Origin of the sequence: Silanimonas sp. (assembly GCF_027530345.1) — a bacterium.
Classification (GTDB): domain Bacteria; phylum Pseudomonadota; class Gammaproteobacteria; order Xanthomonadales; family Xanthomonadaceae; genus Silanimonas.
In genome coordinates, this window is the sequence record NZ_JAPZQK010000024.1 from 1 (window position 1) to 107,819 (window position 107,819).

The window sequence follows — 107,819 nt, forward strand, 5'->3', positions numbered from 1 at the left end:
CGGACGCTCAAGCCGGCGTCCATGACCTCGGCCTGCTGCAGCCAACGGTCTCGGTGGCGAAGCCCCGACAGGGCCGTGCCGGTCAGTGGATTGAAGGTCTTCCCACAGTCCCGGCAGCGAAACCGCTGGGCGCCGCCACTCTGGCCATGCCGCACCAGATGCCCGCCGGCGCAGTGCGGGCACGCCGCCGGGACACGCTCCGAAACCAACCGGGTAACCAGCCCCTCGGATCGTTGACCCTGCAGCTTCGCCAGGACTTTCTCCTGCTGGGCAGGCGTCAATCGTTCAGCCTCCGCCAACCAACGCTTCAGTTCTCGAGCACGCATCCGGCTTCTCCACGCCCGAAATCCTCGGGCCGTGTCTAAACCGTGCTCCCACCCCGGCTCACCGTTCGAGACGATCAACAATCAACGCGAACAGCGCCTTTTCTTTGGTCATCCTGCCGGGAACACGCAAGCGCCCTACTCTTCGCGCTCTTCCTCGGAGCCGGACTCGGCGTCCGGACGTTCGGACGGGTCCTCGTCCATGTCCTCGGCTTCGGGCTGCCGGCGCGCGAGCGCCTCGGCCGCATCGACCACGGCCTGCTGCTCGCTGCTGAGTTTGCCGATGTGGAAGGCGGCATAGCCCGGCAGCACCTGCTGGTTCAGCGACATGCCGAGGATGCGCCCCGGGAACGGCGCGAGGATCTCACTCCGGCGGCTGGTGATCGGATCGACGACGTAGCCCAGCGACTGGCCAGGCTTCACCGTCTGGCCGAGCTGCACCTCGCCGAAGAGGAAACCACCGGCATTGGTGCGGACCCAGCTCGAATCCTGGTAGATCGGCGTGGCGTCGGCGTCCTGGCCGGCGTGGGCCTCCGATTCCAGCATGTCCATGCGGTGCATGAGCGCACGGATGGCATCGGCCGCGGGCGCGATGTGCTCTTCCTCGAGGAAGTGTGGCGCACCGACCTCGAAAGTGACGGCCGGGATGCCGGTGCCCACCGCGGCGAGGCGCAGCATGCCGCGGGTGCCCGGACTGTGCAGCACGAGGGTGTTGCCGAAGCCGCGGGTGAACTCCAGCACCTCGGGGTTGGTGAGGTCGGCGCGGATCTGCGGCAGGTTGCTGCGCTGGAACGAGCCGGTATGGAAATCCACCAGCGCGTCGCAGCGCCGCACGATGTCGTTGAAGAACCCGTGGGCCAGCCGCGAGGCGATGCTGCCGCTGCGCGTGCCGGGGAAGTGCCGATTGAGGTCGCGGCGGTCGGGCAGGTAGCGGTTGTTCCGGGTGAAGCCGAAGACGTTGACGATCGGCGCCACCACGAGGGTGCCGTTGAGCCGGGTGGCGTCCACCTCGTCGCCCATGCGACGCGCGACCTCGATGCCGTTCAACTCGTCGCCGTGGATGCCGGCGATCAGGCAGAGCACCGGGCCCGGCTTGGCGCCGTGCAGCACGGTGATGGGGCTGGGCAGCTCGCCGCGGCCGATGCCGTCCGGCGGGCGCCAGGACAGGCGCTGGCGCGTGCCGGGCAGCACGAAGCGGTCGAGCATCTGGAACGGCGTGATCAGCTCGCCGGTGGCCTCGTCGTCCGGCGAGGTGGGCGCGGCGATCAACGGCGGCGGCTTCGGACCCACCGGCGTGGCGGCGCGCGGCGATTCGGCGGGAAAATCCTGCGGCGCGGCCGCCAGCGGCATCGCCGCCGCCACGGTGGCGAGGGCGGCCAACACGGCGATGCGAAGACGGAAGGTCGACGCGGTGCCGAGCGCGCCTCCGGTGACCAGCCTCATTCCGCGGCCTTCCCGGCGCAACGCGCGCACACGCCCAGCACTTCGAGGTAGGACGAGGCCGGCTCGAAGCGCTGCGCGCGAGCGAGCGCATCGAGCTGCGCGGCCAACGTTTCGTCCTCGAGCTCCTGCGCGCTCTCGCAGGCTTTGCAGATGAGGATCGGCACCACGTGCCCGGCCAGCGGGTGATGGCAGGCGAGGAAGGCGTTGATCGAGACGAGGCGATGGATGAAGCCGTTCTCGAGCAGGAAATCCAGCGCGCGATAGACCGTCGGCGGCGCCGACGCGCCCGGCCCGCCGCGCATGCGCTCCAACAGGTCGTAGGCCTTCACCGGCTTGCCGGCTTCGGCGATCTGCTTCAGGGCCTCGGCGCGGATCGGCGTGAGGTTCAGGCCGCGCTCGCGGCAGGCCTTCTCGACGGCAAGGACGAACTCGCCCGCCCCATGCGTGTGCAGCTCGGGGTGGGCGCAGTCATGGTCGGCGTGGGCGTGCGGGCGTTCCGTGGCCATGGGCGACAGCCTAGCGCGAAGCCCGCGGTCAGGGCGCGCGGTCGGCGATCTTCTGCAGTGCGGCGTCGATGCGCTTCAGCGCCTCGTCGCGGCCCGCGAGGTAGACGGTGTGGTCGATCGACGGCGACACCTGGGTGCCAGTGATAGCCACGCGCAGGGGCTGGGCCAGCTTGCCCATGCCGATGCCGAGCGCCGCCACGGTGTCGGCGAGGCTTTGCTGCACGGCGGCCGGCGACCACTCCGCCTGCGCGGCGATGCGCGTGCGGACGTCGGCCAGCGGCGCGGCGGCGCCCTCGACGAGATGCTTGTCGACGGCGGCGCTGTCGTACTCGGCGAGCGGCGCGTACCAGACGCGGGCGCGCTCGGCCATTTCCTTCAGGGTCTTGCAGCGCTCGGCGAGCGCCACGACGACCTCGGTCGTCTTCGGGCCGCGGGTCGGGTCCATGCCCTGGTCGCGCAGGTGCCATTCGAGGTGCGCGGCGGTCGCAGCGGGATCGTCGGTCTTGAAGTAGTGCTGGTTCAGCCAGTCGAGCTTGTCGCGGTCGAAGCGCGAGGCGCTGTGGTTGACGTCCTCGACGCGGAACAGCCGCACCATGTCGGCAATCGAGAAGATCTCCTGGTCGCCGTAGCTCCAGCCGAGGCGCACGAGGTAGTTCAGCAGCGCGTGCGGCAGGTAGCCGTCGTCGCGCCACTGCATCACGCTCACCGCGCCGTGGCGCTTCGAGAGCTTGGTGCCGTCGGGCCCAAGGATCATCGGCAGGTGGGCGAAGCGCGGGGCCTTGGCGCCCAGGGCCTCGTAGATGTTGATCTGGCGCGGGGTATTGTTGACGTGGTCGTCGCCGCGGATCACGTCGGTGATCTGCATGTCGAGGTCGTCGACCACCACGGCGAAGTTGTAGGTCGGAAAGCCGTCCGAGCGCTCGATCACCAGATCGTCGAGTTCGGCATTGGCCCACTCGATGCGGCCCTTCACGGCGTCGTGGAAGACCACGCTGCCGCCCTCCGGGTTGCGGAAGCGGATGACGCGGTTCGGATCGTCACGGTAAGGCGCGTTCTCGGTGCGGTACTTGCCCGAATAGCGCGGCTTGATGCCGGCGGCCATCGCGGCGTCGCGCGCGGCCTGGATCTCGTCCTTCGACTCGTAGGCGTAGTAGGCCTTGCCGGCCTGCACCAGCTCCGAGGCCACCTGGCGGTAACGCTCGAGGCGATGGGTCTGGTAGATCGGGCCTTCGTCCGGGTTCAGGCCCAGCCAGGCCATGCCGTCGAGGATCGCCTGCACCGCTTCCGGCGTGCTGCGCTCCTGGTCGGTGTCCTCGACGCGCAGCACGAACTGGCCGCCGCGGCTGCGCGACTCCAGCCAGCAGTAGAGCGCGGTGCGGGCGCCGCCGATGTGCAGGTAACCGGTGGGGCTGGGCGCGAAGCGGGTGCGACAGGTCATGGGTGCGGCCGGGTCGGAAACGGGAACGCGCCGGCGGGGGGCCGGCGCGAGGGGCGCTAGTGTACGTCGAGTGGCGGGCCCCATAATCCCCATATCCCCGTCTTCACACCCAAGGCCGATCCATGCGCCTGATGCTTGCCGCCCTGCTGCTGGCCGCCCTGCCCGCCTTCACCCTGGCCGTGCCGGCCGCCGCGCCGACGCTTCCCGCGCCGACCGCGCCGACGGTGCCGATGGAGCGCGTGGCGCTCGAAACCAGCGCCGGACGCATCGTGCTCGAGCTCGACCCGGGCAAGGCCCCGCAGACGGTGGCGAATTTCCTCGCCTACGTGGAATCGGGCCACTACAACGGCACGGTCTTCCATCGCGTGGTGCCCAATCTGCTGGTCCAGGGCGGCGCCTTCACGCCCGACCTGCAACCCAAGCCGGAGCGCGCCCCGGTGCCGCTCGAAGCGGGCAACGGCCTGAGCAACCTGCGCGGCACCATCGCGGCCGCCCGGCGCCCCGACACGCGGGATTCGGCGACGGCGCAGTTCTTCATCAATGTCGTCGACAACCCCCAGTTCGACCCGGTGGACCCGGCCAACGACATCGGGGCGGGTTACGCCGTCTTCGGACGCGTCGTCGAGGGCATGGACGTGGTGGATGCGATGCGCAAGGCCGAGACCGGTGCACAAGGCCCCTTCCCGTCGCGCGTGCCGAACCAGGCCATTGTCATCGAGCGTGCCTTGCGCCTGCCCGGTACGGCGCAATGACGACGCTGTTCCTGTCCGACCTGCATCTCGACGAATCGCGGCCGGACACGACGACGCAGTTCGAGGCGTTCTGCGCCGGCGAGGCCCGCGAGGCCGAGGCGGTCTACCTGCTGGGCGACCTGTTCGAAGCCTTCCTCGGCGATGACGACGATGGCGAGATCGCGATCCGCGTAGCGGCGGCGACACGCGCCCTGCATGACGCAGGCGTGCCCGTGGCCTTCCTGCGCGGCAACCGCGATTTCCTCGTCGGTTCCGACTACGCGGCACGCGCCGGCTGGACCCTGCTGCCCGATCCAGCGGTCATCCTGCTGGACGGCGAACCGACGCTGCTGATGCACGGCGACTTGCTCTGCCTCGACGACGTGGCCTACCAAGGCTTCCGCCGCCAAGTGCGCGATCCGGCTTGGCAGCAAGGCTTCCTCGCACAGCCTTTGGCCGCGCGTCGCGCCTTCGCCGCACAGGCCCGCGCCGCCAGCGCCGCGGCGCAGTCCGGCCGTGACGAGAGCATCGGCGACGTCACGCCCGCCGAAGTCGAACGCGTGATGGCTTTCTACGGCGTGCGGCGACTGATCCACGGCCATACGCATCGGCCGGCGATGCATTCCGTGAACCTGCCGGACGGCCGGACCGGCCAGCGCATCGTGCTGGGCGACTGGTACGACCAGGGCTCGGTGCTGCGCGTCGATCGCGATGGCTTCGCGCTGAGCCGACCGGCCTAGTCGGTCCGGTCGAACGTAGCGCGGCCCCTCAGCCCGCGAACGCGACGCCACCCACCGGTTGCAGGCGCACGTGCTGGCCACGCGAAGGCAGCGGCTGCGCCGCGTCGAGGTCGACTTCGATCACGCCACCCTGCCCGGCCACGCTGAGCTCCAGGGTGTTGCGCGCACCGATGCGCCGCAGGCCGCGCACTTCCGCCGGCAGGCCGTCGCCCTCGCCCACCACGCGCAACTCGTAGGGCCGGAGGTGCAAGCCGGCGGGCCCGAGCGCACCGCCGATGCGGCGAGCCACCGGGACGACGGCGTCGATGCCGGGAACGCGGAAACCCTCGGCCACCAACTCGCCGTCGATGCGGCCGCCGCGGCCGATGAAGTCGAACACGAAGCGGCTCCGAGGCTGCCGATACACCTCGTCCGGCGTGCCGACCTGCTCGATCCGGCCGGCATTGAACACCACCACGCGGTCGGCCAGCTCCAGGGCTTCTTCCTGATCGTGGGTCACGAACAGCGTGGTGTGGCCGGTGTCATCGTGCACCTGGCGCAGCCAGCGCCGCAGTTCGACGCGCACCTTGGCATCGAGCGCGCCAAAGGGCTCGTCGAGCAGCAGCAGGCGCGGCTGGATGGCCAGGGCACGCGCAAGCGCCACCCGCTGGCGCTGGCCGCCGCTGAGCTGCTCGGGGTAACGGCCGCCGTAGCCGCCGAGCTGCATGCGCTCGAGCAGGTCCTCGACACGCCGGGCGATTTCGGCCTTCGATGGTCGCTCGCTCCTCGGCTGGCTTTCCGGGCCGAAGGCGATGTTCTCAGCGACCGTCAGGTGCTTGAACAGCGCGTAGTGCTGGAAGACGAAGCCGACGCGGCGCTCGCGCAGGCTGAGCGCCGTGGCGTCGAGGTCGCCGAAGAGGATGCGGCCGGCATCGACCGGCAGCAGGCCGGCGATGGCTCGCAGCAGGGTCGTCTTGCCCGAGCCCGAGGGCCCGAGCAGCGCGATCAATTCGCCGCTGCCGACGGCGAGGTCGACGCGGTCCAGGGCGACGGTGCTGGCGAAGCGCTTCGACAGACCTTCGAGCGTGAGTTGCATGGGTGTCTCCTCAGTGCCGCGCGCCGGCGGCGAGCGCGTCGCCATGGCGGTGTTCGAGCCAGGCCTTCGCCACGAGCGTGACGAGGGCCAACAGGGTGAGCAGGGACGCGACCGCAAAGGCCGCCTGGAACTGGAATTCGCCGTGCAGGATCTCGACCTGCAGCGGCAAGGTGTTGGTGAGCCCACGGATGTGACCCGAGACCACCGACACCGCGCCGAACTCGCCCATCGCACGGGCATTGCAGAGCAGCACGCCGTAGAGCAGCGCCCACTTGATGTTGGGCAAGGTGACCCGCCAGAACAGGCGGAATCCACCGGCGCCCAGCGACGCGGCGGCCTCCTCTTCATCGCGGCCCTGCGACTGCATCAGCGGGATCAGTTCGCGAGCGACGAAGGGAAAGGTGACGAACACCGTGGCGAGGACGATGCCGGGCGTGGCGAACAGGATTTGGATGTCGTGCTCCTGCAACCACGCACCGAACCAGCCGTGCGCGCCGAACAGCAGCACCAGCACCAGACCGGAGACCACCGGCGAGATCGCGAACGGCAGGTCGATCAGGGCCAGCAGCAGGCGCTTGCCGCGGAACTCGAACTTCGTCACCGCCCATGCCGTAGCGAGGCCGAAGACCGCGTTCAAGGGCACGGCGATGGCGGCGACGGTGAGCGTGAGCGCGATGGCGGCGCGGGTGTCGGGTTCATCGACGGCCGCCCACCACGCCTGCACGCCCTGCGCGAACGCCTCCACCATCACCACGGCGAGCGGCATCAGCACCAAGGCCGCCATCAGGCCGACCGCCAGCACGATCAGGAGCACCCGCAGCCACAGCGGTTCGTCGAGGGCGCGATCAGCCATGGCGAGTCTTCCGCTGCAGCAGGCCCAGGGCCAGCAGGGTGAGGAAGCTGATGGCGAGCATCAGCGTGGCGATGCCGGTGGCGCCGGCGTAGTCGTACTCCTCGAGCCGGATCACGATCAGCAGCGGCGCGATCTCGGAGACGAAGGGGATGTTGCCGGCGATGAAGATCACCGAGCCGTACTCGCCGAGGCCGCGGGCGAAGGCGAGGCTGAAGCCGGTCAGGATGGCCGGGAACAGCGGCGGGAACACCACCCGGCGCAGGATGGTCCAGCGCGAGGCCCCGAGCGTGGCCGCGGCCTCCTCGAACTCGCGCGTCGCGGTTTCGAGGATGGGCTGGAGCGTGCGCACCGCGAACGGCAGGCCGATGAACACCAGCGCCAGCACGATGCCCGCCGGGCGCTGGGCGACGGTGAGGCCCAGCGGCTCGAGGAATTGCCCCAGCCAGCCCGTCCCGGAGTACAACGCCGTCAGCGCGATGCCGGCCACGGCGGTGGGCAGGGCGAACGGCAGGTCCACCATCGCGTCGATCAGCTTCCGGCCCGGAAACGAATAGCGCACCAGCACCCAGGCGATCAGGGTGCCGGCCACGGAGGCGATGCCGGCGGCGAGGAAGGCCGTCGAAAAGCTGAGCCAGAGCGCGTGCTGCACGCGCTCGCTCTGCAGCAGTTGCCACCAGCCCTCGAGGCCGAGATCGACGCTGCGCAACACCAGCGCCGCCAGCGGCAGCAGGATCACCGCGCCCAGCCACGCCAGCGACAGGCCCAGCGTCAGTCCGAAGCCCGGCACCGGGTCGCGCCAGCGCGGGCGCGGCGCCGTGCCGCTGCCGGCCGCGACCGACGACGACGTGCCCAATGGGGTTTGCTCGATCACGGCGCTCATGGTCGGTCAGCGCGCGCCGGGCTGGAAGATCTGGTCGAACACGCCGCCTTCCGCGAAGTGCGTGCGCTGCGCCTGCGCCCAACCGCCGAAGTGCGCGATGTCCACGAGTTCGATGGGCTTGAAGGGCGCGAGCAGCGCCGCATCGAGCCCCTCGCGGCGCGACGGGCGGAAGTGGTGCTTGGCGGCCAGCGCCTGCCCGGCCGGCGTGTACAGGAACTCGAGGTAGGCCTGCGCCGCCGCGCGCGTCCCGCGGGCGTCGACGTTGCGATCGACCAAGGCCACCGGCGGCTCGGCGTGGATCGACAACGACGGCACGACCAGTTCGTATTGGTCGCCGCCGGGCTGCGCCAGCACGAGCAACGCCTCGTTCTCCCACGCGACCAGCACGTCGCCGATGCGCCGCTGCACGAAGGTCGTGGTCGAACCGCGCGCCCCGGTGTCGAGCAGCGGCGCGTTGCGATAGACCGAGCCGACGAAGGCGCGGACCTTGGCCTCGTCGTTGGCGAACGCCCGCTGCCCCCAAGCCCAGGCGGCCAAATAGTTCCAGCGCGCGCCGCCCGAGGTCTTCGGATTCGGCGTCACCACCGCCACGCCCGGCTTGGCGAGATCGCCCCAGTCCCGGATGCCCTTCGGATTGCCCTTGCGGACGAGGAACACGATCGTCGAGGTGTAGGGCGAGCTGTTGTTCGGCAGGCGCGACTGCCAGTTCGCCGGCAGGGCGCGCGCATTGGCGGCAATGCTGTCGATGTCGCCGGAAAGCCCCAAGGTCACCACGTCGGCGCGCAGGCCGTCGATCACCGAGCGCGCCTGCTTGCCCGAGCCGCCGTGAGAGGTCTGGACGCGCAGATCCTCGCCCGTCTTCGCCTTCCACTGCGCGGCGAACGCGGCATTGATCTCCTGATAGAGCTCGCGCGTCGGGTCGTAGCTCGCGTTCAACAACTCGACGGTCCCGGTCGCCGCGGGAACGCCGTCGGCCGAGGGCTCCCGGTGGCAACCCGGCAACAGCCCGGCCACGAGGGCCAACAACGGAAGGAATCGGGTGAAGGTCCGGACATGCATGCCCGACATTGCAATCCACGCCGCTCCGCCCGCGGAAACGCCGGCGGAGCATGTGCTTATGCCCCAGCGCGAACCGGCGGGCCGATGTCCGCCGGAATTGTCAGCGGCGGCGGGCACCCAGCAGGCCGCCGACGAACACAACGGCATCGTCCGAACCAGACTTGCCGTCGCTGGTCTGGTCGGGGCCACGGACGATGCTGTCCGACAAACCGCCTGCACCGTCGACAACGCCGTTGCGCGTGTCGCGTAGGCGGTCGCCCACCGCCTCGAGGCGGCGGGCGCGCGCCGCATGGGCGAGGAACTGCGCGCGGCCGACGTAGGCGCGCAGCGCCGTCGGATCGTCGAGCGCGCCCTGTATCGCGTGGAACGCCGAAAGATCGGCGTTGCCGAGCAGGTGGTCGATGCCCTTCAGCCCATGCGCCTGCGCTTCGTCGGCGATGGCCTGCGCGATGGCGCGCAGTTCCTCCAAGGATTCGAAACGCTCGGGCGGCAGGCGGCGCAGGCGGTCCGCGGCGGCATCGAACAGCGTGTCGTTGAGTCGACGACGGGTGTCGGCATCGCCGCCCCCCGTGGCTTGCGTCGTGGCGGCGAAGAGGTCGGCGGCATCGAAGCGCATCGGAACGCTCGCTCTGGCTGGGGGGTGACCGCAGGCTAGCGCGCGTGCACGCCGGCGCCCATCGTCCTCGCGCCGGATTTGACTATTGCTGTGTGCGTTCCTGAACCTTGTTGTGATTGCTGCAAGTACGACGGCGACGACCGCCACACGTGGGTCTTCGACGTCGCGCATTCAAGGCCAGCAGCCCGGCGCCAGTTCACCGCGTTCGATCGCCGCGATTTCCTCGTCGTCGAAGCCCGCGCGTCGGCGCGCCTCCCAATTGAAGGGGCCCTGCACAGCGCGACTGGCATGCGCGCGCACCAGACCCGCGAAGGTCGGCCACGGCTTAAGGCCGTCGCGCTCGCACAACCAGCGGAACCAGCGCGAGCCCGCCGCCACGTGGGCCACCTCCTCGCGCAGGATCACTTCGAGCACCGCGATGCTTTCGGCATCGCCGACATCGCGGAGACGCTCGATCAGGCCGGGGGTCACGTCGAGGCCGCGCGCCTCCAGCACGCGCGGCACCAAAGCCATGCGCGCCAGCGCGCTGTCCGCGGTCTTCTCCGCCATTTCCCACAGGCCGTTGTGCGCGTCGAAATCGCCATAGGCGTGGCCGAGCTCGGCGAGCCGTGCGGCCAGCAGCTGGAAATGCCGCGCTTCGTCGTCGGCGGTGCGGACGAAATCGGCGGCGAATTCAGCCCCGATGTCGGCCGGAAACTCGCGGAAGCGGTAGACCGCGTCCCAAGCGAGGTCGACGGCGTTGAGTTCGATGTGCGCGATGGCATGGAGGAACGCGGCACGGCCGGCGATGCTGCCGAGCCCGCGCTTCGGCAGGTGCTTCGGGTGCACCAGCCGGGGCCGCTCGGGCCGGCCGGGGAAGTGGATCGCTTCCGGTGGCGGGGCGTCCGGTTCCGGCGGCAGCGCACCGGCGAAAAACGCCGCCGCGTAAGCCCGGGTTTTCGCGCACTTCGCCTGCGGATCGGCGGTGGCGAGGCAGTCGGCCGCCGCGGCGTACAGACCGGTGGCGATGCCCTGCCCCATCGCCGCCCGCCCGGTCAGCCGCGCGCGGCCTTGGCCGCGTCGCTGCGCACGCCCTTCAGCGTGTCGAAATAGCCCTCGGCCACGCCGGTGACGTAATCACCGGAGAAGCACGAGGTGTCGAAGCTGGCGATGCGGTTCTTCGGGCCGGAGACGGCCGTCTCGAGGTCCGGCAGGTCCTGGTAGATCAGCCAGTCGCAGCCGAGGTGGCGTTGGATCTCTTCCTCGGTGCGGCCATGCGCCACCAGCTCCTCGGCGGCCGGCATGTCGATGCCGTAGATGTTCGGATGCCGCACCGGCGGCGCGGCGGAGGCGAGGTACACCTTCTTGGCCCCCGCCTCGCGCGCCATCTGCACGATCTGCTGGCTGGTGGTGCCGCGCACGATGGAGTCGTCGACCAGCAGCACCACGCGGTCGCGGAACTCCAGCGGGATCGGGTTCAACTTGCGGCGCACCGACTTCGTGCGCAGCTCCTGCCCCGGCATGATGAAGGTGCGGCCCACGTAGCGGTTCTTGACGAAGCCCTCGCGGTACTTCACGCCGATCACGTTCGCGATCTCCAGCGCGGCGTCGCGCGAGGAATCCGGGATCGGGATGACGGTGTCGATGTCGTGGTCGGGCCGCAGGCGCAGGATCTTCTCGCCGAGCTTCTGGCCCATGCGCATGCGCGCCTTGTGCACCGAGACGTTGTCGATCATCGAGTCCGGGCGCGCGAAGTAGACGAACTCGAAGATGCAGGGCGCGAAGCGGCCCGGCTCGGCCACCACCTCGGCATGCAGCTGGCCGTCGGCGGTGACCACGATCGCCTCACCCGGCTTCACGTCGCGCACCAGCTTGAAGCCGAGCAGGTCGAGCGCGACCGACTCCGAGGCCACCGCGTACTCGTCGCCTTCAGGCGTCTCGCGCTTGCCCAGCACCAGCGGGCGGATGCCGTTCGGATCGCGGAAGGCGACGAGGCCGAGGCCCAGCACCAGCGAGACGATGGCGTAGCCGCCCTTGCAGCGGCGGTGCACGGCACCGACGGCCGCGAGCGCCGAGGCCGGCGTGAGCGCGCCGCGCTCCGCCAGCTCGTGCGCCAGCACGTGCATCAGCACTTCGGAATCGGACTCGGTGTTGACATGGCGACGGTCCTGCTCGAACACCTCGCGGCGCAGGGCCTCGGTGTTGATCAGGTTGCCGTTGTGGGCCAGCGCGATGCCCCAAGGCGCGCCGGTGTAGAACGGCTGCGCCTCGTCGGAGCCGGCCGAGCCGGCCGTCGGGTAACGGCAATGGCCGATGCCCATGCGCCCTGTGAGCTCGCGCACGCCGTCGTTCGCGAACACATCGCTGACGAGGCCCGTGCCCTTGTGCAGGCGGAAACGCGAACCGTCGACGGTGGCGATGCCGGCGGCGTCCTGCCCACGGTGCTGGAGCACGGTCAGGCCGTCGTACAAACGCGCCGCGACGTCGCTACGGCCGACGATGCCGATGATTCCGCACATTCAGTTGGACTCCGGGTTCGGATTCGGGACACGGGCGGCATCGCCCGATGGCGCATCAAGAGCCGGCGCGCCGATGCGCGCGGGGTCGTCGCTGGGCGTCGCACCGAGCCCCGCCTGCGCGGCCCACTGGCGAAGCATGGGATTGCCTTCCTGCGGCATCACGCCGAGCCACTGCGCGGCGTGCGCGACGTCGAGACCGGCGATCGGCGGCAACGCGCTCGCCGAAGCGCCGCCCGAGGCGTCGGCAGCGTCCGACATGGCGGCATGGCCGTCGTTGGCCATCGACGGCAACGCATTGAGGGCCGGGGCGGCAAAGGCCACGAGCTCGGAACCGTCGGGCAACTGCGCGACGATCCAGCCGGCGGGCACGGTGAACACCGGCATCAGCGCGGATTCGCGCCAGAGGGTGGCCCGCGACCACGGGGTGAACGACACCAGCAGCACCACGGCAAGCACGATGGCGTAGCCGCGCGCCGCGCCGAAGCCGAAGCCGAGCAGCCGGTCGGTGCCTGAGAGCCCGGCCCCATGCAGCAAGGTGCGCAACAGCCACACGGCGATGTTCCCGACCACCACGACAAGGGCGAAGGTCGCGCCGTAGCCGGCCAGAGCGCGCAGCAGTGGCGTTTCGATGCCGGTGAATTCAGCCGCGGCGACATCGCCGAACGCGACGGTGAGCCAGAGGGCCGCCACCCAGACCAGCAGCGACAGCACCTCCGTCAACATGCCTCGGATCGCGCCGAGAACTGCCGAAAGCCCGATGACGACGAGGATGGCGGTGTCGAGGCCGGTCACGGGTGCGGAACGACGATCCCGGACACGCCGAGCTTGCCGGCGGCGTCCGACTTGATGCGTTCCGCTTCGGCACGGTCGGCCGCGGGACCGAGGCGCACGCGCCAAAGGGCGCCATTGGCGGTGGGCACGCGCTGTTCGAATGCGGCGAAGCCGGCGGCACGGGCGCGGGCGACGAGCGCCTGCGCATCGCCCTGGCTGGCGAAAGCGCCCAACTGCACGGCGAAGCCGCTGGCGCTGACGGTGGCCCGTGGGGCCTCCGTGGCGGGGCGCGGCGCGGTGGCGGCTGCCTGGGGTGCTGGGGCTGGCGCGGCGTCGCCGGTCGCCACAGCGGCGGAACCGGAAATGGCGGCCGTGCGCACGCGGGCGGCTTCGGCGGCGGCGCGGTTGGCGAACGGGCCCACCTTCACGCGGGTGGCCGGCTGGCCGTTCACCTGCGTGGCTTCGGTGTAGGCCGGCAACCCGGAGGATTTCAGCCGCGCAACCAGAGCGTCAGCATTGGCTCGGGTGCCAAAGCTTCCGGCAGTGACGCTGTAGTCGCCGGCGGCGACCGCAGCCGGCGCCACGGGGGCAGGCGGCGGGGTCACCGGGGCGGGCGCCGGCGGCGTTGCAACCGGTGCCGGTGCGGGCGTGGCGACAGCAGGCGCGGGCGTCACGGCGGCAGGCGTCGCTTCACCCGCGGTCGGCGCAGAAGCCGTCGGGGCCGGCGTCGGCACGCCGGTGGCGGCGTCGACCGGCACCGCGGTGGCGGCCTCGAGGGCATCGACACGAGGCGCGACGTTGGCCGTCGCGTCAACGGTGGCGAGGGCATTCGGGTCGGCCGGATCGGGAGCGGTCACGCCTTCGGCCACCGGGGTCGGCGTCGCGACCGGCGGGCCCAGCGGGATCTCGCGGGTGACGAATTCGCCGTCCGGCGCGTCCGGCACGGTGATCGGCACTTCGGCCGCATCGGCGGCGCCTTTCGACTCGGGGCCGATGACGATCATCGGGATGAAGATCACCGCCAGTGCACCGAGCACCAGCGCACCGATGAGGCGCTGCTTGACCTTGACGTCCATCGAGGTTCCGAACGGAGGGGACGCGGAATTATAGGCGGTCACCCCGCCGCTGCCCCAGCTAGACCGCGGGCGGGGGTTCAGGCAGGGGCGCCCGCAAGTGCGGCCACGGTGTGGAAACTGCCGAAGACGAGGACCCGCCCGCCCTCGCCTGCCGCGTCGCGCGCCGCCCAGAGCGCGTGATCGAGAGCCCCATGGGCGTGGACCGCCGTCGCTCCGCCCGCCCGCACACGGGCTTCGAGCGCCTCGACCGGAAGCCCCCGGGAGCCGGCGTCGGTGATCGGGCCAAGGTGCCAGGCGGCGATGTGCGGCACCAATGAAGCCACGACGCCTTCGATGTCCTTGTCGCCAAGCGCCGAGAACACCGCCACCGTCGGCTTTGGATTCGCGGCCAGCCATGCCGCCAGCTGGCGCGCACCCTGCGGATTGTGGGCGACATCCGCGACCACCTCGGGCGACTCACCGATGCGCTGCAGGCGGCCGGGCACGCGGGCTTCGGCCACCCCGCGAGCAAAGGCCTCGTCGGCGATGGCGAGCGGCGAGGCCCGCAACGCCGCGACCGCGGCGGCGGCGTTGTCGACCTGTACCGGCGCGGCCAGCGCCGGGTAAGGCAGGGCGAGCTGGAAGCCCGGCTCGCGCCAGACCCAGTGGTCCTCGAAGCGGTCGACGAGGTAATCGCTGTGCCCGCGGATGGCGATGGTGCCCAGCGCGTAGGCGCGGCGCAGCACGCTGCTGGGCGGGTCCTTCTCGCCGAACACCGCGATCTTCCCGCCGCGCAGGATCCCGGCCTTCTCCGCACCGATGCTCTCGCGGTCGGGGCCGAGATAGTCCATGTGGTCGAGGTCGACGGTGGTGATCACCGCCACGTCGGCGTCGACGAGGTTCGTCGCGTCCAGCCGGCCGCCGAGGCCGACTTCGAGGATGGCGAGATCGAGCCCGGCGCGCTCGAACAGGTCGAAGGCCGCCAGCGTGGCGTACTCGAAATAGGTGATCGGCGTGTCGCCCCGGGCAGCGTCGATGCGCTCGAAAGCCGCGACGATGGCTTCATCGGAAGCCTCGACGCCGTCGATGCGGATGCGCTCGTTGAAGCGCCACAGGTGCGGCGAGGTGTAGGTACCCACGCGCAGGCCGGCCGCGCGGGCGATGGCTTCGAGGAAGGCGACCGTGCTGCCCTTGCCGTTGGTGCCGCCGACGGTGATCACGACGGGCGCGGGCTTTGGCGCGAGGCGCATGGCCCCGGCCACGGCGCGCACGCGCTCAAGGCCCATGGCGATGGCCTGCGGGTGCTGCTGCTGGATGCGGAGAAGCCAGTCGGAGAGCGGAAGCGGCATGGGTTCACGGCGGCGAAGCGGGCCGCCATTATCGCCGCTGCCCCTCCTACTTCGCCGGAACCGCATGGCTTCGACCGCTCCGCCCCTGATCCTCGGCTCGATGCGCTTCGGCGACTGGGGCGCACGCCTCGCACCTGCCGAGGTGGCGCGCCTGCTGGCCGCCGCCCTCGACCTCGGCATCGACACGCTGGACCTCGCCGACATCTACGGCGGCCACACGACGAACGCGCTGGTCGGCGCAGCGCTTCGGCACGACCCCGCGCTTCGCCCGCGCCTGCACCTGCTTGCGAAGGTCGGCATCGTCATGCCGGAAAGCCCGGGGAATTCCCGGCGCGTACAGCACTACGACCTCTCGCCGGCGCATCTGGATACCGCACTGGCGGGCACGCTGCGCGACCTCGGCGTGGGCCGCGTCGACACCCTCATGCTGCATCGCTTCGATCCGCGCCTGGACGCCGACGCCGTGACCGGCTGGGTCGCCGGGCAACGCGAGCGCGGCACCATCGGAGCCTTCGGCCTTTCGAACTTCCCTGCAGCGGCGATATCGCTGTTCACCCAAAAACTGGCGCTGTCGGCCCACCAGATCGAACTCAGCGCCGCCGCGTCGCAGGCGCTGGACGACGGCACGCACGCCGCGAGCCGGGCCGCGGGATCGGAAGTTCAGGCCTGGTCGCCCCTCGGCGGTGGTGCGCTGCTGGCCGACGACGACCGCGGCCGAGCCTTGGACGCGATCGCCTTCGATTTCGGGCTCGACCGCGCCAGCCTTGTGCTGCGCTGGGTGGCCAGCCTGCCGGCCACCCGCGTCGTGCTGGGAACAACGCGCGAGGAGCGTCTGGCCGATGCCGCGCGCGCAGTGGAGCAGCCGCTGCCGGCGGACGCGTGGTATGCCGTTTGGCAGGCCGCGCGCGGCAAGCCGGTGCCTTGATCGGGAGCGGCCATAGGCCCACGAATTCAAGGCGCGATGGGCCGCCCTTCGGTCGCGCTGCGCAACAGGGCCTGCGCTAGGCGCGTGGTGTCGCGGGTTTCGGCCCAGGTAGGCCAGTGCGGCCTTGGCTCCTCACCGCGCGCCAAGGCCGCAAAGGCCTCGGCCTCCAGAAGAAACCCGTTGCCTTGGGGCACCGGCTCACGCCGGCTGTCGTAGCCCTCGGCCACCTCGACCCAATCTTGGCCGGGCCCGACGTGGTTGAAAAACCCACTGGCCAGCGTGCTCTCAGTGCCGACGATGCGCAGGTGCCTGTGCGGCACCGCATCGAACCAGCACTGCAACGTGGCCATCAGGCCGTCGTCCCAGACCAGCACTGCGGCCAAGGCACGATCGACCCCCGTGCCCCCCCACGCGGCGCTGGCCTGTACGGTGGCAGGAAGACCGCCGGCTAGAGCCCGTATCAGGCTCAGCGGGTAGACGCCTACATCCCACAAGGAGCCACCGCCAAGCGCCGGGTCCAGTCGAATGTCGGCGTCGCGCCGCAGCGTGAAGCCGAACATCCCCGAGAGCTGCCGCAAGCGCCCGATCTGGCCGCCGCGCACGCGCGTCAGCAGGTCAAGGGTCTGTGGCTGGAACCGGTAAGGAAATGCCTCCATCACCACGCGGCCTGCCGCATCGGCAGCCGCCCGCAAGCGATCCACGTCATCCACGCTGAGCGCCATGGGCTTTTCGCACAGCACGTGCTTGCCCGCGGCCAGCGCGCGCAGGGCCCAAAGCACGTGCTGGTCGTTGCTCAGGGCGATGTAGACGGCATCGATCTCGGCATCGCCCAACAACGCGTCGTAATCGGGCCGAACACGCGGCACGCCATTCGCCTGCGCGAAGGCCGCAGCGCGATCGGCGCTGCGGCTGGCCACCGCGGTGACGTGCAACGCGGTAGATGGCGCCACACCTTGGCAGAACGAGGCCGCGATGCGTGCAGCGCCCAGGACGCCGATGCGAAGGACGGGATTCATGACGGGCTCATGGCGCGGAGGACGTTCAAACAGCCTGCATGGTGAGGCTGTCGGCCAGGGGGCGGTCAAGCATATGCCGCCCCCCGGGCGAGGTCGATACCAGGCGGATCTTCGGGCGCGAGCGCGGGTGCGGCCCCAAGCGGCCGTCAGGGCTGGCAGCCCTGCGTGCGCCCCTGGCTGTCCAGCATGCTCAGCGTGTCGGTGGCATTCCACGCACCCGGCACGCCGTTCGCGAACGCCGCACTCACCGTGATGCCCGTCAGACGGCCACCGCCGATCGTCCGCTGCAAGCTGCCCACCCGCGTCCGCGTCGGTGAACCCGTCCGCTCGCAGGTCGGGCAGAAGCCCGTCAGCTGGTCCAGCCCCAGACTCGCCGTGCCCCCCGTGCTCGGGCCGTCTTCCGCCACCAGGAAACGTGCCACACCCCTCGCGTCGTACACGAACGTCGCATAGAACTCGTACGGGCCCGGGCTCGTCAGCACCTGCGCGCTGTACCCCGTCCCGCTCCGCGCCGGGTCGAAGTAATGCTGGCTGATGTCCGCCGGCGCACCGGCGATGCTCGGGCAGCCCCGACCAAACGCACTGAACGCCTCGCTGCCCATTTGCCCGTCCAGCGTGTAGCTGAAGGTGAAGGCATCCGCGCCCGTCGGCGTGGCTGTCGCCTCGCCCACGATCGTCAGGAAGCGGCTGCCACCCACCCAGGTGCCACGGTAGATCCCACCCCGCCAGATCCCGTTGCTACCCGGCGCCGGACCCTGCAGGTAGTACCACGTCGGCGTGCTGTCTTGCAGGTAGGTGTACCACAGGCCCGCCCACTCGCCCCCCGCCGGGTAAAGGAACAGCCCGTGCCCGGACCGGCCGGTGTTGTAGTAGCCACCCGGCCGAACCACCGGGGCCGTGCCACTCACCGTCGCCCGCACCACCACCGTCGCCGACGACGCCGTCATGTTCACCGGCGTCACGTACCAGCGGCCGGCCGCCGGATTCGCCACCGTCACGCTCTCGTTCCCGCCCGGCGTGGTCCCGCTCGCCTGCGCCTGGTTCCGCGGTGGTGCCAAGGCCACGCCCGGCACCGCACTTCCCGCCACCGGCGCCGGCACGCGGGCCAGGTACACGTCCACGTTCGATGCGCTCGCGGTCGTCACCGCCAGTTGTGTCGCCCCCGCCGGAACGTCGATGAACAACTGCTCATGGCTGCCGTTTCCCGCCAGACGGAGCGTGCGGTCCTCGCCACTGACCAGGGCCAGCGCACTGCTGTCGTTCGCATTGCGCGTGAGCTTCACCGGGAACACCGCCTGCGTGGCGCCCGACAGCTGCATCTGCACGTAGCCCACGCGGGATTCGCCGTTGAGCAGCGTCGGGTCGTCCCACTGCACCCGCAGGGGGAAGGCCGCGCCGGCTGAAAGAATGCCCGGCGCCGTCGTGACCAGGCTGCCGTCGCTCGACAGCAGTGGCACCTCATAGCGGCTCAGGCGACCCGTCTGTGCCGAGGCCCCGCGGTTGTGCAGCATCGCCCAGTACCGGCCCGTGCCACCGGCAGGAACGGTGATCAGCAGTTCGCAGCGCTCGCCCGCCGCGCTCATCGCCGAGGTGCAGCGCAGTTCGTTCTCCGACGGCTGGCCGTCGCCGTTGAGGTCTTCGCCAAGGTACAGGTCGACATCCCCGCCCAGGCCCGTGGCCTCGGCGAACACCTGCCATGCCAACGCCGAGCCCGAACGACCGGTCATCGTACCGACCACGTGCGCCGTGCCCACGCGCCCGTTGTCCCACGGCGTCTGCGGCACCGCATCCACACCCAAAGAGAGATCACCCACCACCGGCGCCGACAGTGACGATGCCGCGAACTGCACGCCGGGCAAGGCGCGAAGGCCTGACAGCGTTACGTCGACGAAGCCGCGCTGCGCCGGCACCGTCAGGTTGATCGGCAACTGGTTGGCGAAAAAGGCCCAAACGACCTCGGCGAACTCGATATCGCGGCTCTGGATGCCCGTCGTCGGGTTCGGAGCCACCAGCACGGTGCGGCTGGGCGTGGTGTGGCCGGCACCGTTGAGGCGCCACCACTGCAAGGGCGTGGTACCGGCGTAGTCGAAGCGCTGCGCGGGGCCGCCGTCGTTGGCGTCAACCTCGACCGTGGCTTGCGTCGGCACCGCGCCCTGCAGGCCATTGATCTGCAGCCAACGGTCGCGCGTGGCCTCGGCCGAGATCACCCGGCCGCGGTTGCAGTTACCTCCCACGTTGGCGACACAGCCGCCCGCCCAAGGCATGGGCGTATCCGCATCGCCGTGCAGGATCAGGATAGGCAATGGGCGGCTGGGGCCGCTGGTGCAGGCGCCGGGCTTGGGCGTGAGCGGCAGGCTGCCCGATCCCGTGGCGACGGCGCCAACACGGTCGGCGTGGTGGAACGCGAAGGCATGCGTCATCTGCGCACCGTTCGACCCGCCCGTCATGAACAACCGGCGGCTGTCGAGGCCGTACTCGGTGCCGATGCGCTGCACGAGGGCGTTGAGGAAGCCGACATCATCGGCGTTGCTGGCCACCTCGTTGTCGGCCCGGCAGTCCACCCAGCCGACTTTTCCGGTGGCGTCCGCCGCCGGCAATCCACCGGGGTAGACCACGACGAAACCCTCGCGATCGGCCACGGTGCGGAACACCGACAGGGGGTGGTTGCCGGTCAGCGCGACATCCAGGCCCTCACCGCCGCCGCCGTGCAGCACGAAGACCACGGCCCGCGGCGCGGTGAGGCCGGCAGGCACATGCACCCGGAACTGGCGCACCACGCCGTTGACCGTGATCGTCTGGTCGCTCAGCCCTGCCGGGTAGGGGCTCTGCGCCCGAAGCCCGCTGCCGGGTATCGCGAGCAGGGCGAGGAACAGGGCAAGGACGACGCCTGCGGCGAACGTGGTCTGCGGCCGCCGCGGCCGGGAGGAGTCGAGGAAGCGCATGGGCATCCAGAGAGGAGGATTTCCTCATCCAACGCACCATCCGTCCCGTGGTTGACCGGCGCACCAGACCCAGCAACGGCCGGCGGGGTGACCCGAACCGGATGGCGCTTTCTGCGCCACTTGCACATATTGCACGATAGGCGCAAATTGGCCCTGCGGCATGCCTTGCCGCGTGAGGTGCCCGCCATGAAGCCCCAGGTCCGCGACCACGCCGCGTCCTACGCCCTCGAACCCCTGCCCGCCACCACGGTGCGCCGCGACTGGGCCACCGCGAAGGACCGGCTGCGCGCCAAGGGCGTGCTCGCCCTGACCACGCACGACCGCGTCGAGGCCGTGCTGCTCGACCCCGCCGCCTACGAGGCCCTCGTCGCCCGCGCCGAGGCCGCCGACCAGGCCCTGCTCGACAGCCTGACCCGCCGCTTCGACGAGCGCTTGGCCGCGCTGGGCACGCCCGACGCCGCCGATCGCCTGCGCGGCGCCTTCGCCCGCGAGGGCCGCATCGACACCCCGCCGCGCGCCGGGGACGCGTTCTGAACCCGAGGCCGGTGATCTACGTCCTCGCCGGCGTCAACGGCGGGGGCAAGAGTTCGCTGGGTGGCGCCGTTCTGCGCGAGGCCGGCATGGCCTGGTTCAACCCGGACGACTGGTCGCGCGCGCTGCAGGCCGCCGGCCGCAGCCGCGAATCGGCCGACGCGGATGCATGGCAAGAAGGCCAACGCCGCCTGAAAGCCGCCATTGCTGCAGGCGAAAGCTTCGCGTTCGAGACCACGCTGGGCGGGCGCTCCGTCACCGCGACGCTGGTCGAGGCCGCGCGCACGCACGACGTGCTGGTCTGGTACGTCGGCCTCGACAGCGTGGCGCGCCACCTCGAACGCGTGGCGCTGCGCGTGCGCCACGGTGGCCACGACATCCCCGCCGCGAAGATCCGCGAGCGCTGGCTCGGCTCGATGGCCAACCTCGTGCGGCTCGTGCCGCACGCGGCCGGCATCCAGGTCTTCGACAACTCGACCGCGGTGCCCGAAGGCAAGCCGCTGCGCGCGCCCCGCCTCGTGGCCGTCATCGAGGCCGGGCGGCTGCGCTGGCCGCCGCCCGAGGCGCTCGACCGCGTGCCGCGCTGGGCGGTGCCGGTCGTGGAAGCGGGGTTGGGTTGAACTACAACGCCCGATGCACCGCCTCGCCGAACAGCGCGGTGTGGTGGGCACAGTCATTGAGCCGCACCACCTCCAGCCGCTCGACGCTGGGGCCTTCGAGCAGGTTCAGCGTGGTCGGGGCCTGGCGGAAACCCCAGACCTTCGAGAGCGGAATGCCGAGAACGCGACAGAGGATCACGCGGTTCACCGCGTCGTGGGCGACCAGCAGCAGGGTGTCGTCGTCGCCGAGCCCCTCGCAGGCGCGGGCGAAACCGCGCCACGCGCGCTCCAGCACCACCGGCAGCGATTCGCCACCGGGCCCGGGCATCAGCACCGTTTCCGGGGCCTCGCGCCATGCCGCGAGCCGCTCACCGTCCTCGGCGCGGATCTCGCTGGCGAGCTTGCCTTCCCAGGTGCCGTGGGCGATCTCCATCAGCTCGGCATCGAGCCCCAGCATCGCGGCACGGCCTTCGCCCAGCGCGACCTCGGCGGTGCGCCGCGCCCGCGACAGCGGCGAAGCCACCGCGCGGGTGATGCGGACGTCGGCGAGGCGCTCGGAAAGCAGGGCCGCCTGTCGTTCACCGACGGGCGACAGCGGGATGTCGATCTGGCCCTGGTAGCGGCCTTCGGCGTTCCACGGGGTTTCACCGTGGCGTGCAAGCAGGACACGCATGGCTCAGACCTGCTGCAGCGAGAGCACGCCGGGGATGGCGCGCAGGGTGGCGAGGTGGGCATCGTCCATCGGACGGTCCAGCGTGATCGCCGCGCGGGCCTGGCCGTCGCCGGCCGCGCCGAGCGCGAAGTTCACGATGTTGATGCCGGCGGCACCGAGCTGGCTGCCGACCGTGCCGATCATGCCGGGGCGGTCCTCGTTGCGCATCAGCAGCACCGGGCAGAGCGGATCGAACTCGATCTCGACGCCGTCGAAGCGCACGACGCGCGGGCCGCGGTGCAGGGTGGCCTCGATCTCGCGCGTGCGCTCCTGGCCGTCATCAGTGACGCCGGTGATACGCACGCGAAGCAGGCGGTCGAAACCGTCGCCGTCGCCGCCCACCGTCTCGGCCACCGTGAGGCCGCGCGCCGCGGCTTCGGCCAGCGCGTTCACCGGCGTGACGCGGCCCGAGGCCGTGCCCAGCACCGCCGCGGTGAGCAGGCGCGTCAGCGGCTTGGCGTCGAGCTTGTCCGTGCGGCCGGCGTAGGTGATGTCGAGGCGCGTCGGCGCCGGCACCAGGCGGACGGCGAGCTTGCCCAGCGCGGTCATCAGCGGCATCCACGGCCCGATCTCGCGGGCGGCCTCGGCAGTCAGCGGCGGCAGGTTGACGCAGCCCGCGACCGCGCCGGTGTTGATGAAGTCGATGATCTGGCGCGCGAGGATCGTGCTGACGCCCTGCTGCGCTTCCGAGGTGCTGGCGCCGAGGTGTGGGGCGAGCACCATCTTCTTGCAGGCGCGCAGCGGCGAATCCTCCGGCAGCGGCTCGGTGGCGAAGGTGTCGAGGCCGGCGCCGGCGAGGTGGCCGTCATTGACCAGCTTCAGCAGCGCGTCCTCGTCGATCAGGCCGCCGCGCGCGGCGTTGATCACGTACGCACCCTTCTTCATCTTCGCCAGTTTTTCGGCGCTGAGGATGTTGGTGGTTTCCTTGGTGCGGGGGATGTGCAGGGTGATGACGTCGGCCCAGGCCAGCAGGGCGTCGAGGTCCATCAGCGGCACCGCACTCTTGGCGGCGGCGTTCGGTGGCAGGAAGGGGTCGAACGCAGCCACTTCCATGCCGATGCCGCGCGCCTTGCGGGCCACCGTGCCGCCGATGCGGCCGAGGCCGATCACGCCGAGGCGCTTGCCCTCGAGCTCGAAACCGGTGAGGCCGCTCTTCGGCCACTGGCCGGCTTTCATGCCGGCGTCAGCGGCGGGCACGTGGCGGGCCAGCGAGAACAGCAGGGCCAGCGCCTGCTCGGCGGCGGCCAAGGTGTTGCCGTCGGGTGCGTTCATCACCGCGACGCCGCGGTCGGTGGCCGCATCGACGTCGATGGTGTCGACGCCGGCGCCGGCGCGGCCGATCACGCGCAGATGGGAGGCGTGCACCAAGGCCTCGGCCGGCACCTTGGTCGCCGAGCGGACGATCAGGACGTCGACATCGGCCAGCGCGCGGGAGAGCGTGCCGGGGTCCTTGATGGCGTCGACGGCTTTGACCTCCCAGCCGGCGTCGCGGAACAGGGTCAAACCGTCTTCGTGGATACCGTCGCAAGCAAGAACGCGCATGGAGCACTCCGTGGGTGAAGGGAAACGTCGGGAACAGGCGAACCGGCCGGAATGGCCAGAACGGAAAGGGATCGACGGAAACCCACGGAAGACGCGCCACCGCGACGGCGCAAGAGGCTCAACACAGCGGTGGCAGAAAGACGGTGAATGGGCCGGTGTGCAGGCCGATGCACGGTCAGGAGACGGGGCGTCATACGCATGGGAGTCCTGAGTAGCCCGCGCAGAGTACCTGCCCGGCGACGCGCTGTGAACCCCGGAGGCCGATGCGCCGGGCGTGCATACGGTTTCAGGCGGGCGGCGGCGGGTTCATCGACGATTCGGCGCGGCGCCCCTAGCCTGCGCCGGCCTTCACACGGAGACCCCCGATGCGCCTACCTCTCACCCTCGCCCTGCTTGCCGCCCTCCCCCTCGCCGCCCATGCCGAGGACACGCGCAGCTGGTCGGGCACCGCCGAGTTCGGCCTCGCCATCGCCAGCGGCAATGCCGACAGCGAAACCGTCAACGGCAAGTTCGCCTTTGTCCGCGAGGAGGACCGCTGGTTCTACGGCATCAATGCCGCGGCCTTGCGCGCGGAATCGGACGACCAGCTCTCGGCCAACCGCTACGAGGCCGGCCTGAAGCTCGGCTACGACTTCACCCCGCGCGCCTACCTGTTCGGCACGCTGCGCCACGAGAACGACGACTTCGCTTCGTACGAGTACCAGAGCATCGCGTCGCTCGGTATCGGCTACCGCTTCATCGACCGCGAAGCCACCTCGCTGCTCGCCGAAATCGGCCCGGGTGCACGCCGGTTCCAGCCGATCGACGCACTGGTCGGGACGCCGCCGGTGCCCACCTCGTTCGATGCCGAGACCAACGCGATCGTCCGCGGCTCGCTGGACTTCAAGCACCAGCTCACCGCGAACACCGCGCTCACCAACCTGCTGCTCGCCGAATCGGGCAGCGGCTCGACCTTCGTGCAGAACGACCTCGGCGTCGCCGTGCAGATGAGCGAGCGCTTCGCCCTGAAGGCGGGCTACCAGGTCCGCCACACCACCGAGGTCCCGGTGGGCATCGAGAAGACCGACACCCTGTTCACCACGAACCTCGTCGTCGGCTTCTGATCAGTCCTTCTTCGGCGACCACTCGAGCGTGATCGCGATTTCGCGGCCACGCTTGAACTCGCGGATGTTGATGTTGCCCTGCTGGAACTCGACCGACGGGTCCAGCAGGTTGCGCAGGCGCACGCGGCTCGACCAGTCACGGGCGAACTGCCACTTCCAGTTGAAGTCGAGCTGGCCGGCCGACTGCTCGTAGACGTCCGGCTGGGTGTCGATGCCCACCTGCACGATGCGCTCGCCGGCCATGTTGAACGACAGCGCCGTCTCGTGCGTCCCTTCCGGGCTGCTGTAACCCAGCTGCAGGTTGGCGACGTAGGGCGACTGGCCTTCCAACGGACGGTTCAGGTTGGTGCTGACGCCCGCGCGCGTCCGGTCGAGCACGATCTCGGAGTCGATCCACGAGTAGTTCGCGGCGATGAACCAGTTGGCCATGTCGACGTCGCCGAACCAGCCATCGGCCCAGCCCATGCGCTGGAAGTAGTCGATCTCGATGCCCTGGTTGGTGGCCGATTCGGCGTTGGCCAGCGTCTGCAGCAGCGAGCCGGTGGCCGGCAGCAGCAGCTTCTCGATCGGCTTGTCGAATTCCTTGCGGAACAGCGCCACCGAGAGCGACTCGTCCGCCGAGAAGTAGTACTCCCAGCGCAGGTCGATGTTGGTGATCTTCGCCGTCTCGAGGTCCGGGTTGCCAAAGGTCAGGATGTCGAGGATCGGGTCGAGGAACGGCGCCGGCGACAGCTCGCGGAAATCCGGGCGCGAGAGCGTGCGGCTCCAGCCGAAGCGCAGCTGCTGGGCGTCGTCGATCATCCAGGTCGCGCCGAAGCTCGGCAGCACGTCGCTCTCGTCGAGTCGGCTGTCGATGCGCTGGTTGGCCTGCAGCACCGAGAAGGTGCTCACCGACTGGTCGTTGGTCTCGTAACGGGCGCCGGCATTGATGCGGAAGCGGTCATTGAAGCTGACGTCGACGCCGAGGCCGACGTAGTCGATGCGCTGCTCGGCCACGTAGTTGTCGGTGGCAGCGGTCACTTCCTGCAGCACGAAACCGTTGGGGCCGATGTACTGCGGCACCAACATCTGGCCGAGGCCCGGCAGCCCGATCACCTGGTTGACCAGGTTGCCGTCGCTGAAGCGGACCCCGAAGCCATAGCGGCGGATGTAGCTGTCGCGGTCGCGCAGGGTGCGGCCGGCATTGAGGTCGACGGTGCCATAGGTGGCCCCTTCGTTGAAGGCGAACGGCGCCTTGAAGCCGAGGTCGAGCGAACGCGAGTCGTCGTCGAGGTTGGCCCAGGTCTGTTCGTTGCTCTCGCCGAACTGCGAAAGCGTGCGGCGGCCGTTGTCGTCGACATTGAAGCGGAACTGGCGGGTGTTCGGCGCATAGCGACGGGCGGCGGCATCGGTGTACTGCCAGTCGAAGTCGGCCATCTCGGCGAAGAACGGGATGCGGTGCTGGCCGGCGAGCTGGTGGCTGAGCAACGAGTTCTCGACCCACTCCAGGCGATAACGCTGGAGCTGCTGGGCATCGATGATGCCGGTCTCCTCGCGGGCCTCGTCCTCCGTCTGGCGAAGCAGCATCGAGGTCAGCGTGAAGCGGTGGTCGCTGCCGAGCTCGAGGCCGAGCACGCTGAACGCCGACACGGCGACCTCACGCGTGGTGCCCATCAGCTGCGTCTCGTCGCGGATGACGAGGCCGGCGTTGCTGGCCTGCAGGTAGCGGCGCGTCTCCTCCTGCGTGTCCCACTGCTGCGAATAGCGCACCGAACCGAGCATGCCGAAGCGCACGTCGTCGCTGAGGTCGAAGCGCTGGCCGCCGGCGAGCGAGGCCCCTAGGTCGGGACCGATGTCGGCCACGTAGGGGTCGTAGCTGCTGTTGCCGGCGAGGCGTTCGCCCACGGCCTCGATCTGGGCCGGCGTAAAGCCGTTCGGATTGCCGAAGCTTTGGCCTGCGAAGAAGCCACGGGCATTGCGCACGGCGTCGAGGGTCGGATCGGCCGCGCGGGCGCTGCGGTCGCGACCGGTCCAGTCGTTGTTGCCGCCCTCGTAGCGCAGGCCGTCGCTGAAGGTCGTGCCCTGCTCGCCACCCGCGGTCACCGACGCGCGGAAGAAGGGCTGCAGCGGGATCGCTTTGGTGCGCAGCTGGATGGTGCCGCCGCCGAACTCGGCGGGCATGTCCGGCGTGTAGGTCTTCTGGACGACGACGCCTTCCAGCACGTCGGTCGGGAAGAGATCGAGCGGGATGACGCGGCGGGTCGGGTCCGGCGACGGGATCGACGCGCCGTTGAGCAGCACGGAGGAGTAGCGCTCGCCGAGGCCACGCACGTAGATGAAGCGGCTGTTGACCAAGGTGAGGCCAGTGACGCGACGCAGGGCAACGGCGGCATCGCTGTCACCGGCGCGGGTGATCTGTTCGATCGACAGGGTGTCGTCGACCGACACCGACATGCGCTCCATGTCCACGTAGGCGGCCTGGTCGTCGACGCGCACGGCTTCACCGGCGACATTGATCGCGTCGAGCGTGGCGGTACCGCCGGGCGCGGAACCCGCGGCATCGGCCGAAGCAGCGCCATCGGCACCGGCGGTGGCCGGGGCGGCCTGCTCGGCGGCCGCAGCCGCGGCCTCACGGGCCGCCAGATCGACCGTCGTCGTGCCCTTCAACGAGCTCTTCAAGGTGTAGGCCGGAGCGCGGCCCGGGACGAACTGGAGGGCGATCTGGACCTGCTCGCCGGCAGCGAGATCGAGGTCGATCGCGACCTCGCGCTGGCCGTCACGGACCATCAGCGTCTGCGGGCCGGTGGTCACGGCGCCGCCCACCACGCCCTGCGCCGAGGTCACGCCCAGCACGCGGGCGCCGAGCTTGGCCTCGACGCCCGAGGCCGGCTGGCCGGCCCGGTAGGCGTACACCCACACCTGCGCCGCCCCCCGCGGCTGCGTCTGGACGACCGCGCCGGTGGCCGGCGACTGTGCGTGCACGGGCACGAGGGCGAGCTTGATGGCGAGGGCCATCGACGACAGGGCAAGGGCGGTGGAGCGCTTCATCACGGGACGTCCGGGTGCGGGAATCCGCGGGAGTCTGTGGCGCTCGCGTTACAGGAGGATGGCAACCGGCACACCCTGTCATGGACGTGAAGGGCGCGTCATGACGATCGGCACGCGTCCCCCCGGAAGCGCGGGCGCAGCATGGCGGCCTTCCGGGCCCCGAGCCCGCTCCTGAGCCGTCACCCATGAAAACGCCCGCCCTGAAGCCCCTGGCGCTCGCCCTCGGCACGATCCTCCTCGCCGCCTGCTCGAAGGCCCCCGAGGCCCCGCCGGCCGCCGCCGCGGTCGAACCCGCCGCGCCCGGCCTGAGCATCGACGCCAGCCTGCTGCCGCCGATGGCTTCGTTCGCCCAGACGGATCTGGATCCAGCCAGCCCGGCGTGCGCCGACCTCAATGCGCACGTCAACGGCCGCTGGCTGGTCGCCAACCCGGTGCCGGGCGACCGCACCACCTGGGGCAGCTTCGAGATGCTCGCCGAGCGCTCGCTGTACACGCAGAAGCAGATCGTCGAAGCCGCGGCCGCGATGAGCGCCGCCACCGGAACGCACAAGCTGATCGGCGACCTGTACGCCACCGGCATGGACGAGGCGGCCATCGAGGCCGCGGGTCTCACGCCCGTCCAGCCGCTGCTGGCCGAGATCGACGCGCTGGCGGCGCCGACCGACCTGCCCGCCTACCTGCGCAACGCGGCCAGCCAAGGCCGCATGAACCTCGTCGGCTTCGGCGGCGAATCCGACTTCCAGGACAGCTCGAAGGTCATCGGCTACGCCGTGCCGGGCGGCCTCGGCCTGCCCGACAAGAGCTATTACGAAGGCGACACGCACAAGGCCGAGCGCGAGGCCTACCAGGCGCACATCGCCGCGATGCTGAAGCTCGCTGGCACCGACGAAGCGACCGCCGCCGCGCAGGCCGCGCAGGTCCTCGCCATCGAGACCGCATTGGCCAAGGTGACGTATTCGAGCGAGGAGCTCTCGCGCGACGTCTCGAAGTACTACAACCCGGTGAGCATCGACGCGGCCAACGCCATCACGCCGGCCTTCGACTGGGGCGCCTGGTTCGACGCCAACGGCGTGGCCCGCCCGGCGCAGTTCTCGCTGTCGAACCCCGACTTCTTCAAGACCCTCGACGGCATGTTCGCCTCGGTGCCGATGGAGGACTGGAAGGCCTACTTCCGCTTCCACACGCTCGACGGCCTCGCGCCCTTCCTGCCCAAGGCCTTCGCCGACCAGAACTTCGCCTTCTACGGCAAGACGCTGCGCGGCCAGCAGGAGCAGAAGGAGCGCTGGAAGCGCGTGCTCGACACCGTCAACGGCACGGTCGGCGAAGCGCTGGGCGAGCTGTACGTCGACGTCGCCTTCCCGGCCGAAAGCAAGGCACAGATGGAGACGCTGGTCGGAAACCTCTCGGCCGCGCTGAAGGCGCGCATCGAGGCGCTCGAGTGGATGACGCCGGAGACCAAGGCCAAGGCGCTCGAGAAGTGGGCCAGCTTCACGCCGAAGATCGGCTACCCGGACGAATGGCGCGATTGGGCGGGCCTCGCGACGTCGCGTGACAGCTACGTCGGCAACATCATCGCCGCGACGAAGTTCAACCATGCCGATGCGATGTCGAAGATCGGTCAGCCGAAAGACCGCGGCGAGTGGGGCATGACGCCGCAGACCGTCAACGCCTACTACAACCCGCTGATGAACGAGATCGTGTTCCCGGCGGCGATCCTGCAGCCGCCGTTCTTCGATCCGAAGGCCGATCCGGCGCTGAACTACGGCGGCATCGGCGCGGTCATCGGCCACGAGATGATCCACGGCTATGACGACCAAGGCTCGCGCTTCGACGCCAAGGGCAGCTTCGCCAACTGGTGGCAGCCGGCGGACGCCGAAGGCTTCAAGGGCAAGACCACCATGCTCGTGGAACAGTTCGACGCCTACGAGGCGCTGGCCGGCAAGAACGTCAATGGCAACCTGACGCTGGGCGAGAACATCGCCGACCTCGGCGGCCTGACGGTGGCGCATGCGGCCATGCTCGCCGCGCAGGGCCAGGGCTACGCCGACCCGATGGTCGACGGCCTCACGCAGGACCAGCGCTTCTTCGGCAACTGGGCCACCGTGTGGCGTCGCAACTACACCGACAAGGAACTCAACGTCCGACTCGTCACCGACGCGCACGCCCCGGCCCGCTTCCGCGCCAACGGCGCCCCGAGCAACATGCCGGCTTTCGCGGCGGCGTTCGGTTGCAAGGAAGGCGACCCGATGGTGCGCCCGGAGCCGCAGCGCATCGCCATCTGGTAAGCGCAGTTCCGATTTCCGCCGGCCCTCCTCGTGCCGGCGGACTCCAACGGCCCGGCTTTCTCCGGGCCGTTTTTTCGTCCGGGCTCCGCCGTGCTCAGCGCACCGAGCGCCGCAGCTGCAGGCCGTTCACCGCGGTGGCGCGGATGCTGCGCAGCCGAAGGGCAGCCAGATCGCGCGCGTCGACCGATCCGCCGGACTCCTCGAAACCAGCCCAGGCGTCACGCCCGGCGGCTTTGGCTTCGTAGAGCGCTTCATCGGCGATAGCGACCGTGTCCTCCCAACCGAACGCGTGGCGGTCGGCGGCCACCAGCGGCAGCGCCGCGAAGCCCACGGAGCAACGCACCGTGAGCTGCCCGCCGCCGGGCAGCGCGAACGGGGTTTCGGCCACCGCCGCGCGGATGCGTTCGGCCACGCGTGGCCCGTCCTCGCGCTGCGCGCCACGCGCGACACCGAGGAACTCCTCGCCCCCCCAGCGCACGACGTGGTCCGACTCGCGGAACACTCTGCGCAGGCGGCGTCCCATCTCAACCAGAACGAGGTCGCCGACGGCGTGGCCGTGCTGGTCGTTGATGCGCTTGAAGTGATCGATATCGACGAGGAAGAACAGCAGGTCGCTGGGCTCGCGCCCGCTCTCGTCGCCGCCGTAGCGGCTGCGTAGCGCGAGGGCGACGTCGGCATCGATGTGGCGCCAGAGGAAGCGGCGATTGTGCAGGCCGGTCAGCGGATCCGTGAGGCTGGCCTCTTCCACCGCGCGATGGGCCTGCTCGAGCTCGGCGTTCGCGGTGGCCAGGGCCGCGGTGCGCGCTTCGACCATGCGCTCCAGCTCGCGGGCGCGCTCACGAAGAAGACGCGCCCGCCATTGCACCGCACCCGCGACGATCGTCAAGAAAGCCAGGACCAGCGCGACGTGGAATCCCCGATGCTGATGCCAGGCCGGGATCACGTCGACGTCAATCGACAGCCCGCGGTCCTGCCAGGGCCCGGCAGGCTCGGCGACCTCGACGTCGAAGCGGTAGCGGCCGGGCGCGATGCGGGTGAACGCCGCCACTCGGTGCCCGGCATCCACCTCCGACCAGCGCTCGTCCCAGCCTTGGAGGCGGTAGCGGTAGCGAAGGCCATCGGCCCCGACATACACCGGGGCCGCGAACTCCAGCGCGATGCGCGACACGCCCGGCGGGAGTCGCAGGCGGGCGCGCGAGTTCGACGTCGCCGGGTCGAACAACGGCGACGGCTCGTCTTCGCTGGCGGCGATGTCGGTCAGCACGAGGGCGGGCAAGGCGCGGGGGCTGGGGTCCGCACCCGCCTGGGGCAGGACGACGGTGAGGGCCTCGGTGCCACCGAAGACGAGTTCACCACTGGGCAGGACGGTGCCGGAGCGGCGGACGTAGGGCGCAGCCGCCGCGCCCTGGTCGGGACGGAAAGCGCGCACGCTCCCGCTGGCCGAATCGATGCGCGCCAAGCCCCGCGAAGTGCTCGCCCAAACCCGACCGCCGAAATCTTCGAGCAGCACCCCCACGCTGTTGCCCGGCAGGCCACTCGCTTCATCGATGCGCTCCCACGCCTCGGCCTTGCCCACCTCGGCCATGGGCGCATGGAACACGCCGCCCGCCGAGGTGCCGACCCAGAGCCTGCCCCGCGCATCGGCCAGCATCGTGGTGAGGAACTGGCCGTCGAGGTCGGCCACCGGCACCGCGCGCACGGCGTCGGCGCCGAGATCGAGGCGGGCAAGCCCGCTCCACGTGCCGAGCCAGAGGGTGCCGGGCGTGGCCAACAGGCTGGAGACGCGCCGCTCACCCACGGCATCGCCCAGCAGATTGCGCGCCTCGTCGAGTCGGGGTTCGCCGTCATCAGCGAGCGGCACCCGCCAGAGTCCGTCCGGTCCGGCCAACCACCAGGCCCCATCCCACGCAGCCACGGCACTGGTGTACGCGGCGCCCCCGCGGGCCTGGGGCTGCAAGGGGCGCACGCGGTCGCGCCCCGGCTCCGCCAGCACCGTGCGTCCGTCGCTGCCGAGCACCCAGCGCCCTTCGCCCATCGGCGCGACCAGTTCCATGGCCCCGGCGGCAGCCTCCCCGCGGCCCCAAAGCGCCTCCAGGGAGGCTTCGGTGGCGCGAGGTGGCGCGACGCCCACGTACCGAAGACGGCCCGCGTTCGTGCCGAGCCAAACGCCCTGACCCGCCGGAGCCAGGCCATGCGCGCGCATCCGCGATTCCGGAGCCTCCGTCTCCGGCGCCAGCGGCAGGTTCAGGAACTGGCGTTGCCCGGGGTTGCTCCATTGCAGGCCGGTGGCGGTGCCCGCCCATCCCAAGCCCCGTGAATCGGCGAACAGCGTCCAGACGTTGTCGTCGTCGAGGCTGCCTCGGCGTGACCGGTCGTGCTGCAGCCGAGTCCAGCTCCCGTTCGCGGTGTCGAGCGACCACACGCCTTGGCCGAAGGTGCCGACCCACAACTCGCCGGGACGCACCATGGCGAGGGCGAAAATGCGTGGCGGCGTCTCAAGCCCTTCGGGCCAGGCCCAAGCCCGGACCGAGCCGTCCGGTTCCAAGGAGTACAACCCGTCGTGCGCCGTGCCGATCCAGAGGCGCCCGTCGGCATCGGCCTCGAGCGCGGCGATCCGCGCCTCGGGCACCGGTAGCGCCTGCGCCACCCACGGCGAGCCGGAGGCGTCCATCGACCAGCGGAACAGGCCGAAGGTCGTGCCCGCCCAGACCCGACCCGCCGCGTCCACGCGCAAGGCGTGCAGTCGGTTCGGGCCCGCGTCGGGGATGGGCGTCGACTGGACGCCTCCGCCGCGTCGCAGGGCCAGCAAGGCGCCCACGGTGCCGAAGTAGGCGCTCGTCGCGTCGTCGCCGGCCTTCGGGAAATCGATGAAGAGCACCGACGGGCGCTCGCCCGCGATCGGCACGGGTTCGAGGGCCGGACGGGATGGCCATCGACGGTCGATGCGGTAGACCCCGCGCGCGGTGCCGGCCCAGAGCTCGCCTTCCGCGTCTGCCCGAACCGTCTGCATGACCGGGGATTCCTCGACGCCGCCCGCCGTCTCGGCACGCAGCCTTGCCCGCACCGCCCGGTAGCCGTCCCAGCGCCACAACGTCGCACCGGACACGGCCCAGATCAGGCCGTCGGCATCCTCGGCGATGGCGCGGACCGGGCCCTCGAGCGGCGCCCCCGGCGGTTGCACGGCCTCGAACCGGGGTTCGTTGAGCGCCTTCCAGGCCTCCACGGACGACCCCGGTGCGATCGCGGCGGCCGGCGCCGCCAGCACGAGCCCGAGGCACGCCCACGCGGAAGCGCGCGCCGTGCGACGCAGGCTCCGCAGGATCGGATGTGGAAGCGGAAGTCGGAGCACGGCGCGCGGCGATGGGCCAAAACCGCCCGAGTATCCCCGCGCCGGACGTCAAGCGGGCGTCAGACCTTGCCGCCCGCGGTGAATTCCCGTGAATCCCGAGCGCGTTGCGCCCGGGCCTCAGTGGTGGGCGTGCTCGTCGCCGGAGGACTCGCCCTTCGACGCCGTCACAGCAAAGTCGATCACCGACTCCGTTCCGCTCTCGAACACCAGCGTTACCGTCACCACGTCGCCTTCGTTCCACGAGCGGGTGACGTCGATGAACATCAGGTGCTTGCCTCCCGGCTGGAAGGCTGCCATGCCGTCGACCACCAGCGGCACGCCGCCTTCGATCGGGCGCATCTGCATCACGCCATCCACCTCGGCCATGTCGTGCAGTTCGATGCGGCCCACGCCCTCGGCGCGCGCGCCGACCAGGGTTTCCGGCCGCGTGGTGTGGTTCATCAGGTGCATGTAGCCGGCAGCCACCGTGGCGCCGGGCGCGAGCGGTCGCGACCACGGCTCGTGCGCCATCAGGCCGACATGGGCCGAGGCCGCGGGCGCTGCTACGGCCGGAGCAGCAGCTTCCGGCGCCGGGGACGCTTCGGGAGCCTGCGCCGCGGCAGGTGCATCGGTGGCGGGCGCTTCGGCCTGGCAGCCGGTGAGAACGAGGGCGAGGACGGTGGCGAAGGCAGCGAAGGTCGGGCGCATGGCGTTGGTAGGAGACGTCTGGGGAAGAATGGGAATGGCGCGAGCCTGCCGCATCGCGGCCCTCATGTGTAGTCGAGGGCTTGGGCCTTGCCCCCGAACACGCGGTAGGCGAACACCGTGTAGCCGATGATCACCGGCAGCACCACGCAGGCGCCAACGAAGATGATCATCAGCGACTCCGGTGCCGAGGCCGCCTGCCAGATGGTGATGCGGTCGACCACGAGATAGGGGAACAGGCTGTAAGCGAGGCCATAGAAGGCCAGCAGGAAGATGCCGATGGCGCCGGCGAAAGGCACCCAGGCGCCGTACTCGTTGCCTTCCGCGAGGCGCATGGGCAGGCGGCGCAAGCTGCGATCGACGATAAAGAACAGCACCGCGGTCGCCAACGGTACCGGCGCCAGCACGACGATCCACGGCAAGGTGAACCACTTGTCGAAAATGCGCTCGGACAGCAGGGGCGTGGCCAGCGAAACCGCGGCGATGCCGAGCGCAGTCATCCACAGGCTGCCGCGGGCCCAGCGCACCGCCTGCTGCTGCAGCGCGCCTTCGGTCTTGATGATCAACCAGCCCGCACCGAGCAGCGCATAGCCGGCGACCAGGCAGACGCCGATCAGCACGCCGAAGGCGAACGCGCCCCACCCGCCCTCGAAGCCCATCACCAGTTGGCCGAGCATGAAGCCTTGCGCGAGCGTCGCGATCAACGAGCCGGCATAGAAGGCGCCGTTCCACGCCGCTTTGTGCTGGGCCTTGGCCTTCACGCGGAAATCGAAAGCGACGCCCCGCAACGTCAGGCCAAGCAGCATCAGCGCCACCGGCAGGTACAAAGCCGTGAGGATCGCCCCGTGCGCCATCGGAAAGGCCACGAGCAGGATGCCCACGCCGAGCACCAGCCAGGTCTCGTTCGCATCCCAGAACGGGCCGATCGACGCGACCATGCGGTCCTTGTCCTCGTCACTGGCGCGGCGCATCAGCACGCCCACGCCGAGGTCGTAGCCGTCGAGCACCACGTAGGCCAGCATCGCCAGGCCCATCACGATGGTGAAGGCGACGGGCAACCAGCCGGCCGGCGTGGACAGATCGGGAATGGTCGTGATCAGCGCCACCGTCGAAGTCATCGCGCCCATCTCAAGCCTCCTTCGCCGTCAGGCCCGATGAAGCGTCGGCGAACGGCACGAGGCCCGGCCCTTCGGCCTGCGGCGTTTCCGCGCGCGTGCCGGCCTTCCGGGCCATGTAGAAGACCACGCTGATGTAGGCCGCGAGCAGCACGGCGTACATCACGAGATAGCCCACCAGCGTCAGGCCGATCATCGGTGCGGGCACCGCGCTCGCGGCATCGGCGGTGGTCAGCACGCCCTGCACCAGCCAAGGCTGGCGACCGATCTCCGTGGTGTACCAGCCGGCGATCACCGCGCCCCAGCCGGAGAAGGTCATCAGCACCAGGACGCGCGACAGCCACGGCGTCGGCTCGCGCTTGCGCTTCAGCACCCACGCGCCCCAGAAGCCAACGGCCAGCATCGCCATGCCGATGCCCACCATGATGCGGAAGGCCCAGAACACCGGCGCCACCGGCGGATGCTTGCCTTCGAATTCGTTGAGCCCCTTCAGTTCACCGTTCGGGTCGTGGGTGAGGATCACCGAGGCGAGCTTCGGCACTTCCACCGCCATGTGCGTCTTGCGCGCTTCTTCATCGGGGAACCCGAACAGCACCAGCGGCACGCCGCGCTCGGTCTCCCAGATCGCCTCGATGGCGGCGATCTTCTGCGGCTGGTACTTCAGCGTGTTCAATCCATGGAAGTCGCCGAGCACGATCTGCACCGGGATCAGCAGCGCGCCCATGAACACGCCGGTGCGCATCGCGGCCAGCACAGCCGGCGCGCGGTCGCCGCGCAGCCAGCGATAGGCGGAAAGGCCCGCCAGCAGGAAGGCGACAGTGAGGAACGAAGCCACCAGCATGTGGCTGAAGCGCCACGGCATCGACGGGTTGAAGATGATCGCCATCCAGTCCGTCGCATGCGCGACGCCGTCGCGCAGCTCGAAGCCCGCCGGCGTGTGCATCCACGAGTTCAGCACGAGGATCCAGAACGCCGACATCGTGGTGCCGAAGGCGACGAGGAAGGTGGCCAGCGTGTGGATGCGGTTCCCCACGCGCTTGAAGCCGAACAGCATGATCCCGAGGAAGGTCGCCTCGAGGAAGAAGGCCGTCAGCACTTCGTAGGCGAGCAGAGGACCAGCGATGTTCCCGACACGCTCCATGAAGCCCGGCCAGTTGGTGCCGAACTGGAAGCTCATGGTGATGCCGCTCACCACGCCGAGCGCGAAGCTCAGCGCAAACACCTTCACCCAGAAGCCGTAAGCGTCCATCCACTTCGAGTCACCGGTCTTGCCGTAGCGCCACTTGAAGAACAGCAGCACCCAGCCCAGCGCGATGGTGATGGTGGGGAACAGGATGTGGAAGCTGATGTTGGCCGCGAACTGGATGCGGGCGAGCAGCAGCGGGTCGAGTGCATCAAACATGGCTCTTGCCTCCGATGAAGCGGTCACGGGCGTCCAGCAGTTTCCCCACCTTCTTGCCGAGCTTCATGAGCTCGACCAGGCGCTCCTGGTCCATGGCGCGCACGTCCTCGAACCAGCCCGTGGTGAGTTCGATCAGGTCGTGCATCTCGCGCATGCGCTCTTGCGCGTGGCGGTCGGTGGGGTCGCCCGGGGATTCGAGCAGGGCGTCGCGGAGCATCGAGAGGGTCGGGTCGACCTCGCGCTTGCGCCGCTCCTCGGCCAGGGTCTGGAAGATGGCCCAGACGTCCTCGGGGGCGGAGAAGTACTCGCGGCGGTCGCCGGGCAGGTGCTGCAGCTTCACCAGCCGCCAGCTCTGCAGTTCCTTCAGGCCCATGCTGACGTTCGAACGGGAGAACGCCAGCCCTTCCGCGATCTCGTCGGCGTTGAGCGGCCTCGGGCTCACGAACAGCAGGGCGTAGATCTGCCCGACCGTGCGGTTGATGCCCCAGCGGCTGCCCATCTCGCCGAAGTGGAGGACGAAGCGCTGGACCAGCGGACTGAGCATGGCGTTCACGTAGTTTCAGGAATTCCTGAAATTCTAGGCATCCCCGATCCTTGCCGCGTGAAGAGTCGAGACTCCGTTCGACCGGCGTAAACTTGCGCCCCCACGGAATCCGGCTCGCCCATGCGCACGCTCGCTCTGACCGCCGCCCTCGCGGTGGCTGTCCTCGCCCTTTCCCCCGCCGCGGCGCAGAACCGGGGCGCCCGGACGCCCGCTGCGCCGCTGGCCTGCGCGGACTTCAACGGCCACGCCAACCATGCCTGGCGGCTGGCGAACCCGGCCTCGGCCGCCCAACCGGAGCGCAGCCGCCTGGCCGAACTCGGCGCCAGCGCCGCGCAGAAGCAGGCCGCCCTGCTGGCCGCCGCGGCCACCAGCCCGCAGAACGATCAGGAAAAGACGCTGGGGGCCTTCTGGGCCGCAGGCATGGACGAGGCCGGTCTGGAGCGACAGAGTGCCGCGGCGGTGCAGACGCTGTTGGCCCCGCTCGCCCAGCTGCGCCGCCCCCGCGACCTCGCCAAGGTGGGTGCCGCCTACCACGCCCTGGGCGTGGCACCGATGGCCGAATTCGTCCGCCTTGAAGCCACCGACGGCGGTCGCCGCCCGCTGGCCGCCGTGCCGGCCGCCCTCGGACTGATCGATCCGGCCTTCTACACGACGAATGACGCCGAAGTGCGGACGTTGCTCGGCAAGTACCGCACCTATGTCGAGGCGGTGCTGCGCGCCAGCGGCCTGCCCGAAGCCGAAATCAGCCCGGCCTCCGAGGCCGTGCTGCAGATCGAGACCCAGCTCGCCCAAGCGCTGGTGGGCGAAGGCCCCGAGGCCCGCAGCAGCGACACCCTGCGCGCGCAGGACCGCCGCTTCATCGCCCTCGGCTTCGCCGACCTGTTGAAGCAGCTCGGCGCGCGCAGCGAAGACCTCGTGGTCGTCAGCCCGGCCTACTTCGCCACGCTCGGCCAGATCGCAAGCACGGAGCGCGACACCAAGCGCCTGCAGTGGTACCTGCGCTTCCGCGTGCTCAACCGCTTCGCGCCGGAACTCGGCAGCACCTTCCGAAGCGCCCATGGCGGGTTCTTCGCCCAGATCCTGCGCGGCCTGCCCGCGGCACCGCCGCGCGCGGAGCACATGGACACGCTGCTGCGCCGCACCCTCGGCGGCCTGAACGATGCCGCCTTCAACGCGCGCTACGCGCCGGAGGCCCGCCGCCAGCGTGCTTTGGCATTGGCCGAAGGCGTGCGCGCCGCCGCCGTCGAGATGGCGGGCAAGGCGGGAGCCACCGAAGACGCGCAGCGCCTGCAGGCCATGCGCTTCGACATCGCGGGCAACGAGTCAAACACCTTCGACGCGAACGGCCTCGAGTTCCGCGCCGACGACCATGTCGGCAACCTGCTGCGCTACGGGCGCTGGGCGGAGGGTCGCATCCTCGCCGACCGCCCCCTCGCCATCGATCCGCTGCCAGCTCGCGTTCCCGCCGTGCAGTGGCTGACAGGCACCGACACGCTGGCCATCACGGCCGCGGCCCTTTCGCCGCCCCTGCTCGGCGAAGCCGGGACCGCCCCGGACGCCGCCGACCACGGCGCCTTGGGCGCCCTGATCGGCCATGAGCTGGCCAAGCGCCTGACGCCCGGCAACCGCGGCGCCGCGCTCGGCCCGCTCTACAACGGTTTCCAGGCGGCCCCGGGCTTGCGGGTCGACGGCGCCCGCACCCTGCCGATGAACCGCGCCGACCTCGCCGGCCTCGAATTCGCTTGGGCCGCCTTCACCAAGGCGCAGCCGCAGGCGGATGCCAACACGAAGAAGGCCTTCTTCACCGCTTGGGCAAACCTCTGGGCGAAGACCCAGACCACCGAGGCGCTTCGCGCCGAGGTGCAGACCTCGCCGTACGCGCCGGCCGCCTTCCGCGTGAATGGCCCGCTGTCGCAGCTGCCCGCCTTCGGCGAGACCTACGGCTGCCGCGTGGGCGCCGTCATGCGCGCCGCCAACCCGATCGGGGTGTGGCGCTGATGGCTCTGGTTCCCGGCCAACGCTGGTTCTCGTCCGCCGAGCCGGAGCTCGGTCTCGGCACCGTGCTTCGCATTGCGGGCCGCAGCGTGCAACTCGTCTTCACCGCCTCCGGCACCGTGCGCCAGTACTCGCTCGAAGCCGCGCCCCTCGTCCGCGCCGTATTCCGCGCCGGCGACCGCGTGCGCATGGACGGCAAGGAGATCGCCATCGAGTCGGTGGAAGAGCGCGCCGGCCTCGTCTGGTACCGCGCCGGCAACGATGAATTCATGGAAGGCGCGCTCGATGCCGAGCAGCCGGTGTCGAAAGCCGACCAGCGCCTGATCAGCGGCCGCATCGACCGCAACGACCAGTTCGAGCGCCGCGTCCGCACCCTCGACCTGCGCGCCCGCGCGCGCCGCCATCCGGGCTGGGGCGTGCTGGGCGCCCGCGTCGACCTCATCCCGCACCAGCTGCGCGTGGTCGAGACCGCCGCCGCGCGCCGCACGCCGCGCCTGCTGCTGGCCGATGAAGTCGGCCTGGGAAAGACCATCGAGGCCTGCGCCATCGCCGCGCAGCAGATCGCCAGCGGCCGCGCCAAGCGCGTGCTGGTGCTGACGCCGGAAAGCCTGGTCAACCAGTGGTTCGTCGAACTGCTGCGCCGCTTCAACCTGCCCTTCGCCATCTATGACGAGGAGCGCTGCGAGGCGCTCGAGATGAACGAGCCCTCGAGCAACCCCTTCGAGGACGAGCAGTTCGTGCTCGCTTCGGTGGATTGGCTCACCGAGCACGACAAGCGCATGAAGCAGCTGGTGCAGGCCGGCTGGGACCTGCTGCTCGTCGACGAGGCGCACCACCTGATCTGGACGCCCGAGTTCGAAAGCCCCGGCTACACGCTGGTGGCCGCGCTCGCCAAGCGCGTGCCCGGCCTGCTGCTGCTCACCGCCACGCCCGAGCAGCTCGGCCGCGGCGGGCACTTCGCGCGCCTGCGCCTGCTCGATCCGGCGCGCTACACCGACCTCAAGAGTTTCCTCGCCGAATCCGACCGCTTCGTCGCGCTGTCGCAGCTGGCCGAACGCATCGAAGCCGGCGACGTCACCCGCGCCGATGGCGAGGCCTTGAACGACCTGTTCGCCAACGACCGTGAATGGCTGGACGCCACGCTGGCCGCCATCGAAACCGGCGACCTTGCCGCACGCGAAGTGCTCATCGACGCGCTGGTCGACCGCCACGGCACCGGCCGCGTGATGGTGCGCAACCGCCGCGCCGCGGTCGGTGGTTTTCCGAAGCGCATCGCCCACGTCGACCTGCTGCCCGCCACCGACGATTCCGAGCTGCTGGGCCGCCTGCGCGCCGAGTTCGCCTTCGAAGTCGGCGATCTCGACGAGGAGCCGGTGCACGACTACGCCAAGGACCCGCGCCTCGACTGGCTGCTGGAGACGCTAAACGCGCTCGGCGGCGAGAAGGCGCTGGTGCTCTGCCGTTCGCGCGCCAAGGTGCAGGCCATCGAGGAGGCGCTGCGACTGCGCTGGGGCCAGCCGGTCGCGCGTTTCCATGAAGACATGAACCTGCTGCAGCGCGACCGCAATGCCGCGTTCTTCGCCGACCCGGATGGCGCGCGTGTGCTGATCGCCTCGGAAGTCGGCGCCGAAGGCCGCAACTTCCAGTTCGCCCAGCACCTCGTCCTGTGGGACCTTCCGCTGCACCCCGACATGCTCGAGCAGCGCATCGGCCGCCTCGACCGCATCGGCCAGCCCGGCGACGTGCACATCCACGCCGCCGCTGTCACCGGCAGTGCGCAGGAGGTGCTGCTGCGCTGGTACCACGAAGGCCTCGACGCCTTCCGCGGCGTGGTACCGGACGGCCGCGAACTGCTGCGTCGCAGCGTCGATGAACTCGTCGCGCTGGCGGAAGCCGATCCCATCGGCCGCGAGCCCGCGCTCGAGCAGCTCATCGCCGACACCCGCGGCGCGCATGCCGAGCTCGTGGAACAGATCGCCCGCGGCCGCGACCGCCTGCTCGAACGCGCCAGCCAGCGTGCGGAGGCCGATGAACTGCGCGCCGCCCTCGCCGAGGACGACGCCGACCTCGTCTCGCAAGAGGCCATGCTCGAACTGCTCGAAGCCTTCGGCGTCGAGAACGAGCCACTGGGTGAAGGCCGCTTCCTGCTCGATCCGGAGTACCTCACCGTCGACGGCTTCGACGCGCTGAAGGGCGGCGCCCGCGAGGCCACCTGCGACCGTCGCTTGGCCCTGTCGCGCGACGACCTTCTCTACCTGCGCGCCGACCACCCGTTGATCCTCGGCGCGCAGGACCTGATGCTGAGTTCCGAGCTCGGTAACGCCTGCCTGCTGATCGACGAAACGCTGCCACCGCGCACGGCGCTGCTCGAAGCCATCTACGTGCTCGAGTGCATCACCGACGCCAAGCTCAACATCGCGCGCTTCCTGCCGCCCACGCCGCTGCGCGCCATCGTCGACACGCGCCTGCAGCGCCGCGACGATTTCGCGCCGGATCCCGATTCGGTGGCGAAGGCATCCGACCGCCAGTTCGACCTCTCGCCGATGCGCAAGGTGATGAACAGCCTCGTGCCGCCGATGCTCGGCGCCTGCGAAACCAGCGCTCGCCGCGATGCCGCGACGGTGATCGCCGAAGCAGCCGAGCTCGCCGAGACGCGCTTGGGCGGCGAACTCGCCCGCCTCGAATCGCTGGCCCGCGTGAACCCGGCCGTCAGCGAGTCCGACGTGCAGGCCCTGCGCGACGAGCGCGAGGCCGTGCTGGCCGCCCTGCCCGGCGCGCGCCCGCGCCTCGACTCGGTGCGGCTGATCACCAGCCCGGATTTCCTGCTGCTGCGACGCTAGCGCGCCAAGCCACGACGCCGTGCTTCGGCGCCGTGGTCGTGCTGTCCTGCCTCAGCGCACCGAGCGCAGCGTCGGCCGACGCTTGCCGAACGGCGGATCTCCGCGCCAGTAACGCATCACCAGCCAAGCGCCGAGCATGCCGCCGAGGTGGGCGAAGTGCGCCACGCCGCCCGGCGAGTTCAAACCCATGAACAGCGCGAGCCCGGCGAGGATCATCACCAGGTACTTCGCCTTGATCGGCACCGGCGGGATCACCAGCATCAGTTGCTGGTTCGGATACATCAGCCCATAGGCCAGCAGCAGGCCGTAGGCGAGGCCCGAGATGCCGAGCGCGGGGCCGGCCGGGAACACGCCGAGCAGACCGAACAGCAGATGCACCGCGCCCGCGGCCAGGACGCAGGCCAAGACGAACTGGATGTAGCGGCGCGTGCCCCACTGCGACTCCAGCATCGCGCCCAGCATCCACACCATGAAGGCGTTGAAGAAGAGGTGGATGAAGTCTCCATGCAGGGCCGCATAGGTGACGAGCTGCCAAGGCAGGAAACCACCACCGCCGAAGCCTTCGCTACCGACCGGCCACAGGGCGAACCACCGCACCATCGGCTCGCCCACCAGCCATTGCAGGGCGAACGTGCCGGTCAGGATCCACAACAGGTACAGCGTGACGGGAGGCAGGCGCGGCACGGGGCCCTCGGGGAAGTGGTTACTTGGTCGGGATCATAGCGGCGTCAGCGTTTCTTCCGCGTCGCGGCCGGCGGCGCCCAAAGCAGGGCATCCAGCGTTTCGGCCGACGTGCGACGTACTTGACGTACGCGCCCGTTCTCCACGACCACGCCTTCCGCCCGCAGCCGCGCCGACTGCTCGGCGAAGCCGGGGCTGTCCGTCGGCATCGCGATGCGCCCATCCGAGCGCAGCACCCGGTGCCAAGGCAGTGCCGGGTCGGTGTTCTCGCTGAGCACCCGCGCCACCAGCCGCGCACCGCGCGGGAAGCCGGCCTCCCGCGCCACCTCGCCGTAGCCGCGCACCTCGCCCGCCGGGATGCGGCGGATCACCGCGAGGATGGCCTTGGCGTTCGTCGTCATGGTCATGGCGGTACGATACCCGCACTCAAGGAACCCGCCATGCAGAACTTCGAACAGATCCGCGGCCACGTGCAGTCGCACTTCCGCATCACCACCAACGACCCGTACGTGCTCTGCGTCGAACTCTCTCTGGACGCCGGCAAGCGGCACCAGAGCGTGTTCCTGGCCGAACTCGAGGACGACGACGGCCGCCGGCTGCTGCGCGCCAGCACCATCATCGCGCCGATCACCGGCATCGACGCGCGCCGCATGCTGGCCTACAACTGGCACTCGCGCGTGGGCTGGCTGGCCATCGGCGAACTCGACGGTGTGCCCTACCTGCAGCTCTGCGAGAACCGCCCCTACGCCGGCCTCGACGGCGCAGAACTGGACCGCTTGGTCCTCGAGATCGGCGGCCAGGGCGATCGCATGGAGCGCCTGCTCTCGGCCGGCGGCGACCTGCTGTAACGCCCGGCGCCAGCCCCATTGGTAGACTCCCAGCCCGTCCCTCTCCCGCCCCACCATGCCCGACGACCCTGACTTGCGACGATTGCTGGCGCTGACCCCGGAGGCGCGCCCGTGATCGAGTTCCTGCTGATCATCGTCCTGACCCTCGCGAACGGCTTCTTCGCGATGTCCGAAATGGCCGTGATGACCTCGCGCAAGGGGCGTCTCAAGCAGCTGGCGAAGGAGAGCCGCGGCGCGCGCAAGGCGCTGGAGCTGGCCGAGCATCCCGACGGCTTCCTGTCCTCGGTGCAGGTGTGGATCACCCTGCTCGGCCTGCTGCTCGGCCACTTCGGCGCCGAGACCTTCGCGGTGCACCTGCGCCCGCCGCTGCTCGAATCGGGCCTCGACCCGAAGTGGGCCGAGTGGATCGCCTACGCCGTGAGCTTCGCGGTGATCCTGTACGGCTCGGTCGTGTTCGGCGAACTCGTGCCGAAGCGCATCGCCACCCTGTACCCCGAACGCATCGCCGCCCTCGTCGCCCTGCCGATGGGCGTGATGGCCATGATCGCGAAGCCGTTCGTCTTCATCCTCGCGACGTCGACGAAATTGCTCCTGAAGCTGCTGCGCGCCGATCGCAGCGACGGCGATCGCGTCACCGAGGAAGAGATCCGACTGCTGGTGGCGGAAGGCCACGAGCAGGGCATCATCGATGCCGACGAGCAGGCCATGGTGAACCGCGTGCTCCGCCTCGGCGACCGCAGCGCGGCCAGCCTGATGACGCCGCGCACGCGCATCACCTGGCTGGACGCCAAGCTGCCCCTCGAGGACAACCTCGCCACCATGCGCGAGACACCGTACTCGCGCTATCCGGTGTATCGCGGCAACGATGCCGAGGTGCTCGGAATCCTCGAAGTGAAGAGCCTCACCGGGCGTCTCGGCCAAGGCGGCAGTGTCGACCTGTTCGCCACGCTCAAGCCCGCGCTGTTCGTCTCGGAATCGACGCAGTCGATGCGCCTGCTGGAAATCTTCCGCGAAGAGCAGCAGACGATGGCCCTCGTCGTCGACGAATACGGCGAGGTGATCGGCGCCGTCACTGCCAGCGATCTCCTCGGTGCCGTGATGGGCCGCGGCCAAGCCCCGCACGAGGCCAGCGACGACGAGCCGCTGCTCGTGCAGCGCGACGACGGCAGCTGGCTGGTGGACGGGCGCTTGACCAGCGACGAGACGCGCGAGCTGTTGCGCGTCAGCGCCCTGCCCGGCGAGGAAGACCACGACTTCCACACCATCGCCGGCATGGTGATGGCGCAATTCGGCCGCATCCCCGACGCTGGCGAGCATTTCACCTGGGAAGGCTGGCGCATCGAAGTGATCGACCGCGACGGTGCCCGCATCGACAAGCTGCTGGTGGAGCGCCTCGAACGCGACGAAAGCGCCGAGGCCTGATCGCGGCCCATGGATGACGGGCTGACCACGCAGCGGCTGTTCGAGCGCATCGCGCGCGACCATCCCGGCACCCTGCCCCTCGCCGACTTGCTCGACGCCTTCAGCGAACGAGCCTTCGGACTGTTCCTGCTGCTGGCCATCCTGCCCGCCTTCCTCCCGCTGCCCGCGGGTGCCGGCGCCATCAGCGGTCCGCTCGTCTCACTGGCCGGGCTGCAACTGCTGGCGCAGGCCGAGCATCCGTGGCTGCCGCGATGGCTCCAACGGCGGCCGGTGTCCACGGCCTCGCTGGACCGGTTCCGTGCTCGACTGGCGCGCCCCTTGGCCTGGCTGGAACGCGTGAGCCGTCCGCGTTGGCCCGCGATGATCGACCACCCGGCCGCGAAGGCCATCAGTGGGCTGCTGCTGGTGGTTCTCGGCGGGCTGCTGGCCCTGCCCATCCCGCTCACCAACTACCCGTTCGGCCTCGTGCTGCTGGTGTTCGCCGTCGCGCTGATCGAACGCGATGGCCGGACGATGGCGCTGGCTTGGGCGCTGGGCGCGGCCGAGGTGCTGGCGGTGGTGCTGTTCGTCGACGACGTCGCCAAGCTGCTGCTCAGCTTCGGCGAGCGTGTCGCCGGCTGGTTCTGAGCGGAAGCCCCACCCTGCGGCGCGGCGGCCCCCGCGCTCAGCCGAACAGCCGGCCCACGTCCTCGGCGGGCAAGGGACGCCCGAGGTAGAAGCCCTGCCCCAGCGGGCAACCGCGCTCGCGCAGCAGATCGTGCTGCCCCTCGTTCTCGATGCCCTCGGCGACGACCGTCACGCCGAGCGAATGCGCCATCGCGATCACGCCGGTGGTGAGGGCCAGGTCGTTCGGGTCGCGCAGCAGGTCGGTGATGAAGCTCCGGTCGATCTTCACTCCGTCGACGGGCACGCGGCGGAGGTGCGAGAGCCCGGAGAAGCCGGTGCCGAAGTCGTCGAGCCAGACGCCGACGCCGAGCGCGCGCAGGCGGGTGAACGCCGCGGTGGCTTGGGCCTCATCGCGCAGGATGGCGGTTTCGGTCAGCTCGAGGTGCAGGCGATTCGGATCGAGGCCGGTACGTTGCAGCGCGCCTTCCACGGCTTCCGGCAGGTTGCCGAGGGAAAGCTGGCGGGGCGAAACGTTGATCGCGACGAAGGGCGCGCGCGTGCCGTTGGGCACCGGCCAACGCACGGCCGCGCGCATCGCCTCCTCCAGCACGCGATGTCCGATCACTTCCACCTGGCCGCTGTCCTCGGCGATGCCGATGAAGATCGAGGGCGGCACCAGGCCGAGCTCCGGATGCGTCCAGCGCAGCAAGGCCTCCGCGCCGACCGCGCGCCCATCCGTGAGGTCGAAGATCGGCTGGAACGCGAGGCTCATCTCTCCGCGTTCCCAGGCACCGCGCAGGTCGTGCTCCAGGCGCACGCGCCGTTCCACTTCCTCGTCGAGCGCGAGCGAGTAGAAGCGGAAGCAACCCTTGCCCGCCGCCTTGGCCTGGTACATGGCCATGTCGGCGTTCTTCACCATTTGCGCCGCCGAGGCGGCATCGTCGGGAAACACCGTGATGCCGATCGAGCCGGAGACGACGAGATCGCGATCCTGCAGGGTGAGCGGCGCGCTGATCGCCGCGAGGATGCGACCAGCGAGCGACTCGGCGCGCTGCCGGACGTCCGCCTCGGGGAACAGCACCACGAACTCGTCGCCGCCGAAGCGTGCGAGTTCCGCGCCGTCGATGCCTTCCTCGGCGCAGGCGCCGCGGATGCGCGCCGCGACATCGACCAGCAGCTCGTCGCCAACATGGTGGCCAAGGGTGTCGTTCACGCGCTTGATGTCGTCGAGGTCGATGAACATCAGCGCCAGCTCGCCACTGCTGGCCTGCAGGGTCAGCAGCCGCGATTCCAGCGATTCGCTCAAGGCCAGTCGGTTGCCCAAGCCGGTGAGCGGATCGGTGTAGGCAATGCGGCGGATGTCGCGTTCGTGGCGCACAACCGACTCCGCCATGCGCGAGAAGACCTTGGTCAGGTCGCCGATCTCGTCGTCGCGGGCCGTCAGGTTCCGCGCCTCGGCGTAGCGTCCCCCTTCGACGGCGAGCGCCGCTTCGGCCAGCGACCGGATCGGCTTGAGCACGTTGCGGCGCAGCGAATACACCCCGACCAGGCCGAAGCCAGCGATCAGCGCCAGACCGCCGAGCAGCCAGCGCACGTGGGCGGCACGCGTTTCCGCCAGCCGGGTTTCCACGGTGCGGCTCCAGACCTGTGCGGCGCGCGCGCCCTCGTCCATCGAGAGCCCCAGCCGCACCCAGCCCACCCGCTGTTCGCCGAGGCGCACCGGAGCGCTCAGGTGCAGCAGGCCGTCGGCCCAGCGGGCCTCGATGCCGCCGCGCAGCGCTTCCGCCGGCGCGCCGTCCACGGGCACCAGTTCGGGCAGCGACTCGCCGAAGCGCGCGATGTCGCGGCTGCCGTCATGGACGATCCGCCCTTGCGCGTCGGCGACTAGCACGTATTCGACGTCAGCCTGCTGGTTGGTGTTGCGTGCGTACTCGCCGATCCGCTCGAGGTCGAGGAAGTACAGCGGGTTGGCCACCGCGTTGGCGAGCTGGTTGGCCAGCGCGGAACCGCGCTGTTGCAGGCCATCGCGCACCACATCGAGGACGAGGGCGTCGCCACCCTCCCGCATCGCCAGAAAGCTGCGCTGCTCCCGCCAGATGAGACCGGCGAAGATCAGGGCCATCGTGCCCACGCAAAGGGTGACCCAGCCGAGCATCTGGGCACGCAAGGTCCAGCGGAACGTCACTCGATGGCCTCCCGCGTGCGGCGGGCGGCTTCGGACAGCACGTCGAGCGCGGCGGCATTCTCGGGCGTCAGTTCGACGAAGCGGGTGATGCCGAAGAAGCGCCGCAGCGCGGGCGCGGCATCCGGGTCGACCGAGGCCTGCAGCAGGACGGCGCGCAGGCGCTCACGCACGCGCGGATCGAGGTCGGCGCGCACGATCTCCATGGCCCTCGGCGCACTCATGCTGCGGCCCACGACCCGCAGCGAGGCCGCGCGCGGATCGCGCTCCTGCAGCTCCGCGAAGTCGACATCGCTGAAGGCGCCCGCATCGACGACGCCCTTCATCACCCAGGTGGCGATGTTGGCCTCGGTATTCCCGAACACGTAGCCGACCCCGCCACTCCGCGGCCGATCGGTCGGCGACGGCAGGATCTCCATCGGCACGCCGGCATCGAGCAGGGTGATCGCCGGCAGCAGGTAAGCACTGGTCGATCCGGGGTTCTGCAAGGCCAAGCGATGGCCGCGCAGGTCACCGATCGTCCGGATGGGCGAATCGTTGCGAACGAAGATCACCGAGCGGTAATGGCTCACGCCATTGCGTTCGGTCAGCAGCAGCACCGGGGCACTGGCACGGTTGATCAGCGTGAGGCCGGTGGCCGCGGTCTCGGTCACCCAGTCGACGCGCCCGTGGCGCAGGTAGCTCGTCATCCGCGACGTATCGCGCGCCATCAGGATGCGGCCTTCGCGGATGCCCACGTCGGCCATGCGCGGCACGACGTAGTCGAGCAGCGGCTTCAACTGGTCGTAGTGACGCTGGGGATCGTCGCTGATGCGTCCGAGGACGAGGACGCCGGGATCGGCCGCGGCGAGGGGCGCCAAAGCCATCAACACCATCGCAGCCACTGCACGAAACCGTTTACGCCCGTCCATCCTCAGCCTTGACACCGTGTAACCCGCCGAGTCTGACACGGATTGACGTTTATTGTGACTTCTTGGCACCGGCCAATCGGGCCATGCGCTGGGCATCCGCAAGAATGCCGTGCAGCACGCGCACCTCGCGCTCGTCCGGCGCGGCGCGCAGGAAGAGGCGGCGCAGCCGGCGCATCACCGTCACGCCGCTCCGCCCCTTGTGGAAGTCGATGTCGTGGAGAGCCTCGTCGAGGTGCGCGAAAAAGCGCTCCATCTCCTCGTGCGTGGCCGGCGGGCGCTCGTCGAGCGGATCGCGCGCGGCGTCCACGCCCGCTTCGGCCATCGCAGCCAGGCGAAGCTCGTAGGCCAGCACCTGCACGGCCTGCGACAAGTTGAGCGAACTGAAGTCCGGATCGGTGGGAATGCACACGGAGGCGTGGCAGAGCTGCAGTTCGGCGTTCTCGAGGCCGGTGCGTTCCGGGCCGAACACGAGGGCCACATCACCGTGTCGGGAGGCCTCCAGCAGTCGAGCGGCCGCCTCCCGCGGCGTGAACTCGGGCATCGGCACGGCGCGCTGCGTCGCGGTGCTGCCCAGCACCAGCGTACAGCCGGCCACGGCCTCGGCCAGGCTGCCGGTCATCCGGGCTCCGTCGAGCAAGTCGTCTGCGCCGGCGGCCAGCGCCGAGGCGTCGGGATGGGGAAATTTTTCCGGGGCCACGAGGTGCATCGCCCCGAACCCCATGGTCTTGAGCGCGCGGGCCGAAGACCCGATGTTGCGTGGATGCTGGGTGCCCACCAGCACCATGCGGACCCGTTCAAGCGCGCGCAAGGTTGCCTCCGGGGAATCGGTTAAACTCCGCGCCGGCCCGGCAACGACCGGTCCATCGTTCTTCACACAATCCAGCGGAAAGAGGCGGGCAGCGCATGCAGAACCCTGTCGTCAATGTCATGGTCAAGGCCGCGCGTGCCGCGGGTAACGTCCTGCTGCGCAACATGTCGCGCCTCGAGAGCCTCAACGTCGTCGAGAAGGCCCGCCAGGACTACGCCAGCGAAGTGGACGGCCTCGCCGAGCGCGAAATCATACGCGAGCTGAAGCGCGCCTACCCCGACTACGCCATCCTCGGCGAGGAAACCGGCCAGACCGGCAAGGGCCGCTACACCTTCATCGTCGATCCGCTCGACGGCACCTCGAACTACCTGCGCGGCATCCCGCACTTCTGCGTGTCGATCGCCCTCGTGGACAACGGCGAGCCGACCGACGCGGTGATCTACGACCCGATCCGCAACGAGCTGTTCTGCGCCTCGCGCGGCGCCGGTGCCGTGCTCAACGACCGCCGCATCCGCATCAACACGCAGCGCGAAATCGGTGGCGCCGTGCTGATCAGCGGCTTCCCGCCGCGCGAGCGCAAGCGCATCGGCCCGCAGCTGAAGTGCATCGAGATGCTCCTCAAGGACGCCGAGGACGTGCGCCGCACCGGTTCCGCGGCGCTCGACCTGGCGTGGGTCGCGGCGGGTCGCTCCGACGGCTATTTCGAAGCCGGCGTGAAAGCCTGGGACATCGCGGCCGGCATCCTGCTGGTGCGCGAGGCTGGTGGCCGCGCCTGCGACTTCAAAGGCCGCAACGAGAAGATCCTGTTCGAAGGCCAGTGCATCGCCGGCCCGATGAAGGTCGTCGACGCGGTGCAGAAGGCCGTGCAGGAATCCGGCTGGCTCGCCAGCTTCGCGCCGCCGCCGCTGAACCCCGACGCCGCGGCCTGAGCGCCGCGCCTCAGCGCGCCTGCGAAGCGATCAGGTGCGCGAGGCGGTCAGTGTTGAGATTGCTCGCCAGACGGAGTTCGCCGGAGGTGAGCATCCTCGGCATGCGCTTCATCACCCACGCAAGGTCGGCGTCCGGCGGTAGCGCGACGTTCGGCAGCAGGCCCAACCAGCCGTTCCGCCCGCCCTGCTTCACCGTGTAGAGCGCGAGGTCGGCCAAGGCCACCACCGCTTCCCAGCCCAGTGCCTGCGGCGAGGCCGCGTCCCACGGCAGCGGCGCCCAGCCGATGCTCGCGGTGAGCGGCAGTGGCGTGCCGTTGTGGATGAAGGGCTCCCCCGCGATGGCATCGCGGACCCGCTCCGCCAACTCGGCCGCGCGCTCGCGCTGCGTGTCGCGAGCGACCACGAGGAACTCTTCGCCGCCCCAGCGAACCAGGTGGTCGCTCGCCCGGAACACCGCGCGCAGGCGCTCCGAGAACTGGCGCAACAGTTCGTCGCCGGCCGCGTGGCCGTGGCGGTCGTTGACCGCCTTGAAATGGTCGACGTCGATCAGGAACACCACCATGTCGTTCGCGGTTTCGCCGGCCGGCGGCTGCGCGTTGCGCCGGACCCAGAGCGCCATCTCCGAAGCCATCTGCAGCGACATGAAGCGGCGGTTGCGCAGGCCGGTGAGCGGGTCCGTGAGGCTGGCCTCCTCGAACTCGCGGGTCCGAACGCGCAGCGCTTCGGACATCACGCGCAGCTCCGCCGTGCGCCGCTCCACTTCCTGCTCGAGCGTCATGCGCGCCCGCTCGAGGGCCCCCGTGCGCCAGCGCACCAACAGGGTCGTCGCGAGGGCCGTTAGGGCGAAGGCCAGCAGCGCGAACGCCGGCGTCTGCCACCAGCGCGGCTCCACGACGACCGTCAAGGCTTCCCGTGCCTCGCTCCACTCGCCGCTGCGATTGCCGCCCTGAACAAAGAACCGGTAGCGCCCCGGCCAGAGGTTGCCGTACGCGGCCACGCGGCTTTCGTAGGTGGCCTCGACCCACTCCCGGTCCACGCCCTCGAGGCGATAGCGATGCAGGTTTCGGGTGGCAGCGCTGTAGTCCAGCGAAGCGAACTCGATGGTGAATCCGCGCCCGCCGGCCGGAACGAGGAACTCGCGGGCCATCGGGCCGACCGGTTGTCGGCGGCCATCCACAAAGACATCCGTCACCACCACCGGTGGCGCGAAAGACCACGGCACGTAGGCCTCCGGCCTCACCACCAGCACGCCCTCGCGGCCGCCGTACGCCAGGCGGCCGTCGCCGAAGCGGGCGTAGGAGCGGAACCACCCCGTGCCCACCTGCGCGCCATCGATCGGCAACAGGTGACGGAACCGGTCCGTGGCCGGATCGTAGAGGGCGCGTTGGCTCCAGATCCGGCCGTCCGCATCGTCGAGCAGGTTGGCGCCGAAACTCACGCCGCCCTCGCCGTGGCGGGCGCTGATGATCTCGAAATCGACGGCAGCGTCCGCCCGGCCGATGGCGCGGTGCAGTCCGTCGGCATCCACCCAAAGCCGGCCCTGCCGATCGACGAGCACGCCATTGACGTCGAACGCGTGCGCCTCGCCGTCCAAGCGCGTCTCGACGCGGCGCAGCGTCCGCTGCACCGTATCCAGCCAGAACAGGCCGGAACTCCCGCCGACCCACGCTCCGCCGGCATCGAAGGCCAGTGCCTCGACGCTGCCTTCGACGCGCCGATCGTCTGCGTCGCCGATGCGTTGCGGCGTGCCGCCCTGGGCATCGACGGCGAACAGGCCATCGGCGGTGCCCACCCACAGGCCACCATCGGCCGCCGGCCACAAGCGACGCACCGCCGAACCCTCGAGGAACTCGGGGCCCGCCACGCGCTGGAATTCCGGCCTGCCGCTGCGACGCAGGAAGAGCCCGCGCTCGGTCCCGACCCACAGGCTGCCATCCACCCCGGCCGCCACGCCCGACGGTTGGTCGCCCTCGAAGGCACCAGCCTCGGAGCCGCCAGGCGACACGAGTTCGCGCAAGGCGAGATCGGCGCCCATCTGAGCCACGCCCACGCCGGCCAAGCCCAGCCACAGACCGCCCTCGCCGTCTTCGCCCATGGTCAGCACGTTGAACTGGGCCATCGCCGGATCGACACCGGGCTGGTAGCGCCGGCTCAGCAGCCCCCGTGGCCGCGCATCGGTGCGCTGCACGCCACCACCGAAGCTGCCCACCCAGAGCAGGCCGGAGTCGTCGACCAGCAGCGCGCGCACCTCGGCCGGATCCAGCCCGAGGTTCTGGCCCGGCACGGCGCGGATGGGCCGCAGCAGGCGCGCGTCCTCGGCGGCATGCACATCGATGCCGCCGGGGTGCCCCACCCACACCTCGCCCGGCAGCGGCTCGGCCACCGCGCTGATGCCGGTGCCCAACCAGCGCCGCACCGCCCCAGGTGACGGCACGCCGACCGCGGTGGCCACCGCATACGGCAGCACCGCGACCTGGCCTTGCTGCGCCCCTACCCAGAGGTCGCCGGACGCGACCTGGGCGATGGCGCGGATGCGCGCATTGGCGAAACCCAGCGGATCGCCCTCGTCGGAAAGCACCCGCTCGAAGACTTCCGTCCCCGCTCGGCGTCGCACGAGGCCCCGCCACGTCCCCACCCACAGATGGCCGTCGCGATCGACATGCATCGCCGAGATGCGGTCATCGGGCAAGGACGTCGGCGATGTCGGGTCGTGGCGCCAGACTTCGGAACGGCGCGTGGAGGGGTCGAGACGGGTTAGACCGCCGCCCGTCGAACCGATCCACAGCCCCCCTTCGGCATCGTCGGCCAGCGCGCGAATGGGCAGCCGTTGCACGCCCTCGGCCTCACCGAAGCGCTCGAAGCGATCGGCGACGGGGTCGTAACGCGCTACGCCCTCGGACTCGGTACCGACCCAGATGCGCCCGTCGCGGGCGCGGTGCACCACGCGCACCACGTTGCCCGGAAGGCTGGACGGGTCGTCGGGTTGTGTCTGGTAGAGGCGGAAGCGGTAGCCGTCGTAACGCACGAGGCCACCCGTGGTGGCGATCCACAGCAGGCCCTCACCGTCCTGCGCGAGACCGGTCACGACCCCTTCCGGCACCTGCTCGACGTCGCCGAAGCGCTCGAACATCAGCGGCATCGCCGGGGCCACGGGCACCGAGGCCAAGGGCATCGCGCCGATGAGACCGAACGCGAGGACCAGGCCACGGAGCGCAAGCCACCACGCGGGCAGGCGCCGCGCCACGCCCCATCGCTCCGAGCCACCTGACCACGCCGAGCGTTCCGCCATCCTCGCCCCCTCCGCGCCGAGGGCGTCACTGTACCCGGAACGACGAAGGCCGCGGATCACTCCGCGACCTTCGAATGCGAAACCATGCAACGAATCAGGGACGGCGATCGAGCTCGCTGTCGTCCTTCGCCTTCGGCAGCAGGTCCTGCTTGGTGACGTTCAGCCAGATCAGCAGCGGGCAGGCCACGAAGATCGAGGACAGCGTACCGATGATGATGCCGAGCATCTGCGCTTCGGCCATGCCCTCGAGGCTCGCACCGCCGTACAGGTAGAGCGCCAGAACGGTCAGGAACGCGACCACCGAGGTGATGATCGTGCGCGAAAGGGTCTGGTTGATCGAGCGATTGAGCACCTCGTTGGCGCTCACATGGTGCAGGCCGCGGAAGTTCTCGCGCACGCGGTCGAACACGACGATGGTGTCGTTGATCGAGTAGCCCATCACCGACAGCACGCCGGCCAGCACGATCAGGTCGAACTCGTGCTGCGTCAGCGCGAACCAGCCCACCACCAGCACCACGTCGTGGAGGGTCGTGATGATGGCCGCCACGGCGAACTTCCACTCGAAGCGGAAGGTGATGTAGACGAGGAAGCCGACGATCACGAAGAACATCGCCAGCACGCCGTTCTCGGCCAGCTCCTTGCCCACCTGCGGGCCGACGAAATCCGAGCGCACGACCGTCACGCTGTTGCCGGGCTCGCCGAGCAGGTCGGCGATCGCGCCACCGGTCGCCGCCGCGCTTTCCTGGAGCGCCGCTTCGCCCGCCTCGGCGTCGCGCGGCTGCAGGCGCACGACGATGTCGTTGGCTGCACCGAAGGTCTGCACCACCGGGTTGCTGTAGCCGGCGCCTTCAAGAGCAGCGCGGACGAGCTCCAGGTCGGGTTCCTTCTCGAACTTCAGCTCGGCGACGGTGCCGCCAGTGAAGTCGAGCGCGAAGTTGAAGCCCTTCATCGGGATCAGCACCAGGGCCGCGACCATCAGCGCGAGGGCGATGGCCAGCGACGGCAGGCGCCAGCGCAGGATGTCGTAGTTCGTATCGAACGGGATGAGTCGGAACACGGGGAAACTCCGGTCAGATCGCCAGGCCGGCCAGCTTGCGGCGGCGGCCGTAGATGAGGGTGGCGACGCCGCGCGACACCGACACCGCGGTGTACATCGAGGTCAGGATGCCGATGATCAGCGAGAGGGCGAAGCCCTTCACCGGGCCGGTGCCGAACACGAACAGCGCGATGCCCGCGAGCAGCGCGGTGACGTTGGCGTCAGCGATCGTGCCGGAGGCCTTCTCGTAGCCGGTGGCGATGGCGTTCAGCGGCGTGTTGCCGGCGCGCAACTCCTCGCGGATGCGCTCGTTGATCAGCACGTTGGCGTCCACCGACAGGCCCACCGTCAACGCGATACCGGCGAGGCCGGGCAGCGACAGGGTGGCACCGATGATCGACATCACCGCCACCAGCATCAGCAGGTTGAGCAGCAGCGCGATGTTGGTGATGACGCCGAACATCCGGTAGTAGATGACGAAGAACACCAGCACCAGCACGAACGAGGCGGCGATCGACTCGAGGCCGCGGGCGATGTTCTCGGCGCCGAGCGACGGGCCGATGATGCGCTCCTCGGCGAACTCCATCGGCGCGGCCAGCGCACCCGAACGGAGCAGCAGGGCAAGCTGCTGCGCTTCCTGCGGGCTCTCGAGGCCGGTGGTCTGGAAGTTGCGGCTGAACACGCCGCGGATCGAGGCGAGGCTGATGACCTCTTCCGTCACCTTCGTGCCGCGCACTTCCTTGCCGTCGACGATACGCACTTCCGGCACGCGCTCGATGTACACCACCGCCATCGGCTTGCCGACGTTCTGCGAGGTGAAGTCGAACATGCGCTGGCCGGCCGAGGCGTTCAGCGTGACCGACACGCCGGGGGTGCCCGTCTCCGTGTCGGTGATCGAGGTGGCGGCCACGAGCTGGTCGCCGGCGGCGATCACGCGCTTGGCCAGCACCACCGGGATGCGGCTGCCGTCCGGATTGCGCTCGCGCATGTAGTAGATGCGGCCTTCCGGCGGCACGCGGCCGCTGCGTTCGGCCTCGACGGCATCGGTGTTCGTGAGCAGCGCCGCACGGTACTCGAGGGTCGCAGTCGCGCCGATCACGCGCTTGGCCAGGGCCGTGTCCTGCACGCCCGGGAGCTGCACGACGATGCGCGAATCACCCTGGCGGGTGACGATCGGTTCGGCCACGCCCAGCGCGTTGATGCGGTTGCGCAGGATCGAGACGTTCTGGTTGATGGTCTCGGTGAGCAGGGCGTCCAGCGCCGCAGGCGCGATGCTGGCGGTGAAGCCCGGGCCGGCGCTGCCGCGGAGCGGCTGCAGCTGGAGCTCGGGGGCGTCCACGGCGATGACGCTGAGCGCCTTCGACAGGTCCTCGGCGCGGGACAGGCGCACGAGGATGTCGGTCGGGCGGACCGTCACTTCCTGCGAGGGGATCTTCTGCTCGCGCAGCACCACGCGGATCTGTTCGGCGTAGCTGTTCTCGCGCTTCTCGAGGGCGGCCTTCTGGTCGACCTGGAGCAGGAAGTGCACGCCACCCTGCAGGTCGAGGCCGAGGCGCATCGGGCTGGCGCCGAAGGCGTCCAGCCAATCGGGCACGGTCGACACGAGGTTCTGTGCGACGGTGTAACCCTGCTCCAGCGCGGGGCGCAGCAGCTCGGCGGCACGCAGCTGGTCGGCGGCATCGAGGCGAACCAGCAGGCTGTCGCCTTCCTTCTGCACCGATTTCGCCGCGATCCCGGCATCCCTGAGCATGCCCTCGACGCGGGCGTCGAGCGCGTCGTCAACGGCGAAGCCGCGGTTCGCGGTGATCTGCACCGCCGCGTCCTGCGGGTAGAGGTTCGGGAGTGCGTAGAGCGCGCTGGCGAGCAGCACGATCAGGGCGACGACGTATTTCCAGCGGGCGTATTCGAGCATGGCGTCACTTCAGGCCGGCGGGGCGCCGACCAAAAAGCCGGCATGAAGCCGGCGTGATGGGGGCGATCAGAGGGACTTCAAGGTGCCCTTGGGCAGGACGGCGTTGATCGCGCCCTTCTGCAACCGCACCTTGGTGCCTTCGGCGATCTCGACGGTGATGAAGCTCTCGCCGACGTCGTCGATGCGGCCGGCGATGCCGCCGCTGGTGACGATCTCGTCGCCCTTCGCCAGCTTCTCGACCATCTGGCGGTGTTCTTTCTGCCGCTTCATCTGCGGGCGGATCATCATGAAGTACATCAGCACGAACACCGCGCCGAGCATGATGACGCTGGGCCAGGGGCTCGGCTGGGCGGGAGCACCGGCGGCGGCTTGGGCGTGGGCGGCGGGGATCAGCAGGTCGAGCAGGGACATGGGCTTGGGACTTCCAGAGGGCCAAACAGCCGCGAAGTATGCCACGGCGGGCGTTCAGGCCGGTTCACCGGCCTCCCGGGCGCGGTAGAAGCCTTCACGGAATTCGGCGAACCGCCCCTGCTCGATGGCCGCGCGGATCCGCTCCATCAGCCGCACGTAGTAGCGCAGGTTGTGGGTGGTGGCCAGCATCGAGCCCAGGATCTCGTTGCACTTGTCGAGGTGCCGCAGGTAGCTGCGGGTGAAGCCGCCCATGCAGGTGGCGCAGTCGCAGCCGGGCTCGATGGGGCGCAGGTCGTGCTCGTAGCGCTGGTTGCGGATGCGCACCTGGCCGAAGTCGGTGAAGTAGTGGCCGTTGCGGGCGTTCCGGGTCGGCATCACGCAGTCGAACATGTCGATGCCGCGGGCTACCGCCTCGACGATGTCCTCCGGCTTGCCCACGCCCATCAGGTAGCGCGGCTTGTCCTCGGGCAGCTGCGGGCAGATGGCCTCCAGCGTGTGCTCGCGCTCGGCCGCGGGCTCGCCCACCGCGAGGCCGCCCACGGCGTAGCCGTCGAAGCCGATGGCCTTGAGCCCTTCCGCGGACCGCGTGCGCAGCTCGGGATACACCCCGCCCTGCACGATGCCGAACAGCGCGGCGTCGTTGCCTTCGTGGGCCCTCCTTGAACGCTCGGCCCAGCGAAGGCTGAGTTCCATCGAGGCGCGGGCCACCTTCTCGGTGGCCGGGTACGGCGTGCACTCGTCGAAGATCATCACGATGTCCGAGCCCAGCACGCGCTGGATGTGCATGCTCTCCTCGGGCCCGAGGAAGACCTTGCGGCCATCCACGGGCGAGGCGAAGGTCACGCCGGCTTCGGTGATCTTGCGCTTGTGCGCCAGCGAGAAGACCTGGAAGCCACCGGAGTCGGTGAGGATCGGCTTCTGCCACTTCGTGAAGCCGTGCAGGCCGCCATGGGCTTCCATCACCTCGAGGCCGGGCCGCAGGTACAGGTGGAAGGTGTTGCCGAGGATGATCTCCGCACCCAGCGCCTCGACTTCGGCCGGCCGCATGGCCTTCACCGTGCCGTAGGTGCCCACCGGCATGAAGGCCGGGGTTTCGATGGTGCCGCGCGGAAACGTGATCCGGCCGCGGCGTGCCATGCCGTCGGCGCCCAGCTTCTGGAACGTCATGCGGCTCATGCGCCCTCCCCGTCCGCGCCCGGCCACAGCAGCATCGCATCGCCGTAGCTGAAGAAACGGTAGCGCTGCTGCACCGCGTGGCGATAGGCCGCCATGATGCGGTCGAAGCCGGCGAAGGCGCTCACCAGCATCATCAGCGTCGATTCCGGCAGGTGGAAGTTGGTGAACAGCGCATCCGCCGAGCGGATGCGATGCCCCGGCGTGATGAAGATCTGCGTGTCGCCGGCGAAGGGCCGCACCTCGCCGTCCCGCCAGGCGGTCTCGAGCGCGCGGATCACCGTGGTGCCCACCGCGATGACGCGGCCGCCACGGGCCTTCGTCTCGCGGATCTGCTCGCACAATTCGGTCCCGACGTTCAGCCATTCGCTGTGCATCACGTGGTCCTTCACGTGCTCGGCGCGCATCGGCTGGAAGGTGCCAGCGCCCACGTGCAGCGTGATGTGCCCGAACTCGATGCCGCGCGCCTGCAAGCCCCCCAGCAGCGCGTCGTCGAAGTGCAGGCCGGCGGTTGGCGCAGCAACCGCCCCCACGTGCTTCGAGAACACGGTCTGGTAGCGCTCGTCGTCGCTGATGTCCGCCTCGCGCTGGATGTAGGGCGGCAGCGGCATGCGGCCGGCGCGGAGCATCACTTTCTCCAGCGGTTCGTTGGTCTCGAAACGCAGGCGGTAGAACTCGCCATCGCGGCCGAGCACCGTCACCACGGTGCCGTCGTCGAGCGTGATCGTGCTGTCGGGCTTCGGCGATTTGCTTGCGCCGACCTGCGCACGCACTTCATGCGCACCGGTCACGCGTTCGAGCAGGATCTCGACCCGACCACCGGTCGCCTTCTGCCCGTACAGGCGCGCCGGGATCACGCGCGTGTCGTTGAAGACCATCAGGTCGCCGGGCTGCAGCAGCGACGGCAGGTCGCGCACGTGGCGGTCGGCGAGGCCAGCGGGCGGCGCGGGCACGTGCAGCAGGCGGGAGGCCGAACGCTCGGCCAGCGGGGCCTGCGCGATCAGTTCCGGCGGCAGGTCGTAGTGGAAATCGGACTTCTTCATCGGATCGGCTTGACAGGCCGGCCCTCCAGCGGGCGCCTCGCGGCGCGGGGGCGTGATTGTACGCGCGGCTGCGGGGCATCGTGCCCGGGCCGCGCCCGCCGTTCAGTCCCCGCCGCCTCCGCCGCCGCCATCACCGTCGCCGCTGCAGGCGCCATCGCTTCCGCGTCCGCAGGACGCACTCGTCGCGCCGATTGCGGGCAAGGCATCGTCCTGCCTGCCGGCCTGGGACGCCGGCGCCCTTCGCCGCTTCGCCAGTACGACGACCAAGACCAGAAGCACCAAGCCAACGCCCAGCACGGCCAACAGAATTTCCATCGCATGGCTCCCGAAAAGGAACATAGAGGTCCGACAACAGCGTGTGGCGCACGCCCCTGCCAGTTCCAGTGCCGGAAGCTTGGGCGCGAGGTCGCTTGCATTGCCATCGGCGAGGCGCAGACTCCCGGCTGTCCCCACAACGAATGACGCCCATGAGCATCCGCGCCTACGCCGCCACCGCCTCGAAAGGCCGACTTGAATCCTTCGAATACGACGCTGGCCCCCTGCCCCCCGAATTCGTCGAAGTGCAGGTCGAGCACTGCGGCCTCTGCCACTCCGACCTCAGCATGGTCAACAACGACTGGGGCAATGCCCGCTATCCCCTCGTCCCCGGCCACGAGGCCATCGGCCGCGTCGTCGCCGTCGGCCCCGAAGCCAAGCGCGTCAAGGTCGGCGACCGCGTGGGCATCGGCTGGTACCAGAGCAGTTGCATGGCCTGTGCGGAATGCCTCTCCGGCAACCACAACGTCTGCGGCAAATCGAGCGGCCTGATCGTTTCCGGTTACGGCGGCTTCGGTGAGCGCGTGCGCGCGCACTGGGTCTGGGCCACGCCGATCCCCGACGGCGTGGATACCGCCAGCGCCGGCCCCCTGCTCTGCGGCGGCATCACGGTGTTCGGCCCGATCGCCCACTTCGGCATCAAGCCCACCGACCGCGTCGGCGTAGTCGGCATCGGCGGCCTCGGCCACCTCGCCCTGCAGTTCCTCAACGCCTGGGGCTGCGAGGTCACGGCCTTCACCTCCAGCGAGTCGAAGCACGAGGAAGCCATCCGCCTCGGTGCCCATCGCGCGGTGGTGAGCACCGATGCGAAGGCGCTGGCGAAGGAAGCCGGCAAGTTCGACTTCATCCTCGTGACCGCCAACGTCACCCTGCCTTGGGGCGCCTACCTCGGCGCCCTCGCCCCGAACGGCCGTCTGCACTTCGTCGGCGCGGTGCTCGAGCCGGTGCCGGTGCCGGCCTTCGCCCTGATCGGCGGCCAGAAGTCAGTCAGTGGCTCGCCGCTGGGCAGCCCGGCCACGACCTCGCAGATGCTCGAGTTCTGCGCGCGCCACGAGATCGCACCGCAGGTGGAGCGATTCCCGATGTCGAAGATCAACGACGCCTTCGAGCGACTGCACAGCGGCAAGGCGCGCTACCGCATCGTGCTTGACGCCGATTTCGACTGAGGCACGCGGCGCAGGGCCGATCGGCGATCGGCTATCGCTTGCCATCGACCAAAAAGCAAACGGCCGGGGAAACCCGGCCGTTTGCGTATCGCTCTGTGGTCGCTGATCAGAACTTGTACTTGAAGCCCAGCATCGCCGACCAACGCGAGACACCGGTGTTGAAGCCGTCGTCGCCGCGCACCTCCTGCACCTGCGGACGATCCACCGAGGCAGGGTTGAAGGTGTAGACGTAGCGGCCGTTCTCGATACCCGCGTAGTTCACGACACGACGCGTGGCAAAGAACCCGTAGTCCTCGATCACACCCCAATCCTTATTGATCAGGTTGCCGACGTTCATGATGTCGAGCGAGATCTCGGCCTTGTGGCCATCGAAGAAGGCCGGGATTTCCTGCGAGATCCGGAGGTCGAAGTTGTTGACCCAACCCGCACGGAATGCGTTCGCATCAGTGACTCGCCCACGGTAGGCGGCCAGTTCGGGGTTCTGGGCCAGCCACTCGAAGAATGCAGTCTCCATCGCGGCGCCGCCGGTGAAGATCACGTCACCCGGGCCGGCCGGCACGTAGAACAGGTCGTTCGTGTTCGCGCCGTCGCCATTGACGTCATTGAAATAGATGTAGCTGAACGGACGGCCCGAGCGACCCTCGTAGAACATCGAGATCGTGGTGCGGTTGTCTCCGAAGAACGCCCTCTGATAGGTCAGCGTGCCGGTGAGACGATCACGGATCGCGTAACGCGAGTTCTGAGCGACTTCCTCGCTGTGCTGGAAGTTGATCTGGTTGTTCCAGTTCGAGTTGTTGATCGAGCTGGTCAGCGGGCTGACTTCCTGCGCGTCGGTGAAGGTGTAGCCGAAGCTCCATGCCCACGAGTCTTCCATCGGACGCTGCAGGCTCAGGGTGAGCTGCTTGCTCTGGCCCTTGTCGGTATTGCGGACCAGCAGCACATCGCCGATGTCGGACGGACGGTTTGCACGGTTCGAGGCACCACCCGTGCCGTTCTGAATGCCAGTAACCGGATTGGCGTTGGCGCGGTTACGACCCGCTGCGTTCCAATAGATCATTCGGCCGTCCTGGCCGGCCACGGTCGGCGCGCCGGTGTCGAGGCGCTGGATGAAGATACCGCTCTCGACACTGGTCAGAACCAGCTCGGCCGAGGCGATCACCCCCCACCACGGGAGTTCGTGGTCGAGGGCCAGGTTGGCTTTCCACACCGACGGCAGCTCGAAGTCCGGGGCCAGGATGTCGACGTTCTGGCGAGCCGCCGACGGGCCGACGGTCGGATTCGGCTGGGGCACGTTCGGCGAGAAGTTCGGCGCCGCCGTACCACGCAGGTCGTACTCGACGAAGTTCAGGCCGGTGTTCTGGTAAACGCCGGCGATCCACACGTTCGGGGCCGCACCAGCGAACAGGCCGAGACCGCCACGCAGCTGGGTCTGGCGATCCGAGTCGAAGGTGTAGTTGAAGCCGAACCGCGGCTGGATCAGCGTGAAGTCAACCGTGTTGGTGTTGTCCAGCCCGTAGAGCTGCTGGATGCGGGCGTTGGCGAGTCGCTGCTCGCTGAAGTCCGGGCGATCGGCGCGGATGCCGAAATTCAACGTGAGGTTGTAGTTCACCGCCCAGGTGTCCTGAACGAACAGGCCCAGGTTCTCGGACGTGTACGTGGCCGGGATGTCCGCGAGCGTGCCACCGTTGGGGCGCGGGGTGCGAAGCAGGTAGGTCGCCGGACGACCGGCCGAGAAGTCGGCGATCGAGTTGAACGTGTAGACGCCGTTGAGGTTGCGGCCGAAGAAATTGAAGACGTCGTTTTCTTCGTAGTCGAAACCAAACTTCAGCGTGTGGTCGCCGAGGAACAGGTTCGCCGCGCCGAAGGCCGAGAACTGCTCCGTAGCGATGCGGTTGACGTGCGTATTCTGCTCGGTTCCGAGGAACACGCCATTGTTGCCGACGTTGACGCGGATGCTGGGGAGGTTGGTCGCCGGCACGCGCACGGCGTCGTAATCGCGCGTCGAAACCTTGAACTCGGTCGACAGCACGTCGGACCAGTCACTGAAGACCTCGCCAACGAGGCTCTCGAACGTCTTCGGCTGGTCGTACCAGTACGAACTGAGCGAGACGGTACCTGCGGCGATCCCGGGGAAGCGCGGCACGGTCTGCTCCATCTCGTTGTAGCGGATGGCGGCGCGATGCGAATCGCTGATGTTCCAGTCGATCTTGATGCCCTTTTCCTCGATCTCCGTCGTGCTCGTCGCCGAGCCCTCCAGGCCACCGGCATTGAAGCCGTAGCGCTGGGCAATCTGGGTGATCTGCTGGATATCCGCGGCAGTGATCAGGCCGCGTCCGAAGGGCGTGCCCGAGAGAGCCGCACCCTGGGCGCCGCGCTCGAACTTCTCGTAGTTGGCAAAGAAGAACAGGCGATCCTTGAGGATGGGGCCGCCGAAGGTGAAGCCGTAGGTTTCTTCCTCGTTGAAGCCAGTGAAGTCACGACCGGTCTGGTCCTCGCCGACCCAGTTGCCGTCGCGCATCGTGTAGTAAACGGTACCGCCGAACTCGTTGGTGCCCGACTTGGTCACGGCATTGATGACCGCACCCGTACCTCCAGCGATCGTCACGTCGTAGTTCGCGACATCGATATTGATTTCCTCGATTGCGTCGAGGGAGACCGGCTGACGCTCGGTGGGCAGATTGTTCGCCTCGAGGCCGAACGGATCGCTGGCACCGACGCCGTCGATCTTGATCAGGTTGTAGCGGGTGTTCTGGCCACCGACGGAGATCGAGCCGTCAGACTTGCTGGTCTGCGCGATACGTGGGTCGAGACGGATGTAGTCCTGGATATTGCGGGAGGTCGAGGGCAACTGGTCGATGACCTGGCGGGTCACGATCGTGCCGGCACCCATGGCCTCCGAGCTGAAGGGCGTCACACCGAAGTTGTCGGCGGTCACTTCGACGGTGTCGAGCGTGGCCTCGGCCTGGCCGATCTCGGCGTTGACCTGCGTGGTCTCGGCGAGCTGCAGGAACACATTCTCGACCGTCTCGGTCTGCCCGTCCTTCGTGATGGCGACGAGGTACGGGCCACCAACGCGGAGACCACGGGCGGCATAGCGGCCGTTGGCATCCGTCGTGGCCTGCGAAACGGTGCCCGTCGGCACGTGCGTGATCGTGACCTGGGCTCCGGCGACGACGGCTTCGTTCGCCGCCGTGACGCGGCCACCGATGTTGGCGGTGGTGTTCTGCGCCATGGCCGGCGCCGAGGCGAGGGCGATGGCCAGGCCGAGCGCGAGCTTCGAGTAGCGCACCTTGCTGCGATAATTCATGTGTGGACCTGCTCTGGTTTTTCTTGCGGAGACAGACGAGGGCGGCTCGTGCCGCCCCGGATGACGAGTTCCGCCGCGATGCGGCGAAGGACTTCGCTGTGGCCGCCGTCGGCTGCTGACGGGCTTCGAATGGGCGATGACAGCCTAACGACAGTTTAACAGCGTAGGCACGCCAGATGACATGAAGATGACAGTCATCTCATGTCACGCCGAGACTCACCCTCGGCCCAGATAGGCGGCGATCCCATCGAGGGTCATCTGGACGGAAATGGCCACCAGCACCATGCCCATCAGTCGCTCGAGGGCCGTCAGGGCCCGGGGCCCGAGCAGGCGGTAGAGCTTGGTGGCGGAGAACAGGATGGCCGCCGTGGCCGCCCAGGCGATCAGCAGGGCCAGGCTCCAGTCGAGCAGGCGGTCCGGCTCCTTGGAGCCCATCAGCATCACCGCCGCCATGCCCGAGGGGCCAGCCACCAGGGGCACGGCCATCGGGACGATGAAGGGCTCGCCTTCCGGGGTGTCGCCGAAGATGCCCTCCGGGGCCGGGAAGATCATCTTCAGGCCGATCAGGAACAGGATGATGCCGCCGGCGATGCTCACCGACTCCTGCCGCAGACTGATGAACTCGAGGATGTAGCGGCCGCAGAACAGGAACAGGAACAGCACCCCGAGAGCGATCACCAGCTCGCGGGCCAGCACCCGGCGCCGGCGGTGCTCGGGCACCGGCTTCAGCAGGCTCAGGAAGACCGGAACGTTGCCCAGCGGGTCGAGGATCAGGAACAGCAGGATGGCGGCGGCGAGGAGGCTGGAATCCTGCATGGCGGTCTCAGGCGGTGGCCGACGCGGCGGCGGTGGGCGCGTGGACGCTGCCGCGATGCGCGGCGCCGTCCGCGGAAAGCAGCATCACGCAGGCGTCGGCGTAGGCCTCGGGCCCGGGGACACGGAGCATGGCCTCGTCGACGAAGGCGCGGCTGCGCAGCGGCGTCTTCATCGGGCCGGGGCGCAGGCCGCTGACGCGCACGGTGGTGGTGTCCGTCTCGGCGTGGAGCATCCGCACGAGGCCCTCGCCCGCCAGCTGGGTGAGGCCGTAAGCCCCCCAATAAGGCCGCAGCACGCGGGCCGGGTCGTCGAGCACGAAGACCACCGCGGCATCGGGGGACTTCCGCAACAGCGGCAGGCAGGCCTGGGTGAGGAACCAGCGGGCGTTGAGGTTGACCTGCACCTGGCGGGCGAACTGCTCCGGCAGCGTGTTTTCCAGCGGCGTGAGGCCCGCGAAATCGGCGGCGCAGTGCAGCACCCCGTCGAGGCAGCCGAGTTCGCGGGCGATCGTGTCGGCGAGGGTCTCGAAATCGGAAGGGTCGGCGCCGGCGAGGTCCATCGGATACAGCGCGGGCTCGGGGCCGATCGCCTTGATCGCGTCGTACACCCGGCCGAGCTTCGGCACCTTGCGGCCCAGCAGCACCACGGTCGCGCCGGCCTGTGCGCAGGCCTTCGCGGCTTCCGCGCCAAGGCCGCCGTGGGCGCCGGTGACGAGGATCACGCGGTCCTTAAGGGGGCGCGGAGCCACGGTCGGGAAGGCGACGAACTCGCTCATGCGGCCTCGGCCTCGGCAACGATGCGTGCCAGCTCGCCGGCCTCGGCCAGCTCGGCCACGATGTCGGCACCACCGATCAGCTCGCCCTGCACGAACAGCTGCGGGAAGGTCGGCCAGTCGGCATAGCGCGGCAGGTTGGCCCGGATCTCGGGATCGGCCATGACGTTGACGGTGTGCAGGCGCGTGGCGCCCGCCGCGCGCAAGGCATCGACGGCGCGCTTCGAATAGCCGCACATCGGCACCTCGGGCGTGCCCTTCATGAAGAGCACGATCGGATGGGCCTCGAGCTTGGCCTTGATCCGCTCCATCGCCGCCATGGGATTCCTCGCTGGTTTCACGACGCTGGCACCGTGGGACGGTGCCGCAGGGCTACAATTCTAGCCCTTGCGGCGGTCCCACCGTCGCGTTGTCCGTTCGCCATCCCCACGGAGAGCCCCATGGCCATCACCCTGCCCGCCCTGCCCTACGCCCGCGACGCCCTCGCCCCGCACATCTCGGCCGAGACGATCGACTTCCACTACGGCAAGCACCACCAGACCTACGTGGACAACCTCAACAAGCAGATCGCCGGCACGGAGTTCGAAGCCCTCGACCTCGAGGCCATCATCCGCAAGTCGCAGGGCGGCATGTTCAACAACGCCGCGCAGGTGTGGAACCACACCTTCTACTGGAACTGCCTGAAGCCTGCCGGTGGTGGCGAGCCCAAGGGCAAGCTGGCCGAGGCCATCAACGCGGCCTTCGGCTCGTTCGCGGCCTTCAAGGAGCAGTTCACGCAGACCGCCCTGACCACCTTCGGCTCGGGTTGGGCTTGGCTGGTGCAGCGTCCGGACGGCACGCTGGCCCTGGTCTCCACGTCGAACGCGGCCACCCCGCTGACGGGCAACGACACCGCGCTGCTGACCTGCGACGTGTGGGAACACGCCTACTACGTCGACTACCGCAACGCCCGCGCCAAGTACGTCGAGGCCTTCTGGAACCTCGTCAACTGGGACTTCGTCGCCAGCCAGATGCGCTGATGGCGGAACCCCTGCTCTCGATCGAATCGCTGGCCGCCGCCCACGGCGGCCGGCGCGTTTTCGGGGGCGTGTCGTTCGAACTGGCGCGCGGCGGCATCGCCGCGCTCCTCGGGCCCTCGGGCACCGGCAAGACCACCCTGCTGCGCGTCATCGCCGGCCTGCACGCAGCCGAAGCGGGCGTGGTGCGCCTGCGCGGCACCGACGCCGCCGGCCTCAAGCCGGAGAAGCGCGGCGTCGGCTTCGTGTTCCAGGACCTCGCGCTGTTCCCGCACCTCGACGTGGCGGGCAACGTCGGCTTCGGCCTCTCGGCCTGGCCCAAGGCCGAACGGGAGGCCCGCGTGGCCGACCTGCTGGCGCGCACCGGCCTCGATGGCCTCGGCGCACGTCGTCCCCATGAACTCTCCGGCGGGCAACAGCAGCGCGTGGCCCTGGCCCGCTCGCTGGCCCCGAAGCCGGATCTGCTGCTGCTCGACGAGCCGCTCTCCAGCCTCGATGCCGACCTGCGGCCAAAGCTGCGCGATGAACTCCGGGCGCTCCTGAAGTCGGAAGGCACGGCGGCACTGCTCGTCACGCACGACCAGGACGAAGCCTTCGCCTTCGCCGATACGGTGGGCGTGATGCTCGATGGCCGGCTGGCGCAATGGTCGCCGGGCTACGAGCTCTACCACCGCCCCGCCAGCGCCGAGGTGGCGCGTTTCGTCGGCGACGGCCGCCTTTTGCCGGTGCGCTGGCTCGATGCCGATCGCGTGGACTCTCCGTTCGGCCCGCTGGCCGTGCCGCGCGCCGCTGATGCCCTGCCCGTCGATGCTGGCCGCGAGGGCCTGCTGCTTCTGCGTCCGGACGATGTCCTCGTCGGCGAAGGCGAAACGCCCGCCGTGGTCGTCGACATCACCTTCCACGGTGCGGACTCGCTCCATCGCCTGCGCCTCGACGACGGCACCGAGCTCAGCGCTCTCGCGCCCAGCCACCGCCGCTTCGCCATCGGCGAGCGCGTCCCGGTGCGCCCCGACCTCGCCCACGTGGTGGTGTTCCCGCGCTGAACCCCAGCGCAGCGCGCGTCGTGGGCGCTACAGCCAGCCCTTCTGCCGCGCGAGGCGGTGCGCTTCGACGCGGTTCGCGGCGCCGAGCTTGCCGATCGCCTCACTGAGGTAGTTGCGCACCGTGCCGTTCGAGAGGTGCAGCTTCTCGGCGATGTCCTGCGAACTCAGCCCTTCGCCCGCCAGGCGCAGCACGGCGCGTTCGCGATCGGTGAGGGGATCCGCCTCTTCGCGCCAGGCGTCGACGGCGAGCTCGGGCGCGATGGCGCGGCCGCCGCGATGGACGTCGCGCAGTGCCTGCGCCAGTTTCTCGACCGGCGCATCCTTCAGCAGATAGCCGCGCACGCCGGCATCAAGCGCCCGACGCAGGTAGCCGCCGCGGGCGAAGGTGGTGACGATGACGACACGGGTGGCGAGCTTCGCCTCCTGCACCTTGGCGGCAAGGTCGAGGCCGGTCAGGCCGGGCATCTCGATGTCGGTGAGCAGCAGGTCGGGCTGGTGCTGCTGCACGGCCTTCCAAGCGCTGTCGCCGTCGCCGGCTTCGGCGACGACGTCGATATCGGATTCAAGGGCGAGCAGGCCGGCCAAGGCGCCGCGCAGCAGGGCCTGGTCTTCGGCGAGGACGATGCGGATCATCCCGCGACGCTAGCTTCGACGGCCCGGCCCGTCCAGCGGCAACAGCAGGCGCAGCCGCGTGCCGACCCCTGCGGCGCTGTCGACCATGAGCTGTCCGCCCAGGGCCTCGACGCGCTCACGCATGCCCGAGAGCCCATTGCCGGGCGCGGCCACGCTACCCGCACCGTCGTCCTGCACCTCGAGCTGCACCGCGCGGCCCTGTCGGCCGATCTGGACCTGCACCCGCCGGGCCTTCGCGTGCCGGAGCACGTTGGTGAGGGCCTCGCGCAGGCCCATGGCCAGCGCGTTCTCCTGCGCGGGCTCCAGCGGCGGCAGCGGATCGACGTGCGCCTCGAACTCGAGGCCCGCGCCCACCGCGGCCAATCGGGCGTTGACCAGTTCGTTCGCGATTTCCGCCGAACGCATGCCGGTCACGGCCTCGCGCACCTGCTTCAGGGCGTCGCGGGCCACCTGCTCCACCTCGCCGATGTGCGTCGCGGCGGCGGAGCCGTCGCGCTCGGCCAGCTTGCGGGCCAGCTCGCTCTTCAGCGCGATGACGCTGAGCGCGTGGCCGAGCAGATCGTGGAGATCGCGGGCGATGCGTTCACGCTCCGCGACGCGGGCGAGGCGGTCGACCTCGGCCTGGGTCAGCCGCAGGCGCTCGTTGCGCTGCATCTCGCGCTTGCCGAGGATCGCGCCGGCCAGCACGGCGCCGCCGATCAGTCCGGGAGCGACGAGGAAAGGCATCGGCATCGACAGCACCCACAACCAGCCGGCGTAGACGGCGAACAGGGCAACGGCGACCCCGACGGCCACCCGCCAGCGCTGCGAGAACCCCAGCGAGGCGAAGGCGTAGATGAGCAGCGTGTTGCCCCCGGGGTTCCAGGGCGTGAGCGCGAAACCCGTGGCCGCCATGGCCAGCGCCGCCAGCAGCCCCATGCGGCCCTCGAAGAGAAAACTCTTCCAGTAGATCGGCAGGAACACCGCCAGCGCCGCGAAGGTGAGGCCGACGGCGAGCGGCAGGTCCTCACCGACCCAGACGAGGGGCAGGAAGACGAAGATCAGGTAGACGAGGTTGAGCCGCCGCCACGCGCGCTGCGAGGCGTCGCCGGGTTCCGCCGCCATGGCGGCGCGGAGCGTGGCCGTCGGCGCGGCGGCGTTGGGATCGCGGGCGGTGACTTCGGGCGATGAGGTGCGCATGGCGGCGAGTCTAGCGGGCGCGCCGACGCTGCACGGCCAGCGCCAGCACGAGGAAGAGCACGCCGGAGCCGAGCAGCACGGCGAGGGCCAAGGGCACGTTCGCCTGGCGCAAGCCGACGATGGTGAGGGCGAGGTCGCCGAGATGGAACGCCGGCAGCACGAGCGCGAAGCGCTGCATCACCTCGGGGAACATCGTGATGGGGAACCACAGGCCGGACAGCACCGACATCGGCAGGTAGACCAGGTTAACCACGCCGACGGCGCCGCGAGCGGGCACCAGCGAACCGATCAGCAGGCCCATCGCGCAGAACGGCAGGGCGCCCAAAGTCAGCGTGGCCCACAGCAGCAGCCATCGCCCCGCTTCCAGCCTCACGCCACCGGCAAACGCCGCCAGCGCGCTGAGCGCCAGCACCACGGCGAGCGCGAACACCATGCTGGTGAGTACGCGGGCGATGAAGTGCACCGCCATCGGCATCGGCGATACGCGCTTCAGGCGCAGCCAGCCCATCTCCTCGTCGAGGGCCAACCCAACGCCAAACCCGAACAGTGCCGGCCCGATCACGGCGAAGGCGCCGTACGTGGCAAGCAGGTAGTGCGCCGGCGCGGCGTTGCCGGTCTTCGACGGCAGCAGCAGGCCGAACAGCGCATAGAACATCAGCGGGAACAGCAACGTCGGCACGCTGAAGGCGGGCAGGCGCCAGACCTGCAGCAGCGAATGGCCGGTCTCGATGGCTTGGAGCCGGAACAGGGAGGTGGCTTGCGAGGTCATGCGGCACTCCGATGGGGCGTCGCGCCCCAGCCTTCGTCCTGGGTGAGTTCGAGGAGGCTGTCCTCGAGGCTGGCGGGCACCACCTGCAGCTCGGCCAGCGCGGGATCGCGACGCAGCAGCTCGCGGATCACCGCATCGGCGTCGCTGCAGCGGAGGACGAGCCGATCGCCTTCCTGATGGGCCTCGCGCACGCCGGGCAGCGTCCGCACATCGTCGATGCCGAGCGCGCTGCGGCATCGAACGCGGGTGCCGCCGCTGCGTGCCTTGAGCTGCATGGGCGTGCCCTCGGCCACCGCGCGACCGGCGCGCATCACGACCACGCGATCCGCCAGCGCGTCGGCCTCTTCCAGGTAGTGGGTGGTCAGCACCAGCGCCGCCCCTTCCAGGCGCAACCCCCGCAGCACGGCCCAGAAAGCGCGGCGCGCTTCGACATCGAGGCCAGTGGTGGGCTCATCGACGAGCACGATGCGCGGCCGCCCGCAGATGGCCAAGGCGAACTGCACGCGGCGTTGCTGCCCGCCGGAAAGCGCGCCGTAAGGCCGCCCCGCCAGCCCTTCGAGGCCGGCCAGCGCGAGCGTTTCCGCTTCGGAACGGGGATCCGTGTAAGCCGCACTGAACTGCCGCACCAGTTCGCCCACGCGGAGGGTCTCCGGCAAGCGGGCTTCCTGGAGCATCACGCCCAGTCCGCGTCGGCACGCGGCCGATCGGGGGTCGCCACCGCACAGTTCGACGAGACCGGCCTGCGGCCGAAGCAAGCCGGTAAGCAGGCCGAGCGCGGTCGTCTTGCCGGCACCGTTCGCGCCGAGCAGCGCGAGCACTTCACCGGCGTGGATGTCGAGATCGAGTCCGTCCAGAGCGGTGAGCGCCCCGTAGCGGTGGGTGACGCGGGACAGTCGCGCGACAAGGGATGGTGTGGGGGTAGTCATGGGGTCCTCCGTGACGACAGCCTCGCCGCGTTCACGCTGCGCGCGCAGTCGCGGGCGTCAGCTGAACGCCCTGACATCTGTCATCCCGCTGGCTGTAACGCGGACGCCCTGCCTTTCGAATCCACGTTCGGCCCCTCTTGCTCCGGATCACCATGAACACCGCCTCCACCACCCGCCTCACCCTTGCCGCCCTTCTCGCCGGCGCCCTCGCCGCCTGCGGCCAGGCCCCGGTGACGCCCGCGCTCGCCACCGTCGTGGCGCCGAAGCCGGACGTTCCCCGCGAGCATCTCGACGCCGTGGTGCTCGGCATGGGCTGCTTCTGGGGCGCGGAACGCCGCATGGGCGCGCTGCCGGGCGTGATCGACGTGGAAAGCGGCTATGCCAACGGCGAGGTGCCTGGAACGTACAGTGACGTGCTGAACACCGAACGCGCGCGGAAGCTCGGGCTCACCGAGAAGCGCAATCACGCCGAAGTGGTCAAGGTGGTGTTCGACACGCGCGCCACCAACCTCGGCGCCGTGCTCGCCGGCTTCTGGGAGAACCACGACCCCACGCAGGGCGACCGCCAGGGCAACGACATCGGCAGCAACTACCGCAGCGCGATCTACACCCATGGCGACACGCAGTTGCGGATCGCGCAGGCCACGAAGACGGCGTTCCAGACGGCGCTGGCGGCCGAGGGCTATGGCGCCATCACCACGGAGATCCAGCCGCTCACGCGCTACATCGCCGCGGAGGACTACCACCAGGACTACCTGGTGAAGAACCCGGACGGCTACTGCGGTCTTGGTGGCACGGGGGTGAAGTTTCCGGCCGACGCGCTGGCGAAGCTCGGCGGTACGGTGCCGACTTCCAGCGGCCCAACGGCCGCCAGCGCTCCGGCGAACGCCTCGCCCGAGGCCACGGCGGCACGGCCCGCGCGCCTCGTCGGCGCCGACCTCGACGCCACGCGCCAGCTGGTCGTTTTCGAGGCCGCCGACTGCGCCTTCTGCGCGAAGTTCCGCGCGGAAGTCAGCGATGGCTGGCAATCGCCGGTGGCAATCGTGCACACGCTCGACCCCCGCGAACCCGAGGGCTGGACGCTTGAGAAGCCGCTGTTCGCCACGCCCACCATCGTCCTCTTCGAGAACGGCAAGGAGGTCTCGCGCTACACCGGCTACAACGGCGACAAGGCGCGCTTCTGGCAGTGGCTCGGTTTCCGCCTGCTGACCGAGGAACAGCGCCGCATCGCCTTCGATAGCGGCACCGAGCGGCCGTTCACCGGCTCGCATCTCGATGAAACGCGGCCGGGCACCTTCGTCGACCCGATCAGCGGGGCGCCGTTGTTCCGCACCGACACCAAGTTCGAGAGCGGCACCGGCTGGCCCAGCTTCTTCCAGCCGCTGCCCGGTGCCGTGACCTACCACGGGGAACTCAGCCTGGCCGGCGTGATGACGGAAGTGCGCAGCGCCAGCTCGGGCATCCATCTCGGGCATGTGTTCCACGACGGTCCGCCGCCGACGGGCAAGCGCTACTGCATCAACGGCAACGTGCTGAAGTTCGTGCCCGACGAGGACGTCGCCACCGAGACGGCGACCACCGCGGAGCCTGTGACAGGCGTTTGAAACACCGGGGGTTACGGGCATTCCGGCCCGGTGCTAGGATCGGGCCCAAGTTGTTGTTCCCAAAGAGAAAAACAGCGCCTCGCACCGCCGCGGCGCTGTTTTCTTTTCACCGACCGGAGTTTCCATGAGCCTCGCCGCCCGCCTTCATCCGCTTCGCGCCCACGCCGGCCACGTCCGCACCACCGGCCTCGCCGACGACGTGCTCGAGCGCTTCGGCGCCACGCACCCGCAGCTCGACGCCGCGATCGATGCGGCGCTCGAAGCCTTCGAGGCCATCAAGGCCGAGTTCCCCGAGCTGCTGGAACTCGACGAAGCCGAGCAGATGCGCATCGCCCAGGCCGGCTTCCTGAACTTCTACCCGGACGACGCGGTGAACCCGTACATCGCCATCGCCGCGCGCGGCCCGTGGGTGGTCACGCTCAAGGGTGCGGTGGTCTACGACTGCGGCGGCTACGGCATGCTCGGCTTCGGCCACACGCCCTTCGCCGTGCTGTCGGCCATGGCCAAGCCGCAGGTGATGGCGAACATCATGACGCCGTCGCTCTCGCACCTGCGCCTTGACCGCGCCCTGCGCGCGGAGATCGGCCACACGCGCGGCGGCTGCCCCTACACCAAGTTCCTCGCCCTGAACTCGGGCTCGGAGTCGGTGTCGCTCGCCGGCCGGATTGCTGACGTCAATACGAAGATCCACACCGACGCGGGCGGCCGCCACGCCGGCAAGCGCGTGAAGCGCCTCGCGGTGAAGGGCGCCTTCCACGGCCGCACCGAGCTGCCGGCGCTGTACTCGGATTCCAGCCGCAAGACCTACGCCCAGCACCTCGCCAGCCACAAGCACCACGCCGACCAGCTGATCACCATCGAGCCCTACTCGATCGACGCGCTGCGCCAGGCTTTCGCCGATGCCGAGGCCAATGGCTGGTACTTCGAAGCCATGTTCATCGAGCCGGTGATGGGCGAAGGCGACCCGGGCCGCGCGCTGCCGCCGGCCTTCTACGCCGAGGCCCGCCGCCTGACCAAGGAACACGGCACCCTGCTGCTGGTGGACAGCATCCAGGCGGGTATCCGCGCCCATGGCGTGCTCTCGATCGTCGACTACCCGGGCTTCGAAGGCCTCGAGGCGCCGGACATGGAGACCTACTCGAAGGCGCTCAACGCGGCGCAGTTCCCGATGTCGATCCTCGCCGTCTCCGAGCGCGCCGCCGGCCTCTACCGCCGCGGCACCTACGGCAACACGATGACCGCGAACCCGCGCGCGATGGACACCGCCGCCGCGACGCTCGGCCTGCTCACGCCGGAGCTGCGCGCCAACATCCGCGCCCGCGGCGCCGAGTTCCTCGCCAAACTCGAAGCCCTGAAGGCCGAACTGCCCCACGGCACGATCACCAAGGTGCAGGGCACGGGCCTGCTGTTCTCCTGTGAGATCGCCACGCACTTCAAGTGCTACGGCACCGGAAGCACCGAGGAATACATCCGCGAGAAGGGCGTCAACGTGATCCACGGTGGCGTGAATTCGCTGCGCTTTACCCCGGTGTTCGGGATCGGCAGCGACGAGGCCGACCTGATCATCGACGCCGTGAGGCAGGCCTTGTTGCATGGTCCGCGGATCGTGGAAGCCGAGGCGGCCTGAGGCAGCCTCGGGCGCAACTCTTCGACGGTCGGCCCTGATTCAGCGGGGGAGTAGTGAAAAAAGCAGCGTCGAGACGTTACGGCTACGACGTATTCTTTTCGGCGTTGGTACTCATCGCCGCCGCCTTCCCGCCTGCCGGCGCGGTCGCTGCGGAGGTGGCGGAAGCGCAACCCTCGCCGGCCGCCTTCGACGAAGCGTTCGACCGCTTCTTGCTGGAAGGCCTGACACCCACCCGTAACGACGAAGCAATCCTAAGACCGTCGCTTGAAGCCCTGCTCCCGCGTGGAGACGTTGTTCGGCGGCGGCGGCTCGAAGCGCTTGCGTGCCATGCCATCGACGGCACGGCCGAGGAGAGTCTGGCGCGTGCCGACCTTCTCATAGCCATGGAATCGGGGGACGAAGGCGACGCGATCGCACGGTCGCTCGCGCACGCCTGCCGCGCCATCCACATGCCCGAATCGGGGCCACTGGGACCCGCGATAGCGAGTTTCGACGCGGCAGTGGACTCGGCGCGACGCGCCGAACATCCGAAGCTCCTGATCCAATTGCTCATCAATCGAAGCGGCGCGCACTCGCTGGATGGGCAGTACGCGAGAGCACTGCTCGATGCACTTGAAGCCGACGATGCACTGCAGAAGCACGGCGATGCGTTCATGCGCGCCCTGAACATGCAGTTCGTGGGGATTGCTTACCGGCGGATGGGCGATCTGGAACTCGCGGAGCAACTGCTCATGCAGTCCCTCCAGAACACCGCGATGGACGGACAATGGGTTCACCGCATCGCTGTGCTGCTGCAGTTGGGCTATTTGTATGAAGATACGAAACGCTACGAGAACGCTCGGCAATCCTTCAACGCCGCCATCGCGCTCTGCACTACCCACAATAGCCCGATTGACTGCGCTTACGCTCGACTGGGCCTCGCCAGCACGGATGCCGTTGACAAGCGCCCACGCGCTGCTCTGCGGACGCTGGAGCGCGCCGAAGCGGATTTCGCAGAGGCGGGGACCCCTGGCGAGGACGCCATGATATCGCTCGTTCGCGGCCAGGCACTCGCCGCACTGGGTCGCCAGCGAGAGGCCCTGACAATGCTGGATTCGGCGATCACGATTTGGCGGTCCGAGGGCAACGACCGCTATCTCGCCATGGCGCTGGAACCGCGCGCGGCGGTGCTACAGGGCCTGGGTCGTCCGGACGATGCCCTGAGCGACCTCCGCGAGTACCTCGAGGTCTTCAAGCGCGAGAATGCCGAGCGCGCGGAGCAGCGCACGGAGTTCCTCCGGGAACGCTTTGAATCGCGACGACGCGATTTCGAGAATGCCGATCTCCGTGCGAAGGAACGCCTACGGCGGCAGGAAATCGAGTCGCTCGACCGCTTGAGGCAATGGCAGAACGTCGCCATCGCCCTCGGTGTGGCTCTGGTGTTGCTCTTGTTCGGGATCACCATGCGCCAACTGTGGCGGGCGCGCCACCTGAAGGTCCTCTCCGAGACCGATGCGCTCACCGGCGCACCCAATCGCCGGGCGCTGCTTTACGAGGGACAGCGGGCGTTCCTCGATTCGCGGAGGCGAATGAAGACACTCACCGTCCTCGCTCTCGACATCGATCACTTCAAGCGGATCAACGACGCGTACGGCCACGCGACCGGCGACGCGGTGCTCGCCCGCATCGCCAAGGAATGCGAACGCACGCTGCGGCAGCGCGACCTGATCGGCCGCATCGGCGGCGAGGAGTTCGCCGGCTTGCTCCCCGAGACATCACTGGACGCGGCGGTGCAGGTCGCCGAGCGGATCCGTGGCGGCGTCGAGGGTCTCGACCTCGATGACCTCGCGCCCGGGCTGCGCGTCACCATCAGCCTCGGCGTGGCGGCGCTCGACCCCCATGACGCCGACTTCGCCACGCTGCTCCATCGTGCGGACAAGGCCCTGTACCGGGCGAAAGAAACGGGCCGGAACCGGGTCGAGGTCGCGGCGACCCCTTGACGGCACAGGCCCATCGAAACGCCCTTCCCGGGAAGCGGGCGGGCAAACGAGGAGCTTAGGGCACGACCCGTGCGACGAGACTCGGGGGCAACGGGCCGGTTCCTACGCGCCGTCGGATCGGTCATGCGTGCTGTCGCCTTGATTTCGGGAGGGAAGTGTTCATGATCCGAATATCTCGCCCGCCGGATGCCCGATGCTCCGACCGCCCCGCCACGGATGGATCCTGGGCCTGCTGCTCGTGACCCCCGTGGTTTGGGGCAACCCGGAACCTGCCGGCGCCGATGCCGCCGCCTTCGATGCCGCTTTTGCGACAGCGCTGCGCGAAGGCATGGGTACGACGCCGGCGGAAGGCACGGCCGCTGTCGAGGCACTGCGCGCCACCCTGCCCGCCAACGACGCGCTGCGGAGCCGCCGTTTTGATGCGATGGCCTGCCGCGCCGCGCAGCACGACCGCAAGGCGTACATCGCGAACGCCGATACGCTGCTCGCCGCGGAACAGGCTCGATCGGCGCCCGACGCGACCAGCCTCGCACTGCTCCACGCATGCCGCGCGGCCTACCTCGTGCTCGGCACCGACGCCACTGTCGTCGAACGCGCCTACGACGCCGCGGTGGAGGCGGCGCAGCGCAGCGCCGACCCGATGCTACTTGGGAGCATGCTCTCTTTGCGTTCCGACGCCCACTCGGTGTCGGGGAAATTCGCAAAATCCCTGATGGACGCCCTCGCGGCGCAGGACGTCCTCGACGACTCCGGCGAGCGGTTCGCGATCGCCGCCAACCTGCAGGTCGTGGGCATCGCCTTCCGGCGCATGGGAGAGTACGCGCGCGCGGAGGAGTACCTGCTGCGCAGCCTCGAGGACGAGGAGATCCGCTCGCGCTGGGCCAACACGATGACCGCGCTGCTGCAGCTCGGCTACCTCTACGACGAGACGGGCCGCTACGACGAAGCGCGGCGCATGCTGGCCGACGCCCTCGAACTGTGCCAACGCCACAAGAACCACGCGGCTTGCGCCTATGCCCGCTTGGGGCTCGCCGGCGTCGAGGTCGACGACGGCGCACCGCGCCGCGCGCTCGCCGCACTCGAACAGGCGGAAGCCGATTTCGCCGAATCCGGCGACCCGGGCGACCCGACCATGTTGGCGCTGGTTCGCGGACAGGCCCTGGCCCGTCTGGGCCGCGACGCCGAAGCCCTGCCCCTGCTCGACCGGGCGGTCGCGACTTGGACCACCGAGGGCAATGATCGCTACCTCGCGCTGGCACTGCCCGAGCGGGCCCGGCTGCTGGAGCGCCTCGGTCGCGAAGCGGACGCCATCGCGGACCTTCGTCGCTTCATCGAGGCGCATGCCAACGACGACCGCATGCGGGCCGAACAGCGCACCGACCTCATGCGCGAGCAGTTCGACGCGTCGCGTCGCGAGGTCGAGAACGCCGAGCTGAAGGCGCGTGAAGCCCTGCGCCTCAAGGAGATCGAGGGCCTCAACGCCGCACGCCGCTGGCAGTGGACCGCGATCTCGCTGGCCGTGGTGCTGGTGATCGTCCTGCTGGTCATGGTCGCGCGGCAGATCGCCAAGGCACGCCGGCTGCGCCTGCTGGCGATGACCGACCCGCTCACCGGCCTCGCGAACCGCCGCCACACCGACTACCGCGGCAGCGAGGCCTTCAAGAGGGCGCGCCTCACCGCGCAGCCGTTCTGCGTGCTCGCCATCGACATCGACCACTTCAAGTTGGTCAACGACACGCATGGCCATGCCGTCGGCGACACCGTGCTGCAGCGCGTTGGCCGCGAATGCCAACGCACGCTGCGACAGAACGACCTGATCGGCCGCATCGGTGGCGAGGAGTTCACCGGCCTGCTGCCGGTAACGGCCGAGCCGGCCGCGCGACAAGTGGCCGAGCGCCTTCGCGCTGGTGTCGAATCCTTGAACCTCGATGATGTGGCGCTTGGCCTGCGCGTCACCATTTCGATCGGCGTGGCGCGAATGCGTGATTCCGACACCAACTTTGCTGGCCTGCTCTCGCGCGCCGACGCGGCGATGTATCGCGCCAAGCAGGGTGGCCGGAACCGCGTCGTTTCAGACGAAACGGCTTGACGCCGCCTTGACAAAAGCAACGCCGACGGGTTCAAGTGGGGCCATGCGCCACGACCTGCTCACGCTCACCGTCACGACGACCGCCCTCGGCGGCGTTATCGGTATTCGCGTGCCGGTCGTGGTGACCACCACGACCGGCGCCTACGAAGGGCCGGGGTGGCCGAACTGATCCACCACCCTGCGCCGGTCACGGACGCGGGGTTTCCCATCCAAGACCGGCCTCCTCCCAGGAGTCGCCTTCATGGATGCCGCCCCTCTCGCTGATGCCCCCGCCGACGCCCACTGGTCGGCGACGCTCGCGCCTGACGCCCACAAATTCGGCGGTGCCGCGCTGTCCGACGCCGCCGGTTTCCGTCGCGCTGCCGCGCTGCTGAAGTCGGGTGCACCGCGGCCGCAGCTCGCCATCGTCTCCGCCACCTTCGGCACCACCGACCGACTCGTCGCCGCGCTGAAGAGCGCACAGGCCGGCCGCGACCATGCGGACCTGCCCTTCCTGCTTGCGGCGCACCGCGCGCTGCTGGCGCCCCTCGGCCTCGCGGGCGATCTGCTCGACGCCGACTTCGCCGAACTCGAAGCGGACCTCGCGCACCTGCGCGCCGGCCGCGCGGATGCCGGACAGGCCGCACGCATCAGCGGCGCCGGCGAGGTGTGGTCGAGCCGATTGCTCGCCGCCGTGTTGGGGCGCGACTGGGCCTGGCTGGATGCGCGCCGCCTGCTGGTCGTGACCCATGGCGAGCTTGGCGCCCGCCTCGACGAACCGGCGACGAAGGCCACGCTCGCGGATTGGCGCCGCGCGCACAAGCAAGCCAACCTCGTCGCCACCGGTTTCCTTGCGCGACTCGCCGACGGCACCGCGACCACGCTCGGGCGCAACGGCAGCGATTACTCGGCGGCGCTGTTCTCGGCGCTGTTCAAGGCGCGGGAACTCACGATCTGGAAGGAAGTGGACGGCCTGATGTCGGCCGATCCGCGGCTGGAACCCGAGGCCGTGGTGCTGCCCGAGCTGAGCTACGCGGAAGCCATGGAGCTCGCCTACTTCGGCACCAAGGCCCTGCATCCGCAGTCACTGGCCCCGGCGATGGCGGCCGGCATCGCGCTCAACGTGCGCGACGTGCGCCAGCCGGAGAAGCCCGGCACGCGCGTGGTGGCCAACCCCGCGCCGTCGGCGAACCCGGTGAAGGGGCTCTCGCTGGTGCGCGGCCTCGCGGCGCTGGAGCTGCAGGGCTCGGGCCTGATGGGCGTTCCCGGCAGCGCCGAGCGCTTCTTCGCCGCACTGCATCGCGCCGGAGTCTCGGTGGTGATGATCACCCAGGCCTCGAGCGAGCATTCGATCTGCGCGCTGGTGCGCCGCGAACAGGCCGAGGCCGGCCTCGCCGCCGCGCGTGCGGAGTTCGCCGACGAGATCGCCGGCGGCCACGTGCAGGGCATTGCGCTTGAGCATGAGCTGGCCGTGTTGGCGGCCGTCGGCGACGGGATGATCGGCACGCCTGGCATCGTCGCGCGGCTCTCCGGCGCGATCGCCAAGGCCGGCATCAGCCTGCGCGCCATCGCGCAGGGCTCCAGCGAGCGCAACGTGTCCCTCGCGGTACGCGAGGCGGACGCCGAACGCGCGCTGCGCGTAGCGCACACGGCGTTCTGGCTCAGCGCACAGACGGTGTCGATCGGCCTGATCGGCCCGGGCAATGTCGGCGGCGCCCTGCTGCGGCAGATCCTCGAAGCGCAGCCGCGCCTGAAGCGCGAGCGCCAGCTCGACCTGCGCATCCGCGTGGTGGCGAACTCGCGGAAGATGCTGCGCTCCGACACCACGCTGGCCTCGCTCGACCTCGAGCGCGGCGAGCCGCTCGACCTCGACACCTTCGCGAAGCACGTCAAGAGCGAGCACATCCCGCACGCCCTGATCGTCGACTGCTCGGGCCGCGCCGACATGGCCGAGCGCTACGAGGGCTGGTTGGCGCAGGGCATCCACGTGGTCACGCCCTCGAAGCACGCCGGCAGCGGTGATTCCGAGCGGCTGGCCGCGCTGCACCGAGCCGGTGCGAAGTCCGGCGCGCGCTTCCGCTACGAGGCCACGGTCGGCGCCGGCCTGCCGGTGGTGATGACGCTGCGCAACCTCATCGACACCGGCGACGTGCCGCGCAGCATCGCCGGCCTGTTCTCCGGCACGCTCGCTTGGCTGTTCAACCATTACGACGGTTCGCGCCCCTTCTCCGAGCTGCTCGCCGAAGCCCGCGCCGCCGGCTACACCGAGCCCGATCCCCGCGACGACCTCTCGGGCACCGACGTGGCGCGCAAGGCCGTGATCCTCGCCCGCGAAGCCGGCTGGTCGCTGTCGCTCGACCAGGTCGAGGTCGAGAACCTCGTGCCCTCCCAACTGCGCGACGTGCCGCTGCCCGAGTTCCTGCAGCGTCTCGGCGAGTTCGATGCGCCGATGGCCGAGCGCCTGGCGTCGGCAAAGGCGCAGGGCCAGGTGCTGCGCTACCTCGCCGAAGTGGACGCCAGCGGCACTGCCACCGTCGCGCTGCGCGCGGTCGAGGCCACGCATCCGGCGGCCTCCGCCCAAGGCACCGACAACCTGTTCGCCTTCCACACGGCGCGTTACCACACGCGTCCGCTGGTGGTGAAAGGCCCGGGCGCCGGCCCCGACGTGACGGCGGCGGGCGTGTTCGGCGACATCCTCGCCATCGCCGCCCACCTCGGGGCCAAGCTGTGACGCGTCGCGAAGCAACGGCCTTCGCTCCGGCCAGCAGCGCCAATCTGTGTTCGGGGTTCGATCTGCTGGGGCACAGCCTCGACGGTTGGCGCGACCACGCGACGGTCCGGCGTATCGACGCGCCCGAGGTGCGCATCGAAGGCATCGAAGGCGTGGTCACCGCCCTGCCGGCGCGCGCCGAGGACAACACCGCCGGCGCCGCGCTGATCGCGATGCGCAGCGCGCTGGCGCTGCCCTTCGGCTTCGCGGTGCGGCTTCGCAAAGGCATTCCGTTGGGTTCGGGGCTAGGGGGCTCGGCGGCGTCCGCCGTGGCCGCCGTGGTCGCCGCGAACGCCCTGCTCGACGCGCCGCTGCCCGCGGAGGCGCTCTACCCCTTCGCACTGGACGGCGAAGCCGTGGCCAGCGGCAGCCGGCACGGCGACAACATCGCCCCCGCGCTGCTGGGTGGCCTCATCGCCGCGTTCGACCCCGCGCGCGCGCCGCCGGTGCGGCTGCGGGCACCGGACTGGCTGTTCACCGCCGTGGTGCATCCGGCCGTCGTGCTGGAGACGCGAGTGGCCCGCGCCGCCTTGGCCGAGCCGTACCCGATCCAGAACATCGTCAAGCAGACGCACCATCTCGCCGCGCTGCTGCTCGGCCTCGAGCGCGACGACGAGGCGCTGGTCCGCCAAGGGCTCGACGATGTGCTCGTGGAACCCCGACGCGCCGCCCTGATCCCCGGCTTCGCCGCGGTGAAGCGCGCGGCGCTGGACGCCGGTGCGCTCGGCAGCAGCATCTCCGGGGCCGGTCCCAGCGTGTTCGGCTGGTTCCGCGGCCGCGCGGCGGCCGAAGCCGGCGGCGCCGCCATGCAGCGCGCCTTCGCCGAGGCCGGCCTCGCCACCTCCCTTCTCGTGTCCCCCGTGGCCGGACCCGCCGCGGGCCTTGTCGATTCCCAGGACTGACCGATGCGTTTCGTTTCCACCCGCGGGGCCTCACCCGCCCTGCCCTTCGGCGCCGCACTCGGCGCCGGCCTCGCCCCCGATGGCGGCCTCTACGTGCCTGAGCGCCTGCCGCGCCTCGATGCCCGCGACGTCGAGGCGATTCCCGATGGGCGCCTCGCCGACACGCTCGCCGCGGTGCTGCGGCCGCTCCTCGGCAACGACCCGCTCGCCGCGCGCCTCGACGCGCTGTGCGCGGAAGCGGCGAGCTTCGAGGTGCCGCTTGTTCCGCTGCGCGGCAGCGGCGACCATCTGCTCGAGCTGTTCCACGGCCCCACGGCCGCGTTCAAAGACCTCGCGGCGCGCTTCCTCGCGGCGTCGCTCTCGTCGTTGCGCGCGCCGGACGCGCCGGTGCAGACCGTTCTCGTCGCAACCTCGGGCGACACCGGCGCCGCCGTCGGCGCGGCCTTCCACGGCCGCGAAGGCTTCCGCGTGCTGATCCTCTACCCGGACGGCAAGGTCTCGCCGGCGCAGGCGCATTCGCTCGGCGCCTTCGGCGGCAATGTGCGCGCGCTGCGCGTGGCGGGCAGCTTCGACGACTGCCAGCGCCTCGCGAAGCAGGCGCTGGGCGATGCCGCCTTGCGTGCCGAGGTGCCATTGCTCACCGCGAACTCGATCAGCCTCGGCCGCCTGCTGCCGCAGATGGGCTACTACGCGATGCACGCGCTGCGCTTCCAGCGCCGCCACGGCCGGCCGCTGGGCTTCATCGTGCCTAGCGGCAACCTGGGCAATGCCGTGGCCGCGCTGATCGCCCGTGCGATGGGCCTGCCGATCGGCGAGGTGGTGCTGGCGACCAACGCGAACCCGACGCTGTCCGAGTTCTTCGACGGCGAGCCGTACCGCGGCCGCGACGCCATCCCCACGCTGGCGAATGCCATGGACGTCGGTGCGCCGAGCAATGTCGAGCGCCTGTTCTGGCTGGCCGGCGGCGACGAGGCCGCGGCGCGCGGACTCATCCGCGTGCAGCGCATCGACGACGCGCGCATCCGCGCGACGGTGGCCGCGGCCGAGGCCCGGCACGGTATCGCGCCCTGCCCGCACACGGCCTGCGGCCTCGCCGTGCTCGAAGACCTGCGCGCCGCCGGCGACACCCGCGACTGGGCCGTGGCGGCCACAGCGCACGCCAGCAAGTTCCTCGACGTCGTCGGCCCGCTGCTGTCGAGCACGTCCGCCGTGCCGGCCGCGTTTGCGGCCCTGCTGGCGAAACCAGCCCATGCCGATGCGATGGCCGTCGACGGCGCGGCACTGGCCGAGGTCCTTCGCGCGGACTGGGCGACGCCCTGAGGCACACTCGGGCGCCCTCCCCAACACGCGCCCGCCATGTCCTACGTCCGCTGCCTGCGCGGCCTCGCCTCCGGTGTCGAGTATCCCCACGACGTGCCAATGAACCTCGACCCGGCCGATGGCCGGCCGGTCGAGATGGTGCTCGACCTCGAACGCCTCGCCCGCGAGAGGCCGAATGCCGCGTGGTACGACCCGCGCCGCAAGGACCTTTGGCGCTTCGGCGGCCTGCTGGCGCTCGACATCACGGACCCTGCCGATGCCGCGCATATCGTGTCCTTGGGCGAAGGCCACACGCCCGAGCTCGACTACCGCGACCATGCGGTGGCGAAGGCGGCAGGGCTCTCTCTGTGGCTGAAGGACGAAGGCCAGCACTGGCCCGGCTTCGGCGGCAACCCGACGCGCAGCTTCAAGGACCGCGGCATGGCCATGGCCGTCGCGCAGGCGCGCCGTCTCGGCCTGAAGAAACTCGCTGTGCCCACGCAGGGCAACGCGGGGGATGCGCTGGTGCGCTACGCGCTCGCGGGCGATCTCGACGTCGTCGTCGCGATGCCCGAGGACACGCCGCTGCCGATCATGGGCAGCGTGGCCGTCGCGGCGAAAAAGCACCCGGGCCGCGTCACGCTCGAACTGGTCGGCCCGACTATCCGCGAAGCGGGCGCGTTCCTGAAGGAACACTACATCCCGCAGGGCTGGTTCTCGGTCGCGACCTTCCAGGAACCGGGCTGGCGCATCGAGGGCAAGAAGACGCTCGGCCTCGAGATGGCGGAACCCAAAGACGGCGGCACGCGCTGGTCGCTGCCGGACGCGGTGATCTACCCCACGGGGGGCGGCACCGGCGTGCTCGGCATGTGGAAGGCGTGGGACGAAGTCCAAGCCCTCGGCTTGATCGATTCGCGTCGCCCGCGGATGTACTGCGTGCAGAGCGAGGCCACCACGCCGCTCGTGCGCGCGTTCGACGCCGGTGCCGACGACACCACCGCTTTGCCCGCCGGCAAGACGATCTCGACGGGACTGAACGTGCCCGGCGGCGTCGGGCATTTCCGCGTACTGCAGATCATCCGCGCGAGCCAAGGCGCGGCGATCGCCGTCTCGGAAGCCGACACCGCCGCCGAGCTGCAGCGCGTCTGGCACGAGCGCCAGCATTGGATCAGCCCGGAAGGCGCGGCCTGCCTCGCGGCCCTGCCTCAGTTGCTCGACCGCGGCCTGTTGAAGCGCGGCGAACGCGTCGTCGCCGTCAACACCGGCTCACTGGAGAAGTACCTCTCCGACCTGCGCGGGATCCTCGGCGCCTGAGCAGCGCGCCTCCGGAGGCGGCGCGGGGCCGACGACGGCGCCGCCCCCTGAACCTCAGCCCGCCTGCACGGCGGCCACGAAGCCCAAGATCAGCTGGCCAGCAAGCACCAGCAGCAGGGCCCAGGTCAGCAGGATGCCCCAGAAGCGGCCGAAGCTGACCCCCGCCGAACCGGACAAGCCCACCGCATGGAGCACGCGAGCCAGCAGCAGTCCGGCGCCGCAGGCATGCACCATCGCGACGCTGGCGCCGTTGTTCTCGGCGATCAACAGCATCACCAGCAGCAGCGGCACGTATTCGATGGCATTGGCCTGCGCGCGGATGGCGCGGGCCAGCCCGGCGTCGCCACCGTCCCCGATCCCGATCCGAAGCTTCCTGCGCAGCAGGGCGATACGCAAGGACAGGGCGAAGATCAGTAGGGCGCAGAGCGCCGCGTAGAGGCCAGTGAGCATCAGAGCAGTCCTTCCTTCCAGGGGCCGGTGATGGCGACGGTGAAGCCCGGCGTGTAGACGTTGACGAACAGCCAGCGGCCGTCCGGGGAGAAACAGGCGCCGGCGAACTCGCTGTTGGAGTAGTCGCCAGTGAGGCCGTGGAAATTCTCGTAGATGCCGTTGTTCTCGGCGAACTGGAAGAGCCCTCCCTCCGGTGTCAGCCCGAACAGCGACTGCGCTTCCTTGCGGTAGCTGTCCTGGCAGAGGATCAGGCCACCGCGCGGCGACATCGCCAGATTGTCCGGGTAGTAGAGGGTTTCCTGCGCCGGCGACTCGAACACCAGCTGCAGTTCGGAGGCCTTGGCGTCGTAGGCCCAGACCTGCCCGCTGTTCGCGTCACCACCGCTGGTCGACGTGAAATAGATCGTGTCGCCCTGCGCGTAGCAGCCCTCAAGGCGGATGAAGGCGCTGCCGCCGTTCGCCAGACCCTCGCGGACGTTGCCATCGGTCTTGCCCGAGGGCCCGATGCCACGCTCGGGATGCTCGATGGCCACCCACATCGCCTTGAACCGGTCGCCCGTGCGATGGCCACGACGCAGGTCGGCGGCCCCTTCGGCCTTGAGCATCCAAAGCGTGCCGCCGCGGGCCAGCTCGCCCTTGACCGTCGGAACGAAACGATAGAAGCCCGCGAACGGATCGGCATCCTCGGTCAGGAACACATCGCCGCTCGCCTCGTGCACCGCCGCCGCCTCATGCACGCGCTGGCCCATCGCGACCAGCGGCTCGGCGTTCGAGGCCCGGTCGAACGGCACGTCGAACACAAAACCATGGGCATGCTTGAGGTCGACCACACGCTCGTCGAACACGGCGCGGCCGCGGTCCAGCACCTGCTCCTCGCAGGACAGCCAGCTGCGCCAGGGCGTGATGCCTCCCGAGCAGTTGCGCAGCGTGCCGGACAGCGAAGCGCGGGATTCCAGCAATTCGCCCTTGTCGGCATCGAACACCATCGTCGTGGTGCCGCCGTCGACGTCCGGGTCGTAGGTCATCGAAGCGTCGCCGAACGTGCCTGCCTCGCCGTCGCACTCGTGATTGCGCACGAGGGTCAGCCGCGAACCGTCCGCATGCACGATGCCCATGCCGTCGTGGTGCGAAGGCGTCGGCCGGCCATCGCTCATCGGCGTGGTCGACCAGCCGAAGCTGCGGTAGCTGAAACCGGCCGGCAGCTTCAGCAGCGGCAGGCCGGTCGTGGCGTCGGCGACCGGCGCCAGCGGCCCGAAGCCCGCGATGCGCCCCGCCGGCAGGCCCGCTTGGGCGAGCAGCCGGCCGAACGGCGAGAGTCCCAGCGCGGCGGCACCGACGGTGGACGCGGAGAGCGCGAGGAAGCGACGGCGGGCAAGGACGGGGTCAGGACGCATGGTGCGAGGCTCGAGGAGGCGGGGACCGCCAGTGGATCAGGGTTCGATGACGATCGAGGTGGCGAGGATCTGCCACTCGCGGCCGGCTTCGATGCCGCCGCCGCTCTCCTCGTTGTAATGCTGGGCTTGCTCGGCGCTGAGTTCGACCGGCTTCAGTTCGCCGAACACCACGGCCGTGCCGCTGGCGTCCTTCGGCAGGAAGAATTCGTGCCCGGTCTTGACCCGGATGCCGGTGCCGCCCGCGTCGAGCATCACCCAGCAACCCTTGGCTTGGCAGACCTGGGTGATGCGGCCGCTGAACTTCATGGAATGGCCGGCGTGGTGCTCAGCGTGCGCGAGCAGCTCGGTGACCGGCATGGCGTCACCGTCGGGCATCGGCTGCCCGTAGGACGCGGCCGAGGCCAGCGGCGAAAGGGACAGCGAGAGCAGCAGCGCGGCGGCGAGGCGGAACGGAGCGGTGCGCATTGGGAATCCTTGGGTGGGAGGAACGGTCAATGGGGCAAAGGCGCGCCGACGAGCACCGGGAGCTCGTCGCGGGTGCCGTATCGGCCTTTGTCGTCGCGCGCCACGCGCGCCATGGCGCAGCCGTGGTCGTGGGTGAAGTAAAGCCGGACGTCGCGCTTCAGCATGTCGTCGAGGAAACCGCGCTTCTCGTCGATCAGCGTTTCCGGCGAACGGTCGTAGCCCATGGTCACCGGCAGGTGCACCCAAGGCCGGCCGGGGATGAGGTCGGCGCAGAACACCACGCCGCCCTGCCCGCCTTCACCGACGATCTCAGCCAGCATCAGGCCCGGCGTGTGGCCATCGCTGTGGTGGAAGCGCACGGCGGCACCCAGTGCGCGGCTGTGGTCGCCCTCGACCACTTCCAGCCGGCCGCTGGCCTCGAGCAGCCCCGCAAGCTCCGGGATGAAGCTGGCGCGGTCGCGCGGATGCGGCGTCTTTGCCCGCGCCCAGTGCGCGGCGCCGACGACGAACGTCGCGTTCGGGAAAAGCAGCCGCGGCGGCTGGCCCTCGGCCCAAGGGGCGAGCAGCCCGCCGGCGTGGTCGAAATGCAGGTGCGAGAGCACGACGACGTCCACGTCCTCATGCGAGGCGCCGGCTTCGGCCAGTGAATCCAGCAGCACATGCTGCGGCTCCACCACGCCGAAACGCTCACGCATCTTCGGCTCGAAGAAGGCGCCGATGCCGGTTTCGAACAACACCGTCTTGCCAGCGAGGCCCTTGGCCAACAGCGCGCGGCAGGCCAGCGGGATGCGGTGCTGCTCGTCGGGCGCGATCCACTGCGACCACATGGCGCGCGGCACGTTGCCGAACATCGCGCCGCCGTCGAGACGCTGCGAATTGCCGAGGATCGACCACAGGCGGATGCCGCTCGTCGCGCTCACCGGAAGATGCCTCCGTCCTGCGTGCTGCCCTTGCCGACGGTCTTCCAGCGCGGGTCGGCGCCGGCTTCGACATCGCCATCCGTGAGGTCCCAGGTCACGACCTGCATGTTGCCCCAGGTGCGCGGCTCCTCCTTGATGACGTGGCCACGCGCCTCGAGGCCGGCGCGAAGCTCGGGCGACAGCGCGTCCTTCTCGATCGACACTTCGTCCGGCAGGTACTGGTGGTGGACCCGCGGCTCGGCGGCGGCCTCGAGCGCCGAAGCGCCGGCGTCGAGCGCCAACACGCCCTGGATCACCATGCTGATGATGCGGCTGCCGCCCGGCGTGCCAAGCACCGCGATCTGGTCGTCGCCCACGACGATCGTGGGCGTCATCGACGACAGCGGGCGCTTGCCCGGCGCGATGGCGTTGGCGTCGTCGCCGACGAGACCGAAGGCGTTCGGCACGCCGGCCTTCACCGAGAAATCGTCCATCTCGTTGTTGAGCAGGAAGCCGGTGCCCGGGATCACCATCGCATTGCCGTAGGGCAGGTTCACCGTCTGCGTCACCGAGGCGATATTGCCCTCGGCGTCGACGATGGAGAAATGCGTGGTGTCGGGCCGCTCGAGCGCCGTGACGCCCGGCAGCATCGCGCTCGGCGTGGCCTTCTCGGGATGGATGCCGGCGCGCAGGCCCGCGGCATAGGCCGGGTTCGTCAGCAGCTCGACCGGCACGTCGACGAAATCCGGATCGCCGAGGAACACCGCGCGGTCGCGGTAGGCGCGGCGCATCGCTTCGATGCGCAGGTGCAGGCGGTCGAGCTCGCTGCGCTTCGACCAGTCGTAACCGTCGAGGATCTGCAGCGTCTGCGCCAGCGCGATGCCGCCCGACGACGGCGGCGGTGCGGTGACGACGGTCTTGCCGCGATGCTGGAACACCAGCGGCTCGCGTTCCACCACGCGGTACTGCGCGAGGTCGTCGAGCGTCCAGATGCCGCCGGCCGCGCGAACGCCGTCGACCAGGCGCTTGGCGATGTCGCCGCGGTAGAAGCCGTCGAAGCCGTCGCGCCCGAGGCGCTTCAGCACCTCGGCGTAATCGGGGTTGCGCATGCGCGTGCCCAAGGCGGGCGTCTTGCCGTCGACCAGCAGCAAGGGCGCTGCGCCCGCATCGGCAGCGAGCGCCGCTTCACGCCAACCCATCATCGCGAGGTTCTTGTCGCCGAACGTCCAGCCCTCCTCGGCCAAGGCCACGGCGGGCGCCAGCGAATCGGCCAGCGGCAGGCGGCCATAGGTCTTCGAGACATGCACCAGCGCCGCCGGCAGACCGGGGATCGCCGCGGCCAGCGGGCCGTCGATGGTCTGGCGCGGGCGCGGCTCGCCGGTGGCCGGGTCGAGGAACATGTCGCGGGTGGCCGCGAGCGGCGCGCGCTCGCGCCCGTCGACGAACACCACCTTGCCGTCACTGGCGCGGCGCAGCAGGAAGAAACCGCCACCGCCGATGCCGGAACTCTCGGGTTCGACGAGGCCCAGCGCCGCACTCACCGCCACCGCGGCATCGAAGGCATTGCCGCCCTTGCGGAGCACGTCCATGCCGGCATCGGTGGCCTGCGCATTGGCGCTGGCAATGGCGGCGCCGTCGGGGCGCTGCCCCTCGGCATGGGGCAGCTCGCGCGCAAACGTGGCCGGTGACGAAAGGCCAGCCGCCAGGACAAGGGCGGCGGCGACCAGCATCGGGCGGAACGACATCAGGCCATCTCCCGCTGCAGCGCTTCGAACTTGAGCTGCAGCTCGGTCTTGGATTCGGGGTGCGACGGATCGAGTTCGATGCACTCGACGGGGCAGACCACCATGCACTGCGGTTCGTCGAAGTGCCCGACGCATTCGGTGCACTTCGGCGGCGCGATCTCGTAGATCGCCTCGCCCTGGGAAATCGCGCCGTTGGGGCACGCCGGGGCGCAGACGTCGCAGTTGATGCAGGTTTCGAGGATGCGCAGGGCCATCAGGCGGGCCTCGGCGGGCGACGGGCGCCCGCCGGGTGGACGCGGATTACTGCGCTTCGACGAAGCGGAACTCGGCACCGGCCGAGAGGGCCGCCTGGCGAACGCGCGACTCGTCCTTCGATTCGCCGATGAAGAGCACGCGCGAACCCTTCAGCGCGGTGTCCTGGATCGACTCGTCCTCGAAGGCCTCGACGATCAGGTCGGCCATCATCGTGCTGTTCGGCGACGAGAAGCTCAGCATGTTGCCCGGCAGCACGCCGCGCTGCAGCACCGTGCGCACGTCGCTCATCATGCGCGAGTACGGGCCGTCCTCTTCCGCCGGGTCGGTGGCGGCGGGCAGGTAGTAGTTGAACGTGCGCTCGGTGATGCCGTCGGTGTTGATGCCGATCACCTGGCCGAGGTAGGTCTTCCACTCGGCATCGTCCTGGCTCTTCGGCGCGACGAGCACCACGGCCTCGGCCTCCGACTGGGCTTCCTTGTCCTCGTCGTCCACCTCGCCCTGGCAGGCGGTGAGGGTCAGGGCGAGGGCGGCCGACGCGGCCATCAGGGCGAAACGGTTCATGGTGGTCTCCTTGGAAAGCGGGATCAGGGGCTGCGGAAACGCGCCTCGAGGGCGCGCGCCACGACCGGGGGAACGAAGCCGGACACATCGCCGCCGAGGCGGGCGACTTCGCGGACCAGGGTCGAGGAAATGAAGCTGTGCTGCTCGGCCGGCGTGAGGAACAGCGTCTCGGCCTCCGGGATGAGGTGCCGGTTCATGCTCGCCAGCTGGAACTCGTACTCGAAGTCCGACACCGCGCGCAGGCCGCGCAGCAGCACGCCGGCGCCGCATTCACGGACGAAGTTCGCGAGCAGGCCGTTGAAGGCGCGCACCTCGACGTTCGGATGGTGGGCCAGCGCCTCGCGGGCCAGCGCCTCGCGCTGCTCGACCGGCATCACCGGGTTCTTGCCGGTGCTCCCGGCCACGCCGACGATCACCTTCTCGAAGATCGGCGCCGCGCGCGCCACGAGGTCGGCATGGCCGTTCGTGATCGGATCAAAGGTGCCGGGATAGAGGGCGATGCGGTGACGGGAAGACATGCCGGGCCACAGGTGCGGGACCCGCCGAGTGTAGCAACTCAGCCTTGCTCGACTTTGTAGAGCGCAGCCCTGACCTCGCGGGTCGCGGTTTCGCGCAGGAGCACCCATCCAGCCGGCACCGCGGGCACCGCATCGACCGGGCTTTCCACGTACACCCGTGCCCGCGGTGCAAGGCGAGGCACCAGGGCGGCCAAGGCCTCGGCCCAGAGCCCGCCCGCGAACGGCGGGTCGACGAAGGCCAGATCCCAAGGCCCAGCTTGGGCCGCCAGGAAGGCCATCGCGGACTGCGCGTGGACCTGCACCTTCCCACCGCTGCCATCACGCCCCAGACGCGCCGCCGCGCTGCGCAGCGCGTCAATGGCCAACGGCGCGCTTTCCACCAGATCGACGCAAGCCGCGCCGCGCGACGCTGCCTCGAACCCGAGGGCTCCGGTTCCGGCGAACAGATCGAGTACGCGAGCCCCAGCCAGCTCGCCGTGCAGCCAGTTGAACAGGGTCTCGCGCACGCGGTCGGACGTCGGCCGCAGTCCCGGGAGGGCCGGCACTGGCAACTTCGAACCGCGCCAGGCGCCGCCAATGAGGCGGACCTGCCCGGCGGCGGCAGGCGCAGCGGCAATGCGGGGCTTCATCGGGGCGTTCCGGAGGCGGGTGGTAAGCTCGTCAAACATTCTGCGCGATGCCGCGCCTCCCCCGCGACGATGTTCGACTGGTTCAAGAAGAAACCCCAACCGGCTGCCGTGCCCGCGAGCCCATCCGCGGAGCCGCAAACCGCCGAAGCCCGCACCGAACCCACCGCACCGACGATCCCGAGCCCCGATCCCGTGCCCACGGGCTTAGCGCCGGTCGAACCCGCCCTGATCGAACCGGTCGCCACGGGCTGGTGGGGCAAGCTGCGGCAAAGCCGCTTCGCCACCGGCCTGCGCGGCCTGTTCTCGTCCAACCCGAAGCTCGACGATGCCCTGCTCGACGAGATCGAGACCGTGCTTCTCGGCGCCGATGTGGGCGTCACCGCGACCGACACGCTGGTCGAGGACCTGCGCCGGCGCCTGCGCGCCCGTGAATTCGAGGACGCCCATGCCCTGCAGCGCCACCTGCGCGCGCAGCTGCTGGCCATGCTGCGTCCGGTCGCCCAGCCGCTGGTGATCGACGCCACCCGCGCGCCGTTCGTCATTCTCACCGTGGGCGTCAATGGCGTCGGCAAGACCACGACGATCGGCAAGCTCGCGCATCGATTCCAGAAGGACGGCCTGAAGCTCGCCCTCGCCGCCGGAGACACGTTCCGCGCGGCGGCCGTCGAGCAACTCAAGGTCTGGGGCGAGCGCAACGGCGTCACCGTCGTCGCGCAAGGCCAGAACGCCGATGCCGCGGCGGTGATCTTCGATGCGCTGCAGGCGGCGAAATCGCGCGGCCTCGACCTGCTGATCGCCGACACCGCCGGTCGCCTGCACACCCAGCAGGGCCTGATGGCCGAACTCTCGAAAGTGGCGCGCGTGCTGGCGAAGCTTGATGAGACCGCCCCTCACGAGGTGCTGATGGTCATCGACGGCACCACAGGGCAGAACGCCGTGAACCAGGTGCGCCAGTTCCTCGCCGCCGCGAAGGTGAGCGGCCTCGTCGTCACCAAGCTGGACGGCAGCGCCAAGGGCGGCGTGGTGTTCGCGCTCGCCCGCGAGTTCGGGCTGCCCATCCGCTTCGTCGGCCTCGGCGAGACGATGGAGGACCTCCGCGTGTTCGACCCGGATGCCTTCGTCGATGCGCTGCTGCCCGAGCTCGGCAGCGCGGAGCGCGGCACGTCGTGAACCCGGCCCCGGCCGACGCTCCCGCGCCCTCCGAAGTGCCCCCGCCGACGCGCCCGCTCCTCCGCCGCAGCCTGCGGGTGCTGGGCGTCGCGGCCGCGCTGCTGTTGGTCGTCGCGCTGTCGTCGCCATGGTGGTTCAACGCGCGCCGCGTCGCCGACCTCGCGCTGGCGCAGGCTGACAGCGCTACGGGCCTCGATTGGGACTACGACGGCGAACCGGCCCTTCGATGGCGCCCACAGCCCTGGCTATCCCTGCCTGGCCTGCGCGTGCGGGACGCCGCCGGCCGCAACCTCCTCGCTGCCGAGCGGCTGGAGATCGCCCTGCCCTGGTCGACGCTTCGCGGCGAGTCGCTGCGCGTGGACGCTCTGCGCGTCGAAGCGCCCGACATCGATCTCGACGCCGCCCTCGCGTGGTGGAACGCCCAGCCGGCCAGCGAGGTCGCCGACCTGCCCCGGCTGGATGGGCTGGTGATCACTCGCGGGCAGCTGCGCTGGGCCGAGGGCGCGCTGCAGGATCTGGAACTCACGCTGCCGCGCTTCGCCCTGGGCGAACCCATGGCGCTCGCGCTGCGCGGCAAGGTGGTCGACACCTCGGCGAGCCATCGTGCGCCCTTCGATTTGGCCCTTCGGATCGACGCGGTCCCCGAGGCCACTCCGCTCCGGTTGGAAGGCTTCGCGATCCATCTCGACGGAACGGGCCCGATCGCAGCCACCACAGCGAAGGGCCGACTGCAGTTCACGCCCTGGGCGCTCGATGCGAGCGGCGAGATCGCGTCGTGGCCCGAGGCCTGGCCGGCCCTGCCCGCCCCCTTGTCGACCAGCCCGTCGCCGCTCGCGTTCAGTCTGGCGCAGCAGGGCGAATCCGCGATGGCAGCACACACCGTGCTCTCGCTGAAGCGGGACACGCACCACGTCGATGCCGAAGGCAGCCCCGAAGCGGTAATGGCCTGGCTGGAGGATGCCGATGCCGCCGCGCTGCCGCCGCTTCGCGTGCGCGCCGCCTTGCCCGAAGTGGACCTCGACGGCGTCCGCCTGGAAGGCGTCACCATCGAGCTGGACGACCCAGCGGCCGATGCCACTGGGGCAACCGATGCCCCGGAGCCGCTCCGATGAGCCAAGGGCCCGATAGCGCATCGTTCCCAACGCGTCTGCTCGCGTGGTTCGACACCCACGGACGCCACGACCTGCCCTGGCAACACCCGCGCACGCCCTACCGCGTCTGGGTCAGCGAGGTGATGCTGCAGCAGACCCAAGTGCAGACCGTCATCGGCTATTTCGAACGCTTCCTCGCCCGCTTTCCCGACCTGCCGTCCTTGGCCGCTGCGAACGAGGATGAGGTGCTCGCGCTGTGGTCCGGGCTCGGCTACTACAGCCGCGCGCGCAACCTGCATCGCGCCGCGCAGGCCTGCGTGGCCCGTCACGGCGGCACGCTCCCCCAAGAGATCGATGCGCTGTCGGCCCTGCCCGGCATCGGCCGCAGCACGGCTGCGGCGATCCTCGCGCAGGCCCATGGCCAACGCCATGCCATCCTCGACGGCAACGTCAAGCGCGTGCTCACCCGCCTGCTCGGCGAGGCGGAGTGGCCGGGCAAATCGGCGGTCGAGCGCCGCCTGTGGGCCGAAGCCGAGGCACGCCTGCCGCACGAGCGCCTCGCCGACTACACCCAGGCGCTGATGGATTTCGGCGCCACGCATTGCACGGCACGGAAACCGCGATGCGCCGACTGCCCGATGCGGAGCGAATGCCAAGCACACGCCGCCGATGCCATCGCAGGGATCCCGGCACGCAAACCCGCCAAGGCCACGCCAACGCGTGCGGTGCGCCTGCTCGTATTCCGCGATCCCGACGGCCGCGTCCTGCTGGAGCGCCGCGTCGCCAAGGGCGTGTGGCAAGGCCTCTGGAGCGTTCCCGAAGCCGCTGACGACGATGCTGCCAAGGCGCTGCGGGCCGCCCTCGACGCCGACGACGGCACCGCGCTGCCCGCTTTCCTGCACGCCTTCAGCCACTACCGCCTGCAGGCATCACCGGTACTTCACCGCGTCCGCGACGCCAGCGAAGCCACGAACGACCTTCGATGGGTCGCCCGCGCCGACTACGATGCGCTCGGCCTGCCCCGTCCTATCCGAACCCTTCTGGAGTCCCTCCCATGAGCCGTACCGTCCATTGCACCAAGCACGGCGTCGATGCCCCTGCCCTCGCCTTCGCCCCATGGCCGAGCGCGCTCGGCAAGCGCATCTTCGAGAGCATCGGGCAACCGGCGTGGCAGGAGTGGCTGGCGCACCAGACCATGCTGATCAACGAGAACCGGCTTTCGCCGATGGACCCGAAGCACCGCGCCTTCCTCGAAACGGAGATGGAGAAGTTCCTGTTCGGCGGTGGCGCGGAGAAGCCGGCGGGCTACTTGCCCCCCAGCGCCTGAGGCGAACGCCGGACGCGGATCAGGACTCGCGTTCCACGACCTCGACCGGCGCCTGTCGCGCCGCCTTCTCGCTCTCGCGAAGCGCCGCCACGTCGATGGGACGGATCGAGCGGATGCGGCAACTGCCGTCGCGCGTCCGCACGCGGTCGAAATCGGCGTAAACGCGGCTCATGCTCGAGGTCACGCCGATCGACAAGGACCAGCGCAACTCCGGGCATGGGTCTTCGACGGTCAGCAGGTAGGCCTGTCGCGCCCCGGTCCACACCGCCACGGCGTGGTCGCCAAGCGCGGTGTAACCATCGATACGGAAGAAGCGGAAGCTGCCGACAGGTTCGCCCGCAGCGGCTTCGTAGCGCGCCAACGAGGCGGCCTCGCGCTCCGTGGCGGCCGTCGAACCGAGCGTGGCACAACCCGCCAGCGCGAAAGCCGACGCCGCGAGGGCGGCGATCCGAGACATCGAGGTCATCTTCCACTCCTTGTTCGAAAGCCCGGGAAAGGGACCCTCGAACGCTACACCGGCGGCGCGCATGCCCTGCCCCCATGGTGCCGAGGGTTGGCGTCGATTCAGCCCCATCGCACCCTTGCCAGCGCGATGCGCCGCTGCTAAAGTTTCGGCTTCGCTTCGGCGACGTGGCTAGGTAGCTCAGTTGGTAGAGCAGGGGATTGAAAATCCCCGTGTCGGGGGTTCGATTCCCTCCCTGGCCACCATACAAAACAAGGGCTTGCGAGCAATCGCAGGCCCTTTTTCTTTGGCCGGCCCGCCGATTCCATCGAAAGGGCTCCACAGGTGTCAACCGGACGAGGACTGGCACGTTAGCTCGGAGACGCACCGCCCGGAGTCCACGATGTCCGACCTTCCGACTGCCCTACCGCGAGCACGGGAATCCGCCCGCTCCCGCTTCGGTTGCGCCATGGCCCTCGCACTGGGACTCGCCGCGAGCGGGTCCGCATCGGCACAGACCGTGACGGACGCACAGCGCGATGCGGCCCGCCTGCTGGCCCAAGCCACCTTCGGCCCGACGCTGCCTGAAATCGACCGCGCCGCGGCGATCGGGCCGGCAACATGGATCGACGAGCAGATCGCCGCACCCGCGACGCTCCATCTCGGGGCGACGGACGTGCACTACCGGGCGATGCTGCCTCTCTACAACGTCGGCCGCGCGACGCCGGAAGCCAGCTGCATCCAATCCCTCGTCTGCCGCTACGCGCGCCGCGACATCTGGTGGCGCACGTCGATCACCGCGCCCGACCAGCTGCGCCAGCGGACGGCATTCGCCCTGAGCCAGTTCTTCGTCGTCTCCGATCTCAACGCCGATGTCGCCTACACGCAGTACGCGCCGGCGGACTTCTACGACACCCTGGTGGTGAACGCCTTCGGCGATTTCCGCACCCTGCTCGAGGAAGTCACGCTGCACCCCGCGATGGGCCGCTACCTCGGGATGCTGCAGAACGAGAAAGCCGACCCCGCGCGCAACACCGAACCGGACGAGAACTACGCCCGCGAGGTGATGCAACTCTTCACCGTTGGCCTGACCGAACTGAACCCGGACGGCACCCCGCACACCGCCCCCGACGGCAGCCTGATGCCGACCTATGGCGACCCGGAGATCACCGACTTCGCCCGCGTGTTCACCGGCTGGAACTACGCCAATGCCACGCGCTGGAGCTTCGGCCGAGGCGCTGCCGGCATCCCCGGCCACATCGAGGCGATGCGGCCCAACGAGGCCTACCACGACACCGGGGCCAAGACGCTGCTGCGCGGCCAGCGCCTCGCGGCCGGACGCGCCGCGGCCACCGACCTCGACGACGCACTCGACAATCTCGCGAACCACCCGAACGTCGGCCCCTTCCTCGCCCGCCACCTGATCCAGCGTCTCGTCACCAGCAACACTTCGCCGGCCTATGTCGGTCGCGTGGCCGCCGTGTTCGCCAACAACGGACGAGGACAGCGCGGCGACCTCGCGGCCGTGGTGCGCGCCGTGCTGCTCGATGTCGAAGCCCGCGACCCGACGATCGCCGCGGGCGCCGATTACGGAAAGCTACGTGAGCCCCTGCTCCGCTACACGGCGCTCTGGCGCGCTTTCGGCGCGCAGGGCGTGAGCGTGAGCAACAGCGCGGGATCGGTGGGCGGCATCTTCCGCTTCTACTCGAGCGATTCGCTGCTGGCCCAGGCCCCGCTGTCGGCGCCTTCCGTATTCAACTTCTACCGGCCGAACTACCGGAAGCCTGGCGAAATCCGCGACCGCGGCCTGTTCTCGCCGGAGTTCCAGATCGTCAACGACAACACCGCGATCGCGATGGCCAATCGCCTGCATGGCGCCCTGTTCAACAGCGATCGCGACGTGACCAGCGGGCGCACGCTCGCCAACACCATCGCGGCACTGGGCAATCTGCCACTCGACTTCAGTGTGGAGAAATCGCTCGCAGCGCGGCCGGAGGCCCTCGCCGACCGCCTCGATCTTCTGATGATGGCGGGGCGCATGCCGCCGCCGATGCGTGCCGTGCTGGTGGACGCCATCGGCCGCATGCCCTCCAACGACGGTGGCCGCCAGCGCGTCGAGGACGCGGTCTTCCTGGTCGCATCGTCCCCACAGTTCTCGGTGCAGAGGTAAGCCCATGGCCACGCCCATCGATCCCGCACGCCGCCGTTTCCTTGGCACAAGCAGCAGAATCGCCCTCGGCAGCGCCTGCGCGCTCGCCACCCTCGGGCGCCTCGAGCTGGCCCAGGCCGCCTCGCGCCCCGGCGACTACCGTGCCCTCGTCTGCCTTTACCTGCTCGGCGGCAACGACAGCTACAACATGGTCGTGCCGCGCGACACCGGCGCGCATGCGACCTACGCGGCGGCCCGCCCGGCACTCGTGGTGCCTCGCGAGCAACTGCTGCCAATCACGCCCCTCAGCGGCGGCCAGGGCGCGGCGTGGGGCCTGCACCCGGGGATGCCCGAGATGGCCGATCTGTTCGGCCGCGGCCGCGCGGCCCTGCTGGCCAATGTCGGGCCGCTGGTTCAACCGACCTCGGCAGACGATTACCGGCAGGCCCGGGTCCCGCTGCCGCCCGAGCTGTTCTCGCACATCGACCAGCAGGCGCACTCCATGAGCCTTGGCAGCGAAGTGGAGTCGCGGCCGGGCTGGGGCGGCAAGCTGGCGGACCGGCTCGCCGAACGCTTCGCTGCGAATCGCGACGCCAACGGGCTGCCCACGGCCCTCTCGCTGTCTGGCGCGAATGCCTGGCAGAACGGCAGCGACGGCGGCTTGTACAGCTTGGGCAGCACCGGGGTGACACGGCTCGACGCCACGCTGCGCAGCGACCCCTCGGCGCGGTGGACCACCCGCCGCGATGCGTTCAACGCCCTGCTCGACCTCGGCGAACGCGACAGTTCGACCTTCGTGCGCGAGTCGTCGCGCTCGACACGACGCGCCCGCGATTTCGCGGAAAGCGTCAATGCAGCGATCGAGCCGGTCTCGCCGTCGACAGTGTTCCCATCCACGACCCTCGGCAGCGCGATGCGGACCATCGCCCGCGTCATCGGCGCACGCCGCACCCTTGGCCAGACGCGGCAGGTGTTCTACGTCGGCTTCGGCGGCTGGGACACCCACGACAACATGCTCGAGGACCACCAGGCGCTGCTCTCGACCATTTCGCAGGCGCTGGGCGCCTTCCATCAGGCCACCGTCGAACTGGGGGTCGCCGACGCGGTCACCACGTTCACCATGACCGACTTCGGGCGCACGCTGAACAACAACGGCGACGGCACCGACCACGGCTGGGGCGGCCACAGCTGGGTCATGGGCGGCGACGTCGTGGGCGGCCACTTCTACGGTGCGATGCACGAGTACGCGCTGGGAAGCAGCCGCGATGTCGGCCGCGGACGGATGGTGCCCACCACGGCGGTGGACCAGCTCGGGGCGACGCTGGCCCGCTGGATGGGCCTCGGCTACGGCGATGCCATCGAGATTTTTCCGAGGCTGCCCGCCTTCGGCAGCGGCGCCGACTACCTGCCGGTGTTCGCCAGCACCAACGCCCAGTTGAATGGCACCGGCTTCACGCGGAATCGCGGAAAGGCATGAGGTGCTCCGGAAGACGACGCAGGGGAACTGTGACCACCGCCTCCAAAACACCGCACAGGCGGCCGTTTGACGTTGTTTGACAGACTGGGAACTGGGTAGCCTAGGCCACCCTTTCAACGCCCGGAGCGCTGACATGCGCCCCCTTCGTCAGGCACAGCTTGCCGTCATCGGTCTTGCTGTCGCTTTCGCCCTGCCCAGCGCCGCCCAATCGACGTTCACCAGCACCGCCGTGGTCGAGCACAGCGGGATGTGCCTTGAGGTGCCAGGCGCGTCGACGGCGAACAACCTGCAGCTCGTGCAGAACACCTGCAATGGGCGTCCGGAGCAGAACTTCCGGTTCCAGGTCATCGATGCTGCCAGGCAACGCTTCAGTGTCGTAGCAACGCACAGCAATCTTTGCCTTTCGGCGAATGGCAGTACCGCGACCGACGGTCTCGCGCTCATCCAGACCGCATGTTCCAGCGGCGACACGATGCAGGTCTTCCAGCTCGAGCGGCTCCGGGGCGGTGGACTGCCATTCCGTATCCGAGGCATCTCTTCCGCCCGTTGCGTCGAGGTCACCAACAGCGACACCCGCACCAGCCGACCTGTTCAGTTCAGAAGCTGCCAAGCGCTGGATTCAGGCCGCAACCAGAACTGGACGCTTGCCGGCGCGGCGACCGCCGGCTTCGGCGCGGGCGCAGCTCCCACGACGGCCCAGGCCGACGCGGCGCGCCTGCTGATGCAAGCCACCTTCGGCCCCACGGAAAGCGAGATCAACCGGGTCGTTTCGCTCGGTGCCGATGCTTGGATCACCGACCAGTTCAACCGCCCGGCGTCGAGCCACCTCGCCACCCACCAGGCCATCCACAATGAGCTGTCGCCGCATGTGGGCGGCAATGCCGACGACCTCGCCTGCCGGTTCAGCTACGTCTGCCAATTGGGCCGCCACGACACCTGGTGGCAGATCGGCGTGCGCGGCGAGGACCAGCTGCGTCAGCGCGTGGCCTTCGCGCTCAGCCAGTTCTTCGTCATCTCGGAAGTCAGCGACAACGTCGGCTACTCGCAGCTGGCGATCAGCGACTACTACGACACCCTCGCCGTCCACGGCCTCGGCAACTTCCGCACGCTGCTTGAGGAAGTGACGCTGAATCCGCTGATGGGCCGCTACCTCGGCATGCTGCAGAACGAGAAGGCCGACACGCGCACCAACACCGAGCCGGACGAGAATTTCGCCCGCGAGGTGATGCAGCTCTTCTCGATCGGCCTCGTCGAGCTGAACATTGACGGCACGCCGAGGCTCGACGGCAACGGCAACACCATCCCCACCTACGACAACACGCGCATCACCAACCTCGCGCGCGCGCTCACCGGCTGGAACTTCAGCAACGCCGCGCGTTGGGGGGTTTGGGAAGGCGACGTCAAGCTGCCGGGCCTGATCAGCAACATGACGGCGTGGCGCACGACGCAGGGCGAGATCTACCACGACACCGGCGCCAAGACCCTTCTCGGTGGCACCCCGGTGCCCGCCGGCGGCACGGCGGCCGCCGACCTGAGGATCGCCCTCGACAACCTGTTCAACCATCCGAACGTCGGGCCTTTCCTCGCGCGCCACTTGATCCAGCGGCTCGTCACCAGCAATCCGAGCCCGGCCTACGTGCGCCGCGTGGCCGAGCGCTTCAACAACAATGGCAGCGGTGTCCGCGGCGACATGCGCGCGGTGGTGCGCGCGGTGCTTATGGATCCCGAGGCCCGCGATACCGCCCAGACGCAGCAGTACGGCTACGGCAAGGTGAAGGAGCCGATGCTGCGCTTCTCAGCGGTGCTGCGGGCCTTCAACGCCGAAGGCCAGGCAGTGGCCACGGCAGGCGGCGCCACGACGCGCGGGCTGCTCCGCAACCGCGGCATCGGCATCGACATGTCGCAGTCCATCATGGGATCGCCGTCGGTCTTCAACTTCTACCGGCCGAACTTCATGCCGACCGGTGACCTGCGCCAGCGCGGCCTCGTCGCTCCGGAGCTGCAGATCCTCAACGAAGCGGTGGCGGTGAGCTCGATCAACCACTTGCACGGCCGGCTTTGGCAGACGGACAGCGCTGACACGACCATCCCGACCACGACGAACGATCCGCGTTTCTACTGGACGCGCTACCGCTTCAACCTGTCGGCCGAGAAGGCGCTGGCCGTGGCGCCCGAGAAGCTTGTCGACCGCATGAACCTGCTGCTGATGGGTGGGCGCATGCCGGCCGACATGCGGACCATCCTGATTTCGTCGACCTACGCCACGCCGATGAACGACGGCGGTGGCGACCGCGTGGAAGACCTGATCTTCCTGATCGCTTCGTCCTCCCAGTTCGCCACGCAGAGGTAATCCATGGACCGCATCGACAAGGCGAACGAGCGCCGCCGCTTCCTCGCTGGCGCGAGCCGCATCGCGCTCGGCAGTGCCGCCGCGATGGCGACCATGGGCCAGTTGCAGATGGTGCATGCCGCGACGCGCAGCAACGAGAAGTACAAGGCGCTGGTCTGCGTCTACCTGTTTGGCGGCAACGACAGTTTCAACATGGTCGTCCCCCGCAGCACCACCGCCTACGGCACCTACAACGCGGCCCGACCGGCGTTGGCCATTCCGCAGGCGAACCTGCTGCCGATCACCCCGACCGCAGGCGCGGGCGGGGTCGACTGGGGCTTGAATCCGGCCATGCCGGAGCTCCGGGCCTTGTTCGAAAGCGGCCGTGCCGGTCTGATCGGCAATGTCGGCCCGCTGGTCACGCCCACGACCAAGTCGGACTACCAGAACCGCCGCGTGCCGCTGCCGCCGGAACTCTTCTCGCACGTCGACCAACAGTCGTACTCGATGTCGATGGGCAGCGAAACGGCGGCCAAGGCCGGCTGGGGCGGCCGCCTCGCCGACCGCCTGCAGGCCGCAGGCTTCGGCTCGTCCACCGGCCTGCCGATCGGTCTCACGATGTCGGGCGCGAACGCGTGGCTCGCCGGCTCGCAGACGGGCATGTACACCCTCGGCAGCTCCGGCCCCTCGCGCATCGACGCCAGCCTTCGGACCGCCACCGACGCTCGCAGCGTCGCCCGCCGCACCGCCTTCAACCAGCTCCTCGACGCCGCGCAGCGCGACAGCTCGGCCTTTGTGCGCGAGCACGGCCGGATGAACCGTCGCGCCATCGATTTCAGCGAATCGGTGTTCAACGCCATCAACAACGTGCCGGCCCCGGCGACCGTATTCCCGACCGGCCGCTTCGGCGACACGTTGCGCACCGTCGCCCGCACGATCGCCGCCCGCGGCGCCCTCGGCCAGCGCCGGCAGATCTTTTTCGTCGGCCTCGGCGGCTGGGACACGCACGACGGCCAGCCCGTCGACCACCCCCGCCTGCTGACCACGGTCAGCCAAGGCCTTGCCGCGTTCTACAACGCCACGATCGAACTGGGTGTCTCGCGCGATGTCACGACGTTCACGATGAGCGACTTCGGCCGCACGCTGAACAACAACGGCGACGGCACCGACCACGGCTGGGGCGGCCACAGTTGGATCCTCGGCGGCGACGTCGTGGGCCGCCGCATCTACGGCACCATGCCGGACTATGCGCTGGGCTCGTCGCAGGACGTCGGTCGCGGTCGGATGATCCCGACCACGCCTGTCGAGCAGCTGGGCAGTACGTTGGCGCGCTGGTTCGGGCTCGGATTCTCCGACGCCAACGAGATATTCCCCAACGTGCGCAATTTCGGCAGCACCGGCGACTACCTGCCCATGCTCGCCAGCACCAACGCCGTCATCAACGACGTGGGCTTCACGCGCAACCGCGGCGGCGGCAAGGGTTGATGCGAGGCCGACCTCGTCGGCCATACGCACTGGTATGCTCCGCGGGCCTTGTGTGTCCCGGAGTCTCCACGTGTTTCGAGTCACCCTACTCGCCCTGATCGCCCTACTCCTCGCCGCCTGCGCCAGCGGGCCGGTGAAGCGCGTGTTCCCCCCGGAAGCGCGCGTGCAGGAGATCCTCCTGCAGGACGGCCGCGCAACCGTGCAGCTTCGAGTGCAGAGCTTCAGCACCGTGCCGAGCGAAGTGGAGGCCTATGCGCTCACGCTCGAATTCGCTGGCGCGGAAGCCACGCGACTGCAGGGCGAGACCAACCTGACCGTGCTGCCCCAGGCCGCGGAAACCTTCACCATCGAAACCACGCTTGATGCCGCTGCGCTGGAGCGCGCGAAGGCGGCGCTGGCCAACGGCACGGCGCTGCGCTATCGCCTCCATGGCACGATCACCGTGGAGCCGAACGGCCGCGCCTACCCCATCGACTACAGCAGCGCGCTGAGCCGCGCCCCAGGCCTCGACGGCGTGCTCCGCTGAGCAAGCCGGACCTGCTGGGATCGCACCTCGCACCCGCTGGCTGCTGCCCTCCGTTTTCCCCTCCCCATCGCCGACAGACCTCCTTCGCATGAACACCTACAAAGCCCCAGTGCGCGACATGAGCTTCGCGCTGTTCGACGTGATCCAGGCCGAAGCGCTCTACGCGAAACTCGGCATCGAGGCAGCCCAGCGCGACGTCATGGACGCCGCGCTCGAGGAGGCCGCGAAGTTCAACGAGAACGTGCTCGCGCCGCTCAACAGCGTCGGTGATCGCGAAGGCTGCACCTTCGACAAGGCCACCGGCGCGGTGAAGACCCCGACCGGTTTCAAGGAGGCCTACACGCAGTTCGTCGAAGGCGGCTGGGCGGGCATCACCGCGCGCGCCGAGCTCGGCGGCATGGACCTGCCCGAGAGCTTCGGCGTGGTCATGAAGGAGATGATCGACGCCGCCAACCTGAGCTGGGGCAACTACCCGCTGCTCTCGCACGGCGCGACGGAAGCGCTCAAGCACCACGGCGAGCCGTGGCAGCAGGAGGTGTTCCTGAAGGCGATCGTCGAAGGCCGCTGGACCGGCACGATGTGCCTCACCGAGCCGCACTGCGGTTCCGACCTCGGCCTGCTGAAGACCCGCGCCGAACCGATCGCCGACGGCAAGTACGCCATCACCGGCACCAAGATCTTCATCACCGGCGGCGAGCACGACTTCACCGACAACATCGTGCACCTCGTGCTGGCGCGCCTGCCGGACGCACCAGCCGGCACCAAGGGCATCTCGCTCTTCATCGTCCCGAAGGTGAAGGTCGCGCGCGATGGCAGCGTCGGCGAGCGCAACGCGGCGCGCTGCGGCTCCATCGAACACAAGATGGGCATCCACGGCTCGGTCACCTGCGTGATGAGCTTCGACGGCGCCGAGGGCTACCTCATCGGCCAGCCGAACAAGGGCCTCGCGGCGATGTTCACCATGATGAACACCGCGCGCCTCGCCGTCGGCATCCAGGGCTTGGGCCTCATTGATCGCGCCTTCCAGAATGCCCTGCGCTACAGCCGCGACCGCCTGCAGATGCGCGCGCTCTCCGGTGCGAAGGAGCCCTCGAAGCCGGCCGACCCGATCATCGTCCACGCCGACATCCGCCGCATGCTGCTCACCAGCAAAGCGCTGGCCGAAGGCGGCCGCCTGCTGGCGTACCACGCGGCCACGCTGGTCGACGTCATGGAGCGCACCAGCGACGAAGCCGAGCGCAAGCAGGCCGACGACCTGCTGAGCTTCCTGACGCCGATTGTGAAGGCCTGCCTCACCGAGTGGTCGGTGGAGTGCACGTACAACTCACTGCAGTGCTTTGGCGGCCACGGCTATGTCGCCGAGTGGGGCATGGAGCAGCTCGCCCGCGATGCCCGCATCACGACCATCTACGAAGGCACCACGCAGATCCAAGCGCTCGACCTGCTCGGCCGCAAGGTGATGCAGCAGCAGGGCGTGGGCCTGAAGCAGTTCCTCGGCATGATCCAGCAGTTCTGCGAGCAGAATATTGGTAACGCCTCCGTAGGGGAGTTCATCGGCCCGCTGGCCACGCTGGCCAAAGAGTACGCCGACACCACGATGGCGGTCGGCCGCAAGGCCGCCGGCAATCCGGAAGAGATCGGTGCGGCCTCGGTCGACTACCTGTTCTACTCGGGCTACGTCGCCCTCGCCTACTGGTGGGCGAAGAGCGTGGCCGTCGCCGAAGCCGGCGACTATCCGGCCGACTTCAAGACGGCGAAGCGCGAGACCGCGCGCTTCTACTTCCAGCGCCTGCTGCCGCGTACCCGCCTGCACAAGGCTGGCATCGAGGCAGGCCCGGACTCGCTGCTCGCGCTGGACGCCGCGTTGTTCGACAGCTGATTGGCCATGCCGGAGGGCCTAGCCCTCCGGACTCGGCGGCTTCGTCTCAGGGCTGCATCGACCTGACAGCGTGGAGCCGCCGCTGGCGAACCATCGAAGGCGCCAGCACGGCGCGCCCCTGGGTTCCTCAGTTTTCGGCGTGCTCCTTCACGGAAAGCATGCTTGAGATTTCGAAACAATCGATTTAGTGCGTGGTTGCATGCGCACTTATGGAAGCACCGCGGCGGTTCCATGCCGCTGGGCCTGAATCCGCCACACGGTGACCTGCATCGGAGGGTTTTCTAATGTTTCGGAGTCCGTTGATCTTCCATCCGCGCTTTCCTGGAGTGGTGTTGCTCACCGTGGCCGCCGTGGGGCTGCTCTACCCCGTGCTCGTCCATGCGATCGCCGAACTCGCCGACGTTCCGGTCCAACGCGCGACATGGCTCGGAGGGGTGTCGCTTGCCCTGCTCGCCGGCTTGGCCCTTCCTGCGTGGCAGCGTCGCACGATCGGCGCAGACCAGTTGCAGGGCGTGCTCAGTGCCCTCGCCAGCAGGGACCTGCAGTCCGTCGATGCCGCAGCCAAGCGCCTGACGACGTCCGACGACCTTGCTTCCGGTCTCAAGGCCGCGCTGAATGAACGCACGAAGCTGCTGATCGACCTGCGCGAGCGTGGCAAGGAGCTCGACGCCTTCGCCACTGCGATCCAGCTCTGCTTCCGCGAGGACCTGCCGGACCCGGCCGCCAGACTTGCCGCGCTCGCGCTGCGACTGCCGGAATTCTGGCTGCACCCCGAACACGCGATCGCCTGCATCCGCTACGGAGGAAACCGCTTCGTCTCGACCGGGTTCAAGGATTCCCCATGGCGCCAGATCGCCCACTTCAGGACCATGGACGGCATCGAGGGCAGCATCGAACTGGCCTACACCTGCGCGCTTCCCGAACTTGACGAAGGCCCCTTCCTGGCAGAAGAGCGTGTCCTTATCGACAAGCTGGCTTCGCTCCTTTCGGGCTATCTCGACAGCGACATCGGCCACCGCAATCTGGATGCGGCGGATGCCGCCCTACGCGAGCTCAGCGACGTCGTGTCTGAGACCGCGCGCGGAAACTTCTCCCGGCGCATGCAGCCCGACCGCACCAATTCCGCGCTGACCGACGTCGTCAATGGCCTGATCGAAACCCTCGACCAGAACATCGGCACGGTGAGTCGATCCATGCGCGCACTTTCGCAGGGCGATCTGCGCACCACGGTAGAAGGGCAGTTCGAGGGTGCGTTCGCCGTGCTCCAGGGTGACATCAACAGCACGATCATGGCGTTAAGGACGATGCTGGGCGAGATTCAGGCGGCTGCTAAGGCCATCGACAGCGCAGCCAGCGAAATCGCCGCCGGCAACGCCGACTTGTCTTCGCGCACCGAGCAGCAGGCGGCAGCCCTGGAAGAAACCGCCGCCAGCATGGAGGAACTGACCTCCACCGTACGCGGCAACGCCGACAACGCACGCAGCGCGAACCAATTGGCCATCGGAGCCGGCGATGTCGCCGAACGGGGAAGCCGCGTGGTTCGCCAAGTGGTCGACACCATGGGCGAGATCAACGCGCAGTCGCGCAAGATCGAGGACATCATCGGCGTCATCGACGGCATCGCCTTCCAGACCAACATCCTCGCGCTCAATGCCGCCGTCGAGGCGGCTCGCGCCGGAGAGCAGGGTCGCGGCTTCGCGGTGGTCGCAAGCGAAGTGCGTACCCTCGCGCAGCGCTCGGCGTCCGCCGCCCGTGAGATCAAAAGCCTGATTTCCGAGACCGTTGAACGCGTCGACACCGGCAGCCAACTGGTCGACTCCGCCGGCACCACCATGGGCGAGATCCTCTCGGCGGTAACGCGCGTCACCAACATCATGGGCGAGATCAGTGCGGCCTCGGCGCAGCAGACCTCAGGCATCGAGCAAGTCAGCACCACGGTGACCCACATGGACGAGGCCACCCAGCAGAACGCGGCACTCGTGGAAGAAGCCACCGCTGCCGCCCGTGCACTGGAGGACCAGGCCAGCCGGCTGGCACAGAACGTAGGGCGGTTCAGGCTCTAGACCCGGGGCGGCGGTTCACGGCACAAGACGCAGAAAACTGAAAAGCCGGACATCTCGCGATGGCCGGCTTTTTCATTTCAACGACTTACGTCATGAATTGGTCGGGACGGCGGGATTCGAACCCGTAACCTCCCCCGTCAAGCGGACAGTTCGAAAGTAGAGCTTCTGGCCTCGTGGTGATTTCGGAACTCGGCGGGCGTCATGCCGCCAAGGGCGTCGTGGGGGCGGTGCTCGTTGTAGTCGATCAGGAAGCGCCACGTG

88 protein-coding genes, 1 tRNA gene and 2 pseudogenes are annotated in these 107,819 nt (G+C 69.6%); 37 read left to right on the plus strand and 54 right to left on the minus strand.

Going from position 1 to position 107,819, the window contains the following annotated elements; all coding sequences use genetic code 11:
• The 4 genes from O9255_RS12635 to gltX form a co-directional block, all read right to left on the minus strand.
• Positions 1–326, minus strand: a 326-nt coding sequence (locus O9255_RS12635; protein WP_345781378.1) for an IS1 family transposase, incomplete at its 3' end; no start/stop codon positions are given.
• Positions 327–461: 135 nt separating this feature from the next.
• Positions 462–1,766, minus strand: a complete 1,305-nt coding sequence (locus O9255_RS12640) for a succinylglutamate desuccinylase/aspartoacylase family protein (protein ID WP_297867226.1) — start codon at positions 1,764–1,766, stop codon at positions 462–464.
• The gene (locus O9255_RS12645; RefSeq protein WP_297867227.1) at positions 1,763–2,272 is read right to left on the minus strand and encodes a Fur family transcriptional regulator; all 510 of its coding nucleotides are present in this window, start codon (positions 2,270–2,272) and stop codon (positions 1,763–1,765) included. The genes O9255_RS12640 and O9255_RS12645 overlap by 4 nt, the downstream gene beginning before the upstream one ends.
• 28 nt (positions 2,273–2,300) lie before the next feature.
• Positions 2,301–3,710, minus strand: a complete 1,410-nt coding sequence (gene gltX / locus O9255_RS12650) for a glutamate--tRNA ligase (protein ID WP_297867228.1) — start codon at positions 3,708–3,710, stop codon at positions 2,301–2,303.
• Between the two features lie 122 nt (positions 3,711–3,832).
• Here gltX and O9255_RS12655 point away from each other — a divergent pair, with 122 nt between their 5' ends.
• Positions 3,833–4,462: a peptidylprolyl isomerase gene (locus tag O9255_RS12655; protein WP_297867229.1), complete on the plus strand. Its 630-nt coding sequence runs from the start codon at positions 3,833–3,835 to the stop codon at positions 4,460–4,462.
• A complete protein-coding gene (locus O9255_RS12660) occupies positions 4,459–5,181 on the plus strand; it encodes a UDP-2,3-diacylglucosamine diphosphatase (protein WP_297867230.1) in 723 nt (240 codons plus the stop codon). Before O9255_RS12655 ends, O9255_RS12660 begins: the two co-directional genes overlap by 4 nt.
• A gap of 28 nt (positions 5,182–5,209) precedes the next feature.
• Here the strand turns inward: O9255_RS12660 and O9255_RS12665 are convergent, their stop codons facing one another.
• From O9255_RS12665 to folC, 10 genes are all read right to left on the minus strand, one after another.
• Positions 5,210–6,256 carry a TOBE-like domain-containing protein gene (locus O9255_RS12665; protein WP_297867231.1) on the minus strand — a complete coding sequence of 349 codons (1,047 nt, stop codon included), beginning with the start codon at positions 6,254–6,256 and terminating at the stop codon, positions 5,210–5,212.
• Between the two features lie 10 nt (positions 6,257–6,266).
• Entirely contained in the window at positions 6,267–7,109 is an 843-nt protein-coding gene (gene cysW, locus O9255_RS12670; RefSeq protein WP_297867232.1) for a sulfate ABC transporter permease subunit CysW, read from the minus strand.
• Positions 7,102–7,896, minus strand: a complete 795-nt coding sequence (gene cysT / locus O9255_RS12675) for a sulfate ABC transporter permease subunit CysT (protein WP_297867309.1) — start codon at positions 7,894–7,896, stop codon at positions 7,102–7,104. The genes cysW and cysT overlap by 8 nt, the downstream gene beginning before the upstream one ends.
• A 99-nt stretch (positions 7,897–7,995) precedes the next feature.
• The gene (locus O9255_RS12680; RefSeq protein ID WP_297867233.1) at positions 7,996–9,048 is read right to left on the minus strand and encodes a sulfate ABC transporter substrate-binding protein; all 1,053 of its coding nucleotides are present in this window, start codon (positions 9,046–9,048) and stop codon (positions 7,996–7,998) included.
• A 100-nt stretch (positions 9,049–9,148) separates the two neighbouring features.
• Positions 9,149–9,664, minus strand: coding sequence for an XVIPCD domain-containing protein (locus O9255_RS12685; RefSeq protein ID WP_297867234.1), 516 nt, complete (start codon positions 9,662–9,664; stop codon positions 9,149–9,151).
• Positions 9,665–9,835: 171 nt separating this feature from the next.
• The gene (locus tag O9255_RS12690) at positions 9,836–10,684 is read right to left on the minus strand and encodes a ferritin-like domain-containing protein (RefSeq protein ID WP_297867235.1); all 849 of its coding nucleotides are present in this window, start codon (positions 10,682–10,684) and stop codon (positions 9,836–9,838) included.
• Positions 10,685–10,698: 14 nt separating this feature from the next.
• Positions 10,699–12,162 (minus strand): amidophosphoribosyltransferase, encoded by a 1,464-nt coding sequence (purF, locus tag O9255_RS12695; protein WP_297867236.1) that lies wholly within the window; start codon positions 12,160–12,162, stop codon positions 10,699–10,701.
• Positions 12,163–12,954: a CvpA family protein gene (locus tag O9255_RS12700; protein ID WP_297867237.1), complete on the minus strand. Its 792-nt coding sequence runs from the start codon at positions 12,952–12,954 to the stop codon at positions 12,163–12,165. It abuts the gene before it with no gap.
• Positions 12,951–14,009: an SPOR domain-containing protein gene (locus O9255_RS12705; RefSeq protein WP_297867238.1), complete on the minus strand. Its 1,059-nt coding sequence runs from the start codon at positions 14,007–14,009 to the stop codon at positions 12,951–12,953. The genes O9255_RS12700 and O9255_RS12705 overlap by 4 nt, the downstream gene beginning before the upstream one ends.
• Positions 14,010–14,086: 77 nt before the next feature.
• On the minus strand, positions 14,087–15,337 hold the full coding sequence (gene folC, locus O9255_RS12710; RefSeq protein ID WP_297867239.1) for a bifunctional tetrahydrofolate synthase/dihydrofolate synthase: 1,251 nt from the start codon (positions 15,335–15,337) through the stop codon (positions 14,087–14,089).
• Between the two features lie 64 nt (positions 15,338–15,401).
• Between folC and O9255_RS12715 the strand changes: the two genes are divergently transcribed.
• On the plus strand, positions 15,402–16,262 hold the full coding sequence (locus tag O9255_RS12715; RefSeq protein ID WP_297867240.1) for an aldo/keto reductase: 861 nt from the start codon (positions 15,402–15,404) through the stop codon (positions 16,260–16,262).
• A gap of 26 nt (positions 16,263–16,288) precedes the next feature.
• Here the strand turns inward: O9255_RS12715 and O9255_RS12720 are convergent, their stop codons facing one another.
• Positions 16,289–17,278 (minus strand): Gfo/Idh/MocA family oxidoreductase, encoded by a 990-nt coding sequence (locus O9255_RS12720; protein WP_297867241.1) that lies wholly within the window; start codon positions 17,276–17,278, stop codon positions 16,289–16,291.
• A gap of 146 nt (positions 17,279–17,424) precedes the next feature.
• Complete coding sequence (locus O9255_RS12725; protein ID WP_297867242.1) at positions 17,425–20,220, minus strand: PHB depolymerase family esterase; 2,796 nt, start codon at positions 20,218–20,220, stop codon at positions 17,425–17,427.
• Between the two features lie 186 nt (positions 20,221–20,406).
• Between O9255_RS12725 and O9255_RS12730 the strand changes: the two genes are divergently transcribed.
• Both O9255_RS12730 and O9255_RS12735 read left to right on the plus strand, forming a co-directional pair.
• Positions 20,407–20,754: a hypothetical protein gene (locus tag O9255_RS12730; RefSeq protein ID WP_297867243.1), complete on the plus strand. Its 348-nt coding sequence runs from the start codon at positions 20,407–20,409 to the stop codon at positions 20,752–20,754.
• A gap of 11 nt (positions 20,755–20,765) precedes the next feature.
• Positions 20,766–21,371 (plus strand): AAA family ATPase, encoded by a 606-nt coding sequence (locus O9255_RS12735; protein WP_297867244.1) that lies wholly within the window; start codon positions 20,766–20,768, stop codon positions 21,369–21,371.
• 1 nt (position 21,372) lies between these two features.
• Here the strand turns inward: O9255_RS12735 and O9255_RS12740 are convergent, their stop codons facing one another.
• Positions 21,373–22,023 (minus strand): histidine phosphatase family protein, encoded by a 651-nt coding sequence (locus O9255_RS12740; protein ID WP_297867245.1) that lies wholly within the window; start codon positions 22,021–22,023, stop codon positions 21,373–21,375.
• 3 nt (positions 22,024–22,026) lie between these two features.
• Positions 22,027–23,604: a phosphoglycerate dehydrogenase gene (gene serA / locus O9255_RS12745; protein WP_297867246.1), complete on the minus strand. Its 1,578-nt coding sequence runs from the start codon at positions 23,602–23,604 to the stop codon at positions 22,027–22,029.
• 365 nt (positions 23,605–23,969) lie between these two features.
• Between serA and O9255_RS12750 the strand changes: the two genes are divergently transcribed.
• Positions 23,970–24,707, plus strand: coding sequence for a DUF481 domain-containing protein (locus tag O9255_RS12750; RefSeq protein ID WP_297867247.1), 738 nt, complete (start codon positions 23,970–23,972; stop codon positions 24,705–24,707).
• On the opposite strand, the gene O9255_RS12755 is transcribed toward O9255_RS12750, so the two are convergent.
• Entirely contained in the window at positions 24,708–27,734 is a 3,027-nt protein-coding gene (locus O9255_RS12755) for a TonB-dependent receptor (protein ID WP_297867248.1), read from the minus strand.
• Positions 27,735–27,919: 185 nt separating this feature from the next.
• Between O9255_RS12755 and O9255_RS12760 the strand changes: the two genes are divergently transcribed.
• On the plus strand, positions 27,920–30,019 hold the full coding sequence (locus tag O9255_RS12760) for a M13-type metalloendopeptidase (RefSeq protein WP_297867249.1): 2,100 nt from the start codon (positions 27,920–27,922) through the stop codon (positions 30,017–30,019).
• Between the two features lie 94 nt (positions 30,020–30,113).
• Here O9255_RS12760 and O9255_RS12765 read toward each other — a convergent pair whose 3' ends face one another.
• The 5 genes from O9255_RS12765 to O9255_RS12785 all read right to left on the minus strand — a co-directional run bounded on the left by O9255_RS12765 (position 30,114) and on the right by O9255_RS12785 (position 37,113).
• Complete coding sequence (locus O9255_RS12765; RefSeq protein WP_297867250.1) at positions 30,114–33,242, minus strand: ligand-binding sensor domain-containing diguanylate cyclase; 3,129 nt, start codon at positions 33,240–33,242, stop codon at positions 30,114–30,116.
• A gap of 243 nt (positions 33,243–33,485) precedes the next feature.
• Entirely contained in the window at positions 33,486–34,055 is a 570-nt protein-coding gene (locus O9255_RS12770) for a copper chaperone PCu(A)C (protein WP_297867251.1), read from the minus strand.
• A 62-nt stretch (positions 34,056–34,117) separates the two neighbouring features.
• A complete protein-coding gene (locus O9255_RS12775) occupies positions 34,118–35,179 on the minus strand; it encodes a cytochrome d ubiquinol oxidase subunit II (protein ID WP_297867252.1) in 1,062 nt (353 codons plus the stop codon).
• A 1-nt stretch (position 35,180) separates the two neighbouring features.
• Entirely contained in the window at positions 35,181–36,569 is a 1,389-nt protein-coding gene (locus O9255_RS12780; protein WP_297867253.1) for a cytochrome ubiquinol oxidase subunit I, read from the minus strand.
• On the minus strand, positions 36,562–37,113 hold the full coding sequence (locus tag O9255_RS12785) for a GbsR/MarR family transcriptional regulator (protein WP_297867254.1): 552 nt from the start codon (positions 37,111–37,113) through the stop codon (positions 36,562–36,564). The genes O9255_RS12780 and O9255_RS12785 overlap by 8 nt, the downstream gene beginning before the upstream one ends.
• A gap of 120 nt (positions 37,114–37,233) precedes the next feature.
• Between O9255_RS12785 and O9255_RS12790 the strand changes: the two genes are divergently transcribed.
• Entirely contained in the window at positions 37,234–39,111 is a 1,878-nt protein-coding gene (locus O9255_RS12790) for a M13 family metallopeptidase (RefSeq protein WP_297867255.1), read from the plus strand.
• Positions 39,111–41,948: an RNA polymerase-associated protein RapA gene (gene rapA, locus O9255_RS12795; RefSeq protein WP_297867256.1), complete on the plus strand. Its 2,838-nt coding sequence runs from the start codon at positions 39,111–39,113 to the stop codon at positions 41,946–41,948. Before O9255_RS12790 ends, rapA begins: the two co-directional genes overlap by 1 nt.
• A gap of 51 nt (positions 41,949–41,999) precedes the next feature.
• Here the strand turns inward: rapA and O9255_RS12800 are convergent, their stop codons facing one another.
• Positions 42,000–42,632: a rhomboid family intramembrane serine protease gene (locus tag O9255_RS12800; protein WP_297867257.1), complete on the minus strand. Its 633-nt coding sequence runs from the start codon at positions 42,630–42,632 to the stop codon at positions 42,000–42,002.
• A gap of 44 nt (positions 42,633–42,676) precedes the next feature.
• Positions 42,677–43,036 (minus strand): MGMT family protein, encoded by a 360-nt coding sequence (locus O9255_RS12805; protein WP_297867258.1) that lies wholly within the window; start codon positions 43,034–43,036, stop codon positions 42,677–42,679.
• 33 nt (positions 43,037–43,069) lie between these two features.
• Between O9255_RS12805 and O9255_RS12810 the strand changes: the two genes are divergently transcribed.
• The 3 genes from O9255_RS12810 (at position 43,070) to O9255_RS12820 (ending at position 45,526) form a co-directional block, all read left to right on the plus strand.
• On the plus strand, positions 43,070–43,477 hold the full coding sequence (locus O9255_RS12810) for a hypothetical protein (protein WP_297867259.1): 408 nt from the start codon (positions 43,070–43,072) through the stop codon (positions 43,475–43,477).
• 111 nt (positions 43,478–43,588) lie between these two features.
• Positions 43,589–44,899, plus strand: a complete 1,311-nt coding sequence (locus O9255_RS12815; RefSeq protein WP_297867260.1) for a hemolysin family protein — start codon at positions 43,589–43,591, stop codon at positions 44,897–44,899.
• Between the two features lie 9 nt (positions 44,900–44,908).
• A complete protein-coding gene (locus tag O9255_RS12820) occupies positions 44,909–45,526 on the plus strand; it encodes an exopolysaccharide biosynthesis protein (RefSeq protein WP_297867261.1) in 618 nt (205 codons plus the stop codon).
• A 37-nt stretch (positions 45,527–45,563) separates the two neighbouring features.
• Here the strand turns inward: O9255_RS12820 and O9255_RS12825 are convergent, their stop codons facing one another.
• From O9255_RS12825 to O9255_RS12835, 3 genes are all read right to left on the minus strand, one after another.
• Positions 45,564–47,690: an EAL domain-containing protein gene (locus O9255_RS12825; protein WP_297867262.1), complete on the minus strand. Its 2,127-nt coding sequence runs from the start codon at positions 47,688–47,690 to the stop codon at positions 45,564–45,566.
• On the minus strand, positions 47,687–48,553 hold the full coding sequence (locus tag O9255_RS12830; RefSeq protein WP_297867263.1) for a phosphate/phosphite/phosphonate ABC transporter substrate-binding protein: 867 nt from the start codon (positions 48,551–48,553) through the stop codon (positions 47,687–47,689). Before O9255_RS12830 ends, O9255_RS12825 begins: the two co-directional genes overlap by 4 nt.
• A 94-nt stretch (positions 48,554–48,647) precedes the next feature.
• Positions 48,648–49,406, minus strand: coding sequence for an RNA methyltransferase (locus O9255_RS12835; RefSeq protein WP_297867264.1), 759 nt, complete (start codon positions 49,404–49,406; stop codon positions 48,648–48,650).
• Between the two features lie 95 nt (positions 49,407–49,501).
• Between O9255_RS12835 and O9255_RS12840 the strand changes: the two genes are divergently transcribed.
• Complete coding sequence (locus O9255_RS12840; RefSeq protein ID WP_297867265.1) at positions 49,502–50,335, plus strand: inositol monophosphatase family protein; 834 nt, start codon at positions 49,502–49,504, stop codon at positions 50,333–50,335.
• Positions 50,336–50,345: 10 nt separating this feature from the next.
• On the opposite strand, the gene O9255_RS12845 is transcribed toward O9255_RS12840, so the two are convergent.
• The 6 genes from O9255_RS12845 to queA form a co-directional block, all read right to left on the minus strand.
• The gene (locus tag O9255_RS12845; protein ID WP_297867266.1) at positions 50,346–53,624 is read right to left on the minus strand and encodes a ligand-binding sensor domain-containing diguanylate cyclase; all 3,279 of its coding nucleotides are present in this window, start codon (positions 53,622–53,624) and stop codon (positions 50,346–50,348) included.
• 94 nt (positions 53,625–53,718) lie between these two features.
• On the minus strand, positions 53,719–54,681 hold the full coding sequence (secF, locus tag O9255_RS12850) for a protein translocase subunit SecF (protein WP_297867267.1): 963 nt from the start codon (positions 54,679–54,681) through the stop codon (positions 53,719–53,721).
• Between the two features lie 13 nt (positions 54,682–54,694).
• The gene (secD, locus tag O9255_RS12855; protein ID WP_297867268.1) at positions 54,695–56,572 is read right to left on the minus strand and encodes a protein translocase subunit SecD; all 1,878 of its coding nucleotides are present in this window, start codon (positions 56,570–56,572) and stop codon (positions 54,695–54,697) included.
• Positions 56,573–56,638: 66 nt separating this feature from the next.
• Entirely contained in the window at positions 56,639–56,983 is a 345-nt protein-coding gene (yajC, locus tag O9255_RS12860) for a preprotein translocase subunit YajC (RefSeq protein ID WP_297867269.1), read from the minus strand.
• 54 nt (positions 56,984–57,037) lie between these two features.
• Positions 57,038–58,159: a tRNA guanosine(34) transglycosylase Tgt gene (tgt, locus tag O9255_RS12865; protein WP_297867270.1), complete on the minus strand. Its 1,122-nt coding sequence runs from the start codon at positions 58,157–58,159 to the stop codon at positions 57,038–57,040.
• The gene (gene queA / locus O9255_RS12870) at positions 58,156–59,199 is read right to left on the minus strand and encodes a tRNA preQ1(34) S-adenosylmethionine ribosyltransferase-isomerase QueA (RefSeq protein WP_297867271.1); all 1,044 of its coding nucleotides are present in this window, start codon (positions 59,197–59,199) and stop codon (positions 58,156–58,158) included. The genes tgt and queA overlap by 4 nt, the downstream gene beginning before the upstream one ends.
• 467 nt (positions 59,200–59,666) lie before the next feature.
• Between queA and O9255_RS12875 the strand changes: the two genes are divergently transcribed.
• Positions 59,667–60,680 (plus strand): NAD(P)-dependent alcohol dehydrogenase, encoded by a 1,014-nt coding sequence (locus O9255_RS12875; protein WP_297867272.1) that lies wholly within the window; start codon positions 59,667–59,669, stop codon positions 60,678–60,680.
• 106 nt (positions 60,681–60,786) lie between these two features.
• Here the strand turns inward: O9255_RS12875 and O9255_RS12880 are convergent, their stop codons facing one another.
• The 4 genes from O9255_RS12880 to grxD form a co-directional block, all read right to left on the minus strand.
• A complete protein-coding gene (locus O9255_RS12880; protein ID WP_297867273.1) occupies positions 60,787–63,987 on the minus strand; it encodes a TonB-dependent receptor in 3,201 nt (1,066 codons plus the stop codon).
• 216 nt (positions 63,988–64,203) lie between these two features.
• Positions 64,204–64,803, minus strand: a complete 600-nt coding sequence (locus O9255_RS12885; RefSeq protein ID WP_297867274.1) for a YhgN family NAAT transporter — start codon at positions 64,801–64,803, stop codon at positions 64,204–64,206.
• A gap of 7 nt (positions 64,804–64,810) precedes the next feature.
• Positions 64,811–65,578, minus strand: coding sequence for an SDR family NAD(P)-dependent oxidoreductase (locus O9255_RS12890; protein WP_297867275.1), 768 nt, complete (start codon positions 65,576–65,578; stop codon positions 64,811–64,813).
• Entirely contained in the window at positions 65,575–65,895 is a 321-nt protein-coding gene (grxD, locus tag O9255_RS12895; RefSeq protein WP_297867276.1) for a Grx4 family monothiol glutaredoxin, read from the minus strand. Before grxD ends, O9255_RS12890 begins: the two co-directional genes overlap by 4 nt.
• A 120-nt stretch (positions 65,896–66,015) precedes the next feature.
• On the opposite strand from grxD, the gene O9255_RS12900 reads away from it, so the two are divergent.
• Positions 66,016–66,594, plus strand: coding sequence for a Fe-Mn family superoxide dismutase (locus tag O9255_RS12900; RefSeq protein ID WP_297867277.1), 579 nt, complete (start codon positions 66,016–66,018; stop codon positions 66,592–66,594).
• Positions 66,594–67,634 carry an ABC transporter ATP-binding protein gene (locus tag O9255_RS12905; protein ID WP_297867278.1) on the plus strand — a complete coding sequence of 347 codons (1,041 nt, stop codon included), beginning with the start codon at positions 66,594–66,596 and terminating at the stop codon, positions 67,632–67,634. Before O9255_RS12900 ends, O9255_RS12905 begins: the two co-directional genes overlap by 1 nt.
• Before the next feature lie 27 nt (positions 67,635–67,661).
• Here the strand turns inward: O9255_RS12905 and O9255_RS12910 are convergent, their stop codons facing one another.
• From O9255_RS12910 to O9255_RS12925, 4 genes are read right to left on the minus strand one after another with little or no spacing between them, the layout of a single operon-like run.
• The gene (locus O9255_RS12910; protein WP_297867279.1) at positions 67,662–68,267 is read right to left on the minus strand and encodes a response regulator transcription factor; all 606 of its coding nucleotides are present in this window, start codon (positions 68,265–68,267) and stop codon (positions 67,662–67,664) included.
• 9 nt (positions 68,268–68,276) lie between these two features.
• Positions 68,277–69,446 carry a sensor histidine kinase gene (locus O9255_RS12915; RefSeq protein ID WP_297867280.1) on the minus strand — a complete coding sequence of 390 codons (1,170 nt, stop codon included), beginning with the start codon at positions 69,444–69,446 and terminating at the stop codon, positions 68,277–68,279.
• Between the two features lie 10 nt (positions 69,447–69,456).
• Entirely contained in the window at positions 69,457–70,215 is a 759-nt protein-coding gene (locus tag O9255_RS12920) for an ABC transporter permease (protein ID WP_297867281.1), read from the minus strand.
• The gene (locus O9255_RS12925; protein WP_297867282.1) at positions 70,212–71,141 is read right to left on the minus strand and encodes an ABC transporter ATP-binding protein; all 930 of its coding nucleotides are present in this window, start codon (positions 71,139–71,141) and stop codon (positions 70,212–70,214) included. Before O9255_RS12925 ends, O9255_RS12920 begins: the two co-directional genes overlap by 4 nt.
• Positions 71,142–71,293: 152 nt before the next feature.
• On the opposite strand from O9255_RS12925, the gene msrA reads away from it, so the two are divergent.
• The 9 genes from msrA to O9255_RS12970 all read left to right on the plus strand — a co-directional run bounded on the left by msrA (position 71,294) and on the right by O9255_RS12970 (position 84,704).
• On the plus strand, positions 71,294–72,745 hold the full coding sequence (gene msrA, locus O9255_RS12930) for a peptide-methionine (S)-S-oxide reductase MsrA (RefSeq protein ID WP_297867283.1): 1,452 nt from the start codon (positions 71,294–71,296) through the stop codon (positions 72,743–72,745).
• A gap of 124 nt (positions 72,746–72,869) precedes the next feature.
• The gene (locus O9255_RS12935; protein ID WP_297867284.1) at positions 72,870–74,372 is read left to right on the plus strand and encodes an aminotransferase class III-fold pyridoxal phosphate-dependent enzyme; all 1,503 of its coding nucleotides are present in this window, start codon (positions 72,870–72,872) and stop codon (positions 74,370–74,372) included.
• Positions 74,373–74,425: 53 nt separating this feature from the next.
• Positions 74,426–76,351 (plus strand): GGDEF domain-containing protein, encoded by a 1,926-nt coding sequence (locus O9255_RS12940; RefSeq protein ID WP_297867285.1) that lies wholly within the window; start codon positions 74,426–74,428, stop codon positions 76,349–76,351.
• A gap of 193 nt (positions 76,352–76,544) precedes the next feature.
• Positions 76,545–78,440 (plus strand): tetratricopeptide repeat-containing diguanylate cyclase, encoded by a 1,896-nt coding sequence (locus O9255_RS12945; RefSeq protein ID WP_297867286.1) that lies wholly within the window; start codon positions 76,545–76,547, stop codon positions 78,438–78,440.
• Positions 78,441–78,483: 43 nt separating this feature from the next.
• A complete protein-coding gene (locus tag O9255_RS12950) occupies positions 78,484–78,609 on the plus strand; it encodes a hypothetical protein (protein ID WP_297867287.1) in 126 nt (41 codons plus the stop codon).
• A gap of 72 nt (positions 78,610–78,681) precedes the next feature.
• A complete protein-coding gene (gene thrA, locus O9255_RS12955; protein ID WP_297867288.1) occupies positions 78,682–81,150 on the plus strand; it encodes a bifunctional aspartate kinase/homoserine dehydrogenase I in 2,469 nt (822 codons plus the stop codon).
• Positions 81,147–82,091: a homoserine kinase gene (locus O9255_RS12960; protein WP_297867289.1), complete on the plus strand. Its 945-nt coding sequence runs from the start codon at positions 81,147–81,149 to the stop codon at positions 82,089–82,091. Before thrA ends, O9255_RS12960 begins: the two co-directional genes overlap by 4 nt.
• 3 nt (positions 82,092–82,094) lie before the next feature.
• Positions 82,095–83,411 (plus strand): threonine synthase, encoded by a 1,317-nt coding sequence (gene thrC / locus O9255_RS12965; RefSeq protein ID WP_297867290.1) that lies wholly within the window; start codon positions 82,095–82,097, stop codon positions 83,409–83,411.
• A 36-nt stretch (positions 83,412–83,447) separates the two neighbouring features.
• On the plus strand, positions 83,448–84,704 hold the full coding sequence (locus tag O9255_RS12970) for a threonine synthase (protein ID WP_297867291.1): 1,257 nt from the start codon (positions 83,448–83,450) through the stop codon (positions 84,702–84,704).
• Between the two features lie 54 nt (positions 84,705–84,758).
• On the opposite strand, the gene O9255_RS12975 is transcribed toward O9255_RS12970, so the two are convergent.
• The 9 genes from O9255_RS12975 to rsmD are packed head-to-tail and all read right to left on the minus strand — an operon-like array spanning position 84,759 to position 91,620.
• Positions 84,759–85,154, minus strand: a complete 396-nt coding sequence (locus tag O9255_RS12975; RefSeq protein ID WP_297867292.1) for an MAPEG family protein — start codon at positions 85,152–85,154, stop codon at positions 84,759–84,761.
• Positions 85,154–86,548 carry an alkaline phosphatase PhoX gene (locus O9255_RS12980; protein WP_297867293.1) on the minus strand — a complete coding sequence of 465 codons (1,395 nt, stop codon included), beginning with the start codon at positions 86,546–86,548 and terminating at the stop codon, positions 85,154–85,156. The genes O9255_RS12975 and O9255_RS12980 overlap by 1 nt, the downstream gene beginning before the upstream one ends.
• Before the next feature lie 36 nt (positions 86,549–86,584).
• On the minus strand, positions 86,585–87,013 hold the full coding sequence (locus tag O9255_RS12985) for a DUF4920 domain-containing protein (protein WP_297867294.1): 429 nt from the start codon (positions 87,011–87,013) through the stop codon (positions 86,585–86,587).
• A 26-nt stretch (positions 87,014–87,039) separates the two neighbouring features.
• A complete protein-coding gene (locus O9255_RS12990) occupies positions 87,040–87,915 on the minus strand; it encodes an MBL fold metallo-hydrolase (RefSeq protein WP_297867310.1) in 876 nt (291 codons plus the stop codon).
• Between the two features lie 14 nt (positions 87,916–87,929).
• A complete protein-coding gene (gene ggt, locus O9255_RS12995; protein ID WP_297867295.1) occupies positions 87,930–89,657 on the minus strand; it encodes a gamma-glutamyltransferase in 1,728 nt (575 codons plus the stop codon).
• Positions 89,657–89,911: a YfhL family 4Fe-4S dicluster ferredoxin gene (locus tag O9255_RS13000; RefSeq protein ID WP_297867296.1), complete on the minus strand. Its 255-nt coding sequence runs from the start codon at positions 89,909–89,911 to the stop codon at positions 89,657–89,659. Before O9255_RS13000 ends, ggt begins: the two co-directional genes overlap by 1 nt.
• A gap of 46 nt (positions 89,912–89,957) precedes the next feature.
• On the minus strand, positions 89,958–90,473 hold the full coding sequence (locus O9255_RS13005; RefSeq protein ID WP_297867297.1) for a hypothetical protein: 516 nt from the start codon (positions 90,471–90,473) through the stop codon (positions 89,958–89,960).
• A gap of 23 nt (positions 90,474–90,496) precedes the next feature.
• Positions 90,497–90,991: a pantetheine-phosphate adenylyltransferase gene (gene coaD, locus O9255_RS13010; protein WP_297867298.1), complete on the minus strand. Its 495-nt coding sequence runs from the start codon at positions 90,989–90,991 to the stop codon at positions 90,497–90,499.
• Positions 90,992–91,029: 38 nt separating this feature from the next.
• On the minus strand, positions 91,030–91,620 hold the full coding sequence (gene rsmD, locus O9255_RS13015; RefSeq protein ID WP_297867299.1) for a 16S rRNA (guanine(966)-N(2))-methyltransferase RsmD: 591 nt from the start codon (positions 91,618–91,620) through the stop codon (positions 91,030–91,032).
• 93 nt (positions 91,621–91,713) lie between these two features.
• Here rsmD and ftsY point away from each other — a divergent pair.
• The 4 genes and pseudogenes from ftsY to O9255_RS13035 form a co-directional block, all read left to right on the plus strand.
• A pseudogene (gene ftsY, locus O9255_RS13020) lies at positions 91,714–92,790 on the plus strand (signal recognition particle-docking protein FtsY); the annotation flags it as partial.
• Positions 92,787–93,902 (plus strand): hypothetical protein, encoded by a 1,116-nt coding sequence (locus tag O9255_RS13025; protein ID WP_297867300.1) that lies wholly within the window; start codon positions 92,787–92,789, stop codon positions 93,900–93,902. The pseudogene ftsY and the gene O9255_RS13025, both read left to right, overlap by 4 nt.
• Complete coding sequence (mutY, locus tag O9255_RS13030) at positions 93,899–94,939, plus strand: A/G-specific adenine glycosylase (protein WP_297867301.1); 1,041 nt, start codon at positions 93,899–93,901, stop codon at positions 94,937–94,939. The genes O9255_RS13025 and mutY overlap by 4 nt, the downstream gene beginning before the upstream one ends.
• A complete protein-coding gene (locus O9255_RS13035) occupies positions 94,936–95,208 on the plus strand; it encodes an oxidative damage protection protein (RefSeq protein ID WP_297867302.1) in 273 nt (90 codons plus the stop codon). The genes mutY and O9255_RS13035 overlap by 4 nt, the downstream gene beginning before the upstream one ends.
• Positions 95,209–95,227: 19 nt before the next feature.
• Here O9255_RS13035 and O9255_RS13040 read toward each other — a convergent pair whose 3' ends face one another.
• Entirely contained in the window at positions 95,228–95,674 is a 447-nt protein-coding gene (locus O9255_RS13040; protein ID WP_345781379.1) for a DUF6491 family protein, read from the minus strand.
• 166 nt (positions 95,675–95,840) lie between these two features.
• On the opposite strand from O9255_RS13040, the gene O9255_RS13045 reads away from it, so the two are divergent.
• The 8 genes and pseudogenes from O9255_RS13045 to O9255_RS13080 form a co-directional block, all read left to right on the plus strand.
• Positions 95,841–95,916, plus strand: a tRNA-Phe gene (locus O9255_RS13045).
• A gap of 203 nt (positions 95,917–96,119) precedes the next feature.
• Positions 96,120–97,820, plus strand: a complete 1,701-nt coding sequence (locus O9255_RS13050; protein ID WP_297867303.1) for a DUF1800 domain-containing protein — start codon at positions 96,120–96,122, stop codon at positions 97,818–97,820.
• Positions 97,821–97,824: 4 nt separating this feature from the next.
• Entirely contained in the window at positions 97,825–99,276 is a 1,452-nt protein-coding gene (locus O9255_RS13055) for a DUF1501 domain-containing protein (RefSeq protein ID WP_297867304.1), read from the plus strand.
• Between the two features lie 133 nt (positions 99,277–99,409).
• Positions 99,410–101,626, plus strand: a complete 2,217-nt coding sequence (locus tag O9255_RS13060; RefSeq protein ID WP_297867305.1) for a DUF1800 family protein — start codon at positions 99,410–99,412, stop codon at positions 101,624–101,626.
• Positions 101,627–101,629: 3 nt separating this feature from the next.
• On the plus strand, positions 101,630–103,090 hold the full coding sequence (locus O9255_RS13065; protein ID WP_297867306.1) for a DUF1501 domain-containing protein: 1,461 nt from the start codon (positions 101,630–101,632) through the stop codon (positions 103,088–103,090).
• Positions 103,091–103,160: 70 nt separating this feature from the next.
• Positions 103,161–103,616 carry a hypothetical protein gene (locus tag O9255_RS13070; protein WP_297867307.1) on the plus strand — a complete coding sequence of 152 codons (456 nt, stop codon included), beginning with the start codon at positions 103,161–103,163 and terminating at the stop codon, positions 103,614–103,616.
• An 88-nt stretch (positions 103,617–103,704) separates the two neighbouring features.
• Complete coding sequence (locus O9255_RS13075; protein WP_297867308.1) at positions 103,705–105,495, plus strand: acyl-CoA dehydrogenase C-terminal domain-containing protein; 1,791 nt, start codon at positions 103,705–103,707, stop codon at positions 105,493–105,495.
• Positions 105,496–106,622: 1,127 nt separating this feature from the next.
• Positions 106,623–107,558, plus strand: a pseudogene (locus O9255_RS13080) (methyl-accepting chemotaxis protein); the annotation flags it as partial.
• Between the two features lie 137 nt (positions 107,559–107,695).
• On the opposite strand, the gene O9255_RS13085 reads toward O9255_RS13080, so the two are convergent.
• Positions 107,696–107,819 (minus strand): integrase core domain-containing protein (locus O9255_RS13085; RefSeq protein ID WP_297867225.1); only part of this gene is annotated, 124 nt, incomplete at its 5' end.

Coding starts and splice junctions, on each gene's coding strand:
- O9255_RS12640 (WP_297867226.1), bottom strand. CDS start 1,766: ATGAGGCTGGTCACCGGAGGCGCGCTCGGCACCGCGTCGACCTTCCGT.
- O9255_RS12645 (WP_297867227.1), bottom strand. CDS start 2,272: ATGGCCACGGAACGCCCGCACGCCCACGCCGACCATGACTGCGCCCAC.
- gltX (WP_297867228.1), bottom strand. CDS start 3,710: ATGACCTGTCGCACCCGCTTCGCGCCCAGCCCCACCGGTTACCTGCAC.
- O9255_RS12655 (WP_297867229.1), top strand. CDS start 3,833: ATGCGCCTGATGCTTGCCGCCCTGCTGCTGGCCGCCCTGCCCGCCTTC.
- O9255_RS12660 (WP_297867230.1), top strand. CDS start 4,459: ATGACGACGCTGTTCCTGTCCGACCTGCATCTCGACGAATCGCGGCCG.
- O9255_RS12665 (WP_297867231.1), bottom strand. CDS start 6,256: ATGCAACTCACGCTCGAAGGTCTGTCGAAGCGCTTCGCCAGCACCGTC.
- cysW (WP_297867232.1), bottom strand. CDS start 7,109: ATGGCTGATCGCGCCCTCGACGAACCGCTGTGGCTGCGGGTGCTCCTG.
- O9255_RS12680 (WP_297867233.1), bottom strand. CDS start 9,048: ATGCATGTCCGGACCTTCACCCGATTCCTTCCGTTGTTGGCCCTCGTG.
- O9255_RS12685 (WP_297867234.1), bottom strand. CDS start 9,664: ATGCGCTTCGATGCCGCCGACCTCTTCGCCGCCACGACGCAAGCCACG.
- O9255_RS12690 (WP_297867235.1), bottom strand. CDS start 10,684: ATGGGGCAGGGCATCGCCACCGGTCTGTACGCCGCGGCGGCCGACTGC.
- purF (WP_297867236.1), bottom strand. CDS start 12,162: ATGTGCGGAATCATCGGCATCGTCGGCCGTAGCGACGTCGCGGCGCGT.
- O9255_RS12705 (WP_297867238.1), bottom strand. CDS start 14,009: ATGGACGTCAAGGTCAAGCAGCGCCTCATCGGTGCGCTGGTGCTCGGT.
- folC (WP_297867239.1), bottom strand. CDS start 15,337: ATGCCGCTTCCGCTCTCCGACTGGCTTCTCCGCATCCAGCAGCAGCAC.
- O9255_RS12715 (WP_297867240.1), top strand. CDS start 15,402: ATGGCTTCGACCGCTCCGCCCCTGATCCTCGGCTCGATGCGCTTCGGC.
- O9255_RS12720 (WP_297867241.1), bottom strand. CDS start 17,278: ATGAATCCCGTCCTTCGCATCGGCGTCCTGGGCGCTGCACGCATCGCG.
- O9255_RS12725 (WP_297867242.1), bottom strand. CDS start 20,220: ATGCGCTTCCTCGACTCCTCCCGGCCGCGGCGGCCGCAGACCACGTTC.
- O9255_RS12730 (WP_297867243.1), top strand. CDS start 20,407: ATGAAGCCCCAGGTCCGCGACCACGCCGCGTCCTACGCCCTCGAACCC.
- O9255_RS12740 (WP_297867245.1), bottom strand. CDS start 22,023: ATGCGTGTCCTGCTTGCACGCCACGGTGAAACCCCGTGGAACGCCGAA.
- serA (WP_297867246.1), bottom strand. CDS start 23,604: ATGCGCGTTCTTGCTTGCGACGGTATCCACGAAGACGGTTTGACCCTG.
- O9255_RS12750 (WP_297867247.1), top strand. CDS start 23,970: ATGCGCCTACCTCTCACCCTCGCCCTGCTTGCCGCCCTCCCCCTCGCC.
- O9255_RS12755 (WP_297867248.1), bottom strand. CDS start 27,734: ATGAAGCGCTCCACCGCCCTTGCCCTGTCGTCGATGGCCCTCGCCATC.
- O9255_RS12760 (WP_297867249.1), top strand. CDS start 27,920: ATGAAAACGCCCGCCCTGAAGCCCCTGGCGCTCGCCCTCGGCACGATC.
- O9255_RS12770 (WP_297867251.1), bottom strand. CDS start 34,055: ATGCGCCCGACCTTCGCTGCCTTCGCCACCGTCCTCGCCCTCGTTCTC.
- O9255_RS12775 (WP_297867252.1), bottom strand. CDS start 35,179: ATGGGCGCGATGACTTCGACGGTGGCGCTGATCACGACCATTCCCGAT.
- O9255_RS12780 (WP_297867253.1), bottom strand. CDS start 36,569: ATGTTTGATGCACTCGACCCGCTGCTGCTCGCCCGCATCCAGTTCGCG.
- O9255_RS12785 (WP_297867254.1), bottom strand. CDS start 37,113: ATGCTCAGTCCGCTGGTCCAGCGCTTCGTCCTCCACTTCGGCGAGATG.
- O9255_RS12790 (WP_297867255.1), top strand. CDS start 37,234: ATGCGCACGCTCGCTCTGACCGCCGCCCTCGCGGTGGCTGTCCTCGCC.
- rapA (WP_297867256.1), top strand. CDS start 39,111: ATGGCTCTGGTTCCCGGCCAACGCTGGTTCTCGTCCGCCGAGCCGGAG.
- O9255_RS12805 (WP_297867258.1), bottom strand. CDS start 43,036: ATGACCATGACGACGAACGCCAAGGCCATCCTCGCGGTGATCCGCCGC.
- O9255_RS12810 (WP_297867259.1), top strand. CDS start 43,070: ATGCAGAACTTCGAACAGATCCGCGGCCACGTGCAGTCGCACTTCCGC.
- O9255_RS12820 (WP_297867261.1), top strand. CDS start 44,909: ATGGATGACGGGCTGACCACGCAGCGGCTGTTCGAGCGCATCGCGCGC.
- O9255_RS12830 (WP_297867263.1), bottom strand. CDS start 48,553: ATGGCTTTGGCGCCCCTCGCCGCGGCCGATCCCGGCGTCCTCGTCCTC.
- O9255_RS12840 (WP_297867265.1), top strand. CDS start 49,502: ATGCAGAACCCTGTCGTCAATGTCATGGTCAAGGCCGCGCGTGCCGCG.
- O9255_RS12845 (WP_297867266.1), bottom strand. CDS start 53,624: ATGGCGGAACGCTCGGCGTGGTCAGGTGGCTCGGAGCGATGGGGCGTG.
- secD (WP_297867268.1), bottom strand. CDS start 56,572: ATGCTCGAATACGCCCGCTGGAAATACGTCGTCGCCCTGATCGTGCTG.
- yajC (WP_297867269.1), bottom strand. CDS start 56,983: ATGTCCCTGCTCGACCTGCTGATCCCCGCCGCCCACGCCCAAGCCGCC.
- tgt (WP_297867270.1), bottom strand. CDS start 58,159: ATGAGCCGCATGACGTTCCAGAAGCTGGGCGCCGACGGCATGGCACGC.
- queA (WP_297867271.1), bottom strand. CDS start 59,199: ATGAAGAAGTCCGATTTCCACTACGACCTGCCGCCGGAACTGATCGCG.
- O9255_RS12875 (WP_297867272.1), top strand. CDS start 59,667: ATGAGCATCCGCGCCTACGCCGCCACCGCCTCGAAAGGCCGACTTGAA.
- O9255_RS12880 (WP_297867273.1), bottom strand. CDS start 63,987: ATGAATTATCGCAGCAAGGTGCGCTACTCGAAGCTCGCGCTCGGCCTG.
- O9255_RS12885 (WP_297867274.1), bottom strand. CDS start 64,803: ATGCAGGATTCCAGCCTCCTCGCCGCCGCCATCCTGCTGTTCCTGATC.
- O9255_RS12890 (WP_297867275.1), bottom strand. CDS start 65,578: ATGAGCGAGTTCGTCGCCTTCCCGACCGTGGCTCCGCGCCCCCTTAAG.
- grxD (WP_297867276.1), bottom strand. CDS start 65,895: ATGGCGGCGATGGAGCGGATCAAGGCCAAGCTCGAGGCCCATCCGATC.
- O9255_RS12900 (WP_297867277.1), top strand. CDS start 66,016: ATGGCCATCACCCTGCCCGCCCTGCCCTACGCCCGCGACGCCCTCGCC.
- O9255_RS12905 (WP_297867278.1), top strand. CDS start 66,594: ATGGCGGAACCCCTGCTCTCGATCGAATCGCTGGCCGCCGCCCACGGC.
- O9255_RS12910 (WP_297867279.1), bottom strand. CDS start 68,267: ATGATCCGCATCGTCCTCGCCGAAGACCAGGCCCTGCTGCGCGGCGCC.
- O9255_RS12915 (WP_297867280.1), bottom strand. CDS start 69,446: ATGCGCACCTCATCGCCCGAAGTCACCGCCCGCGATCCCAACGCCGCC.
- O9255_RS12920 (WP_297867281.1), bottom strand. CDS start 70,215: ATGACCTCGCAAGCCACCTCCCTGTTCCGGCTCCAAGCCATCGAGACC.
- O9255_RS12925 (WP_297867282.1), bottom strand. CDS start 71,141: ATGACTACCCCCACACCATCCCTTGTCGCGCGACTGTCCCGCGTCACC.
- msrA (WP_297867283.1), top strand. CDS start 71,294: ATGAACACCGCCTCCACCACCCGCCTCACCCTTGCCGCCCTTCTCGCC.
- O9255_RS12935 (WP_297867284.1), top strand. CDS start 72,870: ATGAGCCTCGCCGCCCGCCTTCATCCGCTTCGCGCCCACGCCGGCCAC.
- O9255_RS12945 (WP_297867286.1), top strand. CDS start 76,545: ATGCTCCGACCGCCCCGCCACGGATGGATCCTGGGCCTGCTGCTCGTG.
- O9255_RS12950 (WP_297867287.1), top strand. CDS start 78,484: ATGCGCCACGACCTGCTCACGCTCACCGTCACGACGACCGCCCTCGGC.
- thrA (WP_297867288.1), top strand. CDS start 78,682: ATGGATGCCGCCCCTCTCGCTGATGCCCCCGCCGACGCCCACTGGTCG.
- thrC (WP_297867290.1), top strand. CDS start 82,095: ATGCGTTTCGTTTCCACCCGCGGGGCCTCACCCGCCCTGCCCTTCGGC.
- O9255_RS12970 (WP_297867291.1), top strand. CDS start 83,448: ATGTCCTACGTCCGCTGCCTGCGCGGCCTCGCCTCCGGTGTCGAGTAT.
- O9255_RS12975 (WP_297867292.1), bottom strand. CDS start 85,154: ATGCTCACTGGCCTCTACGCGGCGCTCTGCGCCCTACTGATCTTCGCC.
- O9255_RS12980 (WP_297867293.1), bottom strand. CDS start 86,548: ATGCGTCCTGACCCCGTCCTTGCCCGCCGTCGCTTCCTCGCGCTCTCC.
- O9255_RS12985 (WP_297867294.1), bottom strand. CDS start 87,013: ATGCGCACCGCTCCGTTCCGCCTCGCCGCCGCGCTGCTGCTCTCGCTG.
- ggt (WP_297867295.1), bottom strand. CDS start 89,657: ATGTCGTTCCGCCCGATGCTGGTCGCCGCCGCCCTTGTCCTGGCGGCT.
- O9255_RS13000 (WP_297867296.1), bottom strand. CDS start 89,911: ATGGCCCTGCGCATCCTCGAAACCTGCATCAACTGCGACGTCTGCGCC.
- O9255_RS13005 (WP_297867297.1), bottom strand. CDS start 90,473: ATGAACCGTTTCGCCCTGATGGCCGCGTCGGCCGCCCTCGCCCTGACC.
- coaD (WP_297867298.1), bottom strand. CDS start 90,991: ATGTCTTCCCGTCACCGCATCGCCCTCTATCCCGGCACCTTTGATCCG.
- rsmD (WP_297867299.1), bottom strand. CDS start 91,620: ATGAAGCCCCGCATTGCCGCTGCGCCTGCCGCCGCCGGGCAGGTCCGC.
- mutY (WP_297867301.1), top strand. CDS start 93,899: ATGAGCCAAGGGCCCGATAGCGCATCGTTCCCAACGCGTCTGCTCGCG.
- O9255_RS13035 (WP_297867302.1), top strand. CDS start 94,936: ATGAGCCGTACCGTCCATTGCACCAAGCACGGCGTCGATGCCCCTGCC.
- O9255_RS13040 (WP_345781379.1), bottom strand. CDS start 95,674: ATGACCTCGATGTCTCGGATCGCCGCCCTCGCGGCGTCGGCTTTCGCG.
- O9255_RS13050 (WP_297867303.1), top strand. CDS start 96,120: ATGGCCCTCGCACTGGGACTCGCCGCGAGCGGGTCCGCATCGGCACAG.
- O9255_RS13055 (WP_297867304.1), top strand. CDS start 97,825: ATGGCCACGCCCATCGATCCCGCACGCCGCCGTTTCCTTGGCACAAGC.
- O9255_RS13060 (WP_297867305.1), top strand. CDS start 99,410: ATGCGCCCCCTTCGTCAGGCACAGCTTGCCGTCATCGGTCTTGCTGTC.
- O9255_RS13065 (WP_297867306.1), top strand. CDS start 101,630: ATGGACCGCATCGACAAGGCGAACGAGCGCCGCCGCTTCCTCGCTGGC.
- O9255_RS13075 (WP_297867308.1), top strand. CDS start 103,705: ATGAACACCTACAAAGCCCCAGTGCGCGACATGAGCTTCGCGCTGTTC.